At 62.7% G+C, this 115,343-nt stretch carries 100 protein-coding genes (2 of these 100 cut by a window edge); 48 read left to right on the top strand and 52 right to left on the bottom strand.

The window, feature by feature from the left end:
• The 5 genes from KFK14_RS06800 to KFK14_RS06780 form a co-directional block, all read right to left on the bottom strand.
• Window positions 1–333: the beginning of a TonB-dependent receptor gene (locus KFK14_RS06800; protein WP_212610347.1), read on the bottom strand. Its footprint begins 2,094 nt before the window's first position; the window shows 333 of its 2,427 coding nt (coding positions 1–333); it begins with the start codon at window positions 331–333; its stop codon lies beyond the left edge, outside the window.
• 195 nt (window positions 334–528) lie between these two features.
• Window positions 529–1,503 carry a sterol desaturase family protein gene (locus tag KFK14_RS06795; RefSeq protein WP_425516660.1) on the bottom strand — a complete coding sequence of 325 codons (975 nt, stop codon included), beginning with the start codon at window positions 1,501–1,503 and terminating at the stop codon, window positions 529–531.
• A gap of 313 nt (window positions 1,504–1,816) precedes the next feature.
• Complete coding sequence (locus tag KFK14_RS06790; RefSeq protein ID WP_212610346.1) at window positions 1,817–2,743, bottom strand: Vgb family protein; 927 nt, start codon at window positions 2,741–2,743, stop codon at window positions 1,817–1,819.
• A 30-nt stretch (window positions 2,744–2,773) separates the two neighbouring features.
• Window positions 2,774–3,787, bottom strand: coding sequence for an MBL fold metallo-hydrolase (locus tag KFK14_RS06785; protein ID WP_212610345.1), 1,014 nt, complete (start codon window positions 3,785–3,787; stop codon window positions 2,774–2,776).
• Window positions 3,788–3,804: 17 nt separating this feature from the next.
• Window positions 3,805–4,893: an MBL fold metallo-hydrolase gene (locus tag KFK14_RS06780; RefSeq protein ID WP_212610344.1), complete on the bottom strand. Its 1,089-nt coding sequence runs from the start codon at window positions 4,891–4,893 to the stop codon at window positions 3,805–3,807.
• A gap of 209 nt (window positions 4,894–5,102) precedes the next feature.
• Between KFK14_RS06780 and KFK14_RS06775 the strand changes: the two genes are divergently transcribed.
• Genes KFK14_RS06775 through atzF form a run of 8 tightly spaced genes read left to right on the top strand, consistent with a single transcriptional unit; the run spans window position 5,103 to window position 15,173 of the window.
• Window positions 5,103–6,188, top strand: a complete 1,086-nt coding sequence (locus KFK14_RS06775) for a putative urea ABC transporter substrate-binding protein (RefSeq protein WP_212610343.1) — start codon at window positions 5,103–5,105, stop codon at window positions 6,186–6,188.
• A 30-nt stretch (window positions 6,189–6,218) separates the two neighbouring features.
• A complete protein-coding gene (locus KFK14_RS06770; RefSeq protein ID WP_212610342.1) occupies window positions 6,219–7,034 on the top strand; it encodes an ABC transporter permease in 816 nt (271 codons plus the stop codon).
• Window positions 7,031–7,813, top strand: coding sequence for an ATP-binding cassette domain-containing protein (locus KFK14_RS06765; RefSeq protein WP_212610341.1), 783 nt, complete (start codon window positions 7,031–7,033; stop codon window positions 7,811–7,813). The genes KFK14_RS06770 and KFK14_RS06765 overlap by 4 nt, the downstream gene beginning before the upstream one ends.
• A 12-nt stretch (window positions 7,814–7,825) precedes the next feature.
• Window positions 7,826–8,335, top strand: a complete 510-nt coding sequence (locus KFK14_RS06760; protein ID WP_212610340.1) for a CopG family ribbon-helix-helix protein — start codon at window positions 7,826–7,828, stop codon at window positions 8,333–8,335.
• Window positions 8,332–9,156, top strand: coding sequence for an urea amidolyase associated protein UAAP1 (locus KFK14_RS06755; protein ID WP_212610339.1), 825 nt, complete (start codon window positions 8,332–8,334; stop codon window positions 9,154–9,156). The genes KFK14_RS06760 and KFK14_RS06755 overlap by 4 nt, the downstream gene beginning before the upstream one ends.
• Before the next feature lie 31 nt (window positions 9,157–9,187).
• Window positions 9,188–9,823 carry an urea amidolyase associated protein UAAP2 gene (locus KFK14_RS06750; protein WP_171905731.1) on the top strand — a complete coding sequence of 212 codons (636 nt, stop codon included), beginning with the start codon at window positions 9,188–9,190 and terminating at the stop codon, window positions 9,821–9,823.
• Complete coding sequence (gene uca / locus KFK14_RS06745) at window positions 9,820–13,410, top strand: urea carboxylase (protein ID WP_212610338.1); 3,591 nt, start codon at window positions 9,820–9,822, stop codon at window positions 13,408–13,410. The genes KFK14_RS06750 and uca overlap by 4 nt, the downstream gene beginning before the upstream one ends.
• Window positions 13,407–15,173, top strand: a complete 1,767-nt coding sequence (gene atzF, locus KFK14_RS06740) for an allophanate hydrolase (protein WP_212610337.1) — start codon at window positions 13,407–13,409, stop codon at window positions 15,171–15,173. The genes uca and atzF overlap by 4 nt, the downstream gene beginning before the upstream one ends.
• A 51-nt stretch (window positions 15,174–15,224) precedes the next feature.
• Here atzF and KFK14_RS06735 read toward each other — a convergent pair whose 3' ends face one another.
• The 3 genes from KFK14_RS06735 to KFK14_RS06725 are packed head-to-tail and all read right to left on the bottom strand — an operon-like array spanning window position 15,225 to window position 20,645.
• Window positions 15,225–16,778 carry a sulfatase family protein gene (locus KFK14_RS06735; protein ID WP_212610336.1) on the bottom strand — a complete coding sequence of 518 codons (1,554 nt, stop codon included), beginning with the start codon at window positions 16,776–16,778 and terminating at the stop codon, window positions 15,225–15,227.
• Window positions 16,778–18,196, bottom strand: coding sequence for a sulfatase family protein (locus KFK14_RS06730; RefSeq protein WP_212610335.1), 1,419 nt, complete (start codon window positions 18,194–18,196; stop codon window positions 16,778–16,780). Before KFK14_RS06730 ends, KFK14_RS06735 begins: the two co-directional genes overlap by 1 nt.
• Before the next feature lie 7 nt (window positions 18,197–18,203).
• Window positions 18,204–20,645, bottom strand: a complete 2,442-nt coding sequence (locus KFK14_RS06725; RefSeq protein ID WP_212610334.1) for a TonB-dependent receptor — start codon at window positions 20,643–20,645, stop codon at window positions 18,204–18,206.
• Window positions 20,646–20,845: 200 nt separating this feature from the next.
• Here KFK14_RS06725 and KFK14_RS06720 point away from each other — a divergent pair, with 200 nt between their 5' ends.
• Together KFK14_RS06720 and treF are read left to right on the top strand one after the other, a co-directional pair.
• Window positions 20,846–21,889 (top strand): alpha/beta hydrolase, encoded by a 1,044-nt coding sequence (locus KFK14_RS06720; protein ID WP_246524941.1) that lies wholly within the window; start codon window positions 20,846–20,848, stop codon window positions 21,887–21,889.
• A 28-nt stretch (window positions 21,890–21,917) separates the two neighbouring features.
• The gene (treF, locus tag KFK14_RS06715; protein WP_212610333.1) at window positions 21,918–23,468 is read left to right on the top strand and encodes an alpha,alpha-trehalase TreF; all 1,551 of its coding nucleotides are present in this window, start codon (window positions 21,918–21,920) and stop codon (window positions 23,466–23,468) included.
• 50 nt (window positions 23,469–23,518) lie between these two features.
• Here treF and KFK14_RS06710 read toward each other — a convergent pair whose 3' ends face one another.
• From KFK14_RS06710 to KFK14_RS06695, 4 genes are all read right to left on the bottom strand, one after another.
• Window positions 23,519–24,883: a PepSY-associated TM helix domain-containing protein gene (locus KFK14_RS06710; protein ID WP_246524939.1), complete on the bottom strand. Its 1,365-nt coding sequence runs from the start codon at window positions 24,881–24,883 to the stop codon at window positions 23,519–23,521.
• Window positions 24,871–27,066 (bottom strand): TonB-dependent receptor, encoded by a 2,196-nt coding sequence (locus tag KFK14_RS06705; RefSeq protein ID WP_212610332.1) that lies wholly within the window; start codon window positions 27,064–27,066, stop codon window positions 24,871–24,873. Before KFK14_RS06705 ends, KFK14_RS06710 begins: the two co-directional genes overlap by 13 nt.
• A gap of 224 nt (window positions 27,067–27,290) precedes the next feature.
• Window positions 27,291–27,686, bottom strand: coding sequence for a DUF2946 family protein (locus KFK14_RS06700; protein WP_212610331.1), 396 nt, complete (start codon window positions 27,684–27,686; stop codon window positions 27,291–27,293).
• A 197-nt stretch (window positions 27,687–27,883) separates the two neighbouring features.
• Window positions 27,884–28,906 carry a 2-oxoadipate dioxygenase/decarboxylase family protein gene (locus tag KFK14_RS06695; RefSeq protein WP_246524937.1) on the bottom strand — a complete coding sequence of 341 codons (1,023 nt, stop codon included), beginning with the start codon at window positions 28,904–28,906 and terminating at the stop codon, window positions 27,884–27,886.
• A gap of 75 nt (window positions 28,907–28,981) precedes the next feature.
• Here KFK14_RS06695 and KFK14_RS06690 point away from each other — a divergent pair, with 75 nt between their 5' ends.
• The 3 genes from KFK14_RS06690 (at window position 28,982) to KFK14_RS06680 (ending at window position 34,687) form a co-directional block, all read left to right on the top strand.
• Entirely contained in the window at window positions 28,982–30,787 is a 1,806-nt protein-coding gene (locus KFK14_RS06690; protein WP_212610329.1) for a tetratricopeptide repeat-containing sulfotransferase family protein, read from the top strand.
• A 158-nt stretch (window positions 30,788–30,945) separates the two neighbouring features.
• The gene (locus tag KFK14_RS06685; protein ID WP_212610328.1) at window positions 30,946–33,312 is read left to right on the top strand and encodes a TonB-dependent receptor; all 2,367 of its coding nucleotides are present in this window, start codon (window positions 30,946–30,948) and stop codon (window positions 33,310–33,312) included.
• 94 nt (window positions 33,313–33,406) lie between these two features.
• Window positions 33,407–34,687: an amino acid permease gene (locus KFK14_RS06680; RefSeq protein WP_212610327.1), complete on the top strand. Its 1,281-nt coding sequence runs from the start codon at window positions 33,407–33,409 to the stop codon at window positions 34,685–34,687.
• A gap of 113 nt (window positions 34,688–34,800) precedes the next feature.
• On the opposite strand, the gene KFK14_RS06675 is transcribed toward KFK14_RS06680, so the two are convergent.
• The 3 genes from KFK14_RS06675 to KFK14_RS06665 all read right to left on the bottom strand — a co-directional run bounded on the left by KFK14_RS06675 (window position 34,801) and on the right by KFK14_RS06665 (window position 39,166).
• Complete coding sequence (locus KFK14_RS06675; RefSeq protein ID WP_212610326.1) at window positions 34,801–36,423, bottom strand: phytoene desaturase family protein; 1,623 nt, start codon at window positions 36,421–36,423, stop codon at window positions 34,801–34,803.
• Between the two features lie 126 nt (window positions 36,424–36,549).
• Window positions 36,550–37,710, bottom strand: a complete 1,161-nt coding sequence (locus KFK14_RS06670; RefSeq protein ID WP_212610325.1) for an aromatic ring-hydroxylating oxygenase subunit alpha — start codon at window positions 37,708–37,710, stop codon at window positions 36,550–36,552.
• Window positions 37,711–37,768: 58 nt separating this feature from the next.
• Window positions 37,769–39,166 (bottom strand): M20/M25/M40 family metallo-hydrolase, encoded by a 1,398-nt coding sequence (locus KFK14_RS06665; protein WP_212610324.1) that lies wholly within the window; start codon window positions 39,164–39,166, stop codon window positions 37,769–37,771.
• 184 nt (window positions 39,167–39,350) lie between these two features.
• Here KFK14_RS06665 and KFK14_RS06660 point away from each other — a divergent pair, with 184 nt between their 5' ends.
• The 3 genes from KFK14_RS06660 to dxs all read left to right on the top strand — a co-directional run bounded on the left by KFK14_RS06660 (window position 39,351) and on the right by dxs (window position 43,204).
• Entirely contained in the window at window positions 39,351–40,658 is a 1,308-nt protein-coding gene (locus KFK14_RS06660) for a dicarboxylate/amino acid:cation symporter (protein ID WP_212610323.1), read from the top strand.
• A gap of 109 nt (window positions 40,659–40,767) precedes the next feature.
• Window positions 40,768–41,226 carry a Fur family transcriptional regulator gene (locus KFK14_RS06655; RefSeq protein ID WP_212610322.1) on the top strand — a complete coding sequence of 153 codons (459 nt, stop codon included), beginning with the start codon at window positions 40,768–40,770 and terminating at the stop codon, window positions 41,224–41,226.
• Between the two features lie 52 nt (window positions 41,227–41,278).
• Window positions 41,279–43,204, top strand: a complete 1,926-nt coding sequence (gene dxs, locus KFK14_RS06650; RefSeq protein ID WP_070151707.1) for a 1-deoxy-D-xylulose-5-phosphate synthase — start codon at window positions 41,279–41,281, stop codon at window positions 43,202–43,204.
• A gap of 174 nt (window positions 43,205–43,378) precedes the next feature.
• Here dxs and KFK14_RS06645 read toward each other — a convergent pair whose 3' ends face one another.
• From KFK14_RS06645 to KFK14_RS06630, 4 genes are all read right to left on the bottom strand, one after another.
• Complete coding sequence (locus tag KFK14_RS06645) at window positions 43,379–43,795, bottom strand: DUF3035 domain-containing protein (RefSeq protein WP_070151704.1); 417 nt, start codon at window positions 43,793–43,795, stop codon at window positions 43,379–43,381.
• A 5-nt stretch (window positions 43,796–43,800) separates the two neighbouring features.
• Window positions 43,801–44,304, bottom strand: a complete 504-nt coding sequence (lspA, locus tag KFK14_RS06640; RefSeq protein WP_212610321.1) for a signal peptidase II — start codon at window positions 44,302–44,304, stop codon at window positions 43,801–43,803.
• Between the two features lie 142 nt (window positions 44,305–44,446).
• Window positions 44,447–47,521, bottom strand: coding sequence for an isoleucine--tRNA ligase (locus tag KFK14_RS06635; RefSeq protein ID WP_212610320.1), 3,075 nt, complete (start codon window positions 47,519–47,521; stop codon window positions 44,447–44,449).
• Between the two features lie 144 nt (window positions 47,522–47,665).
• Complete coding sequence (locus KFK14_RS06630; protein WP_212610319.1) at window positions 47,666–48,607, bottom strand: bifunctional riboflavin kinase/FAD synthetase; 942 nt, start codon at window positions 48,605–48,607, stop codon at window positions 47,666–47,668.
• 120 nt (window positions 48,608–48,727) lie between these two features.
• Between KFK14_RS06630 and KFK14_RS06625 the strand changes: the two genes are divergently transcribed.
• Complete coding sequence (locus KFK14_RS06625) at window positions 48,728–49,036, top strand: hypothetical protein (RefSeq protein ID WP_212610318.1); 309 nt, start codon at window positions 48,728–48,730, stop codon at window positions 49,034–49,036.
• Between the two features lie 104 nt (window positions 49,037–49,140).
• Here KFK14_RS06625 and KFK14_RS06620 read toward each other — a convergent pair whose 3' ends face one another.
• From KFK14_RS06620 to gpmA, 4 genes are all read right to left on the bottom strand, one after another.
• Window positions 49,141–49,647 carry a dihydrofolate reductase gene (locus KFK14_RS06620; protein WP_212610317.1) on the bottom strand — a complete coding sequence of 169 codons (507 nt, stop codon included), beginning with the start codon at window positions 49,645–49,647 and terminating at the stop codon, window positions 49,141–49,143.
• A gap of 28 nt (window positions 49,648–49,675) precedes the next feature.
• A complete protein-coding gene (locus KFK14_RS06615; RefSeq protein WP_212610316.1) occupies window positions 49,676–50,746 on the bottom strand; it encodes a 5-(carboxyamino)imidazole ribonucleotide synthase in 1,071 nt (356 codons plus the stop codon).
• Between the two features lie 10 nt (window positions 50,747–50,756).
• Window positions 50,757–51,242 carry a 5-(carboxyamino)imidazole ribonucleotide mutase gene (gene purE, locus KFK14_RS06610; protein ID WP_212610315.1) on the bottom strand — a complete coding sequence of 162 codons (486 nt, stop codon included), beginning with the start codon at window positions 51,240–51,242 and terminating at the stop codon, window positions 50,757–50,759.
• 179 nt (window positions 51,243–51,421) lie between these two features.
• Window positions 51,422–52,108, bottom strand: a complete 687-nt coding sequence (gene gpmA, locus KFK14_RS06605) for a 2,3-diphosphoglycerate-dependent phosphoglycerate mutase (RefSeq protein ID WP_212610314.1) — start codon at window positions 52,106–52,108, stop codon at window positions 51,422–51,424.
• 128 nt (window positions 52,109–52,236) lie between these two features.
• On the opposite strand from gpmA, the gene KFK14_RS06600 reads away from it, so the two are divergent.
• The 15 genes from KFK14_RS06600 to pal all read left to right on the top strand — a co-directional run bounded on the left by KFK14_RS06600 (window position 52,237) and on the right by pal (window position 64,062).
• The gene (locus tag KFK14_RS06600; RefSeq protein ID WP_212610313.1) at window positions 52,237–52,956 is read left to right on the top strand and encodes a dienelactone hydrolase family protein; all 720 of its coding nucleotides are present in this window, start codon (window positions 52,237–52,239) and stop codon (window positions 52,954–52,956) included.
• A gap of 75 nt (window positions 52,957–53,031) precedes the next feature.
• Window positions 53,032–53,481, top strand: coding sequence for a carboxymuconolactone decarboxylase family protein (locus KFK14_RS06595; protein ID WP_246524935.1), 450 nt, complete (start codon window positions 53,032–53,034; stop codon window positions 53,479–53,481).
• A 39-nt stretch (window positions 53,482–53,520) separates the two neighbouring features.
• Complete coding sequence (locus KFK14_RS06590; protein WP_212610312.1) at window positions 53,521–54,402, top strand: sigma-70 family RNA polymerase sigma factor; 882 nt, start codon at window positions 53,521–53,523, stop codon at window positions 54,400–54,402.
• A 99-nt stretch (window positions 54,403–54,501) separates the two neighbouring features.
• Complete coding sequence (locus tag KFK14_RS06585) at window positions 54,502–55,245, top strand: YebC/PmpR family DNA-binding transcriptional regulator (protein ID WP_212610311.1); 744 nt, start codon at window positions 54,502–54,504, stop codon at window positions 55,243–55,245.
• A gap of 37 nt (window positions 55,246–55,282) precedes the next feature.
• Window positions 55,283–55,771: a crossover junction endodeoxyribonuclease RuvC gene (gene ruvC, locus KFK14_RS06580; protein ID WP_212610310.1), complete on the top strand. Its 489-nt coding sequence runs from the start codon at window positions 55,283–55,285 to the stop codon at window positions 55,769–55,771.
• A gap of 304 nt (window positions 55,772–56,075) precedes the next feature.
• Window positions 56,076–56,975 (top strand): hypothetical protein, encoded by a 900-nt coding sequence (locus KFK14_RS06575; protein WP_212610309.1) that lies wholly within the window; start codon window positions 56,076–56,078, stop codon window positions 56,973–56,975.
• Between the two features lie 161 nt (window positions 56,976–57,136).
• Window positions 57,137–57,742 carry a Holliday junction branch migration protein RuvA gene (ruvA, locus tag KFK14_RS06570; protein ID WP_212610308.1) on the top strand — a complete coding sequence of 202 codons (606 nt, stop codon included), beginning with the start codon at window positions 57,137–57,139 and terminating at the stop codon, window positions 57,740–57,742.
• Window positions 57,739–58,290: a hypothetical protein gene (locus KFK14_RS06565; protein WP_070151674.1), complete on the top strand. Its 552-nt coding sequence runs from the start codon at window positions 57,739–57,741 to the stop codon at window positions 58,288–58,290. Before ruvA ends, KFK14_RS06565 begins: the two co-directional genes overlap by 4 nt.
• Entirely contained in the window at window positions 58,287–59,309 is a 1,023-nt protein-coding gene (gene ruvB / locus KFK14_RS06560) for a Holliday junction branch migration DNA helicase RuvB (RefSeq protein ID WP_212610307.1), read from the top strand. Before KFK14_RS06565 ends, ruvB begins: the two co-directional genes overlap by 4 nt.
• 246 nt (window positions 59,310–59,555) lie before the next feature.
• Window positions 59,556–60,056, top strand: a complete 501-nt coding sequence (locus KFK14_RS06555; RefSeq protein ID WP_212610306.1) for a YbgC/FadM family acyl-CoA thioesterase — start codon at window positions 59,556–59,558, stop codon at window positions 60,054–60,056.
• Window positions 60,053–60,760, top strand: a complete 708-nt coding sequence (gene tolQ, locus KFK14_RS06550) for a protein TolQ (protein ID WP_070151667.1) — start codon at window positions 60,053–60,055, stop codon at window positions 60,758–60,760. The genes KFK14_RS06555 and tolQ overlap by 4 nt, the downstream gene beginning before the upstream one ends.
• Window positions 60,760–61,236, top strand: a complete 477-nt coding sequence (locus KFK14_RS06545; protein ID WP_070151665.1) for an ExbD/TolR family protein — start codon at window positions 60,760–60,762, stop codon at window positions 61,234–61,236. The genes tolQ and KFK14_RS06545 overlap by 1 nt, the downstream gene beginning before the upstream one ends.
• A 13-nt stretch (window positions 61,237–61,249) precedes the next feature.
• Window positions 61,250–62,107 (top strand): cell envelope biogenesis protein TolA, encoded by an 858-nt coding sequence (locus KFK14_RS06540; protein WP_212610305.1) that lies wholly within the window; start codon window positions 61,250–61,252, stop codon window positions 62,105–62,107.
• The gene (tolB, locus tag KFK14_RS06535) at window positions 62,104–63,441 is read left to right on the top strand and encodes a Tol-Pal system beta propeller repeat protein TolB (protein WP_070151661.1); all 1,338 of its coding nucleotides are present in this window, start codon (window positions 62,104–62,106) and stop codon (window positions 63,439–63,441) included. Before KFK14_RS06540 ends, tolB begins: the two co-directional genes overlap by 4 nt.
• A 114-nt stretch (window positions 63,442–63,555) precedes the next feature.
• Entirely contained in the window at window positions 63,556–64,062 is a 507-nt protein-coding gene (gene pal, locus KFK14_RS06530) for a peptidoglycan-associated lipoprotein Pal (protein WP_070151659.1), read from the top strand.
• A 184-nt stretch (window positions 64,063–64,246) separates the two neighbouring features.
• On the opposite strand, the gene KFK14_RS06525 is transcribed toward pal, so the two are convergent.
• Complete coding sequence (locus tag KFK14_RS06525) at window positions 64,247–64,549, bottom strand: hypothetical protein (protein ID WP_070151657.1); 303 nt, start codon at window positions 64,547–64,549, stop codon at window positions 64,247–64,249.
• A gap of 41 nt (window positions 64,550–64,590) precedes the next feature.
• Window positions 64,591–67,494: a M16 family metallopeptidase gene (locus KFK14_RS06520; RefSeq protein WP_212610304.1), complete on the bottom strand. Its 2,904-nt coding sequence runs from the start codon at window positions 67,492–67,494 to the stop codon at window positions 64,591–64,593.
• Window positions 67,495–67,689: 195 nt separating this feature from the next.
• Here KFK14_RS06520 and clpB point away from each other — a divergent pair, with 195 nt between their 5' ends.
• The gene (gene clpB, locus KFK14_RS06515) at window positions 67,690–70,269 is read left to right on the top strand and encodes an ATP-dependent chaperone ClpB (RefSeq protein ID WP_212610303.1); all 2,580 of its coding nucleotides are present in this window, start codon (window positions 67,690–67,692) and stop codon (window positions 70,267–70,269) included.
• A 73-nt stretch (window positions 70,270–70,342) separates the two neighbouring features.
• Here clpB and KFK14_RS06510 read toward each other — a convergent pair whose 3' ends face one another.
• The 5 genes from KFK14_RS06510 to KFK14_RS06490 all read right to left on the bottom strand — a co-directional run bounded on the left by KFK14_RS06510 (window position 70,343) and on the right by KFK14_RS06490 (window position 77,383).
• Window positions 70,343–70,615 (bottom strand): hypothetical protein, encoded by a 273-nt coding sequence (locus KFK14_RS06510; RefSeq protein ID WP_212610302.1) that lies wholly within the window; start codon window positions 70,613–70,615, stop codon window positions 70,343–70,345.
• 71 nt (window positions 70,616–70,686) lie between these two features.
• The gene (locus KFK14_RS06505) at window positions 70,687–72,690 is read right to left on the bottom strand and encodes a tetratricopeptide repeat-containing sulfotransferase family protein (RefSeq protein WP_212610301.1); all 2,004 of its coding nucleotides are present in this window, start codon (window positions 72,688–72,690) and stop codon (window positions 70,687–70,689) included.
• A gap of 43 nt (window positions 72,691–72,733) precedes the next feature.
• A complete protein-coding gene (locus KFK14_RS06500) occupies window positions 72,734–73,894 on the bottom strand; it encodes an aspartyl/asparaginyl beta-hydroxylase domain-containing protein (protein WP_212610300.1) in 1,161 nt (386 codons plus the stop codon).
• A 77-nt stretch (window positions 73,895–73,971) separates the two neighbouring features.
• On the bottom strand, window positions 73,972–77,064 hold the full coding sequence (locus KFK14_RS06495) for a TonB-dependent receptor domain-containing protein (protein ID WP_246524931.1): 3,093 nt from the start codon (window positions 77,062–77,064) through the stop codon (window positions 73,972–73,974).
• Window positions 77,065–77,116: 52 nt separating this feature from the next.
• Entirely contained in the window at window positions 77,117–77,383 is a 267-nt protein-coding gene (locus KFK14_RS06490; protein ID WP_212610299.1) for a hypothetical protein, read from the bottom strand.
• Between the two features lie 117 nt (window positions 77,384–77,500).
• Here KFK14_RS06490 and KFK14_RS06485 point away from each other — a divergent pair, with 117 nt between their 5' ends.
• Window positions 77,501–78,013, top strand: coding sequence for a hypothetical protein (locus KFK14_RS06485; RefSeq protein ID WP_212610298.1), 513 nt, complete (start codon window positions 77,501–77,503; stop codon window positions 78,011–78,013).
• 3 nt (window positions 78,014–78,016) lie between these two features.
• Here KFK14_RS06485 and KFK14_RS06480 read toward each other — a convergent pair whose 3' ends face one another.
• Genes KFK14_RS06480 through xseA form a run of 3 tightly spaced genes read right to left on the bottom strand, consistent with a single transcriptional unit; the run spans window position 78,017 to window position 80,677 of the window.
• Window positions 78,017–78,934, bottom strand: coding sequence for a M23 family metallopeptidase (locus KFK14_RS06480; protein WP_212611068.1), 918 nt, complete (start codon window positions 78,932–78,934; stop codon window positions 78,017–78,019).
• Between the two features lie 2 nt (window positions 78,935–78,936).
• Entirely contained in the window at window positions 78,937–79,164 is a 228-nt protein-coding gene (locus tag KFK14_RS06475) for a DUF2093 domain-containing protein (RefSeq protein ID WP_070151641.1), read from the bottom strand.
• A gap of 31 nt (window positions 79,165–79,195) precedes the next feature.
• Window positions 79,196–80,677, bottom strand: coding sequence for an exodeoxyribonuclease VII large subunit (gene xseA / locus KFK14_RS06470; protein ID WP_212610297.1), 1,482 nt, complete (start codon window positions 80,675–80,677; stop codon window positions 79,196–79,198).
• 8 nt (window positions 80,678–80,685) lie between these two features.
• On the opposite strand from xseA, the gene purD reads away from it, so the two are divergent.
• Window positions 80,686–81,966, top strand: a complete 1,281-nt coding sequence (purD, locus tag KFK14_RS06465; protein ID WP_212610296.1) for a phosphoribosylamine--glycine ligase — start codon at window positions 80,686–80,688, stop codon at window positions 81,964–81,966.
• 172 nt (window positions 81,967–82,138) lie between these two features.
• Window positions 82,139–82,978 (top strand): hypothetical protein, encoded by an 840-nt coding sequence (locus KFK14_RS24325; RefSeq protein WP_425516659.1) that lies wholly within the window; start codon window positions 82,139–82,141, stop codon window positions 82,976–82,978.
• Window positions 82,979–83,057: 79 nt separating this feature from the next.
• Here KFK14_RS24325 and KFK14_RS06455 read toward each other — a convergent pair whose 3' ends face one another.
• The gene (locus tag KFK14_RS06455) at window positions 83,058–84,458 is read right to left on the bottom strand and encodes an OprO/OprP family phosphate-selective porin (protein ID WP_246524929.1); all 1,401 of its coding nucleotides are present in this window, start codon (window positions 84,456–84,458) and stop codon (window positions 83,058–83,060) included.
• Between the two features lie 175 nt (window positions 84,459–84,633).
• Between KFK14_RS06455 and KFK14_RS06450 the strand changes: the two genes are divergently transcribed.
• Window positions 84,634–85,698: a hypothetical protein gene (locus KFK14_RS06450; protein ID WP_212610295.1), complete on the top strand. Its 1,065-nt coding sequence runs from the start codon at window positions 84,634–84,636 to the stop codon at window positions 85,696–85,698.
• Between the two features lie 18 nt (window positions 85,699–85,716).
• Here the strand turns inward: KFK14_RS06450 and KFK14_RS06445 are convergent, their stop codons facing one another.
• The gene (locus tag KFK14_RS06445; protein WP_212610294.1) at window positions 85,717–86,061 is read right to left on the bottom strand and encodes a DUF2794 domain-containing protein; all 345 of its coding nucleotides are present in this window, start codon (window positions 86,059–86,061) and stop codon (window positions 85,717–85,719) included.
• Window positions 86,061–86,771, bottom strand: coding sequence for a serine O-acetyltransferase EpsC (gene epsC / locus KFK14_RS06440; RefSeq protein WP_070151624.1), 711 nt, complete (start codon window positions 86,769–86,771; stop codon window positions 86,061–86,063). Before epsC ends, KFK14_RS06445 begins: the two co-directional genes overlap by 1 nt.
• A 159-nt stretch (window positions 86,772–86,930) precedes the next feature.
• Here epsC and KFK14_RS06435 point away from each other — a divergent pair, with 159 nt between their 5' ends.
• From KFK14_RS06435 to KFK14_RS06425, 3 genes are all read left to right on the top strand, one after another.
• Window positions 86,931–87,719, top strand: coding sequence for a sulfite exporter TauE/SafE family protein (locus KFK14_RS06435; RefSeq protein ID WP_070151623.1), 789 nt, complete (start codon window positions 86,931–86,933; stop codon window positions 87,717–87,719).
• 39 nt (window positions 87,720–87,758) lie between these two features.
• Window positions 87,759–88,703, top strand: coding sequence for a hydrogen peroxide-inducible genes activator (locus KFK14_RS06430; RefSeq protein ID WP_070151621.1), 945 nt, complete (start codon window positions 87,759–87,761; stop codon window positions 88,701–88,703).
• A 74-nt stretch (window positions 88,704–88,777) separates the two neighbouring features.
• On the top strand, window positions 88,778–89,176 hold the full coding sequence (locus KFK14_RS06425; RefSeq protein ID WP_212610293.1) for a hypothetical protein: 399 nt from the start codon (window positions 88,778–88,780) through the stop codon (window positions 89,174–89,176).
• A 9-nt stretch (window positions 89,177–89,185) separates the two neighbouring features.
• Here the strand turns inward: KFK14_RS06425 and KFK14_RS06420 are convergent, their stop codons facing one another.
• The 4 genes from KFK14_RS06420 to KFK14_RS06405 all read right to left on the bottom strand — a co-directional run bounded on the left by KFK14_RS06420 (window position 89,186) and on the right by KFK14_RS06405 (window position 93,291).
• Window positions 89,186–90,460, bottom strand: coding sequence for an amidohydrolase (locus tag KFK14_RS06420; protein ID WP_246525028.1), 1,275 nt, complete (start codon window positions 90,458–90,460; stop codon window positions 89,186–89,188).
• A gap of 94 nt (window positions 90,461–90,554) precedes the next feature.
• Window positions 90,555–91,373 carry an alpha/beta fold hydrolase gene (locus KFK14_RS06415; RefSeq protein WP_246524927.1) on the bottom strand — a complete coding sequence of 273 codons (819 nt, stop codon included), beginning with the start codon at window positions 91,371–91,373 and terminating at the stop codon, window positions 90,555–90,557.
• The gene (locus tag KFK14_RS06410; RefSeq protein WP_212610291.1) at window positions 91,304–92,101 is read right to left on the bottom strand and encodes a 3-hydroxybutyrate dehydrogenase; all 798 of its coding nucleotides are present in this window, start codon (window positions 92,099–92,101) and stop codon (window positions 91,304–91,306) included. The genes KFK14_RS06415 and KFK14_RS06410 overlap by 70 nt, the downstream gene beginning before the upstream one ends.
• Entirely contained in the window at window positions 92,098–93,291 is a 1,194-nt protein-coding gene (locus KFK14_RS06405) for a DUF3734 domain-containing protein (RefSeq protein WP_212610290.1), read from the bottom strand. The genes KFK14_RS06410 and KFK14_RS06405 overlap by 4 nt, the downstream gene beginning before the upstream one ends.
• 176 nt (window positions 93,292–93,467) lie before the next feature.
• On the opposite strand from KFK14_RS06405, the gene ypfJ reads away from it, so the two are divergent.
• Entirely contained in the window at window positions 93,468–94,364 is an 897-nt protein-coding gene (gene ypfJ, locus KFK14_RS06400; RefSeq protein ID WP_212610289.1) for a KPN_02809 family neutral zinc metallopeptidase, read from the top strand.
• 25 nt (window positions 94,365–94,389) lie between these two features.
• On the opposite strand, the gene KFK14_RS06395 is transcribed toward ypfJ, so the two are convergent.
• Entirely contained in the window at window positions 94,390–95,418 is a 1,029-nt protein-coding gene (locus KFK14_RS06395; protein ID WP_212610288.1) for an aldo/keto reductase, read from the bottom strand.
• Between the two features lie 208 nt (window positions 95,419–95,626).
• On the opposite strand from KFK14_RS06395, the gene chrA reads away from it, so the two are divergent.
• Entirely contained in the window at window positions 95,627–96,931 is a 1,305-nt protein-coding gene (gene chrA / locus KFK14_RS06390) for a chromate efflux transporter (protein ID WP_212610287.1), read from the top strand.
• A gap of 5 nt (window positions 96,932–96,936) precedes the next feature.
• Here chrA and KFK14_RS06385 read toward each other — a convergent pair whose 3' ends face one another.
• Entirely contained in the window at window positions 96,937–98,244 is a 1,308-nt protein-coding gene (locus KFK14_RS06385) for a M20/M25/M40 family metallo-hydrolase (protein ID WP_212610286.1), read from the bottom strand.
• A 198-nt stretch (window positions 98,245–98,442) separates the two neighbouring features.
• Between KFK14_RS06385 and KFK14_RS06380 the strand changes: the two genes are divergently transcribed.
• Entirely contained in the window at window positions 98,443–98,763 is a 321-nt protein-coding gene (locus KFK14_RS06380; RefSeq protein ID WP_212610285.1) for a hypothetical protein, read from the top strand.
• Here KFK14_RS06380 and KFK14_RS06375 read toward each other — a convergent pair.
• The 5 genes from KFK14_RS06375 to sdhC all read right to left on the bottom strand — a co-directional run bounded on the left by KFK14_RS06375 (window position 98,760) and on the right by sdhC (window position 103,075).
• Window positions 98,760–99,449: a VIT1/CCC1 transporter family protein gene (locus KFK14_RS06375; RefSeq protein ID WP_246524925.1), complete on the bottom strand. Its 690-nt coding sequence runs from the start codon at window positions 99,447–99,449 to the stop codon at window positions 98,760–98,762. The genes KFK14_RS06380 and KFK14_RS06375 overlap by 4 nt on opposite strands.
• 140 nt (window positions 99,450–99,589) lie before the next feature.
• Complete coding sequence (locus KFK14_RS06370) at window positions 99,590–100,294, bottom strand: phosphatase PAP2 family protein (RefSeq protein ID WP_212610283.1); 705 nt, start codon at window positions 100,292–100,294, stop codon at window positions 99,590–99,592.
• Between the two features lie 176 nt (window positions 100,295–100,470).
• Complete coding sequence (gene sdhA, locus KFK14_RS06365) at window positions 100,471–102,288, bottom strand: succinate dehydrogenase flavoprotein subunit (RefSeq protein WP_212610282.1); 1,818 nt, start codon at window positions 102,286–102,288, stop codon at window positions 100,471–100,473.
• The gene (gene sdhD, locus KFK14_RS06360; RefSeq protein WP_212610281.1) at window positions 102,288–102,680 is read right to left on the bottom strand and encodes a succinate dehydrogenase, hydrophobic membrane anchor protein; all 393 of its coding nucleotides are present in this window, start codon (window positions 102,678–102,680) and stop codon (window positions 102,288–102,290) included. The genes sdhA and sdhD overlap by 1 nt, the downstream gene beginning before the upstream one ends.
• Window positions 102,680–103,075 carry a succinate dehydrogenase, cytochrome b556 subunit gene (sdhC, locus tag KFK14_RS06355; RefSeq protein WP_070151594.1) on the bottom strand — a complete coding sequence of 132 codons (396 nt, stop codon included), beginning with the start codon at window positions 103,073–103,075 and terminating at the stop codon, window positions 102,680–102,682. The genes sdhD and sdhC overlap by 1 nt, the downstream gene beginning before the upstream one ends.
• Before the next feature lie 217 nt (window positions 103,076–103,292).
• Here sdhC and KFK14_RS06350 point away from each other — a divergent pair, with 217 nt between their 5' ends.
• From KFK14_RS06350 to KFK14_RS06340, 3 genes are all read left to right on the top strand, one after another.
• On the top strand, window positions 103,293–104,627 hold the full coding sequence (locus tag KFK14_RS06350; RefSeq protein WP_212610280.1) for a methyl-accepting chemotaxis protein: 1,335 nt from the start codon (window positions 103,293–103,295) through the stop codon (window positions 104,625–104,627).
• 91 nt (window positions 104,628–104,718) lie between these two features.
• The gene (locus tag KFK14_RS06345; protein WP_212610279.1) at window positions 104,719–105,402 is read left to right on the top strand and encodes an SDR family NAD(P)-dependent oxidoreductase; all 684 of its coding nucleotides are present in this window, start codon (window positions 104,719–104,721) and stop codon (window positions 105,400–105,402) included.
• The gene (locus KFK14_RS06340; RefSeq protein ID WP_212610278.1) at window positions 105,392–106,399 is read left to right on the top strand and encodes a 50S ribosomal protein L11 methyltransferase; all 1,008 of its coding nucleotides are present in this window, start codon (window positions 105,392–105,394) and stop codon (window positions 106,397–106,399) included. Before KFK14_RS06345 ends, KFK14_RS06340 begins: the two co-directional genes overlap by 11 nt.
• A 90-nt stretch (window positions 106,400–106,489) precedes the next feature.
• Here KFK14_RS06340 and KFK14_RS06335 read toward each other — a convergent pair whose 3' ends face one another.
• Window positions 106,490–107,554 (bottom strand): alkaline phosphatase D family protein, encoded by a 1,065-nt coding sequence (locus KFK14_RS06335; RefSeq protein WP_246524923.1) that lies wholly within the window; start codon window positions 107,552–107,554, stop codon window positions 106,490–106,492.
• 2 nt (window positions 107,555–107,556) lie between these two features.
• Window positions 107,557–109,866 (bottom strand): TonB-dependent receptor, encoded by a 2,310-nt coding sequence (locus KFK14_RS06330; RefSeq protein ID WP_212610277.1) that lies wholly within the window; start codon window positions 109,864–109,866, stop codon window positions 107,557–107,559.
• 279 nt (window positions 109,867–110,145) lie between these two features.
• Here KFK14_RS06330 and KFK14_RS06325 point away from each other — a divergent pair, with 279 nt between their 5' ends.
• A complete protein-coding gene (locus KFK14_RS06325; RefSeq protein WP_212610276.1) occupies window positions 110,146–110,817 on the top strand; it encodes a TIGR02117 family protein in 672 nt (223 codons plus the stop codon).
• 84 nt (window positions 110,818–110,901) lie between these two features.
• A complete protein-coding gene (locus KFK14_RS06320) occupies window positions 110,902–111,126 on the top strand; it encodes a hypothetical protein (protein ID WP_212610275.1) in 225 nt (74 codons plus the stop codon).
• A 10-nt stretch (window positions 111,127–111,136) separates the two neighbouring features.
• On the opposite strand, the gene ligA is transcribed toward KFK14_RS06320, so the two are convergent.
• The 3 genes in view from ligA to recN are tightly spaced (at most 59 nt apart) and all read right to left on the bottom strand, a layout consistent with a single transcriptional unit that may run on beyond the window.
• Window positions 111,137–113,233 carry an NAD-dependent DNA ligase LigA gene (gene ligA / locus KFK14_RS06315; protein ID WP_212610274.1) on the bottom strand — a complete coding sequence of 699 codons (2,097 nt, stop codon included), beginning with the start codon at window positions 113,231–113,233 and terminating at the stop codon, window positions 111,137–111,139.
• Between the two features lie 50 nt (window positions 113,234–113,283).
• Entirely contained in the window at window positions 113,284–113,664 is a 381-nt protein-coding gene (locus KFK14_RS06310) for a putative quinol monooxygenase (protein ID WP_212610273.1), read from the bottom strand.
• Window positions 113,665–113,723: 59 nt separating this feature from the next.
• Window positions 113,724–115,343, bottom strand: the 3' portion of a protein-coding gene (gene recN / locus KFK14_RS06305) for a DNA repair protein RecN (RefSeq protein WP_212610272.1). 45 nt of this gene lie beyond the right edge of the window; only the last 1,620 of its 1,665 coding nucleotides appear in the window; the start codon falls outside the window, past its right edge; it ends in the stop codon at window positions 113,724–113,726.

Genomic DNA, 115,343 nt, shown 5'->3' with positions numbered 1-115,343 from the left:
GGCGTCCACATCGGACGCACTCAGGCCACGCAGCACGATTGATCCGGTTGTACCAGGGCCAGTGTCGGAAATCGTCAGGCCAGGCGTGAAATCAGCCAGATCGCGCACATCCTGAATCCGCTGCCGCGCCAGTTCCTCCGCGCTGACCGCCGAAATGTTGATCGGCGTTTCCATGATCGTCGTGCTGCGGCGCGTGCCCGTGACGATAATATAATCGCCATCCGTTGCAGCGGCTTCCTGAGCCTCCTGCGCCATCACCGGCGTTGCGAGCGCGGCGCTCGTGAATATGGTTGCGGATAAAAGCCCTAGCCTGAGTTTCGCGCGATATGACATGTGTTTCCCCTTTTTTTGGTAAAGCTCTCCCGCGCCCTGACGCCTCTCCGCCAGAACTGGATTGGTCCTTTGATCGAGGACCCCTTTTGAATGCGTCAGCTCCGATTTCCGGATTATTTGCTGACGTAGTGCAGCCCGACTTTCAAAACCTGTCGAACTGGTAAATCCGGCACAATTCCCGCCATCCGCAGCTTATCAACTTGCCGCGACGGCTGAATTTTTCCGTCTCGCCTTGATCTTTTCGATCCATGACAACCATGGGAACATGAACTGCTCCCAGATTGAGAGCCTCCTGCGATCATCTTGCCCAACAAGAATGCCTTCACCCTCACGATAGGTGCCCAGAACGCGATCGATCAGGATCAGCGAATTGGCGTAATTGCAGCGCGTTTCCTCATAACCCACTGAATGATGCAGGCTGTGATGGCGGATTGTCGTGAAGAAGAAGGAATAGAATAGCGGCGGGTCGGATCGCACATTGGCATGCGCGAAAGTGGACACCACGCCCAGTACGTTGAACGCGCAGAACAGCGCAGACTGCTGAAAGTCGAAAAGCGCGACCACGCTTAGGCTGATCAGGAACAACTCCACCGGATTACCCACGGCGCCCTTCATCGCATTCAACTGCGTGATGTGATGATGCGGCGCATGAGTCAGCCAGAAGGGATGCCAGTTATGCATCAGCCTGTGCATCCAATATTGGCCGAATTCGATGAGAAAGATCACCAGCGCGACTTGCAACACGAAGGGCATGTGCGTGGCCCATTCAGTGGTGATGCCAAGAGATTTCTTGGCCGCCTTCAAAGGCTCCTCGGCGAGCGTGCTGGTGACCCAGGCAATGACCGTATAGCTCAAGATCACATAGAAAAGGTCTGTGGCAAATTCGCGCCTGTTCAAACGCCAGCCCGCATGCCGCTCAAACACCCATTCAAGCGAAAGCACGAAGGCCGTGGTCAGGCCGCCCGCTATAAGTATTGACCAATCATTCTTGATCCAGGCCTGAGGACCGTACATCCAGAATAATATGACAGCCGCAACCATTGCCGGGGGAATGAGGTTGACCAAGGTCCTCCCGATCCCACTCTGCCCCGCCCGCGCATCGTAAGCGCCGCCAGCGACGGATCGAAGGTCGCCCGAGAGAGCAGCATTATGAGCAGGAATCTGATCCACAAAAGATCTCCCCAATCAAGCCGGTGACCGGCCCAACATTTCGATCCTCTCTCTCTCGGTGATGTCGCTCTGAATGGCGATATGACACACGGTATTGATATTACTTATTGCGTCAAGAGTATTAATTATGAGGTTGCCCGCTACGCCTGCGTCTTTCGATAAACGCCAGAAAACGGCGCTTTTCATAAATGCGGTCGCGCGCAACCCGCGTAGATGAAAGTCACTTGGTCCAAAAATGCGCTTAACATCGTTGAATGAAAGCGGCTGGCATCCCGCTGATTCGTAAACCGCGTTCCTGGATGAAGAGGCGCGGCTATGGCTTCTCCTTCGGCGCAGCGCTCCACCAGGACAGGGTATGAACGTCATGCGCGCTGGTCCAGATGCCAGAGGGCGTATAGCGCAAGGCCCCGCTGCCCGCCGGCTTACCCGCGCGTACGAGTATCTCCATCGATTTCGGATCGATCGCCACGAAGGTCTGGTCTTCGGTAGTGCGAAGCCAAACCACTCCGCCCCCCGCGTCGATATCGCCATAGATCAGCGTCTTGCCGACCTTGACGCGACCGGACACGGCGGCGGCGGCCGGATCGATGCGCGCCAACGTACCGTCACCCTGTTCCTGCACCCAGACGGCGCCCTCGCCCGCAACAAGAAAGCCCGGTTGCTTGCCCAGCGCGATCGTGTGGGTCACTGCATTGACTTTAGGATCCACCCGCTGAAGCGATTGCGCCTTGCCGCTTGCCGCCCACAGCGCATCAAATCCGAAGGTCAGATAAGACGTGCCCGGCGCTACTTCGATGGAAGCGACCACCTTGTCAGTGGCCGGATCTATCCGGGATATCTTGCCGGTCGTCTCGCTGGGCGCCCATATCGAACCTGCGCCCGCAACGACGTTCAATTCGCCACTGGGGCCTAAGCCAACCGGGATAGTTGCGAGTATGCGCGCCGTCTTGGCATCGATCCGGTAAACCTCGCCGCCTTTGCAATTCGCCACCCAAAGCGAACCGAAAGCCATCGCCATCGCGCCGCAGGGCTTTGGCATGTCAACCGAGGCCTGCTTACCCTTGGTCGACCATTTTTCGACGCGGCCGTCATTTGTTGTCCACACGGAGTCGCCATCCACCGCCAGAAAATCGGCGAAGCCAGGCACGGTGAATTCCTGCTCACTCAGCGCTTTTGGATCCGGTGGGGCCGCAGCGCACAGCGCAACCAATGACAGCGTCAAACCAATGGGCTTTTTCATGCTCTCATTTCCCTCTGACAATGTGGCGCCTCACCCGTAACGATATGGATTCCTGTCGATCGTGGTCGTGCCCCGCGTCTGGTTGCAGAGGAAAACCGTGCCGGTGAAATAGATGCCGGGTTCAGTGATCTTCTGGGCATGGGCGAAGGCTTCACGCAATTGCTGCACGGTCATCTCCACAGGCGCCTCGTCAGGCTGCCAGGTCATGCCATAGGCGTAATCCTGGCCGTCCTTGCTGATCTCCACATGGCAGCCCATGACATGGGTCACCGGATGCGTATCGCAAAAGTCGATCAGCCGCTTCATGCTGTCGAACCAAGGCTGCCAGAAACTGATGTAGCAGCGTCCGCGGTAGAACATGTCGCCGGTGTAGAGAATCTGGGTGTAGCTGTCATAATAGGCGAACTCCGACACCACATGTCCGGGCGATCCCCAGATCAATATGTCGCGCCCGCCAAGGTCGAGCGTCACCCGCTCCTCCGGGAAATTGGTCATGCCCCAGAAGCCGACCATCTCCTCATGCGTCTGGCCCATATAGCGCGTGTTGGGACGATCAGCGAACTGGTTGACCGCCATATAGTGATCGCCATGCAAATGACTGTAGGCGACCAGCAACTCCAGTCTGGCGGGATCACGGCCATTGCGGGCGCACCATTCGTTGATGCACTGGTCCACTACGCCGCGAAGGTCCCACTCATTGCGCAATTGCGTGAACCCCTCGTCCAGCAGCAACACACGGTCGTTGCCGAAGTAGAGCGGGGCGAAGGGCGCCTCGTAACTATACGCCTTGTTCTGCCGCAGGATCGCGGTGTGCGGATTGTACCAGTGGACCTGGACCGGAGGATCGGTGTTGTCCATGCAGGACGACGACCCGCAAATCCATCTTTCCGGGAAGCCGCCCTTTGCGGGAAGGTCGCTCTTGAAATCAATGGGAGCCGGGCGGGCGGCGGCCGACGCCGCCTGGGCGATGCCGGTCATCATTGCGCCAGACAGCGGCACAGCGGCGGCAACGGCGTTGTAGGTCAGGAAAGTGCGGCGATCCATATAAGCTCTCCCGATCTTCAGAAATGGAATGGCGGCGTGATATTGGGTACGCCCTCTGGCCAGACCCGTGTGCGCTGATCCGGACTGACGCCGTTGAAAAGCGCGAAATCGGGACGGATGAGCATCATGTCCTTGCCCTGCACTTCACGGGCATATTGCAGCGCCTCATCAATCAGCGCGGGCTCCATCTCCAGCACGCGTTCATAGGGTTTGTAATTGACGAAGCGCCGGTAATATTTGCCCGGCACGAACATCATCTCGATATGGCCGCCCATGATCCATTTGACCGGCTGGCGCGTAGCAAAGCCCTTGAGCCGCTCCAGAGAGGCCACGAAATCGCCGTCATTGCTGATGTTGATCTTGCCGGGAAACAGAAGGTCGCCGGTAAACAGGAAATCGCAATAGGGATCGTAGAAGCTGACGCCATCCTTATGCGTGCCCGGCGTTGGGATCACCTCTATCACGCGATCGCCCAGATCGATCTTGCCGGTACCCGCAGGCCAACTGCTTCCCAGGCCGTAGAAGCGCTTCATCACTTCCAGCGGCTTGGGCACGATCGTCGTATCCGGCCGCCCCGCAAATTGCACCAGGCCCTGATTTTGCGCGATATCCTCGCCAGATGTCAGCGCAACAGTGAGCGGCACCTTGCTCCGCCCGCGCGCCTGCCCCCATCGCGTAATGATGGCGTCCACCGTCTCGCGCAACGGATAATGCTGCGCGTCCGCAGTGGCGCCGCTGTCGATCAGCAGGGCGCCCTTGTTGCCGAACAGTAGATAGGTGAAGGGCGCCTCCCAATGCGCGCAGACATTCTGCCGCAGGATGAAGCTGTCCTCATTATACTGCACGACCTGAACGCGCGGATCGCGGTTCGTAGCGGCGACGTTGGAGCCGAATATCCAACGGAACGCCAGATTGCCGGGCGCGGCGGCGTCGCATGCATAATCATGGACAACAGCCTTCTTGCGATGCAGCGGCACAGCGCTGTCCGTATTGCGGACGCCAACGGGATTATAGTCCAGGTCGGGATTGCCGTTGGGGTAGGTGCGCGCTGCCGCTGACTGCGAAGCGCCGGTTGAAGATGGTTTTTTTGTGGAACTCTGCGCCATCGAAATCCCCCGGATATGAACCGTCGAGCAGCTTTCGCCACAGCGCCTTCCGATGCATGCTCTCCCCGTCGACGCGTCTTGTGGATCGAAGCCCGTCCGATCAACGCTGCGGCCATAGTATTGATATTACCAAATGCCGCAATAGTAATAATGATGCATGGACAAAGGTTCGATTTGCGGCAATGCTGCAGTGCGAAAGGGGACGAATCATGCTCAACCGGATTCGCGGCGCGGGAAAAATCGCACTCATGGCGTGCGCACTCATGGCGGCGTCCTGCTCACCCTCATCGAACGCGCCACAGGAGCCGCGAACCGAGTTCAGCATCGGTTGGTCGATTTATGCAGGCTGGATGCCCTGGCCATACGCCCAGCAGGCCGGCATCGTGAAGAAATGGGCCGACAAATACGGCCTCAAGATCAACATCGTCCAGGTGAACGACTATGTGGAGTCGGTGAACCAATATACCGCCGGGAAGCTGGATGGCGTCACGGTTGCGAACATGGACGCGCTCACAATCCCCGCAGCGGGCGGCAAGGACACCAGCGCCATCATCGTCGGCGACTATTCAAACGGCAATGACGGGATCATGCTGAAAGGCGCGGACAAGCTGGCTGCAATCAAGGGCCGACAGGTTTATCTCGCGGAATTGTCGGTATCGCACTATCTGCTTGCGCGTGGCCTTGGGTCCATCGGCATGGCGTTGACCGACGTTAAAACGGTGAACACGTCGGACGCGGACATTGTCGCGGCCTTCGCCGCCCCGGAGGTGACCGCCGCCGTCGCCTGGAACCCCCAGCTTTCTGTGATGAGGGCGGCGCCGGGCGCGAAACAGGTATTCAGTTCTGCAGATATTCCCGGCGAGATCCTCGATCTGCTGGTCGTCGATACAGCTACGCTGAAAACCAACCCCAATCTCGGCAAGGCGTTGGCTGGCATCTGGTATGAAACGACCGCGCTGATGCAGCGGCAGGATGCGGAAGGAAAAGCGGCGCGGGCCGCCATGGCGAAGCTTGCAGGCACCAAGCCGGAGCTGTTCGACAATCAACTGTCCACCACCTATCTCTATGCCGATCCGAAGGCGGCCGTCGCGGCCACGTCAGCGCCCGCCCTCATCACCACCATGACCCGCGTACGGGATTTCAGCTATTCCAAAGGGCTGTTCGGTCAGGGCGCAAAATCCGCTGATGCGGTCGGCATGGCTTTTCCAGGCAACAAGACGCTGGGGGACGCCAGCCACATCACCCTGCGCTTCGACGCGAGCTATATGCAGATGGCCGCTGATGGTAAGCTCTGATCCGGCGGCCAATATCGTGGATATTTCGCCATGCGGTGGGTGAACCGACGCATCAGGCGGGGTAATCGCATCCTCCTCGGCGCGATCCCGATACTGTTGCTGGTGCTGCTGTACCTGGTAATTGCCGCCGGCCGGCATGCGGCCAATCCGAACGACAAGATTCTGCCTTTGCCCGGTGGCATGGCCGAAGGAATGTCGGCGCTGCTGTTCCAGCCCGACCAACTCTCCGGGCAACTCATCTTCTGGGCGGATACATTCGCCAGTCTGCAACGGCTCGGTATGGGGCTTGGCATATCCACCCTGTCGGCATTGCTGGTGGGTCTGCTTCTGGGCGTTTTGCCGCCTGTACGCGCCACATTCGGCCCGTTGGTAACGGGGATCGCCGTCATACCGCCCATCGCGCTGCTGCCGATATTGTTCATCGCCTTCGGCCTTGGCGAAACGGCGAAAGTGGCGTTGATCGTCATCGGCATAGCGCCGTTCATGATCCGGGACGTCGCGGCCCATATCGCCGCTTTGCCAAGGGAACAGATCGTCAAGGCGCAGACGCTGGGAGCCAGTAGCTGGCAACTGATGCTGCGCGTTGCGCTGCCACAGGCGATGCCGCGCCTTATTCAGGCTGTGCGTCTTTCGCTTGGCCCGGCCTGGGTCTTTCTGATCTCGGCCGAAGCGATCGCGTCCGACATAGGTCTTGGCTATCGCATCTTTCTTGTCCGCCGCTATCTCTCCATGGACATCATCCTGCCCTATGTCGCCTGGATCGCGTTGCTGGCGATCGCGATGGATATGCTCCTGACATGGGCCAGCCGCCGCCTGTTCTCATGGGCGCATGGAGAGGAGCATTGAGCGCGCTCCTCAGTCTCCGCGGCGTCTGGGTCGAATATGGCGACAAAGTCGTTCTTGAGCGCGTGAACCTTGACATCGCGGCAGGCTCCTTTGTCTCGATCATCGGACCGTCGGGCGCTGGAAAGAGCAGCCTGCTGCGCGTCATACTTGGGCAGGAAGTGCCTACGCGCGGGTCAATCCTGCTCGATGGCATCCCCCTTAAACCCGAATGCGGGCCGGATCGCGGCGTGGTGTTCCAGCGCTATTCAGTGTTTCCGCATTTGTCCGTGCTCCGCAACACGGTTTTCGGGCTGGAATGCGCGCAGGCGCCCTTTACCGCCCGGCTTTTCGGCGCGCGCCGCCGCGCCGCAATAGCCGAAGCGGAGGAGATGCTGACGGCTGTGGGACTGGGCGACAGCCTGCATCTTTATCCCGCGCAGATGTCGGGCGGCATGCAGCAGCGACTCGCGATTGCGCAGGCTCTCATCAAGCGGCCGCGCATCCTTTTGCTCGATGAGCCGTTCGGTGCGCTCGATCCGGGAATACGGGCGGACATGCACGCCCTCATTACCCGTTTATGGCGCGATTATTCGCTGACGATCATCATGGTCACGCATGACATTCGGGAGGCGTTCTCCCTGGGAACCCGCGTCCTCACTCTCGACAAGCGCCGCCGCGATCCGCATGCGCCGCATCGGTTCGGCGCCACGGCGGTCTATGATCTGCCGCTTGCAAAACAGGCTCCACCGATCAGCAATGACGACGAAAGTATTAAACTTGACGATGTTAGTAATAATTGAGAAGGCTGCAGCATGACTACCGAACCGACCAGCCTCGCTCGCCTCAGCATGAGTCTTCCAGCAGAGTTGTTCCGGCAACTCGACGTCATGGTCGAGGAGCGCGGTCTGCCCTCCCGGTCGCAACTGATCGCTGAGCTTATCCGCCACGCGCTGGCGGAACATGAGGCGCTGACCCGTCCCGAAGACACGCTCGCAGGCACTGTCACCATCGTTTACCGGGGGGACCGAGGCCGGGTCCGGCATCAATTGGCCCAGACCCAGGCCGAATATCTGAAGGAAGTCATTTCTTCCCAGCATGTTTTCCTGGAGGACGACCAGTCGCTCGAAGTTTTGCTGGTTCAGGGTCCGGCCATGCGATTGAAGGAACTGTGCGACGCGCTGCGCGGCATTCGCGGCGTGCATCAGCTTCAGCTTGTCACCACGACCGCGCTGCTGCCGCCGCTCCACAAGCAGGATGGTATCGAGAATAAGGATTCCAGCATCTCCAGCAAAACCCAGACCAGCAAGGGCGTCGCGGCATGACGGCGGTGCTCGCCGATCCCATGGCCGCGCGCGACCATGCGCGCGCCATGGCGGGAACGGTTGTCGAGGCGATGCCGATCGTGCCGCCTGTCGCCAACGATCTCGCCGCCGTGGTGTCGGCCGATGACCTGCTGTGGGAAGAGAAGATAGCGGCAGGCGGCTATGCGAGCCGCAGGCTTGCGCGCGGCTCCCGCCTTCGCTTGATAGATGTGCAGGGCGACGCCTGCGCATCGATACTGATCTACAATGCAGAGATGCCGAGCGAGCGGCTCAACGTCGCGGACACGGTAAAGATACAATGGAACGCCTATCTCGGCACGGGCAAGTTGCTCCTGTCCGACATGGGGCGTGTGCTCATGAGCATATTGGAAGATGGCGCCGGTACGCATGACGCCTTTTGCGGCGCATCCAACGCCGCGACGAACCACGCCAAATATGGCGAGGGCCGGAACAGCGGCGCCTTTCCCAACGCCCGTGATCGCCTGTTGCTCGGTTCCGCGAAGCATGGGCTGCAGCGGCGCGATGTCCATCCATGCGTGAATTTGTTCAAGGGCGCGCGGATCGAGGCTGACGGGACCATCACGCCGCTTATTGGCCCCTACGAGGCCGGACGCACAATGATCCTGCGCGCGGAAATGGACGTGATCGTCGTGATCGCCAATTGCCCGCACGTTCTGGACCCGCGTGACGAATGGACCGTCACGCCTCTCCGCGCATCGGCCTGGCGGGGCGCAATCACGCCCTCCGACGACCCTATTCGCGCTGCAACGCCGGAGGGCCTGCGCGCCTTCCTCAACGTCGAAGACTATTTCCGTCGCTAGAATGGAACAGGCCGAAATGACCCCTTCAACTATGTCCGGCGACCCGCATATCTCAGGCCTATCCGGCACTGTCGTCCATGATGAGATTGTGCCTGCCCGCGCGCCATGGCTGCATCATGTCGCGGCAGGCCAGACGCTGCGCATTGTCGATCTGGAGGGCAATCAGGCCGTTGATTTCCTCCTCTACTCCGCAGCCGACGACGCCGAGCGTTATAGCGCACAGGATACTGTCGCTGCGCAGGGCAATCTGTTCCTGCGCGCTGGCACCGTACTACGGTCGAACGAAGGCCGCGCGATGATGACGATCGCCGCAACCTCAGTAGAATATCATGACACAATCGGCGGGGCATGCTCCTGCGAGTCCAACACGCTGCGTTATGGTCACCACACCAAGTCTCAGCATGCCTGCGTCGAGAATTTCCTTGAGGCCAACCTGACCGAAGGCCGAGGCAAGCGGGACATCGTTTCCAATATCAACTTCTTCATGAATGTGCCCGTCGAGGCGGACGGCGCGCTCGGCATCGTCGATGGCATTTCCGCGCCTGGCCTAACGGTCGACCTGCGCGCTGAAATGGATGTCATCGTCGTGGTGTCCAACTGTCCTCAGATCAACAATCCCTGCAATGCCTTCAACCCCACGCCCGTACGGATGATCGTCACCGCATGAGCTTCGACACAGTCCTGGTTGCGAACCGGGGGGCAATCGCCACCCGGATCATCCGCACGTTGCGCCAGATGGGCCTGCGTTCTGTCGCCGTCTATTCGGAGGCGGATGCGGCATCGCTCCATGTTTCGCAGGCGGATGTGGCGGTTTGCATCGGGCCAGCGCCCGCGCCGGAAAGTTATCTCGACACCGCCGCGATCCTGAAGGCCGCGCAAGAAACTGGCGCGGGGGCGATCCATCCGGGCTATGGATTCCTGGCCGAGAATGCCGACTTCGCAGAAGCGTGCGCCGCCGCCGATATTGTCTTTATCGGCCCCACACCGGAAAATATCCGCACATTCGGTTTGAAGCACAGCGCCCGCGCACTGGCCGCTGAACATGGCGTGCCGCTCGCGCCAGGCACTGGCCTGTTGACCGGCGAGGAGGAAGCCGCGGAGGCAGCGGCGAAGATTGGCTACCCCGTCATCCTGAAGGCTACGGCTGGCGGCGGCGGCATCGGCATGCGCATCTGCAAGGATGAAGCTGCGGTGCGGCAGGGCTTTGCGGGCGTCGCGCGCCTTGGCGAGGGCAATTTTGGCGACGCCGGTGTATTCCTTGAATGCTATATCCGCCGCGCCCGCCACATAGAGGTGCAAATATTCGGCGACGGAGCCGGAAGGGTCATGCCTCTGGGTGAACGCGACTGTTCGCTGCAACGACGCAACCAGAAGGTCGTCGAGGAAGCCCCCGCGCCGCTGCTGCCTGACGTAATCCGCGCCGAACTTATCGCGGCCGCCGTCCGGCTTGGCGAAGCCGCCAAATACCGCTCCGCCGGCACAGTGGAATTTCTTTACGATGCCGAGCGGCAGCAATTCTTTTTCCTGGAAATGAACACCCGGCTTCAGGTCGAACATGGCGTCACCGAGGAGGTGATGGGTATCGATCTGGTCGAATGGATGATCCGGGGCGCGGCAAAGGATTTCGCGTTTCTGGACGCCAAACCACCCGTCCCGCGCGGCCATGCCGTACAGGTGCGGCTCTATGCCGAAGATCCCGCCCTTGATTACCGGCCAACCACGGGCACGCTGACCGCCGTCAGCTTTCCAGCGGACATTCGCGCAGAGACCTGGATCATGGCCGGTAGCGCCATCAGCGCCTGGTATGATCCAATGCTCGCAAAGCTGATCGTGCACGCGCCCACGCGCGAATCCGCAATATCGGCAATGCAGTCCGCATTGGACGAAAGCCGGATAGACGGCATAGAGACGAACCTGCGCTGGCTGCGCGATGTGGTGCGAACAGTGCCGTTCATCAGCGGAGAGGTCTCGACCCGCCTGCTCGATACAATCGCCTACCATCCGCGCAGCATTCGCGTGGTAAGCGGCGGCACAGCGACCACGGTCCAGGACTGGCCGGGCAGGCAGGGGCTGTGGGCCATTGGCGTTCCGCCATCCGGCCCGATGGACGATCAATCTTTCCGCATCGGGAACCGGCTGCTCGGCAATGCGGAAGGCACGGCAGGCTTGGAGGTCACGGTCAGCGGGCCGACGCTGTTCTTTAACGCCCCTGCGCGCCTGTGCCTCACCGGTGCCGATTTCGGCGCAAGGCTGGACGAGACGCCGGTCGAACGCGGCGTCGCCATTGATGTGGAGGCTGGGCAGACGCTCACGCTCGGCCGCGTCACCGGCGGCGGCATTCGCGGCTATATCCTGTTTGCCGGTGGTCTCGACATCGCGCCCTATCTCCATAGCCAGAGCACCTTCGAACTCGGCCAATTTGGCGGACATGCGGCGCGGCGGCTGCTTGCGGGCGATACATTGCACCTTGGCGGGGCGGAAGTGGTTGCGCCGCTTTCTCCCGTGCCCCTGCCGGACTTCGGAGAGGCATGGACGCTTCGCGTTCTTTATGGCCCCCACGGCGCGCCGGATTTCTTCACTGGGGACGACATAGACGTCATCCTCGCCGCGGACTGGCAGGTGCACTACAACAGCAACCGCACCGGCGTTCGTCTCGTCGGGCCAAAGCCGCAATGGGCGCGGACGGATGGCGGCGAAGCCGGTCTGCATCCCTCCAATATTCATGACAACCCCTATGCCATCGGTGCGGTCGACTTCACTGGCGACATGCCGATCATTCTCGGTCCTGATGGACCCTCGCTGGGCGGGTTCGTATGCCCATTCGTGGTGATCGCCGCGGATCGCTGGAAGATCGGGCAGCTCGCCCCCGGCGACCGTCTGCGCTTCGTTCCAGTGACTGCAGAGGATGCCGCGGCGGCGAGCAACGCTGCGCCGGATTTTGTTGCCGCAGACCTGACTCCGGCGCGCGAAATCGCCGCCCTGTCGCCCATCCTGGCCGACATCCCTGCGCAGGGATCGCGCCCGCGCACGGTCTACAGACAGCAGGGCGACCGCAATATCTTGGTCGAATATGGCCCAATCGTCCTCGACATAGAGCTTCGTATTCGCGTTCAGGCATTGATGACGGAGCTTGAACGGCTCGCCTTGCCGGGCGTCATCGATATCGTGCCCGGCATACGGTCGCTCCAGCTACACTTCGACGGCGATGTGCTGGACCAACGTGGCGCGCTTACGGCCTTGGTAGAGGCGGAGGAACGGCTAGGCGACCTTGAGGATTTCTCGGCCCCCTCCCGCATCGTCCACCTGCCGCTCAGTTGGCGCGACCCGGCGACGATTGAAACGATCGAAAAATATATGGGCGCGGTGCGGGACGATGCGCCCTGGTGCCCGGACAATATCGAGTTCATCCGCCGCATCAACGGCCTGCCCGACGCCGATGCTGTCGAGAATCTGATTTTCGACGCCAGCTATCTCGTCCTGGGATTGGGCGACGTCTATCTCGGCGCTCCGGTGGCGACGCCGGTCGATCCCCGGCACCGGCTGGTCACCACCAAATATAATCCCGCCCGCACATGGACCCCGCCCAATGTCGTGGGCATTGGCGGCGCATATATGTGTATCTACGGCATGGAGGGTCCAGGCGGCTATCAGCTATTCGGCCGCACTATTCAGGTCTGGAACACGCACCGGCAGACAGATGCCTTCGTCGATGGCAAACCATGGCTGCTGCGCTTCTTCGACCAGATACGCTTCTTCAAGGTGAGCGCAGAGGAACTGGTCGAATGGCGTCGCGACTTTCCCAATGGCCGCCGTTCCATCCAGGTTGAGGAATCAGAGTTCCGGCTGGCCGACTATCGCAAGCTTCTTGCGGATAATGCAGAATCGATCGCCAGTTTTGAGGCGCAGCGCCAGGCCGCTTTCGACGAAGAACGCGCCGAATGGCAGCGGTCGGGCGAATTTGATCGCGTTACTGATCTGACGGATAGCGCCGAGACCGGGGCTGCAGCGACCGCCATAGACGTGCCCGAAGGCGCAGACCTGATCGAGGCGCCGTTTGGCGGCAGCGTCTGGAAACTGCTCGTCGCGCCCGGCGACACGGTCAAGACCGGCGATGTCATCGCAGTGATTGAGGCGATGAAGATGGAATGCCCACTGGAAAGTCCCGGCAGTGGCACAATCGCCGCGCTATATATGCAGGAACGGCAGTCCCTGCAGCCGGGAACGCCGTTATTGGCCCTGAGGCGGCATTCATGACGGGCCTTGACCGCTGTGGCGTCGCCTCCATCGCCGCCGCCGTCAACAGCGGGCAAACAACCGCCCTTGCCGTGGCGGAAGAAACGCTGGCCCGGATCGCCGCCTATGACGCCATCCAGCCGCAGATCTGGATCAACCGCACCGCGCCAGACGCCCTGCGCGCTGCGGCCCGCGCAATAGATGCGCGGATCGCAGCCGGAGAGCGGCTGCCCCTTGCCGGCGTGCCCTATGCGGCGAAGGACAATATCGACGTCGCCGGTTTAGAGACAACAGCCGCCTGCCCCGCTTTCGCCTATCGCCCCGATGCATCCGCATCCGTCATCGACCGGCTGGAAGCGGCTGGCGCGATCTGCGTCGGCAAAACCAATCTTGACCAGTTCGCAACGGGATTGGTCGGCACGCGCAGCCCTTATGGCGTTCCCCGCAATGCCTATAATCTCGCCTATGTCAGCGGCGGCTCCAGTTCCGGTTCCGCTGTCTCCGTCGCCGCCGGGCTTGTCGGCTTTGCGCTGGGCACCGATACGGCGGGTTCCGGCCGGGTGCCCGCCGCCTTCAATCATCTGATCGGCTTCAAACCCAGCAAGGGCCGGTGGAGCACGCGCGGCCTGGTTCCCGCCTGCCGCACGCTCGATTGCATCACTGTATTCACAGACCGGATTTCGGACGCGCGGCTCATCGATGAGGTTATTGCGGGCTTCGATCCGGCCGATCCCTATTCCAAACCGCTGGCCGATCGCCCGCTCCAGCCCAAGCGCATCGGCGTCCCTCGCTACGACCAGCGCCTGTGGTTCGGGGATGGCGAGTCCGAATATCTTTACGATCGCGCACTCGACACTCTGGCCGCGACGGCGGAGATCGTCGAGATTGACATGGCGCCCCTGCAGGAGGCGGCGCGGCTCCTCTACAGTGGCCCTTGGGTTGCGGAACGCGCAGCCGCCATCGCCGATCTGCTGACCAATAATCCGGGCGCAATAGACGAAACGGTCCGCGAGGTGGTGGAACCGGGCGCGTCCATCAGCGCGGTTGACCTGTTCAACGGCATCTACCGCCTTGCTGAATTGAAACGCCATGCGGATGAACTCTGGGACGGAATCGACCTACTCGCATTCCCGACGACGGGCACGACATACCGCGTCATTGAATTGCAGGCGGCGCCGATCGCGCTGAACAGCAATCTGGGCGCCTATACCAATTTCGTGAATCTGCTCGACATGGCGGCGGTCGCCGTACCCGCCGGCGTGCGGTCCAACGGGACAGGTTTCGGAATCACGCTGATTGGTCCTGCCGACAGCGACCATGGCCTTCTTGCCGTGGCCGAGAGCTATTTCGCGGCGGCTGATCTGCCGCACCTGCCACCACTCGACATGGAGGGAAAAATGCAAAGCGTGAAACTGGCCGTCGTCGGCGCGCACCTTAAGGATATGCCGCTGCACTGGCAGCTTACGTCAAGGGACGCGACCTTTGTGGGCGCATTTGAAACCGCCCCCACCTATCGCCTTTATGCGATGGCGGACAGCGTTCCGCCCAAGCCCGCACTGATCCACAGCCAGGATGGAGCGCCCATTGCCGTCGAGGTTTACGAGCTTGATGTCGCCGCCTTCGGCAGCTTCGTCGCGGAAGTGCCCGCTCCATTGGCCATTGGAACGGTAACCTTGGGTGACGGCACCAGCGTCAAGGGTTTCGTGGCCGAACCACGCGCCATGACCGGCGCGGAGGACATCACGCATCTGGGCGGATGGCGCGCATTCATAGCGAGGGGTTGAAGGCTCCGGTCACCGGCGATCCTCACCGCGCCTTAAGCGTAAATCATGCCTTCAGCGAGAGGGTGGACGGAAAAATCGTGGCGGAAATGGCGCACCCTGTGCGCCAGGCTTCGCGGGGTCGCGCAGTTCGTTGCGTTCTCCCGCGTCGGCGCTGAGCGGAATCTGCATGCCGTTCGTATCCTCCAGCATGCGGAATAATTTCGCGCTCATCTTTTCCGCCAGATCTTCATGGCCGGGACGGGCCAGCAAATTGTCATTCTCATGCGGATCGACGGCAAGATCGTAAAGTTCGTCCACATCCCAGATGCCGTGGAAATGGATATATTTATACCGGTCCTCGCGTAGCGCGTGGACGGTCGGCGTCTGGGGAAAATTCCGCTCCCAATAATATTCATACATCAGCTCGCTGCGCCAAGGCGTATGCTCTCCCCGCGCCAGCGGCAGCATGTCCGCGCCCATCATGCCCTTTGGAGCATCAAGTCCGGCCGCCGCGAGCATGGTCGGCGCGACATCGATATTGGCAACCACCTGGTCCACCGTTCGCGCGCCAAACAGAGACGGACACCGCATAAGCATCGGCACGCGCATTGATTCCTCGTATGCGGCGCGCTTGTCTATCAGGCCATGTTCACCGAACATGAAACCGTTGTCGCCCATATACAGGATCAGCGTATCGTCGAGTTCACCGCGGCGCTCCAGCAACTCCATGATGCGCGCCAGGCCCTCATCGACCGACAGCAATGTCTCCATATAGCGCTTATAATATTCGCCGATGTCGAGTTGCCCATGATAGGGATAATCGACGCCATGCCAGCTATTGCGCTGGTTTTCGACCCACATCGGACGCCCAGGAACGCCCGGTTTCATATTCTCGGGATAGCGGAACGTCTCTTTCGCATAACGTCCGGCGTGCCGTTCGGCCGGAATGAACTCCGCATGCACAGCCTTATGCGCGAGATGCATCATCCAGGGGCGTTTGCCGGTCCGGCTACCGATCCAGTCGAGCGCATAGTCGGTCAGTTCATCGGTCAGATATCCCTTTTGCGGCACCTTCCGGCCATCGATGTTCAGACCGTCCTCACTGGGCAGATAAGTACCCTGCCCTTTGAAGCTGACCCAGCGATCAAAGCCCGGCTGGGGCCTGTCGGTCTCCATTCCCATATGCCACTTGCCGATAAACGCCGTCTCATATCCCGCATGCTGGAGATATTCGGGATAGTAGATCAGGCCCGGCGGGATCGGATGATTATTGTCTACTACCCGATGCTGGTGCGCGTAGAGTCCGGTGAAGATCGATGCCCGGCTTGGCGAGCACAGCGCCGTCGTGACAAACGCATTTTTGAAATGCACGCCCTCCCGCGCAAGCCGATCAAGCGTCGGCGTTTCGCCAAAGGACTGAGCCTTCATGAAGCCCATGGCATCATACCGGTGATCGTCGGTCAGAACGACCAGGATATTTTTCGGTTTTACGCCGGGCCGGCGCGGGAGGGTCAATTCCTTTTTGGCCGAAGCCGCCGAAGAAGCAGCGGCAGTCCAGCTATACAGACCGAAAGCGCCGGCGCCGCCCGCCAGTAAAATACCCCTTCGGTCGATATCTTTCGGCATCAATGTTTCCCGACATGGGCATAGGGATCGGTTTGCCCGGCCAGCCATGGATCCTTTGTCTCTGCCCGCACCGCGTGGAGGCGTTCGGCAAGCGCGGCCTTTATAGACGCATAGGCAGGATCGGCGGCGACATTGACCAGTTCGTCCGGGTCACGGGCCAGATCATATAATTCTTCTGCGTCTCGCTTCAGATAGGCCGCCTGCGTCCGCTTGCCGATCGGGATCGATGGATCGGCGCTGATCGCCTTCCACGATGGCGAACCGCCAACGTCTCCCGCGATCGGATAGTCCAGCGGACTGGCGAGATTGAGGATGTAGCTGTGCGTCCGGGTACGGATGGCGCGCATGGGATAATATTGGTTGATCTCATGAAAGTCGTGGCTGGCGAATATCGCGTCGCGCGAAGGGTCATCATGCTTGCCAAGCAGAGGAAGCAGGGAGCCGCCGGACAATTTATAGGCGCTGGGCGGCGCGACCCCCGCCCACTCCAGCACTGTCGGCGCGACATCGACCCAGCTTACCATCGCATCGTTGACCGAAGGCGCAGCGCCCGGCGCTCGCACGATCAGCGGCAGGTGCAGGCCGGGATCATAGAGATTGGTCTTGGCCCCCGGAAAAGGACGGCCATTGTCGCTGAGGAAGATCACCAGTGTATCATCCGCCCGGCCAGTGGCGGCGAGATCATCGAGGATCATGCCCACGCCGCTGTCGAGGCGGCTGAGCGCCTCATAATATTCGGCAAGGTCCGCGCGCACCGCTGGCAGGTCCGGTAGATGCGAGGGGATCGGAACCTTGCGGGGATCGTAGACGACAGGCTCCACATCCGGCCAGCGGCGGTCATTGCCATAGTCAACCGCCGCGCGATGCGGATCGCTATAGGCGACAGTTACGAAGAAAGGCCGGTCATCCGTCGAGCGGATGAAGCTGGAGGTAGCGATCGCCAGTTCCCGCACATCGCGGATGCCGGATCGCTCAGGCACCAGTTCCGCCTCATAAGGAAATGCGGAATCCGGCCCTACATGTTTCTTGCCGACAAGCGCGGTCGCATAGCCTGCGGCGCGCAGCAGGGACGGCAGTGTTTCGATACCCGGCAACAGCGACTGATTGTGCACGTCATGCTGCAGGCCGTACATGCCGTTCTGATGCGTGTAGAGGCCGGTATTGATCACCGCCCGGCTGGGGCTGCATGACGAAACCGCGGCATAAGCCTGCGTAAAGCGCGTACCCTCCCGCGCGAAGCGGTCGAGACGGGGCGTCCGGATCGGCACGCCATAACAGCCCAGATCAAGCCCCTGATCGTCGGAGATCAGAAGCAGGATATTGCGCTGCCTGCCCTTGGCCGCCTGGGCAAGGGCAGCCGGGGCGACGGACATTGCCGCCGCCCCCGCCATTCCCTTCAGGACATCCCTGCGGTCCATTGGGCGATCAGAAGCTGACCGCCGCGCTGAACCGGAACGACCGGCCGAGGATCGGACGCGCAAGGATTGCACCGGTGCCCTGCCCGCCGATGATGCGGGGGTTGCCTTCGGTCAGGCCCAGCTCGTCGGTCAGGTTGTTGCCAGTCACCGCCAGCTTCACCCGCTCATTGATGTCGACCGAGATGCCGGCATCGAGTTGATAGAAGTGCGGCAGGACCTGGTTGTTCTCCGGATCGGAGAAGCGGTCGCCGGTATATTGCAGCGTCGCGAAGATCGCCGGCTTCAGGCCGCCGATCTCGACTTCATAAGCCGGGGTGACGCGCCATGCCCATTTCGGCTGCCGCTGTACCTGATTGCCGGTATTGTCGATCGCGCCATTGCCGGTGAAGAAGTCGCGATAGCTGGCGTCCAGCCAGGTGCCCGCCGCAGCGATGCTGAACCCGGCGAAGGGACGGATCACGCCTTCCAGCTCAACGCCAGTCGCCTTCGCGCCGCCGTTCGAGCTGACCGGTACATTGTTGATCAGGGTCGTGGTCGCCAGGCCGTCGAACTTGTTGTGGAACACGGTCGCATAGAGGTTGGCGAACCGCGTCGACAGCTTCAGACCAGCTTCATAGGTATCGACCTTGGCGACTGCGGCGAGGCCAGTGCCATCGGCGATGTTGACGGCCGAAGCCTCACGCAGATTGTCGAACTGCGGGAAGCTGTTGCCACGGCTGTAGCGGGCGAACACGCCAATCTCACGGCTGAAGTCGTAATTGGCGCCGGCCGTCCAAGACCAGGCCGAGTCCTTGTAGTTGATGAACCGGTTTTCACCCAACCGCGTAACGCTGTTATCGTAAAGGGTGTTGGGGTCGCCATCCAGATTGACCGTGCCGCCATTGGCCGAGGTGCTGAGCGTCGCGTCAATGACGTGACGCTGCCAGCGCACGCCGCCGTCAATGCGGAGTTCCGGCGTGATCTGCAGCTCGTCGACCGCGTAGAACGCATAGTCGCTGCCCTGATAGAAGCCGCGCACCTGGAATGCCGGGCCGCTGGAGAAGCCGTTCAGCGTCGCCGTCTGCTGCGCGCCAGCGCCATTGGTCAGCGTCATGTTGAGCAGCCGGGCATTCGGCTCGGCAGCCAGCAGCACCTGATTGCCCAGCGCCCACACGTCACGCGAGCTGAAGCCAGTGTAGTAGAAACCGCCGGTCAGCTTGTTGTTGCCGGCAGTCCATTCCAGAGAGCTATCCGTCACGAAGGACGAAATCTTCTTGCGCACTTCCCAGATGCCCGCGCGCATCACCTGCGCATCCGCGCCGCCAGCAACTGCGGTGCCGCCATTCACATAGGAAAGCGATGCAAGGGTCGAACCCGCCCCGCCAAGCCGCGTCGCCATGGTCGCAGCGGAGGTCGGCGCTTCCACGGGGACAAGGCCGAGCGTATCGGCATTGCCGCCCAGATAGCTGGTGCGTTCGCGGAAGCGCAGGCCATCAACCAGTTCATAGTCGAAGGCGATGCCGGTGTTGATCACCTTGGCCCCGCGACCTTCGGAAAGGTTGAGCGTGCGGCCGACGACATTGGTCGTGATCTGCGTGTCAGGGCCGTTAAGCGTGCCGGTGCCATGATCGAAACCGGGATAGGCGCGGACCTTGCCATTGCTGTCCGACACGACCGGGATCGGCAACAGCCACTGGCCGCGATCGTTCAGATAGCGGGCGTAAACTTCCACCGAGCCGCGGCCATCAAAGTCATGATGGATATTTGCGGTGATCTGACCGCCCTTTTCGGCGCGATAGCGCGGATCGCGAATGCCGTTGCCCTGCGCATAATAGCCGCCGACCATGAAGCCGGTGCTGTCATCCAGCGGACCGGAAATCCAGGCATCGCCCCGGATCTCGTCGAAATCCGTGTAGGACAGCTTGGCAAAGCCCTTCAGCGTGGCGCCGCCGGTGCGGGGCACGACGTTCACGGTCAGGCCCGGCTGACCGGCCGAGAAAAGCGAACCGGTGCCGCCACGAACGGCCTCGACGCGCTCGACAGTCTCATCCAGGCGGATGAGCTGCGAGTTTTCAAGGAAGGACAGCGTTGGCGGCGCGAAGATCGGCGTGCCCGCCATCTGGAACGTCACGAACTGGGCGTCGCCGCCGGACGGATAGCCGCGCACGAAGATGTTCGCGCCATTCTGGCCGCCGGAGCTTTCCGCCATCACGCCCGGCACGGTGCGCAGAAGGTCTGCGGTGCTGTTGGGGGCGGCGCGCGTGATCGCATCGCTGCTCAGCGTGGTTACGGCGAAGGATGCATCCTGGCGGCGGGTGCCTGCGCCAGCGGTGCCGACGACGACGATTTCCTCAATCTCATCCGCAGCGGGCGCGCTGGTGTCAGCGGTCTGCGCGAATGCGGGAACGGCGATGAACAGTGCGCTGAATGCAGCGCCAGCCATCAAATGGCGATATGAAATTTTCTGCATGTTTAATCCCCTGCGCTTGGGAGCAGGCGCGGTCGATGCCTAGCCCATCTCCTGGTAAGGCGACGCCCTTTAGCCATTCTTCCGGGCCATTGGAACGCTCGGACCGGGCAAAGGAGGGATTCCGCACTAATATTTTGACAGCGTTGTCATAAAGTCACACTTAGGCGCTGTCGTTTTTCGCCACCATTTTCAGAAGGCCCATGAAAGCTCAATTCATCGCCATGATGCTGGGCGTCGCAGCCCTTCCGGCCGTCGCGCAGACCGTAGAGGTTCCGGCAATGACCCTGCCGCCATCGACCCTGCTGAGCGCGGAGGCGCGGCAGGTCATCGCGCGGCAACAGGGAATAAAGGCGCCCGATTTTGCGGGGGACATCATGGCCGCGCGCACATTTTGGGGACGGTATAATGATGACCGCCTTGCCGAGATGCGCGCGCATTTCAGCACTAGCGAACAGCATGCGTCGATCGGTGGCGTCCCGGTCGATATCGTCACGCCATCGAAGGGCATATCAGCGAAAAACGCCAATCGCGTGCTGATCAATGTGCATGGCGGGGCGTTTCAGTGGGGCGCGGGCAGCGGCGCTCTGGTCGAGGCGATCCCGATTGCGGCAACCATGGGTGTAAAGGTGGTGACGGTGGATTACCGCCTGGCGCCGGAGCATCGCTACCCCGCCGCCTCACAGGATGTCGCGGCAGTCTATGCCGCATTGCTGAAACACTACCGGCCCGAAAATATCGGCATTTATGGTTGCTCGGCGGGCGGCGTCATATCGGCGCAGACCGTCGCCTGGCTCCAGAAGGGGAAGCTGCCGCGGCCTGGCGCGCTGGGGACATTCTGCGGCACGGGAGCGCCCTATCAGGGCGACAGCGCCTATCTTTCCGATCCCCTCGTCAGCGGAAGGCCGATACACAGGGGACCGCTGACCGGAATATTGGCAAACCCCTATATGGACGGGGTCGCGGCGGACGATCCCCTCGCCTATCCTCTCAGTTCGGACAAGGTGATGGCGGCGTTTCCGCCCGTGCTGCAATTGGCGGGCAGCCGCGATTTTGCCGCCAGCATTCTGACGTGGCAGGACCGACGGCTGACGATGCTGGGCGTGACAAGCGAGTTGCATCTGTTCGACGGTCTTGGCCATTCCTTTTTCGTCTGGCCCGACATGCCGGAATCCATTGAGGCATATCAGCTTGTGTCGGGCTTCTTTGACCGGCATCTGGGCGTGAAGCCGCTAAAGAGCCATTGAGAGGGTTCCTATGAAAGTGCAGCATATCATGAAGATATCATCGCTATGGCGTGGAGCCTTGCTGTCCGCGACCCTGTTGCTTGCACAGCCTTCGGCGGCCCAGCGCACACCCGTAGATATGTATGGCGACCTGTTCCGCACAGTGCAGACGGAGCGCATATTCCCCGATGGCAAAACTTTCGTCGATGCAGTGCCGAAGCGCGCGCCAGAGGCGATCATGGAGGATTATCGCCGCACCACTCCGCACGGAGAAGCATTGCGCGCCTTCATACTCGCCAATTTCGCTGTGCCAGGCATCAATGATCGCGATGCAGCGTCGCTGCGCCGCCATATCCAGACGCTATGGCCGACGCTTGTGCGGCAACCGGAAGCTGTCAAACCGGGCAGTTCCACCCTGCCCATGGATGCGCCCTATGTGGTGCCCGGCGGCCGCTTCCGCGAAATTTATTATTGGGACAGCTATTTCACGATGCTGGGGCTGGCGGTCGATGGGCAGCAACCGCTGATTGAATCCATGCTGGCGGATTTTACGGCCACCATCGAGCGATACGGCCATATCCCCAATGGCATGCGGAGCTATTATCTTGGCCGGTCGCAACCGCCCTTCTTTGCGTTGATGCTCGACCTCTCAAAAGATAGCGACGCTGCGCTGGCGGCGCGGCGGCTGGCGGCGTTGCGCAGTGAACATGCCTATTGGATGAAGGGAGCGAATTGCCTGGACGCCAGCGGCGCCTGCGCGCGGGTTGTGCGCATGCCGAATGGCGCGCTGCTCAACCGGTACTGGGACGACATCCCCCAGGCGCGCGATGAATCCTATGCGGAGGATGTCGCCACCGCCGCTGAGGATCAGTCCCGGCCCGCCGAGGTCCTGTACCGCCATCTGCGCGCCGGCGCCGAAAGCGGGTGGGACTTCAGCAGCCGATGGCTGGACGACCCCAAGCGCCTGTCCACCATTCGGACCACAGACATCGTGCCTGTCGATCTCAACAGCCTTATGCTGATCATGGAGGACTCCATCGTCCGCCGCTGCGCAGAGGTGAAGGACAGCGCCTGCGTCACCGAATTTACGCGCCTGGCGACGCAACGGCGCGACGCGCTCAACCGCTATTTCTGGGTCGCGCGCGAGGGGCGTTATGCCGACTGGGACAGGATCGCCAAAAAACCGACCCCGCGCCTTTCGGCGGCGACGCTCTATCCGCTGTTCGCGGGCGCCGCCTCCGCGAAGCAGGCGCAGGCTGTCGGCGAGACTGTGAGGCGTGACCTGCTCGCTGTCGGCGGCCTGCGGACGACGACTTTGCGGACCGGACAGCAGTGGGACACGCCCAATGGCTGGGCGCCGCTGCAATGGATCGCGATTGCTGGACTGGAGCGGTCCGGCCAGCCCGCACTCGCGCGCGACATCGCCCAGCGCTGGTTAGGCACGGTCACCGCAGCCTATGTCGAGACGGGCAAAATGCTGGAAAAATATGATGTCGAGGAACGCAAGCCCGGCGGCGGCGGCGAATATCCGACACAGGACGGCTTTGGATGGACCAACGGCGTCGCCAGCGCGATCATGGCGAAATATCCCGGCCTGTGAGCCAAGGGTCGGAGGATCCTCAGCGATCCTCTGACCGGTTGCCTAGCCGCTCACCCAGCCCGCAACCCCAGCCAGCGCGCCGGTCCCTGCGCACGCCGCAGCAACAGCCGCTCGAAAGCGATCACCACCGCCAGGCTGACCCCGAACAGCGGCGCCAGAAAGGCCAGCGCCACCACCAGTCCGACCAGCAGCCAGCTATGCCGGATCATTCCCTGCGGCGATGGCGCGCCCAGCGCCCCGCCCGGCCGCCTGCGCCACCACATGACAATCGCGGACAGGGCAAGCAGGATAAGGCCGAGCACCGTTACAAGCCCGATCGCCTGATTCACCCATCCGAACAACGCGCCCTCATGCGCGGCAACGCCTATGCCGATCACGCGGTCGATAAAGGGCCGCTGGCCGAAATCCTCCCGGCTCATGATCTCGCCCGTGTTCCCATCCATGCCGATGGTGGTGCGCAACGGCCGGTTGGCGGCATTGGATTTCACCAGCCACATAGTGTCCGGCCCGGCCGGCGGCGAAATCTCGACCGGTCCCGCAAGGCCTAGCGCCTGCGCGCGCGGCACGATCAGATCAAGCGCGCCCAGAGGACCGGCGGCATGCGCCATAACCATTCCGCCATGTTCCGCATGTTCGCCCATCATCATGCGCGCGCCCCTATCGAGTGCCGCCCGGTCGCGCGCATCGGCCGCGCTGCCCGCCGACCAATCCTGTTTCTCCGAATAGCTGGCGGCCATGCCGCGCACAGCCTTGAGATAGTTGCCCCAATTATTGGCCCAGGGCAGCCCGGTCAGGATCAGGAATATCGCCAGCAGGGAAATCCATATGCCCGTCACTGCATGCAGGTCCCGCCAGAATGCGGCCTTGCCCCGGCGGAGCCTGGGATAGACAGTCCCCGCCAGTCCCGCGCCGGAACGCGGCCACCAGAGAAACAGTCCGGTCAGCAGCATGATAATCGCCCAGCTCGCCGCCAGCTCGACAATCAGCGAACCCGCGGCGCCCGCCATCAACTCCCCATGCAGGCGAAAGACCAACCGCATCAACCGGTCCTCCTCACCCACGCTGTTCAGGATGGCCAGCGTCTGCGGATGGATGTAGACGCGCGTCTCCTCCGCCCCTTTTCCAACCACGATCTGCGTCGCCTGATCGATCCTGTCGGAAAGCACGAAGCGATGCAGCACCGAACCCGGCACCGCCGCCATGGCCGCGCCCGCCTGCGCCGAAGGACTGGCGAGCGGGCCGGTATATTGCAGCCCCGCATAGGGCCGGTCGATCATCGCCTCTATCTGCGGCTTGAACAGATACAGCCCGCCGGTCGCCGACAGCCACAGGATGAAGGGCACGCAAAACAGCCCGGCATAGAAATGCCAGCGCCAGACGGTGCGGTAGAGATTCTCCTCCCTCACAGCGTCCACCCCGCTTCGATCAGGAAGCTGCGCTGCGGATAGGGATGGAACACCCAGGCTTTGTCATTGGTGATGTTGTTCACCCCGGCCGAAACACGCATTCCGTTTCCGAACCGCTGGGTCAGCTTAGCATCCAGCGCGAACAGTTCCGACGTATAGCCATAGGTGTCGCCACGCTGCAGACCGTCCAGATCCGTGTTGGGCCGCGAGGCATAGCGGAAGCCCAGCGAGGATTGCAGGGTGGGCGTCACTGCATAGCGGATGCTGCCGTTCAGCCGCCAGCGCGGGATGCGCGGGAATTGCACCCCTTCCGATAGAGGATCGGCTCTGTTGCGCACCGTTTCCGCATCGATCCATGCCGCGTTCGCCTCCATGTCCAGCCCCTCGACCGGCCAGTTGCGGCTCTCCATGATCAGCTCCACGCCATATTGCCGGGTCAGGTCGATATTCTTGAAACTGGATGTCGACACGCCATTCTGGTTGAAGCCGATATAGCTGAAGATTGCGTCGCGCACCCGCTGGAAGAAGATGCTGCCGGTCAGCGTCACAGGTCCCATATGATGGCGCAGCAGCAGGTTGGCGTCCCGGCTTTTCTCCGCCTTCAAATTCGGGTCGAAGCTATTCTGGTTGAAGCTGCCGTCGCCATTGAGCGACCCCTGGAACAGTTCGCCCACGGTCGGGAAGCGCGTGGCCGTGGCCAGGCTAAGCTCCGCCGACCAGTCGGGCGAAAGCATCGTGCGCAACGCCAGTTTCGGGCTGATCGCGCTGTCCTTCCGGCTGGCATAACGCTGCGTCACCGCCTGCCCCGCCTGCGCTCCGGCTGAGGCAAGAGCCGTCAGCCCGCCGCCAAAGGCGCGCCAGCTTTCCGCCCGCAACCCGGCGGTCAAGGTCATCGCGTCGCCGATCGCAATCTCATCCTCGATGAAGGCCCCCAGCAGCCGTGTCCGCCCGAACGTCCGGTTGCGGAAGGTCCGCCCCGTCGCGTCCCGCCAGTTGGCCGTGCCGTAAACGCTGCGGTCCGTGTCGTAACGATTCCCGGACAAGCCCCAGGCGATGCTGTGCGCGCCGAAGGTGCGGCTGGCCTGAAATTCGCCGGTATACCAGCCGGTCGGTCCCTGCGACGTGATCTGCCCCGCGCCATTGTTCCGGCCATTGGCGAAACCGCTGGACTGCAGCGCATCCTGCCGGTCGAACCGCAGGGTCGACAGCGTGGTGCGCGTGTCGAAGCCCAGCAGCGGCGCGTCCAGCTTCACGCCCGCCAGCCATTCATCCTTGCGGGCGATCCCCCAATTGAAGGTAGAGGCGGCGTTGAGGCTATAGGTATGTCCGCCGAAGCTGACGAGACCGCCGCCATAATAGGGCTGCCCATTGGCGTCGCGCAGATAGCTTTGCGGGTCGAGCGTCTTTTCCTCATTCCACCAATAGGTGAAGAAGGCCTCGGCATGGACATCGCCCTGATCGAAGCGAAGCTGGCCGCGCAACTGATCCTGCCGGGTATCGACCGAGGAATAGTCGCCGACGATGGGCGCGCGGATCGCTGTACCCGTCACCGGGACCAGCCCGTTGTCCACGACCGCGCCAGTGACCGGCATTCCGGCAGAGGGATTGCCATAGTTCGCAGCGCTATAACCGAACTGATAGAATTGCTGCGGATGCCCCCGGTTGATCAGCCGCCGGCCCGACACGCGCAGGGACAAGGGACCGTCCTTCTGCTTCAGCGCGAAACCCGCCTCGCCGGACCAGCCCCAATAGTCGTCATGCGTGCCATATTGGTCATAGGGCTGCACGAAACCCTGCACATGCACGAACACCTCCGTCCGTTCCGGGGCGCGGGTCGTGATGTTGACGATCCCGCCCATCGCATTGCCGGAATAGCGCGCCGAATAGGGACCGTAGACGATATCGAACTGCTTCACTTCGCCGGGAGAAATCACACCCCAGGCAGGTGGAAAGGCGAAGCTGTTGCCGAGGAAATTCGAGACGACAAAACCGTCCACCATCACCAGCGCGCGCGCCGACTGCGTGGAGTGGGTGCCGCGAAATCCGGGCACGCCATTATTGTCTCCGACATAGCGGCTGCGTACGAAGAAATCGGGCGCATATTTCATTAAATCCTCGACATTGAAGGCGTTAACGCCTGCAAACTGCTCCTCGCCCAGACTGACAGAGAGGCCGCGCGGTTCAATTGTCATGGGCGCATTGCTCTGACCGACGACGATGATGTCGGGTCTGTCAGCGGCATCCTCCCCGGCATGAAGGGGCGGTGAAAGTCCTGCAAATGCGATGAGGAACGCGACGGTGTAAGCATGTCGTGGAATGGGCATAAAAAGAACCTTCGAAAAAGCGTCAGACGTCCGGGCGCGGCGCACCCGGACGGAAAGGCGGTTCGAAGATCTGTGGTAGGAGAACCGCCGCGTCAGGCGGCGGCGGGCGGCCCGGACGATGGCGGCGGCGGCGCGGCCAGCCGCGCGATCCACCCGGTGCGCAGCGCAAAGGCGACCGGGCCATTCGGAAGCTGCCAGGCGGGCAGCGTGACGCCCAGCACGGCGTCGGCAAGCAGGGGGGCGGCGCCACCGGCAAAGGGGCAATGTTCGCCCGCCATGCTCTTGGGTTCGGGCTTGGCGGGGGCCTGGCCGTGATCGACGATGACATTGACCGCGCCCTGCCCGGTACACAGCGTCACCACGACGCCATGCGCGGTGGCGACGGGCATGAAGCCGCTCGGCATGACCACGCGCATTGCGAGCACGAGCAAAGCCAGCGCCGCGAACAGCGCCCGTGCCTTATCCGAATGCCTTATCGCCCCCAGCATGGGATGCGCCTTAATGCGCCGCGGGAGCGATGTCACTAGGACGAACGGTCATAGCCCAGCGGCCGTACCGGCGCGCCCATCCGCGCGCACTGTTGGAAAGCGGGCATAGCTGTAGGACATGCTGTTGGATTCTTCAGGAAAAGCGCGCATTTCTGCGGCTTTCCTATGGCGCCAACCCGTCCGCGCGGCCGACGGACTCAGGCGTCGAGCGATGCCGTCATCTTGAATATGCCCTGCGCGTTCGCGCTGTCGAACTTCAGGTCCAGCTTTCCGCTCTCCGGATCCTTTGCGCGATCGATGAACTCATAGAAGGAGCCGGGCACCTTCAAGGTCAGCACCTCGCCAGCCTCACCCGTGAAATCGCGCTCAACCCAGTCGGCGCGATAGGCGGTCTGACGCACCCGGCCACTGCCCGACACCTCCACCTTGTCCTTCATCGCCCGGCCCAGCGCCCGCTGCGCGTCGGCGACGCTGTCGACATTCTCCACCCGGTCAGTGCCGTGATTGAAGGCATTGCCCTCTGTCGCGATCCACGCCGCCTCCGCGCTCTGGCCCTTCAGCACTTCATAATCGGCAAGCGAAGGCAAGGCATGGTGCCGGTCAAAGGCCCCGACAATGGAAGGCATCGCCGCCATGGCGACGTCGAGCGACGCCTTTCCGTCCCTGGCGAATACCGCCAGCGCCTCACGCGCCGCGGCGTCCAGAGGATCGGCAGTCGTGCCGAACACCCTGCCCGCCGCATCCGCAAATGCGCCGTCGAACCGGTCGACATGCAGTTCGCTGATGAAGAATTGGGCGATCTCGTCAGGCGCATCCTGATGACAATAAGCAAAGCCCGTCATCCTGAGCCGTTCAAGCGGATAAGCGTCGGCCACCACATAACCCAGCGGTTCCAGGATGCGCGAGAAGGCCGCGACGCCCGCCGGGATTGCGCCGGTGGGCGCGCCGCCGGGCAAGGCGATGGTGCGGAGCGCGCCATGGTCCAGCATGATCTTGCGCCCCGCCGCCCGGCAGTCCGCCGCATAGGCCTCGCCCGTCGGCACCCGCTGCAGCAGCCCCCAGTGAAGCGCTACGGTCATCGCCACCGCGAACTCGGCGCGGGTGACGCTATCGGATCCACTGTCCGCCACGCCAGCCGGAATGACGATATCGTCGATCGCCGCAGCCGTATCCTCGCCCAGCGTGGCGTTCAGCAGCGCAGCTAGTTTTACAGATGTCATATTCATGCCCTCTATATAGCGAAGGCCCGTCCGCGCCGCTAGGCGTGACCTGCGGGACGCGCTATCACCGGATCCATGACGGCCCGAACCCAGCCCGCCCCCGCTATTTCAATTGCCGAAGCGCTCTCTTTCGCCCGGCGCACCCTGCCCGCAAACCCTGCGGTCGCTCTGGCGCAATTGCGGGAAATCATCGCCGTGCAGCCGGAGACCGCCGAAGCGCACCGCCTGGCCGCGCTCGCCCTGCGAAAGCTGGGCCGCACGGAGGAAGGCGAAGCCGCCGATCTGGAGGCGGTGCGCCAGTCGATCCACGATCATGAACTCATTGAGGCGGCGAGCGCGCTCTTTCAGAATGAACTGCACGTCGCCGAACCCATATTGAAAGGGCGGTTGCGCGAACAGCCCACTGATGTCGCCGCCATCCGCATGCTGGCGGAACTCGCCGCCCGCATCGGCCGGTTGACGGACAGCGAAAACCTGCTGCGCCGCGCCGTCGAACTTGCGCCCGGCTTCGGCGCGGCGCGGGCGAACCTCGCCACTGTCCTCTACAAGCAGAACCGGTTCGGGGACGCGATCGAGCAGCTCAATCTGGTGCTGGCCGACGAACCGGACGATCCCTCCAGCAGCAATCTGAAAGCGGCGGCTCTGGGCCGGATCGGCGGCTATGAGGAGGCAGTCCAACTCTATGAAGAACTGACCCGCCGTTTCCCCGACCATGCCAAGCTCCATATGAGCCATGGCCATATCCTCAAGACCGTCGGACGGCAGGAGGACAGCATCGCCGCGTACCGCGCCGCACTGGCGGCCGAGCCGGCGCTGGGCGAAGTGTGGTGGAGCCTGGCCAATCTGAAAACCGTCCGGTTTACCGGGATGGATGTGGATGCGATGCAGGCGGCGCTGGACAGCAGCGCGGCATCGGCGGAGGATCGCTACCACCTCCATTTCGCGCTTGGAAAGGCGATGGAGGACACCGGGCAATGGGAGCCATCCTTCCGCCATTATGCGGAGGGCAATCGCCTGCGGAAAGCGGAACTGGACTATGACATGGCCGACATGTCCGGACTGGTCGACGCCATCATCGCCCGCTTCATCCCCGATTTTCTCGCCGCCCGCGCCGGGCAGGGCCACGCCGCCCGCGACCCCATCTTCATCCTGGGCATGCCGCGCGCCGGATCGACCCTGATCGAACAAATCCTCGCTTCCCACCCGCAGGTGGAGGGGACGATGGAACTGCCCGACATTCCCGCCATGGCCCTGCGCGAAGGGCGGGACAGCGGCGGCGGGCCGCGCGGATGGGTGGACGCCATTGCGGACATGACGAGCGAAAGGCTGGCCGAGCTTGGCGCGGAATATCTCGACCACACGCGCATCCAGCGCAAGACTGACAGGCCGCTGTTCATCGACAAGCTGCCGAACAATTGGACCTATCTCGGCTTCATCCACCTGATCCTGCCCAATGCGACGATCATCGATGCGCGGCGCGACCCGATGGACTGCTGCTTTTCCAACTTCCGCCAGCATTTCGCCCGCGGGCAGGCTTTCAGCTATGATCTGGCCGATATGGGCGGATATTATGCCGATTATGTCCGGTTGATGCGGCATTTCGATACGGTGCTGCCCGGCCGCGTCCACCGCGTGATCCATGAGCGGCTGGTGGACGACCCGGAAGGCGAAGTGCGCCGCCTGCTCGACCATATCGGTCTGCCCTTCGACCCCGCCTGCCTGCGTTTCCACGAGAATGACCGCGCCGTGCGGACAGCCAGCAGCGAACAGGTTCGCCGCCCGATCAACCGGGACGGCATGGATCGCTGGCGGCACTATGACGCATGGCTGGGGCCATTGCGCGATGCGCTGGGCGATGTCGCGAAAACCTGGCCAGAATGAACCGATCACGCTGATCCGTCGCCGCAATCGTGTCAAACCTGCAACAGCGGGGCAAATTCGTCTGCCCCTGTCATACGATCGTAAAAAACTGGCTTGCTCTGCGCCGCAAAAAGTGGGGAATTCCCGCAAGAGAACAAAGCAGGCAAAAGGGGCCGTCCATGCAGTTCACTTCCCTCCAGCGCGCAGGCAAGACCGGCGCTGCGATCCTCCTTGCATCCACCATGCTGACACTGTCCGGCGCAGCCTTCGCCCAGGAAGCGGCGGCTGCGGCGGAGGATGGCGATGCGATCATCGTCACCGCGACGAAGCGGTCCGAGAATCTGCAGGACGTGCCCATCGCCATCACCGCCTTCGGCACGGCGAAGCTGGAACAGATGCAGGTGCAGAAGTTCGAGGATTATGCCCGCTACCTGCCCAGCGTCTCCTACCAGACCAGCGGCCCCGGATCGGCCAAAGTCTATTTCCGCGGCGTCGCCAGCGGCGAAAACGCCAACCACTCCGCGTCGCAACCCTCGGTCGGCATCTATCTGGACGAGCAGCCGATCACCACGATCCAGGGCGCGCTGGACGTCCATGTCTATGACATCGCGCGCGTCGAGGCATTGGCCGGACCGCAGGGCACGCTGTACGGCGCATCGAGCGAGGCGGGCACGATCCGCATCATCACCAACAAGCCGGACACCAGCAAGTTCGAGATGGGCGCCGATTTCGAGGTCAATTCCGTATCCAAGGGCGGTGAAGGCTATACGGCGGAAGGCTTCATCAACATACCCTTCAATGACCGCATGGCCCTGCGCGCGGTCGGCTGGTACAAAAAGGACGCCGGCTATATCGACAATATCGCGGGCAGCCTGACCTTCCCCTCATCCGGCGTCACGCTCGACAATGCGCCCTATGTCGAGAAGGACTATAATGACGTCGAGACCTATGGCGGACGCGCCGCGCTAAAGATCGACCTTGACGACAACTGGACCGTCACGCCGCAGATCATGGGTCAGAAGCAGAAATCGAACGGCAGCTTCGCGGTCGAAAGCGGCCTTGGCGACCTGCAGACGATGCAGTTCAACCCGGAGGGCGCGAGGGACAACTGGTATCAGGCGGCCCTGACCATCGAGGGCAAGATCGGCAGCTTCGATGTCACCTATGCCGGCTCCTATCTGAAGCGCAAGGTCACGACGAACAGCGACTATGCCGACTATTCCTATTTCTATGACGCACTGTTCGGGTCTGGCGCCTATCTCTACGACAATGCCGGCAACGTCATCAGCCCGAACCAGTATATCCGGGGCATAGACCGCTTCACCAAGCAGAGCCACGAACTGCGCTTCACGTCCCCGTCCGATGGCGTCGTCCGTTTCGTTGGCGGCGCTTTCTACCAGCGGCAGGCGCATAATATCGAGCAGCATTATATCATCGACAATCTGTCCGATGCTCAGCAGGTGCCCGGCACGATCGACAATATCTGGCTGACCAAGCAGCTCCGCGTGGACCGCGACTATGCGGCCTTCGGCGAGCTGACCGCCGATGTAACCGAGAAGTTGAGCGTCACCATGGGCGCGCGCGTTTATAAATATGACAACAGCCTGGTCGGCTTCTTCGGCTATAATAATCCCGGTTTCAGCGGCAATCCGGTCTATGCCTGCCAAAGTCCGGCGGTCGTAAGAGGCTCGCCCTGCACCAATCTGGACAAGAGCACCAAGGATGTCGGCTGGCTTCACAAGCTCAACGTCACGTACAAGTTCACCGATGATGCGCTGATCTACGGCACAGCCTCGCGCGGCTATCGTCCGGGCGGCATCAACCGGCGTGGGGACCTGCCGCCTTATGACGCCGACTTCATCGAGAATTACGAGATCGGGTGGAAAACGAGCTGGGCCGACAACCGCATCCGCTTCAACGGCGCGGTCTATCAGCTCAACTGGACCGACCTGCAGATTTCCGTGCTTGGCGCCAACGGCCTGACGCAGATCGAGAATGCCGGGCGCGCCCGCATCCGCGGCGTGGAGGCGGAATTGTGGACCCGGCCGTTCGGCGGCCTGACCCTGTCCGGCAGCGCATCCTATAATGACGCGAAACTGACCAAGGATTATTGCGAATCCGACTGTTCGCCTGGGGATGCGATCCTTGCGCCCAAAGGCACGCGCCTTCCCGTCACCGCAAAGCTGAAAGCGAATGCCGTCGCCCGTTACGAATTCCCGGTCGGGGATTCCAACGTCCATCTGCAGGCGGCGATGGTCTATGAAGGCAAGCGGACCTCGGACCTGCGCACTATCGAAAAAGCGATCAGGGGAGATTTACCTGGTTACGCCACGATGGACCTCAACGCCGGTTTCACCATGGGCATCTGGTCGGCGGAAATCTTCGCCAACAACCTGTTCGACAAACGCGCCTATTCGACGGTTGGCGTCCAATGTCTGGAAACGACCTGCGGCGACCCCGACGGCGTGACCGCCATCGGACCGAAAATATATCGCACGCCCATCCAGCCGCGCACCATCGGCGCCAAGGTGGGCTTCAAATTCTGACCGGGATGCGCCCCTCCGTCATCAGCGGAGGGGCTGCCTCCTCCGCCGGTGACGGCAGCTTGCATTCAGCCGCAATTTGGGGCCTGATGCAGCGATGACATCCACGCGCCCGCTGGGCCTCCTCGCCTGCATCGCGCTGGTCATGGGCAACATGATCGGATCGGGCGTGTTCCTGCTTCCGGCCGCGCTCGCGCCCTTTGGATGGAACGCCGTTGCCGGATGGGTGCTGACCATCGGCGGCGCATTATCGCTGGCCTGGGTGCTGGCGGCGCTGACGAAGCGGTTGCCGGGGACAGGCGGCCCGCCGGAGATGGTCGCCGCCGCCTTCGGCCCGATAGCCGGCTTTGCCGTGGGCTGGATCTATCTGGTGTCCATCTGGACCACCAATGTCGCCATCGCCATCGCGGCGGTCAGCTATCTCAGCATCTTCATGCCCATCATCGGACAAGTGCCGGGACTGGCGGCGGCGTCCGGCTTTGCCCTGCTCTGGCTGCTGACCCTGCTGAACATCCGGGGGGCGAAGGCGGCGGGCGGCTTCCAGATTTTGACCGTGGCGCTCAAGCTGGTCCCGCTGCTCGTCGTATTCGTCATCATCATTCTGGTGTTGGCGACACAGGGCACAGCGCCGCTGCGTCCTTTCCCTGCAGAGGGGCTGAACCTTCCCGCCGTCACAGCGTCAGCGGCGCTCACCTTATGGGCATTGCTCGGCTTTGAATCCGCCAGCGCCTGCGCGGGCAAGGTCGCCGATCCAGAACGAACGATCCCGCGCGCGACGATGATCGGGACGGCGGTGACCGGCCTCATCTATCTCCTGATCTGTTCCGGAATCGCCCTGTTGCTTCCCGAAGCCGTCGCCGCGCACAGCGACGCGCCCTTCGCTACCTTCGTCGCGCGTTTTTGGTCGCCCGGCCCATCCTATTTCATCGCCCTGTTCGCCGCGATCAGCGCGATCGGCGCGCTCAACGGCTGGCTGCTGCTGCAGGGCGAGGTGCCGCTCGCCATGGCCAAGGCAGGACAATGGCCGCAATGGCTGGCAAAGACCGACGGGCGCGGAACGCCCGTCCGCGCGCTGATTATCTCCAGCATCATTGGCAGCCTATTGTTGCTGTCGAACAGTCTGCGCGGCATGGGTGACCTGTTCCAGACGATGGCGTTGCTCTCCACCTCAGCGACGCTGTGGCTGTATCTGTGCTGCGCATTGACGGCATTGAAGTTCCGGCTGGTTTTGCCAGTGGCGGCGGTAGGCGTGGTCTATTCGCTCTGGACCCTGTGGGGCGCGGGACTGGATATCAGCGGCTACAGCCTGCTGTTGATGCTGGTGGGTTTTCCGCTCTACTGGATGGCGCGGCGAGAAGCCGGGGCAGCCCTGGCCTAGAGAATATCCGTTCGCTTCGAGCATAGTCGAGAAGCCTGTGCGCTGGTTTCTCGACAAGCTCGAAACGAACGGGTGTTGGTTTGATCTGGCAAACGGGAGCAGGAAACAGGGATCTATTTCCCCCGCATCCGGCCGAACAGGCTGCCATCGGACAGGATGACGCGGGCGGCGTTGTGGCCGGGGGCGCCGGTGACGCCGCCGCCCGGATGGGTGCCTGCGCCGCACATGTAGAGGCCGGAGAGCGGCCCGCGATAGCTGCCGTGGCCAAGCACCGGACGCGCGGCCCATAGCTGGTCCAGCGACATGTTGCCGTGCATGATGTCGCCGCCGACAAGGCCGAACGTGCGCTCCAGCCCCTTCGGGCTGAGGCGCGTCTGGGCGATGATGGAGTCGCGGAAACCGGGGGCGTAGCGCTCGACCGTATCGATTATCGCGTCGGCCGCCTTTTCCTCCTCATCGTCCCAGTCCCGGCCGTCGGGCAGGACGGGCGCGAATTGCTGGCAGAAGAGGCTGGCGACATGGCAGCCCTCCGGCGCGAGGCTGTCGTCCACGGTCGAGGGGATCAGCATCTCGACGATCGGCGCTTTCGACCAGCCGTCGCGCTTCGCATCCATGAAGGCGCGGTCCATATAGTCGAGCGTTGGCGCGATGATGATGCCGGACTGGTGATGCTCGCCCGGCTCCGGATGGCTGGTGAAGCGCGGCAGCGACGATAGGGCGACATTCATGCGGAAGGTGCCGGACCCCGCCTTGAACGCCTTGATCCGTTTCAGGAAATCAGCGGGAAGGTCGGACGGGGCCATCATCCGCTCGTAAAGCAGTTTCGGCCCGACATTGGCGACGACATATTTGGCGGCGATCTCCTCCCCGCTTTCCAGCCGCACGCCCGCGACCGTGGCGCCGTCCGTCAGCACCTGCGCGACGGGGCTTTCAATGCTGATTTCGACGCCCAGGTCGCGGCATATCCGCGCCATGATCTGGGTGATCGTACCCATGCCGCCGATGCTGTGGCCCCATGCGCCCTTCTTGCCATTCACCTCGCCAAAGACGTGGTGGAGCAGGACATAGGCGCTGCCCGGCGTGTCGGGGGACGCATAATTACCGACGACCGCGTCGAAGCCGAAAGCAGCCTTCACCGCCTCGCTCTCAAACCAGCTATCCAGGAAAGTGCGGGCCGATTTGGTGAACAGGTCAAGTACGTCGCGCTGTTGCTCCATCGTCAGCTTGGAGAGCGCCCTGCCCTGCTTCACGCCGTCAATCATAGTGCGCAGGCCGTCGCCGATATTCGGCGGGGCCTTCAGCGCCAGCCCGCGCAGCACCTCCGCGACATTTTCCAGCGCGTCATAATAGCCAGGCAGCGCAGCGGCGTCTTTGGTCGAAAAGCGTTTGAATTCCGCCTGGGTCCGCTGAAGCCCGCCGCCGAGCTTCAGATAGTCGCCCCCATGAGGACCGGAGGGGTCTTGTGGCAGGAAGTTGGAGATCGGCCGTTCGATGACGCGATAGCCATAATCGGCCAGCTTCATGTCCTTGATGACCTTGGGCTGCAGCAGGCTGACGGTATAGCTCGCCACCGAATTGCGGAAGCCGGGGTGAAATTCCTCCGTGACGGCAGCGCCGCCCACGACATTGCGCCGTTCCAGCACGCGCACCTTCAACCCCGCCCGCGCGAGATAGAAGGCGCAGACCAGGCCGTTATGTCCGGCCCCGATGATGATGGCGTCGTATCTTTTGGTCACAAAACTCCCCTTCCGCTTGCGGGAGGGGTCGGGGGAGGGATTGTAAGTTCCTCGTCCTGGACACGCCCTCCCTTGAACCCGAGTCACGGGCCTCGGTTCAACCCCTCCCGCTCGCGGGAGGGGAAGTTAAATACTCCACCCCGCCGCAGGCCGCTCCTCGCGCCGGGCTTCGGGGATCAGCGCGCGCATGCGGCGGCAGAAGCTGCGCAGACATACTTCGCTCTCGCCCAGCGGGCCGATGGAGAAGCTGCGCGAGCGCATCCCATCCTGCACGCGGGCGATGAGCGCAGTATCCTCCGCATTCACCTCCCGATTGATGCGCCAATTGAGGTAGCGCGCCGCCTTCATCTCCCGGCGATCGTCGGGCAGGACATAGCTGATTTCCCGGATCAGCGTCTCGGTCGGGCTGATCGGCAGGAACTGCATGAAATCCACCTGATCGGGGTAGATGTCGAATGCGACGTTCGGCCACAGCTTGAAATAGAGCCAGCGTTTCTGGTTCGCCTCCGGCAAATGCGGCACGGAAGGCAACAGCGTCTGATACAGCCGCTCGGACCAGTTGGCCGAAGGCCGCTCGACCAGATCGCCCCACATGCGGTCGACCTCCTCCTCCGCCTCGACGCCGTAGCTGCGCCCGAACAGGCGCGTGAGGCCGGGGTGCGCGACCGGGATATGCAGCCCGTCGGAATAATTGTCCGCCACATTCTTCCAGTTCACCGGGCGCGGGCGCAGCGTGACCCGGCCCAGCGCGCGCAGATCCTCGAACCGATACGGCTCCACCTGCGCATCATAGGGGGCCATCATATCCGCGACCGAAGGACCGCCGCCCGCCAGCCTGATGAAGATGAAGCCCCGCCATATCTCCATGTCCACGGGGGTCAGCCCGTGGCGGCTGGTATCGAGGCCGGGATAATCGCTTTTCTGCGGCACGCCGGTCAGGCGGCCATCAAGGCTATAAGTCCAGGCATGATAAGGACAGACGAGCTTCTTTGCACAGCCACTGGCACCATCGACGATGCGCGACCCGCGGTGGCGGCAGACATTGGTGAAGGCGCGGACCTGGCCGTCCTCTCCGCGCACGACGATGATGCTCTCACCCAGAAATTCGAGGGCATGCCAGTCGCCCTGCCCAGGCACGTCGCTGACATGGCACACCACCTGCCAGCTTGCCGCAAACACCTTCTCCTGCTCCGCCCGGAAAAAATCCGGGTCGTCATAGGTCCACGCAGGAAGGCTCCATCCTTCCAGCGGGTCGGGTTGCGATGCGACGGGTGCCAGTGCGACCAAATATTTTCTCCTGTTGTTCGAGTGTAAAACAGGATGACGATTCACGCAAGATGCGCGTCTATTTCGACAGATCTGTCACCACGGAATACCATTGGTCCAGCGACGCGCCGATGCCCGCCACAGGAACACGTTCATTCAGGCCGTGGGCAAAGCCGTCGCTGGGCTTGGTGAACAGCGACGCCACGCCATAGCAAGGCACGCCGAGCGCCCGGAAATACAGGCTGTCCGTCGCCCCCGCATCCATTCCGGGAACGACCTCCAGCCCAGGATAGCGGGCGCGTACCGCTTTGGTGACTGCTGCCGTCACATCCTTGCGCAAGGGCGAGGCATCGCTGGAGGTGGGATCGTCCTTGGTGGTGACGGTGGCGCTGGAATCGGCGATGACCCTGACCAGCTCCGCCTTCACCGTCTCAACCGGCACGCCGGGGAAGATGCGGCAATTGATATTGAACGCCGCGCGCTGCGGCAGGGCGTTTTCGGCATGGCCCCCATTGACCATGGTGGGAATGCAGGTGGTGCGGACCTGGCCGATAAATTCCGGGTGCGTCGAAAGCTGGTCGGCCGCTGCGACATCCGTGGGATCGGCGGCATAGCGGGCAAGCACCGCGCCAATGTCGCTGCCCCCGGCCCGGCTCGCCGCGACTTTCAGCGTGGCGCGGGTCAGTTCGTTCGACATGGGCGGAAATTTGAACGCTTCCAGCCGCCCGATCGCCTTCGCCATGCGGTACACCGGATTGGTCGCGGTCGGCGCGCTGGAATGGCCGCCCGGATCAGTGAAGCTGACCTCAAAATCGGCATAGGTTTTTTCCCCGGCCTGGATCTTGTAGAGGACAGGCTTGCCATCCTCCCCCAGCGTGCCGCCGCCGCCATCGCCGTTCAGCAGCAATTCGGCGTCCTTATATTTCTGCGCCAGCGCGCGCGTCGTCGTCATCGACGTTTCCTCGTCGCCCGACAGCAGCAGGATGATCGAGCGCTTCGGCCGGAAGCCTTCCTTCTTCAGCCGCGCCATCGTCGATATCATCATCGCGACGTCATATTTATTATCCTCCGCGCCTCGGCCGAAGATGTAGCCATTCTCCTCCACGGGCACGAAGGGGTCGCGCGTCCAGTCGGCCTTGTTGGCCGCCACCACATCCATATGGCCGCTGAGCAGGATCGGCTTGAGCTTCGGATTGCTGCCCTTGAGCGTCGCGGCCAGCGTCGCCGTTTCGCCCATGGGCGTGATCTCTATGTCGCCATCGGCATAACCCGCCTGTTTGAGCACGGAGGCGTAATAAGCGGCCAGCGCTGGCACCTGCCCTTTGCCCAGGGAGGATTCGAACGCGACGGAACGCTTCAGCACGTCCTTGGCCGCCTCCGGATCCGACGCGGCCATCGCCGGCGCGCCGCACAGGACAAGCGTCATCAGGACAAGCGCCATCAGGGCCGACCCCAGATATGTGGCAGACAATTTCATTTTTGCGCTCCCCGATGGATTGTTGCGCCATGTGTGGCATAGAGGGAACCGCTCGCCAATCGCGAAGGTTGGCGTTTGCGGAAAGAGGGCCTCCTTATCCGCGCTTTCCCGGCTGCTAGAAAAGCTTGGTCGCAAGATCGCTGCTGGCTGCCGATATGCAAAGCCAAGCTAGGGACGCCACGCCATGACGCTCAATTATCGCAGTTTCGGATTCCAGGTTCTGGCCGGCATGGTCATCGGACTGCTGCTCGGCCTGCTGGCACGCTCCATGGGCGCTGGGCCGGACGGTGAACTCAATGCGCTGTCACAGGCGCTCAAGACCATCGGCGGCATTTTCGTGCAATTGCTGAAAGCGATCGTCGCGCCGCTGGTGTTTGCCGCCATCGTCGCCAGCATCGCCAATCTGCGCGCGCTCGACAATGCGGCGCGGCTCGCCGGGCGCACCTTGCTGTGGTTTGCGATCACCGCGCTGATCGCCGTGGTCGTGGGCCTGGCCGTCGGCCTGTTGATCCAGCCGGGCCTCAGCGCCAAGGGCGCGCCAATACCCGCCGGGCATGTCACATCGGTCGGCGGCTGGCTGGACTTTTTGAAGGGACTGATCCCCGACAATGCGCTCGGCCTGTCGGGCAGCACCAAGATCGCGGATGACGGCAAGGCGACGACCAGCCTGTCGTTCAATATCCTGCAACTGCTGGTGATCTCCATTGCAGTGGGCCTGGCCACACTCAAGCTCGGTGAACGAGCCGATCCCTTTCTGGCGTTCGTGCGCTCCCTGCTGGCGGTGGTCCGCACCCTGCTCGGCTGGATCATCCGCCTGACGCCCATCGGCTCGGCGGGCCTGATCGGCACAGCGGTCGCCACCTATGGCTGGACAGCGCTGGCGCAGCTCGGATCGTTCGCGGGGGCCGTATATCTGGGCCTCGCGATCATCATCCTGGGCGTGTATCCGCTGCTGCTGATCCTGAACGGCATCAATCCGTTGCGCTTCTTCTCCATCGCCTGGCCCGCCATCCAGCTCGGTTTCGTTTCGCGCTCCTCGGTCGGCACATTGCCGGTAACGGAGAGCGTTACGGAGCGCATGGGCGTGGAGCGCGGTTATGCCGCCTTCGCCGTCCCCCTTGCGGCGACCACCAAGATGGATGGGTGCGCGTCGATCTATCCGGCGATCGCCGCGATCTTTGTGGCGGGCTTCTATGGCATTCCCTTACACGCGATGGACTATGCGTTGATCGTCATCGTCTCGGTGATCGGTTCCGCCGCCACGGCCGGGTTGACGGGCGCGATCGTCATGCTGACGCTCACTCTTTCAACGCTCGGCCTGCCGCTGGAAGGCGCCGGATTGCTGCTCGCCATCGATCCGATCCTCGATATGGGCCGGACAGCGGTCAACGTCGCCGGGCAAGTGCTGGTCGCGACGATCGTCGCCAAGCAGGAAGGGCTGCTGAAGGAAAGCGCTGTAAACGATGCCCCGGTAACCGCCGTTCCAGCCTGAACGTCAATCCCAATGGAGCATGCTCCTGCGAGGGCGGGAGCATGCTCCCCTCCAAACGGACCGCCTCCTGCCCCTTGCCGCCTTGGCCGCAGGAGCATAGATAGGATGGATGGCTTCGCACCATCATCATGAACATGCCGGCCCATCCCTGTCGGATGCCGCACGCAGCACGCTTGAGGCGCGTGGAGAGCAGTGGACGCCCATGCGCGCCGCCATTTTCGATGCGCTGGCGTCCGAGGAGAAGCCTGCATCAGCCTATGACATAGCCGACACGGTGTCGAAGGCGCGCGGCAAGCGAGTCGCGCCCAACAGCGTGTACCGCATCCTCGATCTGTTCGTGTCCAGCAATCTGGCCATGCGGGTCGAAAGCGCCAATGCCTATGTGGCTAATGCCCATCCCGGCTGCCTTCACGATTGCATTTTCCTGGTTTGCCGCCAATGCGGTGCGGCAACCCATGTCGATGACGATGCGTTGACGGGGGATGTCCGGCAAGTGGCCGCGCATGAAGGCTTCACGGCCGAGCGCCCGGTGATAGAAGTGCTCGGCACCTGCGCCAAGTGCGCGTAAGGTCGGTTGAGGCTAAGTATAGGCCAGAGTCCATAAGGATCGATTCCCTTTCATGAACGACCGTCCCCAAACGCCGCTGCTTGACCGGGTCGATGTGCCGGCCGATCTGCGCAAGCTGGCGCCCGACCAACTCCGCCAGCTCGCCGACGAACTGCGGCAGGAAACCATTTCCGCCGTCGGCACCACCGGCGGGCATCTGGGTTCCGGCCTGGGCGTGGTCGAACTGACGACGGCCATCCATTATGTGTTCAACACGCCCGATGACCGGCTGGTGTGGGATGTCGGCCACCAATGCTATCCGCACAAGATATTGACCGGGCGGCGCGACCGCATCCGCACATTGCGCCAGGGTGGCGGCCTGTCGGGCTTCACCAAGCGGGCGGAAAGCGACTATGACCCGTTCGGCGCGGCGCACAGCTCCACATCGATCAGTGCGGCGCTTGGCTTCGCCATCGCCAACAAGCTGACCAACAAGCCGGGCAAGGCAATCGCAGTGATCGGCGACGGCGCGATGTCCGCCGGCATGGCCTATGAGGCGATGAACAATGCGCGGGAGGCCGGCAACCGGCTGGTCGTCATCCTGAACGACAATGACATGTCGATCGCGCCCCCGGTTGGCGGCCTGTCGGCCTATCTGGCGCGCATCGTGTCCAGCCGCGAATTTCTGTCCGTGCGCGATACGCTCAAGCGCCTCGCCCGCAAGCTGCCGGGGCCGCTGCACAAGGCGGCCAAGAAGACCGACGAATATGCGCGCGGCATGGCGATGGGCGGCACATTGTTCGAGGAACTGGGCTTCTATTATGTTGGCCCGATCGACGGCCATAATCTGGACCAGTTGATCCCGGTGCTGGAGAATGTGCGCGACGCGGCCGAGGGGCCGTGCCTGATCCATGTCGTCACCAAGAAGGGCAAGGGATACGCCCCGGCCGAAAAATCTGCCGACAAATATCATGGCGTGCAGAAATTCGATGTCGTTACCGGCGCGCAGGCCAAGGCGCCTCCCGGCCCTCCGAGCTACACCAATATATTCGCCAAGGCCCTGATCGCGGAAGCGGAGCGGGACGAGAGCGTCGTGGCGATCACCGCCGCCATGCCCTCCGGCACGGGCCTGGACAAGTTTCAGGACCGCTTTCCCGGCCGCACGTTCGACGTCGGCATCGCCGAACAGCATGCCGTCACCTTCGCGGCTGGCCTTGCGGCGCAGGGCATGCGCCCCTTCTGCGCCATTTATTCGACCTTCCTGCAGCGCGCCTATGACCAGGTGGTGCATGATGTGGCGATCCAGAACCTGCCGGTACGTTTCGGCATCGACCGGGCCGGTCTGGTGGGCGCGGACGGCAGCACCCATGCGGGCAGCTTCGACGTGACTTACCTCGCTACCCTGCCCAATTTCGTCGTCATGGCGGCGGCGGACGAGGCCGAACTGGTCCATATGGTCCATACCTGCGCCGTTCATGACAGCGGACCGATCGCTGTGCGCTATCCGCGCGGGAACGGCACGGGCGTCGCCCTTCCTGAAACGCCCGAACGGCTGGAAATCGGCAAGGGCCGTATCGTCCGCGAGGGCAAGAAGGTGGCGATCCTGTCGCTCGGTACCCGGCTTGAGGAAGCGTTGAAGGCCGCCGATGCGCTGGACGCGCGCGGGCTGTCGACCACGGTTGCCGACCTGCGCTTCGCCAAGCCGCTGGACGAGGCGCTGATCCGCAAGCTGCTCACCACGCATGAAGTGGCGATCACGGTCGAGGAAGGCGCGGTCGGGGGCCTCGGCGCGCATGTGCTGACGCTGGCGAGCGATACCGGCCTGACCGATGCGGGCCTGAAAATCCGGACGCTGCGCCTGCCGGATATCTTCCAGGATCAGGACAAGCCGGAAAAGCAATATGCCGACGCCGGGCTTGATGCCGACGGGATCGTCAACACGGTGCTGACCGCGCTGCGCCACAATAGCGCCGGCGTCAGCGAGGGCGCGCGGGCGTAGTATCCAGATCGGATAAGCTCAATTCCGTTCGGGCTGAACCTGTCGGAGCGGAGGCGAAGCACCGCACTGCGTTCGGCGGAAGGCTTCGACTTCGCTCAGCCCGAACGGATAAAATCCCGCAAAACAAAAAGGGCGCCTTGAGGCGCCCTTTCCAATGGTGTCGAGGAAACCCGCTTATTGCGGGATCGACGCCTTCGCATTCTGGCCATCGCCTTCCGGCGCTGCGATGATGTCGCGGGCGGTCGCGCCCTTGTCCACCACTGTACCGCTGGTCTCGCCGACTTCGGAACGGATGCCCGGCGTAGCGCTGTCGCGGCCAGCGGCGCGGAGCGCAGCGGCTTCGGCGGGGCTGCGGGCGGCCGCGCCGCCGAACATGGCGTCCATCGCCTGCCGGCTGGAATCGGCCGAAGCTGCCGGAGCAGCGCCCGGAGCAGGCGGGACAAGCGCGAAATCGGGCGGAATGATCAAAGGAGCCTGACGCGACACGGCGAATTCATCCGGGCGGTCGCGGCCGGAAAGGCCCCGCGAACCACAAGCCGAAACAGCCGCAAGACCGGCAAGCATACCGGCGGCGAGGAGGAATTTACGCATTGCTATCATGACTCCGTATTTACCGTCTTCTCGCGCAGCAGCAACGCCCGCGCAAGCAGGATCAGCACGCCGACGGTGATCGCCGCGTCAGCCAGGTTGAAAATCAGGAAGGGCCGCCACTCGCCGAAATGCAGATCGGCATAGTCAATGACGTAACCCAGCCGTACACGATCCGTGATGTTCCCCAGCGCGCCACCCAGGATGAGCGCAAGGCCCAGCACGTCCTGCCGCGCCTTTTCCCGCCACAGCCAGACGGCAACAAAGGCGGCGATGACCGTGGTCATGCCCACCAGCGCCCAGCGCATCGTGTCGCTGCTCGCATGGAAGAAGCCCATCGATACGCCCCTATTCTCCAGCCAGCGCAGGTTGAAGAAGGGCAATATCTCTATCCCCGCGTCCGCGCGGGAACGCAGCGCCAGGGGCACCGACACCACATATTTGACGAACTGATCGGCCAGATAGATCAGCGCGGCGACGGACAGGCCCAGGGGACGATGATAGCTTGTCATAGAAATTGCGCCCCGCCTTCGCTTCTTATTTCGTCATCCTGAACTGGATTCAGGATCCATGAGCGCAAATGCCTATGCGACAGAATGATCGATGAGCCAATGGATCCCGGATCAAGTCCGGGATGACGGGATATATCCAAGCTCATGCCTTCAGAACATCGTCGCAGCGGTCGCAGAGCGCGCCGTCGTCCGTGACTTCGGGAAGCAGACGCCAGCAGCGGCCGCATTTGTGCCAGTCGGAGGGCTTGACGGCGATGCCGTCGCCAACGCCCATTTCCACCCGCGCCACGATGGCCAGTTCGGCGAAATCCACGTCTCCGGCGGCGACCAGTTCGCCCATGGTCACATCCGCTTCCAGGCTGGAGCGGACGATCTTCTCCCGGCGCAGCGGCTCGATAGCTTCGTTCACCTCATCGCGCTTGGCGCGGAGGTTCGCCCATTTCTCGCCTAGCCCCTCATCCAGCCAGTCAGCGTCAACCTCCGGCCAATCAAGGAAATGCACGCTGTCATCCGGGTCGGGATAGCGGCTCTGCCACACTTCCTCCGCCGTGAAGGGGATGATCGGCGCGGCATAGCGGACCAGCGCATGGAACAGCGTGTCCAACACGGTGCGATAGGCGCGGCGCTTGGGATCGGACGGCGCATCGCAATAGAGGCAGTCCTTGCGGATATCGAAGAAGAAGGCCGACAGGTCGCTATTGGCGAAGTCCATCATCGCGCGGGTGTAGCGGCTGAATTCCAGCCAGTTCTCGCTGCCTGCGCTCTTATCGACGACCGAGCGCATCTCCGCGTCCAGTTCCGCCAGCCGGTGCAGCATATAGCGCTCAAGCTCCGGCATGTCGGCGGGGGCGACGCGCTCTTCCTCCGTAAAGTCGGAAAGAGCGCCCAGCAAATAGCGGAAAGTGTTGCGTAATTTGCGATAGGCGTCGGACGATCCGGCCAGCACTTCCTTGCCGATGCGCACGTCATCGAAATAGTCGGTGCTGGCGACCCAGACGCGCAGGATGTCGGAGCCGCTCTCCGCGATGATCTTCAGCGGATCGACGACATTGCCGAGCGACTTGGACATTTTCTTGCCCTGCCCGTCCAGCGCGAAGCCGTGGGTCAGCACTGCGCCATAGGGCGCCTGCCCCCGCGTACCGCAGCTTTCGAGCAGCGAGGACTGGAACCAGCCGCGATGCTGGTCCGACCCCTCGATATAGAGATCGGCGCGCACGCCTTCGCCATAGCGCCCTTCGATCACGAAGCTGTGGGTCGAGCCGCTGTCGAACCAGACATCGAGAATGTCGTTCACCACCTCATAGTCGGCGAGGTCATAGTCCGCACCCAGCAGCGCCTGATGATCCGCGCCGAACCATGCATCCGCACCACCCGCTCTGAACGCCTCGACGATGCGGGCATTCACAGCCGGATCAACCAGATAGTCGCCGGTCTTGCGATTGACATAGAGAGCGATCGGCACGCCCCAGGCGCGCTGGCGGGAGATCACCCAGTCCGGGCGGCCCTCGACCATCGAGCGGATGCGGTTGGTGGAGCGCTCCGGCACCCAGCGGGTATGGGCGATCGCGTCCAGCGCGATTTCGCGCAGGGTTGGCCCGTTGCCGGTGGCGACCGGCGTGGGCAGGACGCCGCCGTCCAAATCCACGACGCCGCTTTCCTGCGCCTTGTCCATCGGGATGAACCATTGCGGCGTGCAGCGGAAGATGATCTTCGCCTTCGACCGCCAGCTATGCGGATAGCTGTGCTTGAAGTCGTCGGACGCCGCGAGCAGCCCGCCCGCTTCGCGCAGGTCCGTGCAGATCGGCCCGTCCTTGCTCACGAACTTGGGGTTGATGACCGAACCCTGCCCGCCCAGCCAGAGCCAGTCCTCGCGATATTTGCCATCGCCCTCGACCGCGAACACGGGGTTGATGCCGTTCGCCTTGCACAGCTCGAAATCGTCCTCGCCATGATCCGGGGCCATATGGACAAGGCCGGTGCCCGCATCGGTGGTGACGAAATCGCCGGGCAGGAAGGGGCGTGGCTTGGCGAAGAAGGCCAGCCGCCGCTCCCAATCTGCGTCACCCCGGACTTGATCCGGGGTCCCGCTGCCTTGGTCAGCGCTGGAAGAAGAAGCGGGACCCCGGCCTTCGCCGGGGTGACGGAGAAAGTTGTAGATCGGGTGGCGGGCTTTGGCACCGGCGAGTTGGGAGCCTTTACCCGCCCAACGCGCCTGAAATCCGAGGGTCACGGTTTCACCAATGAAATCTGAGGCGCTGCGCTCTAACCGACCAATGACACTTTTGCCAAATGCGGTCAGCAAGTCGGATGCAACGACTATACGCTTTGGGCAAAGACGCCACCACTCCAACATGCGCGCGCCCATTTCAGACGACAGCCCTTCATCAGAGGACACGATCGGAACGGACAGCTCCACACATACATACTCAACCTCCGGCCCATAGGCCAAAGCTTGGTTCACCGGGATCGTCCAGGGCGTCGTCGTCCAGATCACCGCGTGCGCGCCGACCAGTTCCGGCGCGTTCGGGGCTTCCACAATCTCAAACGCCACGTCGATCTGGGTCGAGGTCACATCCTCATATTCCACCTCGGCCTCGGCCAGCGCGGTCTTTTCCACCGGCGACCACATGACGGGCTTTGCGCCGCGATAGAGCTGGCCGCTTTCCGCGAATTTCAGCAGTTCGCCGACGATGGTCGCCTCGGCGTCGAACTTCATGGTCAGGTACGGGTCTTCCCAATCGCCCATGACGCCCAGACGCTCGAACTGCGCGCGCTGCACCGCGACCCATTTCTCCGCATAGGCGCGGCACTGGGCGCGGAACTCGGCGGCGGGGACCTCGTCCTTATTCTTCTTCTGCTTGCGATATTCCTCCTCGATCTTCCATTCGATCGGAAGGCCGTGGCAGTCCCAGCCGGGGATGTAGGGCGCGTCCTTGCCGAGCAGCGACTGGCTGCGGACGATGATGTCCTTCAGCACCTTGTTCATCGCATGGCCCATATGGATGTCGCCATTGGCGTAGGGAGGACCGTCATGCAGGATGAAGCGCTCACGCCCCGCTCGCTTCTCGCGCAGCTTCCCGTACAAGTCCATCTCCGCCCAGCGCGCGGCGATCGCCGGCTCCTTCTGCGCCAGGCCCGCCTTCATGGGGAAGTCGGTCTTGGGAAGGAATACGGTGTCTTTATAATCTTTGGCGTCTTGGCTTGGCTGGTCGGTCATATTGGTCCGGGATCAACGTAAATCCGTTCGCCCTGAGCGAAGTCGAAGGGCCTGACCGACCGATAGGGAGGTCGCTTCGCTGCGCTCAGCGGAGGGCTTCGACTTCGCTCAGCCCGAACGGGTGAGAAAAACGTGCCCGGTGCCCTACGCGACCCGTGGCGTCGCCGCAAGGATTTGCCGCGCGCGATCGCAATCGGCGTCCATCTGCGCGACCAGCGCGTCCAGCCCGTCGAACTTCGCCTCCGGCCGCAGATATTCGATCAACTGCACCTCTATGCACTGGCCGTAGAGACTTTCGGAAAAGTCGAAGAAATAGGGTTCCAGCAATTCCTTGGGCGGGTCGAAGGTCGGACGGATGCCCAGGTTCGCCGCCCCGTCCAGCACCCGGCCATCCGGCAGCACGGCACGCACGGCATAGATGCCATAGGCCGGGCGCAGATATTTCCCCATATCGACATTGGCGGTGGGATAGCCGATGGTCCGGCCCAGCTTGTCGCCATGCTGGACGATCCCCTGAATGGCGAAGGGCCGCGTCATCAGCGCCGTCGCCGTGGCGCAATCCCCGGCCTTCAGCACGTCCCGGATGCGGCTGGACGATACGACATTCCCCTCAGCATCGACGACCGCCGTCACCGCCTCATTGGTGATGCCCAGCGCCCTGCCGAGTTGGGCAAGGCGGGACACATTGCCGCTCTTGTTACGGCCGAAGGTGAAATCCTCGCCCGTGACGACCGCGGCGGCGCCAATTTCGTCGACCAGCATCGCCGCGAAATCATCGGCTGTCTTTGTGGCCAGCGCATGATCGAAATGGAACACCAGCATCGCGTCCGCGCCCGCCGCCGCGAACAGCCTTTCCCGCTGGTCCAGGCTGGTGAGGCGGAATGGCGGCGTATCCGGGCGGAACAGGCGCACGGGATGGGGATCGAAGGTCGCGACGATAACAGGCCGCCCCTCGGCGCGTGCCCGTTCGACGGCGCGCGCGACCACGGCCTGATGACCCAGATGAAATCCATCGAAATTGCCCAGCGCGACGATGGCTCCGCGCAGGTCGGCGGGCATCGGTGCGCCGCTATCCAGCCGCCGCATGGCGCGGGCTATAGGGGGGCAGGTGAACCCGCGCAATCCATAAGCCCCGCGCGGACATGCCGAAACCCGATGTTAAGCATGATACGGCATGGTGCCGCCACATATCCGGGGGACTTTTGCATGACTATCGCTTCCGCAATCAGCGGCATCGCCAGCGCCGCCACATCGGCGGTCGCCGGACCGGCCGCCGCAAAGGGCGTAAAGACCGCCTTCGACGCCATTCTCGACGAATTGAAGAAGGTCGGCCATCAAACGCCGATGGAGCGCGCCCGCGACGCCGTGCTCAAGAAGCATGCCCTGACGGATGAGCAATATCAGGCGCTCCCCGCCTCTCAACGCACTGCGATCGACAAGGAAATCGCGGAAGCCGTGCGCAAGGTCGCTGAGGCGCAGATGAAGCCGAAACGGGCTGATGGCGGCTATGCGTAAAGCCAGTCTCATCTCCGTTCGCTTCGAGCATAGTCGAGAAATAAGCGCAATGCTTCTCGACTACGCTCGAAGCGAACGGCGGTGGTGACTGATCGCTTTCGGTCCTAAACCCGGCGCAACGTCACGAAACTGAACGCCGGTTTCGCCCCTTCCGCAGAGTGCGTTTCCCGCGCAATTTCCCGCCACCCAGCAGGATCGGGATAGGAGATGCTGGCGTCGCCGGGGATATCCGCATGCACCTCGGTCAGTTCGATCCGGTCCGCATGGGGCAGGAACAGGGCATAGATTTCCGCTCCGCCGATAACCGACATGGATGGCGCATTCGCCAGCCGGATGGCGGCGTCTACGCTGTGGGCGACCTCCGCCCCCTCCTCGCTCCACGCCTCGTCGCGGGTCAGCACGATATGGCGGCGGCCGGGCAGCAGGCCGGGCAGGCTGTCGAAGGTCTTGCGCCCCATCACCATCGGCCGCCCCTGCGTCAATGTCTTGAACCGGCGCAGGTCGGCCGGGAGATGCCAGGGCAACTTTCCGTCGCGGCCGATAACGCCATTGTCGGCGCGGGCCAAGATCAGGACGATTTCGGGGTGAGTGGCGGGATGGGTCAGCGGCATCGGTCGTTTTCCCTTCCTCGGCGCATCATCAAAACCCCAGCCGGGTTACATGGCCCATTTTCCGGCCCGGCCGCGCCTCATGCTTACCATAGAGATGGAGATGGCTGGCCGGATCGGCGAGTATCTCCGGCCATGCCGCCGCTTCGTCGCCGATCAGGTTCCGCATCTCCACCGTTCTGGCGGCAAGGCCGGTGTCGCCGAGCGGGAGGCCGCAGATGGCGCGGATATGATTTTCGAACTGGCTGGTCAGCGCCCCTTCGATGGTCCAGTGGCCGCTATTGTGGACACGGGGAGCCATTTCGTTGAACACGGGTCCTTCGGCGGACGCGAAGAACTCGACCGCCAGCACGCCGACATAATCCAGCTTCTCGGCAATGGCCCGCGCCATGCTGCGCGCCGCGTCAAGCTGTCCGGCGATCACTGGTCCGGCGGGGACAGTGGAGGTCGCCAATATGCCGCCCACATGGACATTGGCCGCGCTGTCCCAGAAGCGCAGGTCTCCATCGCCGCCGCGCACCAGGATGACGGAAAACTCCTGATCGAAGCGGACAAACCCTTCCAGGATCGACGGCGCGCGCTTCACGGCATTCCATGCGCCAACCGCCTCGCCAGCATCGCCGATCCGCACCTGCCCCTTGCCGTCATAGCCCATGCGGTTGGTCTTGAGGATCGCGGGCGCGTCCATCCGCTCCAGCGCCGTCTCCAGATCGTCCAGACTGTCGATCGGTGAGAAAGGCGCAGTCACGCCGCCAAGGTCGCAGACGAAGCGCTTCTCGGCCAGCCGGTCCTGCGCGATCCGCAGGGCGTTGACGCCCGGACGAACCAGGCCGTGGCCCGCCAGCACATCCAGCGCCGCCGTGTCAATATTCTCGAACTCGTAGGTGACGACGTCGACCATGTCAGCGAATTTCGCTAACGCCTGCCCGTCGGTATAGTCGGCCTGCGTCCAGTGGGGGGAGACGTCAGCGGCAGGACCGCTCTCCTCCGGCGCGAAGATATGCGTGCGATAGCCAAGCTGCGCCGCCGCCATCGCCAGCATTCGCCCAAGCTGGCCGCCGCCCAATATGCCAATGGTGGAGCCGGGAGGAATGACCGTCATCAACGCGCCTTCATTCCGGCGTTTCCGCAACGGATTCCGTCTGCTTCGCGCGCCACACCTCAAGCCGTCCGGCGAGGTCATCGTCCGTGGTCGCGAGCATCGCTGCGGCCAGCAAGGCCGCATTGGTCGCCCCAGCCTTGCCGATCGCCAGCGTGCCGACGGGAATGCCGGCGGGCATTTGAACGATGGAAAGCAGGCTGTCCATGCCGGAAAGCGCCTTGGATTCCACCGGCACGCCCAGCACCGGCAGGCGCGTCATCGCCGCCGCCATGCCGGGAAGATGCGCAGCACCACCCGCGCCCGCGATGATCGCCTTCAGTCCGCGCCCGGCGGCCGATTTCGCATAATCATACAGGCGGTCCGGCGTGCGGTGGGCGGACACCACCTTGCACTCATGCGCAATCCCCAGCGCTTCGAGCGTTTCGGCGGCGTTGCGCATGGTCTCCCAATCGGACCTGCTGCCCATGATGATGCCGACCTGAACCTGATCCGCCATTGCCGCGCTTCCCACCCCTGACACGTGCGGCCGCGCCGCCCGGAAGCACAGCCCCTTAACCGGATGAATCTGCGCCGTCCAGCATACATCCGCTCCCCCTGAGCGAAGTCGAAGGGCACGGCTGAGATTGTCGAAGCCGCTTCGACTTCGCTCAGCCCGAACGGATCATGATAAGCGCCTCAACGCTCCGACAGATAATAGCGGTCGAGCGCCGCCAGATTGTCGTCCAGTTCGTAGACGATCGGCTGGCCGGTCGGGATCTCCAGCTCGGTGATCTCCTCATCCGGGATGCCCGACAAATGCTTGACCAGCGCGCGGAGCGAATTGCCGTGGGCGGAAATGACGACCCGCTTGCCGGCCTTCAGCTCCGGCGCGATGCGGCTTTCCCAATAGGGCAGCACGCGGGCGATCGTGTCCTTCAGGCTCTCGGTCGACGGGATGGCGATGCCGTCATAGCGGCGGTCCTTCGACAGATCGAACTCGCCGCCCGCCTCCAGCGGCGGCGGCGGCGTGTCGAAGCTGCGGCGCCATACCTTGACCTGCGCGTCGCCGTGCTTGGCGGCTGTTTCCGCCTTGTTGAGACCGGTCAGCCCGCCATAATGGCGTTCATTGAGGCGCCAGTCCTTTTCGACGGGGAGCCAAAGACGCCCCATTTCCTCCAGCACGATGTTCAGCGTCTTGATCGCGCGGGTCTGGACGGAGGTGAAGCAGCAATCGAAATCAAGCCCCTTCTCCTTCAGCAACTGACCGGCCGCCCGCGCCTCTCCCGCGCCCTTCTCCGTCACATCCACATCCCACCAGCCGGTGAAGCGGTTTTCAAGATTCCACGCGGATTGGCCATGGCGGATGAGGACGAGTGTCGGCATGGGTCGCTGTCTCCGTAAGCTAGGTTTGCCCAATTGCGGCCCTCAATAGCGGCAAATCCGTCCCGCGCAACTTGCCCCGCCCAACTGTTTCATGGAAGGACAGCCGCGCCATAAAGGAGGAGTGAGATATGGGCATCGAGCGGCGCGTGACGATATATGACGGCCCCGGCGGCCCGTTCGAGGGGATGGCCATCGCCGATCCGGCCGGCGGGCCGCGCCCCGGCCTGTTGCTGATTTCCAATGTGCTTGGCACCAAGGAAGCCGATTTCGAGCGGGGCGAAAAGATCGCGGCGCTGGGCTATGCCGTCTTTGTCGCCGACGTCTTCGGCCAGGGCAAGCGCCCCACCCGCGACGACCCGGACAGGGCGCGCTACATGACGGAGCTGAACAATGACCGCACGCTGCTTAAGGCGCGGCTCGGCGTTTCCCTGGATGCGCTAAAGGCCATGCCGGAAACCGACCCGTCGAAATGCGCGGCGTTCGGCTTCTGCTTCGGCGGCAAATGCGTTCTCGACATGGCGCGCGCTGGCCTGGATGTGAAGGGCGTCGTCAGTTTCCACGGCGTCTATGACGCCCCGCCCTATCCCAACATCACGCCGATCGGGCCGAAAGTGCTGGTCTGCCACGGGTGGGACGATCCGCTATGCCCGCCGGATGCCACGGCCGCGCTGGCGAAGGAACTGACCGAGGGCAAGGCCGACTGGCAGATCCACGCCTATGGCCATACCGGCCATGCCTTCACCGATGAATCGGTCAACATGCCCGGCCAGCATTTCGGATATAGCCCGGATGCGGACCGCCGCAGTTGGAAGGCGTCGATGGATTTCCTGGAGGAAATCTTCGCCTGAACAAAAAATGCGCACCCCATGTCACAGAGCATGGGGCTGTCTCGTCTTGTCGGCATCACCTGATGAAAGGACAAGATGATGCATACGCAACTGAACTGGATGGACGCCCAGCCCGCCGCCGCAAAGGCCATGATGGCGCTGGAGGGCGCGGTGCTGAAAGGCGCGATCGAAAAGCCGCTGGCCGAGCTGGTCCGCATGCGGGTGTCGCAGATGAACGGCTGCGCCTTCTGCATGGACATGCACAGCCACGACATGATCAAGGCGGGCGAGAATCCGCAGCGCATCTTCGTCCTGAGCGGCTGGCGCGATTCGCCGGTATTTTCTGGGCGCGAACGCGCTGCGCTGGCGTGGGCCGAAGCAATGACCTCGCTCGCCTCCGGTCACCCGGATGCGGCGGCCCATGAAGCGCTCGACGCGCATTTCACCGATGCGGAAAAGGTGGAACTGACGCTGCTGATCGTCACGATCAACGGCTGGAACCGCTTCGGCGTCGGCTTCGGCATGGTCCACCCGCTGCGGAATTAGGCCATTCCCGTCCCTCGCGCCGGATTGTAGAACCCGCCGATGCTCCCCGCCCACGCCTTCGAAACCCACCGGTCGCACCTTCTGGGCGTCGCCTACCGGATGCTGGGCTCGCTGGCGGAGGCGGAGGACATCGTGCAGGAAAGCTGGCTGCGTTGGGAACGGACGGAGCAGGACGGTATCGCCAATCCGCGCGCTTTCCTGTCCCGGATCGTCACCAATTTGTGCCTAGACCAGATGAAGTCGGCGCGGGCGCGGCGGGAGGAATATGTCGGCCCGTGGCTGCCGGACCCCGTGGCCGAAGGCGTCGGGCCGGATGTCGAGGCGGAACGCGCCGACTCCCTCTCCGTCGCCCTGCTGCTGGCGCTGGAGCGCCTTTCTCCGCTCGAACGCGCGGCGTTCCTGCTGCACGACATATTCGACATGGATTATCCGGAGGTCGCTTCCCAGCTCGGCCGCTCGGAGGCGAGCTGCCGCCAGCTTGCAGCGCGCGCACGGGCGCATGTGCAGACGGACAAGCCGCGGTTCCGCATAGCGGAGGACGAAGGCGACCGGCTTGTCGACGCCTTCCTCGCAGCGTCGCAGAGCGGCGAGACCAGCGCTTTCGCCAGTCTGCTGACCGATGATGTCGCCTTCCATGGCGATGGCGGCGGCGTAAAGATCGCCGCTATGAACATCATCAAGGGGGCGGACAAGGTGGCCCGCTTCTTCCTGGGCATCATGCACAAGTCCGGCGATTATCCACGCCGCATCCTGTGGCGCGGGCGCATCAATGGCCTGCCCGGCTATGTCAGCATGGAGCGGGGCGACACGTTGCAATCCACGGCCTTCGACATCGAGGATGGGCGGATCAAGGCGATCTACATCATCCGCAATCCGCACAAGCTCCGCCATCTGGCGCAACTGGCGTCATCGCCGGCCTGAATTAACGGCCCGGCCGCCTATATCATCGAGATGTTGCCTCGACGGGGACCGCCCGCTAGACAGCGCCCCACTTCACACCAGATATGTCAGGAGCAGGCCGTGGCCGGCCATAGCAAATTCAAGAACATCATGCATCGCAAGGGCGCGCAGGACAAGAAGCGCTCCGCCATGTTCTCCAAGCTTTCCCGCGAAATCACCGTCGCCGCGAAGATGGGCATGCCCGACCCGGACATGAACCCGCGCCTGCGCCTGGCGGTCAACGCCGCCAAGGCGCAATCGATGCCGAAGGACAACATCCAGCGCGCGATCGACAAGGCGGCTGCGGCGGGCGGCGAGAATTATGAAGAAGTGCGCTATGAGGGTTACGGCCCCGGCGGCGTCGCGATCATTGTCGAGGCGTTGACCGACAACCGCAACCGCACCGCCACCAACGTCCGCACGGCCTTCTCCAAGAATGGCGGAAATCTGGGCGCATCCGGCGCGGTCAGCCATGGCTTCGACCGTATGGGCCTGATCACCTATCCCGCCGCCGCAGGCGACGCCGAAAAGATTTTCGAGGCAGCGCTGGAAGCGGGCGCCGAGGATGTCGTCTCGTCCGAGGACGAGCATGAGATCTGGACCGCCATGGACGCGCTGCATGAAGTCGCCAAGGCTCTGGAAGCCACGCTGGGCGAGGCGGAGAGCGCCAAGCTTGCCTGGAAGCCGCAGACCACGGTCGAGATGGACGAGACCAACGCGGCGACCCTGCTCAAGCTGGTCGATACGCTAGAAGATGATGATGACGTGCAGACGGTCTGGGGCAATTATGAAGTGTCCGACGCGGTGATGGAAAAGCTGGGCTGATGACTGGCCCCTCCCCGGATGGAGAGGGGCGCCCTTCATGCTGATCCTTGGCATCGACCCCGGCCTGGGCACGACCGGCTGGGGCATTATTTCCGCCGATGGCAATCGCCTGAGCCATGTCGCCAATGGCCAGATCAGGACTGACGCGAAAGCCCCCCTCGCCCAGCGCCTGCTGGCCCTCGACACAGCGCTCACCACCTTGATCCTGACGCATCGGCCGGGCGGCGCAGCGGTCGAGGAAGTGTTCGTCAACGCCAATCCGCAATCCACGCTGAAGCTCGGCCAGGCCCGGGGTGTCTGCCTGTTGAACGCGGCGCGCGCCAATCTCGACGTTGGCGAATATGCGGCGCGGCTGGTCAAGAAATCAGTCGTGGGCGTCGGCAACGCCAGCAAGGATCAGATTCACGCAATGGTCGGCCGCCTTCTGCCGGGCGCGGCCATTGCAGGTCCCGATGCGGCAGACGCCCTGGCCGTGGCGATCACCCATGCCCATCATCAGGCGACGGCGCGGCGCATTTCGCGATAAAATCGCTTTCCGGAGCAATATTGGCTCCCCGCCGATCTTGTGACGAGAGCGAATCGACCCCCGGAAAAGCTTAATTTTCTCGTGGGCGCTGCACCAAATTCACTCAAATATTTCCGTTTTGTTCACGCGGTGCCGAACAGGCCAACATCGCGTTAACCATGAAACTTATTGACTTAAGTTAATAAGAAAAAAGGCAAATCTACTCCGCAGCGAATAAGAGCTTAGCTTTAAATTTACTGTAATGGTGCAATGCGATAACCATTAACACGCGGACGTAAGTTCCGCACTATTGCGGTGGGCAATCATGAAATCTGTTTGGAAGTCCTCAATTCTGGGGATGATGGCTGGCGGCCTTGCCGCATGCGGCGGCGGGTCCGATGGCGCGCCGGCATCGGCATCATCCCAAAAGGGTGAGCAGGCGGGCGTGGCGACGCCGGCCCCTACTCCAGCGCCCGCGTCCACGCCCACATCATCCCTCGCGACCACGGAAGAACGCCTCGTCCTCCCGGACAACACGCTTTATGCGCCGGGCGATTATTTCGCTTATGCCTCGCCCTGGTGCGCGACCTATGACCCTTCGCTGGCGGTGGGCAGCAATATTGTCGACACCATCAGTATCCTGCGATCGACATTCCCCAATGATGTCGTGATTTCGGCCAAAGTCCCGGACAATTACCCGACCGTTTCCCGATGCGGAGTCTACGGATATAACGCGATCACCTTCGGCCATTATCTGACCGTCAACAGCGCGGCGAAGATGCAGCCGATGCAGGTGAAGGACATCCGCACCCTTTCCATGCAGTTCGATATGTCCCTGTCAGGGGATGGCGAGTTCAACATTCTGGCGGAATCCTTCCTGACGGGCGCGGCGAAGGATTTCGGCACGAAGCTGGAGATTGGATTCTACACGCACAGCACTCCCCGGTCCGCGTCCTTCGCGCGCAGCGGCACGCCCATCGGCACCTATGTCGACAATGCCGGGCGGAGCTGGACGGTGACGAAGGTGGACGATTTCGTCATGTTCCTGCACGGCAGCGGCGATCTGCTGACGGGAATGCTGGATATCAAAGGGGCGTACACCTTCCTGATGAACCGTGGCGTGCTGACCGGCAATGAGTGGTTCAACGGCGTATCGCTGGGCATGGAGCCGATGCGGGGGAATGGCGTGGCGGCGATCCATACATGGTCAGTCACCTACGGGTGATGGATTGGCCGGAAACACTAGCGATTTGCTGATGAAGTTGAGGCGAGTTGGGCGAAACAAGGCCACAGAGCAGTTATTCCACTAGCATAGTGCGAATATCTCACTCGTGAATTGCGAATTTTCCGCTCGAAACGAACCGGGAACATCGCTAAGCCCATCGCATGATTGCGAAGCTGAGGGGCATATTGGACAGCACCGGCATTGACCATGCCGTGATTGACGTCGGCGGGGTCGGCTATCTTGTCGGCGCCTCGTCCCGCACCCTCGCCGCGCTTGGGTTCACAGGCGAAGCGGTCACCGTCCACACCGAAATGCTGGTCAGCGATGACGCCATCCGCCTCGTCGGTTTCGCAAGCGCGGAGGAGCGCGACTGGTTCCGCCTGCTAACCGGCGTGCAGGGCGTGGGCGCGCGGGTGGCGCTGGCCATCCTGTCTGCTCTGGAGCCTGCCGAAATCCACCGAGCAGTAGCCATGGGCGACAAGGCCATGGTCTCCCGCGCCAATGGCGTCGGACCGAAGCTCGCCCAGCGCATCGTCATGGAATTGAAGGACAAGATCGGCGTGGCTCCGGCGGGCGCGGCGATTGCTGCGGGGACCGCCCCCCTTCCCGGCGGCAGCCATAGCGCCGACGCCGTATCCGCCCTCCAGAATCTGGGCTTCAAGCCCGCCGAAGCCAGCGCCGCCGTGGCAGCGGCCGAAGCGGAGGCCGGTGACGGCGCAACGCTGGATGCGCTGGTGCGGCTGGCGCTACGGAAGGCGGCGAAGTGAGCAACGACGCAACCGATATTAATCCCGACATTATACGGCGGGTTGGAGAGTTAGAGCTTGCTAGCGCAACTCATTCAAGAACTGTTTTATTGGAAGCTCATCAAGACGCATACAAGTGGCTTCTTGCTTCTCTGCTGGCTATCAATAGTGCAGGAATTTTCACTTTGCTCAGCTTTCAGCTAATTTCCATTAGAGCGAGAGTTATAATTGCGATTTTATTCTATCTAGGAATAATGGCAGCTCTATTGAGTAGCTATCTGAGTCAGCGCGCCAATCGGGCACTTATTGGACCGCTTGGTGAATTGATGGGCTATTGGATAACGGTCGCTCACGATGGCGAATTGCTCCCCGAAGCTTTCGAAGCGATCAACCAGAAAATTCAATCTGCAGTGCAGCAAGCTAGGCCTACTCAGGTTGCAGGTTGGGCGTCTGCCGTCTTCTTTTCCCTCGGAGTGATCAGCGTCGGCATAATGCTAATATATTCGCCTCTGCCCTCTTCGATCCCAACACACAACGAGCATCACGATTTCCAGAGTTCTAATCATTGACCGACACTGACCGCCTCATCACGCCCGCCCGTCGCGCCGAGGATGCTGACGCCGCGCTGCGGCCCAAGTCGCTTGACGAGTTCATCGGGCAGCAGGCGGCGCGCGAGAATCTGCGCATCTTCATCCAGGCGGCGAAGCAGCGGGGCGAGGCGCTAGATCATGTGCTGTTCTTCGGCCCGCCCGGCCTTGGCAAGACCACCCTCGCCCAGATCGTCGCCAAGGAGATGGGCGTAGGTTTCCGCGCCACATCCGGCCCCGTCATCGCCAAGTCCGGCGATCTTGCCGCGCTCCTCACCAATCTGGATGAGGGCGACGTGCTGTTTGTGGATGAAATCCACCGCCTGAACCCTGCCGTCGAGGAAATCCTCTACCCGGCGATGGAGGACCGTGCGCTCGACCTGATGATAGGTGAAGGCCCCTCTGCCCGATCGGTCCGCATCGACCTGCCCAATTTCACGCTGGTCGGCGCGACGACGCGGCAAGGGTTGCTGACCACGCCGCTGCGCGACCGTTTCGGCATTCCCGTGCGCCTGCAATTCTACACGGTGCCGGAACTGGAACTGGTCGTGCGCCGCGCCGCCGGGCTGCTTGGCCTTGCCGTCACGCCGGAGGGATCGACCGAGATCGCCCGCCGGTCTCGCGGGACGCCGCGCATTGCCGGACGGCTGCTGCGCCGGGTGCGCGATTTCGCCAATGTCGCCAATGCGGGGCAAGTCGATGCGAAGGTCGCCGACGCCGCGCTGAACCGGCTGGAGGTCGACCATCTGGGCCTCGACCTGATGGACAGGCGCTATCTCACCATGATCGCGGACGTTTATCGCGGCGGCCCCGTGGGCGTGGAGACGCTGGCCGCTGGTCTTTCCGAACCGCGCGACACGGTTGAGGAAGTGATCGAACCCTATCTGATCCAGTTGGGCCTCATCGCCCGCACCGCGCGGGGGCGCTGCCTCAACGGTCCTGGCTGGAAGCATCTGGGCCTCACCCCGCCCGAAGGGTCGCAGGACGGGCTGTTCGATTAAGGCGGATCCGTTCGGACGGCTGACAAGAGGCGCGTGACTCTTGTCAGTGTCGAAGTCCTGTCCTTACCAAAGAGAAGTGCAGCCCTTCGACAAGCTCAGGGCGAACGGATTGATAGAAAAGCCGCAACCCTAGGCCATCGATCTGCCGTTCCGCATCAAGGACGAACCGAGCCATCCGCTCCGCAAATGGTTTCGTTCCCGTCATTTCTTGCTTTTCCTGCGAGTCGCATCATGGTTAAAGGCCCAATGCCTGCCCGCCTTCAGCCCCAGCCGGCACTTCCTGATGCGCCTTGCCTGCCTGCGCCTGTGGGCGGGTTGTTTGCGTCGGGCGTCCATTATTATCCGGTGCGGGTCTATTTTGAGGATACCGACGCCGGGGGCGTGGTCTATCACGCTAATTATCTCCGCTATATGGAGCGCGCGCGATCGGACATGCTGCGCCTGGCCGGGATCGACCAGCGCGGGAACCTGGAGGGGGGCGAAGGCGTCTATGCGGTTGCCGATCTCTCCATCGCCTATCGCCGTCCGGGCCGCCTGGACGATGACCTGGTGGTGAAAAGTACGGTGCAATCGATCGGCGCCGCGACATGCACAATCCACCAGTCGGTGCTGCGCGGCGAGGATATGTTGACCGAAGGCACCGTCACTGTCGCCTTTATCACACCCCAGGGCCGCCCCCGGCGTCAGCCGCGGCACTGGATCGAAATTTTCACCCGCCTCAGCCAAGGGGAAGACCTCCGCATATGAGCATCGCCCTACCCAGCGTCAGCCTTGCCACCGGCGCTGCCACAATTTCACCCGTCGCCCTGTTTCTTCAGGCCGATATCGTTGTGAAGATCGTCATGCTGGGCCTGCTGCTCGCCAGCATCTGGACCTGGGCGATCATCATCAGCTTCGGCGTCAAGCTTTCCCGCACCCGCAAGGGATGCGACCAGTTCGAAAAGGATTTCTGGCGGACCGAGGATATTGACCGCTTTTTCGAAGGCAAGTCGAAGTCCGACCTTCCGGCCGCGAAGGTCATGGCCGCTGGCGTCACCGAGTGGCGCCGCTCCACCGCCGCCCGCGCCATCGACCGCGACGGCACCCGCGACCGTCTGGCCACCGCCATGAGCAGCGCGTCTGCCTCCGAGATCGATCAGCTTTCCGACCGCCTGAACATCCTGGCCACCGTGGGCAGCGTCGCGCCCTTTGTGGGCCTGTTCGGCACCGTCTGGGGCATCATGCGCGCCTTCACCTCGATCGCGGCAGAACAGAATAGCAGCCTCGCGGTTGTCGCGCCGGGCATTGCGGAGGCGCTGTTCGCCACCGCCATCGGCCTGTTCGCGGCGATCCCGGCCGTCATCGCCTACAACCGGTTCAGCCATGGCATCAACCGGCTGGAGGCGAAGCTGGCGCGCTTTGCCGACGGTTTCTACGCCATGTTGAGCCGTGAGCTGGAGGCCCAGAAATAATGGGTATGGGTTCCCCCTCCAACCGCCGGGGCGGCCGCCGCGCGCCGATGGCGGACATCAATGTGACGCCGCTGGTCGACGTCATGCTGGTGCTGCTCATCATCTTCATGGTCACCGCGCCGCTGCTGGTGACCGGCGTGCCCGTGAACCTGCCGCAGAACCGGGCCAAGGCGCTGGATCAGGACCAGAAACCCTCCGTGGTCTCCATCGACAGCGACGGAGCAATCTTCGTCGACGATTCAGAGGTGACGGAAACCGATCTGCCCAGCCGCCTCGCGGAAATCCGGTCGGCGGGAACGCAGGATGATCAGCCGCCACAGATATTCCTGCGGGCGGACAAAGGGATCGATTATGGCCGCGTCAGCCTGGTGCTCGGCGAGTTGAACCGCGCGGGCCTTAACAAGGTCGCGCTGGTCAGCACGGCATCGCAGGAACGCACCCGCCCTGTCAGCATGGATTCAGAAAGAGAGCCATAAGGTCCTCCCCGGCATGGAAAGAACGGAAAAGATCGGCCTTGGAATCGCGACGGCGGCGCACGTGCTGCTGTTTGGCGCGCTTTCGACGACCTTTCTCTCGACGCCCAATCCGCTGAAGCTCAACTCCCCGCCGATCGATGTGTCGATGGTGGATGAGATTGCTCTGAAATCCGCCGCGCCGAAAATCTCCGTCGAGCCGCCGCCGCCCAGCGAAGCGCCGGAGAAGGGACCGACGGAGGAAGCCGCGCCCGCGCCCTCTCCACGCGAAGTGGAGCCGGAGGTCGTGCCCGCGCCGCCGCCGCCCAAGCCTGTGCCGCCGCGCAAGGAAGCCGAAAAAGCGAAACCCAAGCCGCCCGCCCCCGCAAAGGCGGCGGAGAAACCAAAGCCGGTCAAGGAAAAGCCCAAGGAAACGCCCGCCAAGCCGTCAAATTCGACCGCCAAGGGCAAGACCGACCGGCCGCGCGGATCCTTGCTGGGCGACGATTTCCTGAAGGGCATCCAGACCGAAGCGCCGAGCAAGGTGAAGGCCGCTGCGCCTCCGGCAACGTCCGTTGGGCCTGCCCAGAAGGCGGCGCTGGACGCCGAAATCCGTCGCCAGCTCAAACCCTATTGGAAATCCCCGACGGGTTCGGATGTGGAACTGCTGCGCACCACAGTCGCCGTAGAGCTCAACCGGGACGGCTCTATCTCCGGCGCGCCGGAGATCTTTGAGACTACCGGACAAACCGCCAGCAATCGTTCGCAGGTCAAGCTGCATCAGGAACAGGCCATCAAGGCCATCAAGCTTGCTTCTCCCTTCAAGCTTCCGGCCGATCTCTATGACGGCTGGAAATCCCTTCGTATCGCATTCGACAAGAGGCTCTCACAATGACCCCCATTATCAAGAGGATCGCCTTCGCCACCGCCACAGCCCTCGTGGCTCTCGCTGCCCCAGCACAAGCGCAGCTCAGCGTCGACGTGACGGATGAAAGCGCATCGAACCTGAAAATCGCCGTGCCCGCCATGCCAGCGCAACAATCGGTTTCGACCCCTGCGGGCACCACCGACGAGTTGGGCCGCAAGATAGCGGAAGTCATTGCCTCCGATCTCAAGGGGTCGGGTCTGTTCGAACCTTCCGGTCCGGCGGGGTTGAAGGCGGTGACAGTGCCGGAAGTCACCTTCCCCCAATATGATCATTGGTCCTCCATGGGCATGGAGGCGCTGGTGCAGGGCTATGTCCGCTCCACCGGCGGAGATGCCGAAATCACCGTTGGCTGCTATCTCTATGATGTCGCCCTGAAATCCGAGCTTACGCGCCAGGGTTATGTCGTCTCGCCGCGCGACTGGCGGCGGGCCGCGCACAAATGCGCCGACGCCATCTATGCGCGCCTGTCCGGCGAAAGCCCCTTCTTCGACAGCCGCATCGCCTACATCGCTGAAAGCGGCCCCAAGGATAACCGCGTGAAGCGGCTCGCCATCATGGATTCGGATGGCGCCAACCACCGCTTCATCACCAACGGACAGTCGCTGGCGCTGACCCCGCGCTTCTCACCGGATTATGGCTCGATCGTCTATGTGAGCTATCTCAATCGTCGCGTCCGCATTTTCGTCTATGACATCGGCACGGGAAAACAGCGGCTTGTGACCGAAAGCTCGAACGCCACTTTCGCGCCGCGCTGGTCGCCGGACGGCCGCTCCATCCTGTTCTCGATGGCGGTTGCAGGCAATACGGACATTTATCGCGTTCCCGCCGCCGGCGGCACGCCCGTCCGCCTGACAACCTCGCCGGGCATCGACGTGGGCGGCAGCTATTCTCCCGACGGTTCAAAGATCGTCTTTGAAAGCGACCGTTCCGGCAGTCAGCAGATTTACGTCATGAATGCCGATGGTTCCGGCCAGCAGCGGATCAGCCATGGCGGCGGCCGCTACGCCACGCCGGAATGGAGCCCGCGCGGCGACCAGATCGCCTTCACCAAGATTAGCGGCGACTTCAAGATCGCGGTCATGACGCCGGGCGGCGACAATGAGCGCATCCTGACTAATGGCTGGCAGGATGAGCAGCCCACATGGGCGCCGAACGGCCGCGTCCTGCAATTCTTCCGCACCAGTCCGGGCCGCAGCGGCGGCAGTCAGGTGTGGCAAGTCGACCTTACGGGCGTCAACGAACGGCGCATTCCGACCCCGCTCAACGGCTCCGATCCGGCATGGGGCCCGTTGCTTCCGTGAAATGAATTTTCAACGGCATGGAACTCAATCGTCTTGACAGCGTAACAATCTCGCAGAAGTCTTGATTTTCACTGGTGCAGGCACCTATCCAACATGCGTAATGAGGAGAAAAACATGAAAACAGTGTCCCGTACCCTGATGATGGCCACCGCCGTCATCGCGCTGGCGGCATGCTCGAAGAAGCCGCCAGAGGAGCTGCCCCCCGCTCCTGTCGACAACAGCACGCCCGCGCCGCCGCCCGCACCCAGCGGCCCCATCAAGGGCAGCCAGGAGGACTTCCTGGCCAGCGTATCGTCCGACCGCGTGCTGTTCGGCACCGACGAATTCGACATCGACGCGCAGGATCAGGCGACGCTGCAGAGCCAGGCCCAGTGGCTGCAGGCCAACCCGACCGTTCGCGTGACCATCGAAGGCCATTGCGACGAGCGCGGCACCCGCGACTACAACCTGGCTTTGGGCGAGAAGCGCGCCAATTCGGCCAAGAACTATCTCGCCTCGATCGGCATCGACCCCAGCCGCATCACCACCATCAGCTATGGCAAGGAGCGGCCGGCTGCGATGGGTTCGGATGAGAGCGCATGGGCGCAGAACCGCCGCGCGGTGACCGTCACCGTCCAGTAAGACTGGCGCAGGAAAAAAAGAAAACCCGCCGATCGATGAGATCGGCGGGTTTTTTATTGGAAGTATATGCCGTCACATTTGGGCCGTTCGGGCTGAACCTGTCGAAGCCCAGGACTCCTAAGGAAACGACACCCCTCCGACACGCTCAGGGCGAACGGAAGCCGGGCATTCTTTCGATTTGGCGCTACTTGCGCCGCGTTCCCGTCATCGCCGCCGATCCGAACGCGCCAAGCTGGATCGTGCCCGTCAGCGTGTCGCCCTCAATGATCGCCTCGGCCTCCAGCACCATGGGCATGGGCACTGTCATCTCCATCTTCCAGGTCAGGCGATTGCCGTCCACTTCCCCGTCCTTGACGTCCAGGGAACCGAGCGGCCCGGCATTGGTGCCGTGAAAGCTGTCGCCGCTGCTTATGACCGTGAAAACGCTCGGCTGATCGCCCATCGGCGTTTTCGTTATGCAATCATAGGCGCCGTCTACCTTGGCCATTCTTCGTCTCCATTCTTGATGCGTATCGACCCTGCCCGCGCTTATTTCGCGGGTGCGGCTTTGCTGTCAACGACAGTGATCGGCATGCCCAGTTCCTTGAGCTGCGGCAGCACCTGAGCCTTGTCGCCCACGACGACCCAGGTCAGCTTGGCCGGATCGATCATCTTGCGCGCGACCGCATCCAGCTCCGGAGCGGTCAGCTTCCTGTACCGCTCCGCCAGCGTCTCGACGAAATCGAACGGCCGCTTATACATGACGTCCCGCTGCATCTCGCCCAGCACATCGGCTGACGTTTCGTAGCTGCCCGGAAGCTCCCGGATGCTGCCATTGATGGTGCGCTCCAGTTCCGCCTGCGTGATCCCCTTTGTCGTCAGGAAATCGCCAATCTGCTGTTTCAGGACGGCAATCGACGCGCCCGTCTTGTCCGCCTGAACCGGGGCGAGAACGACAAAGGGAATCTGCCCCTCGAACCGGTTGATCGTCGAGCGCACGCCATAGGACCAGCCCTTTGTCTCGCGCAGGTCCATATTGATGCGGCTGAGGAAATTGCCGCCCACGATATCATTCGCCTGCAGGAAATCGACAAGATCGTCGGTTCCCTTGGCGTCGAGCAACTGGCCCGCATAGATCATCGATTGCGGCGATTGCGGCCGGTCGACGAGCACGATTTGCGGCTTGGCGGCCGGCACCGGTACGTTGAAATCCTTGGTGCCCGGCAGATCGCGGGTCATCCGCCAGGTGCCGAACCGCTCCTCCAGCATCGGCTTCAGGACATCAAGCGTGGTGTCGCCAACGACGAAGATCGCCGCATTGTCGCCGCGAATCCATTTATTGTGGAAGCTCGCCAGATCGTTCCGGGTCAGCTTCGCCACCACTGCGGGATCGCCAGTGCCGCTGGTGGGGCGGCCATAGGGATGGTCCTTCCCATAAAGCAGGGGCGGCAAGGTCCGGCTGGCGATTGCGCGAGGCTCCGTCAGTTCCTGCGCAATCTGCGCAAGCCGCGTCGCGCGGATGCGTTCAAGCTCCTTCGCGTCGAACGCCGGGTTCTTGATAACGTCCGCCAGCAGGTCGAGCGAAGGCGCCAGATTGGGCGTCAGCGCATACATGGATACGGACGTGCTATCCATGCTGGCGCTGGTGGCGATCGCTGCGCCGAGACGCTCCTGCGCCTCGGCGATCTGGACGCTGTTCAACGTCCGCGTGCCTTCCTTCAGCATCGTCAGCATCAGCGCCTGGGTACCCAGCGCATCCTTGGGGTCGGCGGCATTACCCGCGTTGAACACCACGGACATGCGAACCGTCGGCACGGTGTCACGCCGCGCGAAATAGACCTTCACGCCGTTGGAGAGCGTCGTCGTTTCCACAGCCGGGAAATCGATATTCGGGATCGGCCCGACATCGGGCAGTTTGCTGCGGTCAACGGCGGCGAGCGGTCCCTTCGCCGATGCGCCAGGGGCGGCCTCGCTATCCTCCGCCACATAATGCGCCGGCGCGGCGACGATGCCAGTGCGCTTCGACACCTTTCCGCCCGCTTCCTCATAGGCGTCGCGTTCGCCCGGCTCGACGGTCAGGGCGAATACAGGGCGGGTCAGCCATTTCTGCATGGCGGCAGTGACCTGCGCAGGCGTGGCCGCCGCCATCTCCTTCAGCTCCTTCTTGTAGAAGCCGGGATCGTTCGAATACAGCTCGCCCTCGGCCAGCGTGACGGCCTTTCCGCCGTCACCGCCCACCTGCTCCAGCCCGCCGATACGCCCGGACAGATCGGTGGTCGCCACCCGCTTCACCTCGTCGGCGGTCGGGCCTTTCGCGAAATAGTCGGTGAGGATTTCGTCCAGCCGCTTGCCGACGACAGCGGGGTCAATGCCGGGCTTCACATTGGCCGTCACCTCAAAGAAGGCAAGCTGCGCAAAGTCCTGAACATCGGCCGTGACGCTGACGGCAAGCTGCTCATCGCGCACCAGAATATTGTCGAGCCGCGACGACGCAAGGCCGCCAAGGACGCTGGCGCCGATGCCCAGCGGCACGGAATCGGGATCGTTGAGGCCCGGCACGGTCCACCAGCGATAAAGCCGCGTGGTGGCGACATGGTCCTTCATCACCATATCCTTGCGCGCTGGCAAGGTCGGCACCGGGACATTGACCGGAGCCACCTTCGCACCCGCCGGGATATCGCCGAAATATTTGGTGACGAGCGTCTTTGCCGTCTTCACGTCGATATCGCCCGCCAACACCAGCACGGCGTTGTTCGGGCCATAATGGCCGATGAACCAGTCCTTCACATCGGCCAGGCTGGCGCTGTCGAGGTCCGCCATCGAGCCGATCGTGGAATGCTGATAGGGGTGACCGTCCGGCAACAGCCCGGCAAGCTGCGCATATTCGACAAGGCCATAGGGCTGATTGTCGCCCTGCCGCTTTTCATTCTGGACGACGCCGCGCTGGTTATCCAGCTTCGCCTGGTCGATGCCGCCGAGCAGATGGCCCATGCGGTCGCTTTCCAGGAACAGCGCAACCTCCAGCGCGGAGGTGGGCACGGTCTCATAATAGTTGGTGCGGTCGAACCAGGTCGATCCGTTGAGGTCCGTCGCCCCGATCTGCTGCAGCGGCTCAAAGAAATCGCCCGGCGCATTTTCCGATCCGTTGAACATCAGATGTTCGAACAGATGGGCAAAGCCGGTCTTGCCCTTCGGCTCATTCTTCGACCCGACATTGTACCAGACGGATACCGCCACCACAGGGGCTTTGCGATCGGTATGAACGATGACGCGCAGGCCGTTCTTCAGCGTGAATTGCTTGTAGGGAATGTCCACCGCCGCGACGAGCGCCTCGACCGGAGCCGCCGGGGCTGGCGCGGCGGCCGCCACGGGTGCGGCGGTTTGCGCATGGGCCAAGGATGAGGATAGCGCCAGCGACGAGGCCATCAGGCCAATAGCGATCGAACGAAGCATGGGGGGATCCTTTGATGACCGTGCGAGGCCGCGCCAGGGCGGCCCGATATGGCGGGAGAATAGGCAAGGCGTTATAGCGGTGCAATACGCTTTCAGCCGGAGAAAGTTCTAGGTGAAATCGATGATGGAAGGAGACGCCCCTTGTGTTGCAAATAGGCAACACTATATCGCTGCCACAGTCATCAAGAGGGTGTCATGAATATCGAGAAATTCACCGATCGCGCCAAGGGTTTCCTGCAATCCGCGCAAACCGTGGCCATCCGCATGAGCCACCAGCGGATCAGCCCCGAGCATTTGTTGAAGGCGCTGCTGGAGGACGATCAGGGCATGGCGTCCGGCCTGATCCGGGCGGCGGGCGGCGACCCGGCTGTGGCCATGCGCGAGACCGACGCCGCGCTGGCCAAGGTGCCCGCCGTTTCGGGCAGCGGCGCGCAGGTGACGCCGGGCCTGGACAATGACGCTGTGCGGGTCCTCGATTCCGCCGAGCAGGTCGCGCAGAAGGCGGGCGACAGCTATGTCACGGTCGAGCGGCTGCTGCTCGCCCTCACCCTTTCCAGCACCACCACGGCGGGCAAGGCATTGGCTGCGGCAGGCGTAAAGACCGAGGCGCTGAACGCCGCCATCAACCAGTTGCGCGGCGGCCGTACCGCCGACACGCAGAGCGCCGAGGATCGCTATGACGCCCTCAAGAAATTCGCCCGCGACCTGACGCAGGCGGCGAAGGACGGCAAGCTGGACCCGGTGATCGGCCGGGACGAGGAAATCCGCCGTACCGTGCAAATCCTGGCCCGGCGCACCAAGAACAATCCCGTGCTGATCGGCGAGCCCGGCGTCGGCAAGACGGCGATCGCGGAGGGGCTTGCCCTGCGCATCGCCAATGGAGACGTCCCCGATACGCTGAAAGACCGCACGCTGATGGCGCTCGACATGGGCAGCCTGATCGCCGGCGCGAAATATCGTGGCGAGTTCGAGGAGCGGCTGAAGGGCGTTCTGGACGAGGTGAAGGGCGCGGAAGGCCAGATCGTCCTGTTCATCGACGAGATGCACACGCTGATCGGCGCGGGCAAGGGCGAAGGCGCGATGGATGCGTCCAACCTGTTGAAGCCCGCCCTCGCCCGTGGCGAACTGCATTGCATCGGCGCGACCACGCTGGACGAATATCGCAAGCATGTGGAGAAGGACCCTGCCCTGCAGCGGCGCTTCCAGCCAGTGTTCGTCGGCGAACCGACGGTGGAGGACACCATCTCCATCCTGCGCGGCCTGAAGGAAAAATATGAGCTGCACCATGGCGTGCGGATCACCGACAGCGCGCTGGTGTCTGCGGCGACGCTGAGCAACCGCTACATCACCGACCGCTTCCTGCCGGACAAGGCCATCGACCTTATGGACGAAGCCGCATCGCGTCTGCGCATGGAGGTGGAGAGCAAGCCGGAGGAGATCGAAAATCTCGACCGGCGCATCATCCAGCTCAAGATCGAGCGGGAGGCGCTGAAGAAGGAGACCGACAAGGCGTCCAAGGACCGGCTGGAGACGCTGGAGGACGATCTCGCCAATCTGGAGCAGCAATCGTCCGAACTCACCGCCCGCTGGCAGGCAGAGAAGGACAAGATTGCAGGCGAAGCGAAGCTGAAGGAGCAACTGGACGCCGCGCGGCTGGAACTGGAGCAGGCGCAGCGGGCGGGCGACCTCGCGCGCGCGGGCGAACTGTCCTACGGCACCATCCCCGACCTGACCCGCAAGCTGGAGGAGGCAGAGACCGTCACCAAGGGCGCGATGCTGCGCGAGGAAGTGACGGCGGAGGACATCGCCAGCGTCGTCGCCCGCTGGACCGGCATTCCGGTCGAGCGGATGATGGAGGGCGAGCGCGAGAAGCTGTTGAACATGGAGGCGGAGATCGGCAAGCGCGTGATCGGCCAGGCCGATGCGGTGCGGGCGGTATCGACGGCCGTGAGGCGCGCGCGCGCAGGACTTCAGGACCCCAACCGGCCGCTTGGTTCCTTCCTGTTCCTTGGCCCCACGGGCGTCGGCAAGACGGAGTTGACCAAGGCGTTGGCCGAATTCCTGTTCGACGACAGCGCGGCGATGGTGCGCATCGACATGAGCGAGTTTATGGAGAAGCACAGCGTCGCCCGGCTGATCGGCGCGCCTCCCGGCTATGTCGGTTATGAGGAAGGCGGCGTGCTGACCGAAGCGGTGCGCAGGCGGCCCTATCAGGTCGTGCTGTTCGATGAGGTGGAAAAGGCGCATGGCGACGTGTTCAACGTACTGCTGCAGGTGCTGGACGATGGCCGTTTGACCGACGGTCAGGGCCGTACCGTCGATTTCACCAATACGATCATCGTGCTGACGTCGAATCTGGGCAGCCAATATCTGTCCGGGATGGCGGACGGGCAGAAGATGTCCGAGGTGGAGCCGCAGGTGATGGAAATCGTCCGCGCGCATTTCCGCCCGGAATTTCTGAACCGGCTGGATGAGATCATCCTGTTCCACCGCCTGTCCGCCGATAACATGGCGCCGATCGTGGATATCCAGGTGAGCCGCGTGCAGAAGCTGCTGAAAGACCGGAAGGTGACGCTGGACCTGTCAGACGGTGCGCGGGCGTGGTTGGGCCGGGTGGGCTATGATCCCGTCTATGGCGCGCGGCCGTTGAAGCGGGCTGTGCAGCGGTATCTGCAGGATCCGCTGGCCGACCTGATCCTGCGCGGCGACGTGCCCGACGGATCAACGGTCAAGGTCGATGACGGAGATGGCGCGCTGGTGTTGCAGACTCAATAAAAGAACGGGCGGATCGATGGTCTGCCCGTTCTTTTGCTCAAATACTATGTGTAAAACAGTTTGCCGGAAAGCCTTAGCAGCCATCGACACCGCAAGACTTGTTGGTCTGCATACGCTGCAACATGGCGCGATTTTCCTGCCGCTCCGTGTTCCACTCAGCCGCGGTCTTGCAAACCCGGTTACGCTTGAGCCGCGTACCCAGTTCCTCGGTGGTCTTGCAGATGACCCGATCGCTTTTGGCCTTGTCGCTAGCCGGATCGGCCTTCGCCGGTTCATCAGCAGCATGGAGGGATACAGGCGCAAGAACGATCATTGAGGCGAGCGCCAGTGCAGAAATACGAGCCATTTCATCACCCTTGAAACATCGGGAATTCGATTGGCAACATTATCAATGGGAATTCCGCGATCGGCAAGATGCTAGATGCTGTAGCCGAACCGTTCCACCCAGGGCTGAAGAACCGGCAAAACGGGGTTAAGGTGATCGCGATAGCGGGTCCAGCGGCCCGCCGCGCGGCGATATATAGGTTCAGTGACCTGCGCATAGCTTGCCGTGGAGATCAGACCTCGCGCCGCCGCTGTGCGCTGATGATCCAGTACCCCTTCCCGCCAATCCAGACCCAGATAGTCGAACAACGGCCGCAGTTCCGCCTCGCTGTCATTCACCATCTGCTCGTAGAATATGGGGTGAACCTGAATTGGGATGATGCTGCGGCAATATTCCCAATATCCGAAACAGGCGTTGTAAAATTCTGCTGCAGTGCCGAGGTCCAGGAAATTCGACATCGCATTGTTCAATCGGAAGCTCGTGATGAAGCAGCTAAGCACCACGTCGCATGGATGTCGCAGCGCCAAAATGAATTTGGCGTCAGGAAACAGGCGCTGGATCAGCGGCGCCTTGGTCATGTGCAAAGGCGATTTGTCCACGAGCAGGGCGCCGGGTCGCCGTTCGATATGGTTGGAAACCTCATGGAAGTAGAGCTTCCTTAGATCATCTACCTCCTCCCCGCTCAGGTCAGCAAGCCGGGCTATCCCGCCCAGCCGTTCCTCGACCTTCTGAAGCGTAGGGCGTTCCTCCAGCACCTGCACATTGTCGTGCCCCATCAACATGGTGTCGAGCAATGTCGTGCCGGATCGGGGAAAGCCTATCAAAAAGACCGGACTGTCCTCGGCTGCGCCCGACGGAAGATCACGCCAGCCCGCAAACCATTCCGGCGTCACGACGTCCCGGTCGGCCTGCAGTGCGGACCGGTAGCGAGCGGCGCGGACCAAAGGTTCGGAGGGGTCCTGCTTGAACAGTTCATTCATTTCGGTGAACGCCGCAAAAGCGCCGTCCGCGTCGTTCAGCCGGTCACGAAATTGCCCTTCCAACTGCGCCAGCCGGATTGGCTCAATGTCGCGGGGCACTTCCGCCAGAAAACGCAACCCTTCCTCGAACCGCTTTTCCCGGCGGCAGATAAGCGCCTGTAGAAAATGCGCCGTGCCCTGGTCGACGCCAGCGGACTGAGCCTCCGAGAGCAGCACCGGAAGCTCATCCTCGCGATTCAGATGTTCTAGCAGGATCGCCAATTGGACAAACGCTCTGCCATGTCGCCGATCCATGTTCAGCGCCCGGCGAAGCGTCTTTTCCGCATCTGCAAAGCGCCATGCAGCCCCCTGCTCCTCACCCATCTGCACCAGCAAATCGATATTGCCTGGCGAGGCGGCGACGGCTTTTTCCAGAACCTCCAGCGCCTCAGTATCGCGATACAAATGGCGCAACACCGTGGCATGCTCCACCAGCGCCGTGGCGTCATCCGGTACCTTGGCTGTATAGCGGCTGAGAATTTCCGCTGCGGCAGTCAGATTGCCGGCGTTGCTGTATGCCGCCGCAAGGTTGAGATGCACCGGGCCGTTGGCGGGAGCCAGTGCCGATGCGCGTTCCAGTGCGGCAATGCCCGCGTCCATTTCGCCGGCAGTCACCCTGGCGTTACCCAGATTATTCCAGCTTTCAAAATCATCAGGCGCAATGGCCACGACCTGTTCATAGGCGCTGGCGGCCGCCGCATGATCGTCCGTCTGTTGCAGAACGAAGCCGCGGAGACGCCACATGCGTCCCGAAGGATCGTTCATTGCGCGTTGCTGAGTGCATATCTCCACCGCTTCACCAATCTGACCGCTGTCGATCATCGCAGCGGTCAGATTGGCGGCGATTACCGGATCGTTCGGATTGCTGCGCAAAGCCTCGCGCATATGTTCGATGCCTGAACTCAGATCGCCCGCGCGGCAGCAGATCATGCCAAGCAGCGCGTGGATCGGCCCCTGCGAACCATTTTCCCTCAACGCCTTTTCGGCAAAAGCGCGCGCACCGTTCAGATTGCCGCGACTAGCGAGCGCCATTGTTTCTCGCAGCGCCGCCGCGACGGCAGGGGTGAGTTGCTGCAAGTCATTCTCCCATCAACGAATAGTGCAGAGACATATATGGGCTTTAGAGGGCGCCATTACCTCTGTTCTCATGCGCTTCAATCACGGCGCGAACGCCAGCGCGCTCCTGCGCATTTAAGTCTGGATGCCAAATGTCACAAATAAACACCACACGCAGCGCATCACTCTCATTCGCCGCCTCATGTTCGATCGTATCGTCGAACAGCCAAGCCTCGCCCCGTCGCCATAGACGCCGGTCCGCGCCAACGCGAAACCAGCAATTTTCCGGGACGATCAATGGCAGGTGGCAAACAAGACGGGTATTGGTGATCCCATGATGCGGCGGGATATGCGCGCCGGGAGCGAGCAGCGAAAACATCGCATTGGGTGAAACCTGATCGATGGCGGGCTGGGGCAGCGTCCTGAGCAGGTCCATCGTGAACCCGCAATGCCGGGCATTCGCCTCGACGATTTCGCCATTACGCACGAGGTGGATGGCGAGCCAGTCGCGCGAATGATTGAGCGCCTCCCACTGGCGCAGCGGCACGCCTTCTGGATATTGCACATAGGGCGCCAGTTCCCTACGTTCGGCAGCAGCAACGCGCGCAAAGTCGTCGGCGATCCCTTCGGTCGCCCCTTCAAGCCGTTCGAGCCAATCGAACCGGTCCCGGTCGAAAAATTCGAACTCCGCAAGTCCGGGATAATGATAGTCGGTCGGTTCCGAATGATAGGTGGACGTAATACGCGCGACATTGGTGCGGAACCGGTTCAACCGTCTTGCGTCACCTTCGCTGGCTTGAGGCACAGCGTTGCCGATAGCTGCAGACAAATGCGCATCTGTCTGCGCCTGAAAAGCGCGATATCGTTCCTGGGCATGGCGAACCATCGCGGCCATCTGCGGCGGTAGCGGTTCGTCGGGGATTTGCGCCAGCGCGCGCCCGAAATGTTCGTCCGCATCCGGCGCCCCATGCCGTTCCAAAAGGCTGGCGTTCAATAAAAGCGCAACGAAGTGCAGAGGCTCCAGCTTCAACGCTTCAGCAACTGCTGCAAGAGCCGCGGGAATATCCCCTTGCGCACGGCAGATCGCTGCGAGTTTCAACCAGAGATCGACATTGGCCTTTTCCCCTGAAAGGGCCGACTGCAACAATCTGCGCGCTTGGGGAAAATCACCCGCAGCAGCCGCGCGATCGGCCTGAGCGGCTAGGGGCTGTGCGCTTTCCTGCAAATTCTGTCTCCGCGGAAGGCAAAGAAAAAGGCGGCGGCCCTTGGGGACCGCCGCCTCTCCTTATCCCTGCATGACGCTTAGAAGTCGAGCGTGATGCCTGCGAAGATGTAACGACCAAGAGCGTCGTACACCGCCGGATAGGTGTTGCCGTTGCAGGGCCCGGTGGGGCACTGGTTGTTGGCGCCGCTGGAGCGACCAGAGGTGACGAGCGGCGGCTGACGGTCAAGAATGTTGTTCACGCCCAGGCGGAACTCATACTTGCCAGCGAACCGGTAGCTGGTCGACAGATCGAAGTAGCTCTGTGCGCCAAGACGCGACGAGAACGGATCGAAGGAACCCTGCGTCGTCGAGCTGGGGTTGCGGAAGTCGACCTTGACCGGGCCGAAATAGCGCCACTGCAGCGAGAAGCCCAGACCGTTCGGCATGTCGAAGCTGGCGCGAGCCTTGTGCCTCCAACGAGCGTTCGGAGCCGACGGAACGCCACCGGCAGAGCAGGTCGAACCATAGTAACCAGCGCAGTCATAAGGCTCCGAGAGACCGTTATCGACATAGAATTTGTCGAGATAGGTGCCCTGGAAGTTCAGGCTGACGGTGCCGGTTTCACCGATGTCGTGCGAGTAGGAAGCACCGACGTCGATACCCTTCGTGCGAACGCCACCGATGTTCTGCTGCAGATTGGTGATGTAGCCATCGGACGTCAGCCACAGCGAACCGTTGACCGGGTTACGATTGATCAGGGCGCAAGCCGTCGGATCAGCCGTAGCGGTACAGAAGTTCACGATCGCGTCGGAACCGAAGCCCTGGATCGCGCCGTCGACCTTGATGTCGTAATAATCGACAGTCAGGGCGAAACGCGGCAGGAAGCGCGGCTGGATCACGACACCCAGAGTCTTCGTGGTCGCCTTTTCCGGACGCAGCGTCGCCGTGCCGCCGATCAGACCGTTATACTGGCCAGCCGGGTTCGGCGTGACGGTGTCGCCAATGGCCAGGCCCTGGGCAAGACAGCCAACGTCGGCTGCCGTGATCACGAAGCCGGAGCACGGATCGGTCGAACCATCGAGCGCGATGATGTTCGGAGCGAACAGTTCCTGCAGGTTCGGCGCACGCGCCGCACGGTTGTAGCTGGCGCGGAAGCGGATATCGCTGACCGGCGCGAATTCGATGCCGAACTTGTAGGTGTCGGTGCTGAACTCGTTGCCGTTCGAAATGCTGTACTTCGAGTAGCGATAGCCACCATTCAGGGCGAGCGTATCCACGAAGCCGTTCTGAATGAGCGGGATCTGGATTTCGCCGAACACTTCCTTGACGTTGAAGCTGCCCTGGATCGGCAGGGTCGGTGCGCCCTGGCCGGTCAGGTCGCCGGTCGAGAAGGCCTGGTCGGTCTTCAGGTCCAGCGATTCCTTACGATATTCAGCACCCAGGTTCAGCGCGACGCCATCTTCAGCCAGCGGCGACTTGAAGCCATATTCGCCAAGCAGACCGGTTATCGACGCACTGACGACCTGTTCGGAGAGAACCGCCTTCTGGAAGCCGGTCGCCGACAGATAATCGATCGAGGCCTGCGAAGCGGGCGCACCAGAGAACACGTCGTAAGGCACGCAGTTCAGATCCGAGCCGCTCAGGACCGAGCGGCAGATCGGCTGACCGAAAGTCGCGCTACCTGCACGGGTGTCGGTAACGGCATCCAGTGCGTTGGTCAGGCGAGCAACCGAGAACTCGTTGGAATAGACCTGCGAGTAGTTGGTGCGGCCATACTGATAATAGGCATCATAGGACCAGGCAGGCGACAGGTCGCCCTTCGAACCGATGATCGTGCGGAACTGCGTATGCTGAAGGTCAGCGATACGGGGACCGCCCTCGACGTTACGACGCAGCAACTGCATGAAACCGCGGTTGTAGGTCGCACCGGTCGTCGGATCGATGAAGGTGCTGGGAGCGAAACCAGGATTGGAAACATTGGTCAGCGGGAAGCTGCCGAGGTAGCCATTCACCAAGTTGTCTGCGCTGAACAGAATGTCGCGCTGCTGAGCCGAGATCAGCGGGTTGTCCGAGTTGATCTGCAGCGTGTTGCCGAAGTCACCGGACGGCGCGATCTGCGCCAGCGTCCGGTCGTCCATGAACATGAACTCAACATAAGGCTTGATGGAGTCATTGATTTCATAGTTCGCGAAGAAACCGGCGGTATAACGCTCGTCGGGACGCTGATAATAGTTGGTCGGCGCGAAGTTGTAGCGCGTCGGTCCAGGCAACAGCGTGCGGTTGGGGCCGAAGTTGAAGAAGGTCGACGTGCCGTCCGCAAAGGCAATGATATTGCCCTCGGCCGAAGTCGCCGAACCGCCGCACTGCAGCGCGGTCGCAGTATCCTGCAGCGTACAGGCGCTGTAGTCGCGACGATCCTGCGTGATCGCCTTAACCTTGCGGTAGCCTGCATAGGCAGTGATATGGCCACGGCCGTCATCGAAGTCGGTGCCGACAGTCGCCGAAAGATCGATCGTGCCACCGTCAAGGACGCTGCCGCTCGGGTAGCTGTAACCGTCAAAGCCGGCCTGCTGACGCGCATCGAGCAGCGGCGGAACCACCTTGTTGCGGTTGTTGTGCTGATACATGCTGTACTGGGCGTCCAGACGGAAACCCGTATAGTCGGTATCGATCATGAAGTTGACAACGCCGGCAACCGCATCGGCGCCGTAGGTGGACGATGCGCCGCCCGTCAGCACTTCAATGCGCTTGATCAGGTTGGCGGGAATCGCGTTCAAGTCAGCCGAGGAGTCAGCGGGATCGCCCGGCATCAGGCGGCGGCCGTTGACCAGAACAAGCGTACGCGCGACGCCAAGACCGCGAAGGTCGACGGTCGCCGTACCGGTTGCAGCGTTGGACACGCCGCTCGACTGGCCAGCCGACACCGACGGAAGGGTGTTCAGAAGATCCTCAACGCGGGTCGTGCCCTGTGCGCGGATATCCTTGACGTTGACGACGGTGACCGGAGCGGCCGACGTCAGGTTCGCCTGCTGAATGCGCGAACCGGTAACGATGATCGCTTCGCCTTCGGAGGCGTCATCGGCGGTCTGGGGGGCGTCCTGCGCAAAAGCAGGCATGGAGATGAGCGCCGCACCAAAAATGGCAGGTGCAACGGTCGAGCGCAGTCGCGCCGTCATAGATATTTTTTTCACTATCCAGTCCCTTGCTCTGGAGTTGTGACAGGCTTTTTTTGCCTGCCCCAATTTACTTGCGTTCAGGATGGAGTGCCCGACAGCGTGACATCCCAAACGGCTGCGGCGCAATCTGCGCGGGCGCACAACGGCTGTAAAGCGCGGGAATGGCTGGTTTTTGCTTTTGCACGATCGTGTAGCAAATTTGCCACATGCCTGCCCATTGACTCAAAATCTTAAGGTTTTGCAATTTTGTTGTTACAAAAAATGCGAATTCGACAGGAAAAGTCAGGCTTTTGGTCCAGATAGTTTTTTGCTTGCCCAAGCCATTGCCGCGCACCCCGCTTTCCTTGGTCTAGCGGCCCGTCCCCATTTGCTCCTATAAGCCCCCGAGCGTTGCTGAATGTGGAGGACCGGGGTGCACAAGGACAGAATAGCCACCAGGATCTGCGCGACTTTGGCGTGCGCCGGCATTGTGTCGGCAATCCCCGTACAAGCCGCGCAAAAGGCTCCCCCCCGCGCATTGAGCAAACTTCTGGACTGCCGCGCGATCACGGATTCAGCCGCCCGTCTCGCCTGCTATGACGAACAGGTCTCCGCTATCGAATCGGCGACAGAGAAAAATGAAGTCGTCGTGATGGACAAAGAGGATGTGCGTCAGACCCGCCGATCCCTGTTCGGCTTTTCCATGCCAAAGCTGCCTTTTCTGGGCGGCGGTGATGACGACAAAAATGACGATGATGAAAACCGGGTCACGCAGATTGATGACACAATCAAAAATCTTCGCTCTATGTCCTATGGCATCTGGGTATTCACACTTGAGGACGGATCGCAGTGGCAGACAGCCGATCCAATGCCCTACGGCACGCCAAAGCCAGGTTTGAAGATCAGCATAAAACGCGCAGCGCTCGGCTCCTACAAGGCCAGCGTCAACGGCTGGCCAGCGGTGAAGGTCAAGCGCGTCGGGTAGTTGCTAGTCGCTGGGCATGCCGGGATCAGGCGCACCTGCGCCCGGCATCGGTCCAGTAAGCAACAGCGGGTCGATACGCGCGTCGTTCCATTTCAATCCCCAGTGGAGATGCGCACCGGTCGCCCGGCCAGTGCTGCCCACCGCGCCGATCAATTGCCCCTTCTTCACCGCCTGCCCTTCCTTCACGTCTATGCGCGAGAGGTGCAGGAAGGCGCTGTTGAGACCGGCGCCATGATCGATCATCAGCAGATACCCCTCCAGCGTGAAGGGCGCAGCGGCGGCGAGGATGACGACGCCATCGGCGGGCGCAAGCACCGGCGCGCCCGTCGCGGCGGCGATGTCGATGCCGCCATGATAGGCCCCAGACTCTCCGCGATAGATGCGCTGCGCGCCGAACAGGCCGGAGATGCGGCCGGTGCGTGGCCATATGAACCGCTGACGCCATCCCTGGCTGCCCGTCTGCACGGCGCGGGCAGCCGCAATACGCTCCAGTTCCGGCTTGCGGATTGTCATGAAGGCTTCGCTGCTGGCGATCGAGCGCAGGGGGGCATCGACCCTCTCCAGCCGCCAGGCGCGCGGGAGGACGTTCAGCGATTTGGCGATGCTTGTCCCGTCCGCCAGCCGTGCGGACAGTGTAGCGACAGGTCCCGCATCACGGTCGAAGGCGATCAGAAAGCGTCCGTCATCAGCGACGGGAACCGTCATGGCGCCAAAGCGCAAAGCCACTGTGCCGCTCGGCGCAGTGCCTATCACGGCGCCGCCCTGAGCGATTGCGCCTTCAAAGGCGAAGTCAGTCCGGGATGGCTCCTGGGTGATCTTGACCTCTGGCACGCTCGCGATGGCTGGTTCCGGTCCAGCCTGCCTGGGCGCCGCACATCCGGCGAGAAGGCCAAGGACGGCAAGTCCCGGCGCTATGCGCATGTTCACCCCGGCAATCCGCGCGCGGCCCGGTCCTTGATCTCCGCCTCGACCGAAAGTTGCGCGGTCGCATAGGCCTCCTGCCGCGCGATGCTCCAGTATCGCAAATCCTCCAGCGGGATACGTGCGCCGCTGACCGCACACACCACATGGTCCCCGGCGGTCAGCACGCGAAAGCTGTACGCCATATAATGAAGCCGCGCCGGCGGACGTTCGCTGTTGGACATGAGCATAGGCGATATTCCGGTCCGTATTTGTGGCAAGTCAGGTGAACAAGTCCTGCTGCCGCGTCTCATCGGGAGCACGCGGCTTGTTGCGCGTGCCTTGCTTATGTTCCGATATATCGGGCGGAGGCGCTTTCTCAACCCCGCCGCCGATGCTGGCGGGGGTTTCGCCGTCTTGGAAGTGCAACATAACGCGTCCCGCCGCCTTGGCGTCACTCACACTGCTTATCAGTTTGCCGCCCGCCATCACCCTGGCGAAGCCCCGCGAAAGCGGCCGGTCGGGGTCCAGCGAGACCGCCAGACGCCACAACCGGTCAAGCGCCTGCCGCCCGTCAGCCAGCGGACGGGTCAGCATTTGCGGGCGCAGCCGCGCACCCTGCAACCGCTGCCACTCCCGCGCGAGGCGGTTCTGCAGGAGGATGGGGCGAAGCGCGCCGCCCGCGTCCGACAATTCCCGCCGCGCGTCAGTAAGACGATGGCGAAGCCCGCGCCCCAGCCGTTCGCCCAGATCGTCGGCCCTCTGCCTTTGCGGCGCGAGCAGCGTGTCGGGGCGAGGCATCAGGCGAACCTGCGTTTCCAGCCGCTCCCGCGCCTGACCCGCGCCGCGCCGCACGGCCCGCCCGGCGCGCAGACCGCTTTCGGTCAACACCGCCAGCAGCTCTGCGCGGACCGGCACCGCCATTTCGGCGGCGGCGGTGGGCGTGGGCGCGCGTACGTCGGCCGCATAGTCGCACAGCGTCGTGTCGGTCTCATGCCCGACGGCGGAAATGATCGGGAGGCTGCACTCGGCCACGGCGCGCACCACTGCTTCCTCATTAAACGCCCAGAGATCCTCGATCGACCCGCCGCCACGCGCGACGATCACCAGATCGGGACGCGGCAATGGACCGCCGGGGCGCATCGCATCAAAGCCGCGCACCGCCGCCGCCACCTGCGCCGCCGCGCTCTCGCCCTGCACCAGCACTGGCCAGACGAGCACATGCGTCGGGCAGCGATCCTCCAGCCGATGCAATATGTCGCGGATGACCGCACCGGTGGGCGAGGTCACTACGCCAATCACCTTGGGCAGAAAGGGCAGCGGGACTTTGCGCGCGGGATCGAATAGCCCCTCTGCGCCGAGTTGGCGCTTGAGTTTTTCGAGCAGCGCCATCAGCGCGCCCTCACCCGCCAGTTCCATCCGATCGATCACGATCTGATATTTCGACCGGCCCGGATAGGTGGTGAGCTTGCCGGTGGCGATCACCTCCACGCCATCCTGCGGCGAAAAGGCGAGACGCCCCGCCCCGCCCTTCCACATCACCCCGTCAATGACGGCGCTGTCATCTTTCAGCGCCAGATAGAGATGGCCGGACGCCGCGCGCTTGAACCCGGAGATCTCGCCGCGCAGCTTCACATGGCCAAAGCGGTCCTCGACGGTGCGCTTCAGCATGCCGGACAATTCGCTGACACTCAGGGGAGGTGCGTTGTCGCCGGGGGTTTCCTCCGCTAACAGGCGGCCGGCGGGATCATATTCGGGAGACATGACGGGCGATGAACATCCTTTTGCTTGGCGGCGGTGGGCGCGAACATGCGCTGGCATGGCGGATGGCGCAATCGCCTCTGCTCACGCAGCTTTACGCCGCGCCGGGCAATCCGGGCATAGCGCAGCATGCGGAGCTGGTCGATATCGATCCGGCCGATCATCGCGCCATCCTCGATTTCTGCATCCGCCATTCGATCGGCCTGGTCGTCATCGGGCCGGAAGCGCCGCTGGTCGACGGCCTAGGCGACAATCTGCGCACTATGGGCGTACCGGTGTTCGGCCCGGACAAGAAGCCCGCCCAGCTTGAAGGATCAAAGGGTTTCACCAAGGATCTGTGCAAGCGCGCAAACATTCCGACGGCCGGTTACGAGCGGTTGACGAGCAAGGATGGCGCACTCGCTGCGCTTGACGATTTCGGCCTGCCGGTCGTCATCAAGGCGGATGGCCTCGCCGCCGGAAAGGGCGTTATCATCGCCACGACGCGGCAGGAGGCCGAGGACGCGATTGCGGAGATGTTCTCCGGCGCGTTCGGCAAAGCCGGCGAGGAAGTGGTGATCGAGGAGTTCATGACCGGCGAGGAGGCGAGCTTCTTCGCCCTGACCGATGGCTCTACGGTCATCCCCTTCGGCTCCGCACAGGACCATAAGCGCGTCGGCGATGGCGACACCGGCCCAAACACTGGCGGCATGGGCGCATACAGCCCCGCGCCTGTCCTGACGCCGGAGCTGGAAGCGCGCGTCATGGCGGAGATCATTCAGCCCACGGTCGAAACGCTGGCGGCGGAAGGCATGCCTTATAGCGGCGTGCTCTATGCCGGGCTGATGCTGACCGAGACCGGGCCAAAGCTGATCGAATATAATGCTCGCTTCGGCGATCCGGAATGTCAGGTGCTGATGATGCGGCTGGAGGGCGATCTGGTCGAACTGCTGCTGGCCGTGGCGCAGGGCAAGCTGGCGGAGCATGGCCCCGTCACTTTGCGTGACGAGACGGCTCTGACCATCGTCATGGCGGCGAATGGCTATCCCGGCACGCCGGAAAAGGGCGGCGCCATTTCCGGCCTGGATGGCGCGGAGCAGGATCGGGCAAAGGTTTTCCATGCCGGCACCGCGCTGAAAGATGGAAAGCTCGTCGCCAATGGCGGGCGCGTGCTGAATGTCACGGCGACTGGCGGTTCCGCGACGCAGGCGCAGACCATCGCCTATGCCGCAGTTGACCGGATCGATTTCCCGAGCGGCTTCTGCCGCCGCGACATTGGCTGGCGCGAAGTGGAACGCGAAAAAGCGGGATAATGCCAAATCGACGGCAGGAAAGGCTGTAAATCAGCAACTTACCATATAATCCACGCCAAAGACCCGCCAGTCGTCCCATTATGCCGCATGAGCCCTTGCCTTTGCAGGGCGTTGCATGTGGACTCGGCCGTTCATCCCGCTATCATTCCTAGTTCGGGAAAGGATTATCCACATGAGCACATTTTTTGCCGACTATGGCCTGTGGCTTCTGATTGCGCTGCTGATCATCATCGTGCTGTTCTTCTTCCTGTCGGGCAAGAAGGACGCCGCTCCACCGTCCGAGACGGTCAAGCCAGCCGCCACGGAAATCAAGCCTCCGGTGACCAGCAAGGCCGCCGCGGAACTCGCGCCAGCGCCCGAACCGGCAAAGGCCGCCGAACCCGCCGCCGCGCCTCCCCCTGCGAAAGCGGCCGCTCTGGTCAGCGAACCCGCTCCGGCCGTGAAAAAGCCAGCCGCGAAAAAGGCGGTGGCCGCAAAGCCGGTTGTGGATGCACCCGTCCCTGCCAAGACGCCCAAAGCTGCAGCCAAAACAGTCAAGAAGCCGGCAGTTCCAACGCCTGCTCCAGCCGCTGAGAAACCAGCCCCCAGGAAAGCCGCCGCGCCGAAGGCGGCCAGCGCAGCACCCGTTGCAACGCCCGCCGCAAAGCCTGAAAAGGCCAAGGCTGAGGCAAAACCGAAGGCGGAGCCTGCCGCCGCGGCAGCCAAGCCCAAGGCGGCTCCAAAAAAAGCGGCTGAACCTGCGGCCGCCAAGCCTGCGCCCGCAGCGCCTTCAGCGCCCGACGATTTGCTGCTGCTGAAAGGCGTAGGCCCCAAGCTCAATACGATGCTCGTTGACCTTGGCGTCACCAGCTTCGCGCAGATTGCGGGATGGACCGACACCGATCTCGCCAAGGTCGATGCCCAATTGGGCGCGTTCAAGGGCCGCCCGGTCCGCGACCATTGGGTCGATCAGGCAAAATATCTCGCGGCGGGCGACATCGCCGGTTTCGAAGCAAAATATGGGAAGCTCTAGGCTTGGGGCTGCTTGCTCCTGCGACAACAGGAGCAAGCCGATTTTCCTCAATCCAAGCCGGATCTTTTAGGGCTGGCCGTCAGAAGTCCAGTTCGGCCCGCACACCCATGACATCAACGCCGTAGTCCGCGCGGGTTCCTGCAAGGATTGCGGCGTCGTCATATCTGATGTGCGCATAATTCATGTTGAAGCGCAGATAATTGATCGGGGTCCAGATGATGCCGGCGATATAGGCGTTCTGCTTGCCGCCGATAATGCCCGTGTCATTCATATCCAGATAGTCATAGCGCAGATTCACCTGGATCGCGCCTGGCCCACCCTTGCTGACCGGATTTTTGGGATCAGCCGTTCCCATGATGCCTGCCTTATAGGGCCGGGAATCGCCCTTGGTGATATAATAGCCGATCTCCGCATAACCGCCGAAGAAAGTGGGGTCGGCCAGGCCGGGACGGAATACCCGCAACCAATGCGCCTCGCCGGCGACATGCCATTGCCCCATAATCGCTCCGGCCTCAGCGCCGTAATGGCTCTCACCCTCTGCGGAAATGGCCTGGGTCGAAAGGAAGCGGCTGTTGATCGAATGCAGGAACGCCCGCTGGCGGTACCGCTGCGGCGTTTCCGACAAGCGTTTGAAATCGCGCCAATGATAGGAACCGGCGAGATGGAGCTGCACAGGACCCAATTTGGGCGCGAACACCAGCCGCCCGTCGAGGCCAAAGCTGTTATTTTCGTCGCCGCCATTGGGACCATCGCTGGCGTTGGTGAGAGAATCCGCGCTGTCAGAGAAGATGCCGCCCTGTGCGAGGATCGGGCCGTTCTGATATTGCACGGAAAGGCCCAGACGGCGTTCAAATCCGAAAGCGTCGGTGAACGCGGCACGCTCCATTACCGATCCCGCGGTATCGCTTATCAACTCGTCCAGCGACTGGAACTGGTTGTGATTGCCCAGCGTAACCAGCCACTTTCCATGCTCATAGGTGATATAGGTGTCGACCAGATCGACGGTATTGTCGGAAAGCTCCGTCTCCAGCTTATAGCCGAACCCGCCGCCCAGCTTGCCCTCGCCTCCCAGGCGCAGGCGGCGAAGCTCGTTGGAGAAACCGACCGCGCGATCATTGACGCTCTTGGGCGCGGAGACATAGCCTGCATCATATTGGATGCGCCCCTTCACCTTGAAGCTGGCGTCTCCACGGCTGAACAGCGGCGATCCCTTCCAGCCGATCTTGGTTTCGGGCTGGGCCGCGCTAGCGACCTGAGCGGGCGCTGGTGTTCCGGGAACTACACCAGCGGCGGGAACCGGCGCGGCGGCAGCCGCTTCCACGCCGTCCAATCGCGATTCCAGCTTCGACACCTGTGCTTTCAGCGCGGCGATTTCAGCACGCAGTTGCGCGGCTTCCTCCGCGCTAAGCCCCTGCGCCATCACAGCATGCGGCCAGGCGAGAGCGGCAATCGCGGTCGCTCCGAACAATCTCATACGCATCTATATCTATTCCTTGTCCGGTCGTCCGGCTATGTCCGCGCCGGGCAATTATGACTGTATTGTTTCCGTTTCGAGGAATTTTGATGACAGTTTTATTGCAATCGCGGCGCGCCGCATGTGTATTGCTATATCAACACACCACTGCTATCTTCCGGCCGAAGAGAGGAAATCGGCCATGTATAGCGAGAGCGACCTCCAGAATGCCGTGGAAGCCGGAGCCATTAGCGCTGAGGCGGCAGAGGCGCTTCGCGCCCATGTCTCCCGGCTTCGCGCGAGTCCCCTGGTCGATGAAGAACATTTCCGGTTGCTGACGGGCTTCAACGATATTTTCGTGACTATTGCTGCAACGATACTGCTTGTTGCGGTGGGCTGGCTCGGAAACACGGTGCGCCTTGGCGCGGCGGACTATCAGCCGTCCGTCGCGTCCGGCCTGTTCATTGCCGCCACCTCCTGGGGCCTGGCCGAATATTTCACCCGGCAACGGCGCATGGCGCTGCCGAGCATCCTGTTGCTCCTCGGCTTTGCGGGGGGCGTCACCTTTGCATTGGCCGCGCTTGTCTTGCAGGTCGTGCCTGATCCCGCGCCACGCGCCGGTGGACTTCTGGCATCGGGAATCGCGCTGGCGACGGCCATCGCCATCTGGTTTCATTGGAAGCGCTTCATGGTGCCGATCACTGTAGCCGCAGGAGCGCTGGCGGTCGCGGGCGTGGGCATAGCGCTTGTCTATGCGGCCATACCCCGGATCGAGGGCGCGCTTTTCTGGCTGGTTCTGCTGGCCGGGCTGGGCATCTTCGCCGCCGCAATGTGGTGGGACATGAGCGACCGGGGCCGCACGACCCGCCGGTCCGACGTCGCTTTCTGGCTGCACCTCACCGCCGCCCCGATGATCGCGCACAGCATGTTCCACCTGCTCGGCGTATTCGATGGCGAGATGGGCGCTGGCACGGCGATAACGGTATTGCTGCTCTACGTCGCCTTCGGCCTCGTTGCCCTGGCGATCGATCGCCGGGCGCTGCTGGTATCCAGCCTCGCCTATGTGCTCTACGCCCTGTACGCGCTCATGGAACAGGCCGGAGCGGTGGAATTGTCCTGGGCGTTCACCGCGCTCATCATCGGCTCGGCGCTGCTGCTGCTGTCCGCGCTATGGCATAAGGCGCGAAAGCTGGTGGTGGAGGGATTGCCTGAGGATATTCGCGGCCGCCTTCCCTATCTGGACCGGGAGGCGGCGGTAAAGGCCTGACGGCGGCCTCTCGCCGCCCTATTCCTCCACCAGCCGCATAAGCTTGCGCTCAACGGGCGCGAGCACCGGTCCCAGATCCGCTCCGCGCTTCAACACTGCGCCGGCCTCGCCGATCAGCGCCCACATGCCCTGACGGTTGCGCAGCGCCGGCCGTTTCTCAATGCGATATTCCGGCCGCTCGGCCGACCTGCGAAATGCGGAGAAGATCGCCGCATCCTTGCCCAGGTCGATGGCGTAATCCCGCCAGTGTCCGGCGGAAACCATACGCCCGTAAAGGTCCATGATCCGCATCAGTTCCTGCCGCTCGAACCCGGTCTGCGCCGGTATTGCGCCATTGGCGGGGAACGGCGTGACATTGGTCATCAGGCGCGACCGCGCTCCTTAACGGGAGCCGGGGCGGGCGCTTCACGCTGCGCCTTCTCCTCGATCAGTTCGGCCAGGCGCTTGCGCAGATTCTCCACCTCGCACTGGAGCAACTCCAGCTTCTGCGTGGCCGGGTCGAAACTGTCGCTGCATGGCGTGCCATAAGGGACGAACTCGCGCTGATAGGCGGTGACGTCTACCAGCACCTGGCGCGCAGGGATGCCGACCATAGTCGCGCCCTCCGGCACAGCCTTGGTCACCACCGCGTTCGCGCCAACGCGCGCGCGCGCGCCAACCACGATCGGCCCAAGCACCTGCGCGCCCGACCCGATGATCACGCCATCGGCGATCGTGGGATGCCGCTTGCCTGCAATGCCGTTGGCCGGGTCTGTGCCGCCAAGCGTGACATTCTGGTAGATGGTGACGTCATCGCCGATCTCGGCCGTCTCCCCGATCACCGTAAAGCCGTGATCGATGAAAAGATTCCGGCCGATCTTCGCACCGGGATGAATGTCGTTGGCCGTCAGAAAGCGCGACCAGTGATTGACCGCGCGAGCCAGAAAATAGAGCCGGCGGCGATACAGGGCGTGCGCAATGCGATGATAGGCCAGCGACCAGACACCGGGATAAAGCAGGATCTCAGCGCGCGAACGCGGCGCGGGGTCCCGCGCCTTCACCGAATCCAGATATGCAATCAGCCTGTTGAGCATAAGCCCGCCCTTATCCCTGAACAGACCGGATAATAGTCATTGCCCCTTAATAATTCCAGATGGGGTCGCTATTTGCCTTCTGATCCCCCAAGAGAAACTTGCTTGGAGCCTTTTGGAAAGCCAAGCAGAGAAGTAGACAATTACGGCCTAGGGGAAGTCATGCTTGATTCGCTTGCCGCGCATGCGGCATCCATCAATTTTCAGGACATTCTTCCTTTCATCCTTGTGGGGTTCGGCGCGCAGATGGTCGATGGCGCGCTCGGCATGGCCTATGGCGTGATCTCCAGCACCCTGATGCTGACGATGGGCGTCCCTCCCGCTGCGGCCTCGGCCGGTGTGCACGCGGCCGAAACATGCACGACGGGCGTCTCGGCGATCAGCCATATCTGGCACCGTAATGTGGACTGGAAACTCTTTTCCCGGCTGGTCATTCCCGGCGTCATTGGCGGGGTGCTTGGCGCCTATGTGCTGTCGAACATCGACGGTGGTTTCATAAAACCATTCATTCAGGCTTATCTTATCTGCATCGGCATCTGGCTGATCTGGCGCGGTTTCCATTATCCGCCGCAAAGCCGCAGCCCGAAGATCGTGACGCCGCTCGGCCTGATCGGCGGCTTCATGGATGCGACAGGCGGCGGCGGCTGGGGTCCGATCGTGACGTCCAACCTGCTGATCCAGGGGGCCAGCCCGCGTCACACCATAGGCACGGTCAACAGCGTTGAATTTGTGCTGACCCTCAGCATCAGCATCGCCTTCATCTTCAACATCGGCCTAACCGCGTTCACGCTTGCTACCGTCGGCCTGCTGATCGGGGGGGTGATCGCGGCCCCGTTCGGCGCCATGCTCGCCCGCCATATCGCGCCCCGCGTTCTGCTGACCGCAGTCGGCATCATCCTGACGCTCACTTCGCTGTTCGGCTTTGCCAAATGGGCTGGATATATCGGATAGAGCGATTATATTCAGACATTCAATCGAAGGGATCGATGAATGTCCAGTTACATGCCCACCCTAAAGCAACTGCAATATCTTGTTGCGCTCAAGGAACAGGGGCATTTCGGCAAGGCTGCGGACGCCTGTTTCGTTACCCAATCGACGCTTTCGGCCGGCATCCGCGAGCTGGAATCCCTGGTCGGCATCACGCTGGTCGAACGCACGCGCCGCGTCGTCCGCTTCACCGCATTGGGCGACCGGATCGTGGAGAAGGCTCACCGCGTTCTGCGCGAAGCAGAGGAACTGGCCGCCATCGCCCAGGCGTCCGGCAAGCCCCTCTGCGGCGAATTGCGCATGAGCGTCATCCCAACCATCGCCCCTTTCCTTCTCCCCAGGCTGCTGCCCCGCCTGCGCACGGACAAGCCGGAGCTGAAACTCTATCTGCGGGAGGAAACCAGCCATGCCGCGGTCGAATCCCTTCGCCACGGCCATGTCGATTGTGTGCTGCTGGCCCTTCCCTACGCCACCGGAGAGGTGGAGAGCGAACTGTTGATGTCCGACGCGCTGTTCGTCGCTTTCCCGAAAGACGATCCGCGCGATCCGCCCGCCGCCATCGCGCCGGAAATGATCGATGAAAGCCGCCTGCTGCTGCTGGAGGACGGGCATTGCCTGAAGGATCATGCGCTCGCCGCGTGCAACCGGCCCGAATTGCGCGCGGAGGCGACGATGATGGGCACCTCCCTCCATACGCTGGTGCAGATGGTGGAAAATGGCCTCGGCCTTACCATGCTGCCGGAAATGGCGATCCAGGGGGGCATTTTGAATAACACGCATATTGTCGCCCGTCCGCTCAAGTCGGAGCATGCCCGGCGCGATATCGCTCTCGTTTGGCGCAAGAACAGCCCAAGGGGTGAAGAGTTCAGGATGCTGGCCGACATATTGCGCGACGCCGCGTCCGTTCCACGGAAGCAGGCGAAGGAAAGGACGCCCGAACCCGCCTGAGCCGGGGCGCTCACCAAATCTTTACCGTGACGGCGCGATAAGGGCTGCCTTTTCCACCATGGTCCGGTCTGAAGATGTATAAGAGCTTCGCCATCATCACCGTGTTGATCGCGCTCGCCGTAGGCGTATTCGCCGGCAACCTGCCAACGGGCGGCGCGGACAATGCGGCGAATGCGTCGGAAGAAGCCGCATCGAACATGGTTGAGCAAGCCGCCGCTCCACAGGCCGCACCAATGCCCCGGCCTTCGCAGACGCCGCCTGCCGACCCTTCCGCACCGCTGGCCAGTGCTTCCGCGCCGACGCTGGTGCTGGACAGCTATACGACACCGCCGGAGCAAAAGGCTCCTACCCAGCCGGCCGCCCAACCCACCACTCCCAGGACAGCCCCGGAAATCAACCCGATTCCCACGGGCGACAAATTTCCTCCCGGCAAGATACTGACGAGCACTTTCCAGGCGGACGGCAGAAAATAAGCTCGCCGCTTATTTCTTCTTCAGAATATCCAGTGCCAACACGGTCATAGCCTCCGCTGCGGTCGGAATGACCTTTTCCGCTTCCGGCGCCCAGAACGGGCTGTGCAGGGATGGCAACGCCTTGCCTTTCGCCGCCTCCGCCATTTGTGCGGATGGTACGCCGCCGACCCAGAAGATCAGGCTCTTGATCGACTTGTCCTCCCGCCAGAAGCGGCCGAAATCCTCGCCACCCATGACCGCCGGAGCCTTCACCACCGTTCCCGGCGGGAAATGCCCCCGCAGCACTGTCGCCATCTGCTCGGCGAATTCTGGCGGATTATAGGTGGACGGAGTAAATTCGTCCTGCACGGTCACCACGGGCATCTTGTCCTCCGGCATGCCGGACGCGATCGCCTCGCCGCGCGCGATGCGCTTGATCCCGTCGATCAGCTTCGCCCGCGTTTCGTCCGAATAGCTGCGCACCGTCAGAAGCAATGTCGCCTCATCGGGAATGATATTGTGCTTGGCGCCTGCGCGGAAGCTGCCGACCGTCACCACCGCCGGGTCATGAGGGTTTTGCTCCCGGCTGACCAATGTCTGCAGCGCCATGACGATCTTCGCGCCCAGCACGATCGGGTCCTTTGTCGTCTGCGGATAGGCCCCGTGCCCACCCACGCCCTTCACGACGATATCGATGCTGTCGACATTGGCGAGCGCCGGCCCCGGCGTGTAGGCAATCCGCCCGGCCTCGAAATTCGCCGCGTCATGGAAGGCTATCGCATGGGTCGGACGCGGGAAGCGGGTATAAAGTCCGTCCTCCAGCATCATCCGGGCGCCCTTGCCGGTTTCCTCGGCGGGCTGAAGGATCATCACCAGCGTGCCCGACCATTTGTCCTTCATGGATGTCAGCAGCTTTGCCGTCTCGACCCAGGCAGTCATATGCGTGTCGTGGCCGCAGGCGTGCATGACGCCACTCTCTATGCCACCCGCCGTCGTCGCCTTGACCTTGGACGCGAAGGGAAGGCCCGTCTGTTCCACCACTGGCAGACCGTCCATGTCGGCACGGATCAGCAGCACCGGTCCCGGCCCATTTTTCAGCACCGCGACTACGCCGGTCCCACCCACCTTCTCGGTGATCGTGAAGCCCATTGCCCTGGCCCGCGCGGCAAGCTTAGCCGCCGTGTTCACCTCCTGTTGGGAAAGTTCCGGGTTGCTGTGCAGGTCCCGGTAAAGCTCCATCAATCCGGGCATGTCCTTCTTGATTGCGGCGCTGATATCCTGGGCGGTTGCGGGGGCTGCGAACATAAACGGCAAAGCGGCCAGAACGGCCGTGGGGGTCAGGTGCATCAATATCTCCCTTGCTGACGGGCAGCATAGGGGGAAATTTGGCCGAGGCCAGCTATCTTGGCATTTCAACCCTCAGCCAGGCGCGCAGGAGCGCATTCACCTCATCCGGCCGCTCCATTGCGGGAAGATGCCCGCAATCCTTGAAGATATGCAGCGACGACCCGGCGATGCCCGCATGGATTTCCCGGGATGCCGGAAGGGGCGTCAGCACGTCGCTGTCGCCTACGCAGACCATCACCGGCACAGTGATATCATGCAGGGTGGGCCGGCTGTCCGGCCGGTTCGCTATCGCTTCCTGTTGCCTAAGAAACGCCTCGCCGCCGACGCGCTGCGCCATGGCCATCACCGTTTCCCCTAGCTCACTCTCGACACGGGAAGGGTGGATCAACTGGGGAAGCATCCGCACCGTAACCCCCATGAAGCGGCCAAGCTTCAGTGACTCCACGCCCCTGCGCCGCGCGGCAGTGCGCTGTTCGTCATCCGCGGCTGCTCCCGTGGCCAACAGCGCCAGTCGCGACACCCGCTCCGGTGCCTGCCGCATGATCTCAAACGCGACATATCCCCCCATCGACAGCGCAACGAGCGAAAAGACCGGCGGCGCAGCGGCCAGCGCGCGTGCAGCCATATCCTCAACGCTGCTGTCCAGGGTCAGATCGGCAATGCTGGGTGCGATGATGTCGGCTAACCCGTCTATCTGGCTGCGCCACAGGGTGGCGTCGCACAACAGGCCGGGAAGGAACAACACAGGGCTCAGCATGAAAGCGTCATGCCGCCCGGCCATGCCCGCATCAAGGGCCTCCGCTACTGCGCCGTCCACCCGCCATCGACGGAAATATTCGCGCCGGTAATATTGCTGGCCGCGTCTCCGCACAGGAACAACGCGATTGCAGCCACCTGCTCGGATGTCACGAACTGCTTGGTCGGCTGTCCGGCGAGCAGCACGTCATTCATCACCTGCTCGCGCGTCATGCCCCGCGCCTTCATCGTGTCAGGGATCTGCGCCTCCACCAACGGAGTCCAGACATAGCCGGGCGAGATACAGTTGGCGGTGACGCCGAATGTTGCCAGCTCCAGCGCCAGCGTCTTGGTGAAGCCGGCAAGGCCGTGCTTCGCCGTCACATAGGCGCTCTTGAAAGGCGAGGCAGTCAGCGAGTGCGCCGACGCCGTCTGAATGATCCGCCCCCACTTCTTCGACTTCATATAGGGAATTGCTAGGCGCGAGGTGTGGAAGGCGCTGTTGAGGTTCAGCGCAATGATAAGATCCCATTTGTCGATCGGGAATTCCTCGACCGCGGCGACATGCTGCACGCCTGCATTATTGATCAGGATATCGACGCCGCCGAACGCCGCCGCAGCCTCCGCCATCATCGCCTCGATCTGGTCCACTTTGGTCAGGTCATGACCGCTATAGAGCGCCTTCGCTCCGCTGATCGCCTCCAGACCGGCGCGCTCCTTCTCGATCGCATCCTTGTCACCGAACCCGTTGATGACGACATTCGCGCCCTCCCCGGCCAGCGTCTTGGCATAGGCCAGACCGATGCCGGAAGTGGAGCCGGTGATGAGGGCGGTCTTGCCAGCCAGCGACGTGCCTTGGGTCATATGCTCTTCTCCGTTAGATGATCGTGCCGGTCGAGGTCGAACGCCGCGCTCTCGCCGTTCAGGATGTTCTGCGCCAGGATATCGCCCTTGCACATCACGCCATCCACCGCGTCCCGCCCCTGCTGCCAGTGATCGAGCATGGTCGCGCGCGAAAATTCGAAATCGCGCGCGCCGCTTTCCCAGTTGCGGCTGCGGTAGATCAGGTGGACGATATTGACCGCCTCGTCGCGCAGCGTCTCGCACACCGCCTTGATCTTAGGATGGTCCTGCATCTCCGGCGGCAGGGTGCGCAGCGCGTCGCGCACCATTTTGTGCTCGCGCCGCATGCGCAGATATTGGTCTGTTACCTGCCGGGTGCGGCTGGAATATTGGATATCCTTCTGCCGCGAATAGACGTCTGTCAGTTCCTTCGGCAGCGGTCCTTCGGCCGGGAACAGGTCCACCTGAAACGCTAGCGTATCGCCGCTGGCATGGTCGAGCACATGGGCGAGCGGCGTGTTCGACACGATGCCGCCGTCCCAATAATAGCGGCGGCCGATCTTGATCGCGGGGAAGCCGGGCGGCAGCGCGCCGGACGCCATGATATGCCGCGCATCGATCTTCGTATTCGCGCCGAACTCGCCATCCCGTCCGCGCGTGTCGAAATAGACGAAATCCCCGCTCTGCACATCGACCGCGCCGACCGACAGCCGCACCGGGCCTTCGTTCAGCAGCTTCCAGTCGATCAGTTCGTTCAGCGTCGCCTCAAGCATGCCCACATTGTAAAGGCTGGTGGCTTCCGGCGATCCCTCCGGCATGAATTGCGGGGGTATGATGTGGGGGCGGAAAAACCCCGGCACGCCAAACATCGCCACTGCGCCAGCCGCCGCCAGATGCGCGGCCTCCCGGATATGGTCGTTTTCCGGTATCCAGAAATTCGGCATGCCGCCGCTCACCAGGTCCCAGAAGCGATGCAGCCTTTCCATGCGCCGTTCGGGCGGGTTGCCCGCAATGATCGCCGCGTTGACCGCACCGATGGAAATGCCCGCGACCCAGTCCACCTCGATCTTCAGATCATCCAGCCGTTCATAGACGCCCGCCTGGAACGATCCCAACGCTCCGCCGCCCTGCAGCAGCAGCGCGACATTGTCCGGGAGTGGAACCGGGGCGTTCTGGCCTTTGAGGCGGCGTGCGGGGTCGATGTCAGCCAAGGCGGGGGTCCTTTCACGCTGTTGCAGTGCAATATAAGCCGTCCGCGTGTCAGTTCCAATGAAATCCCGGTAATAAATCTCAGATAATCATCGCTGACCGCGCAAGCGCGTTTACCCTGTTCGCCCCCGTCGCTATGTCCTAAGCTTGGTCAAACCAAGCTCCGGGAGACTCCTGCATGCGCCTCGACGACGAACAGGAAAGCACCAACTTCGAGGTGCAGGGCCGCGGTAGCGGCGGGTTCGGGGGCTTTGGCGGCGGAGGCGGCGGTGGGATGCTCGGCCTGTTGCTGCCGCTGATCGGCAGCCGCTTCGGCTGCATGGGGATCGTCGTGGTGGTAGGCATCATGCTGGTGATGGGCGTCAATCCCCTTTCCCTGCTCGGCGGCGGCACCGGCATGGCCCCGACCCAGCAAAGCGCGCCCGCCAGCAATGATCCGCAGCAGCTCACGGAAATCCAGCACTGGTCGCTCAAGGTGCTGGGGTCGACCGAGCGGACATGGGGCAAACTGTTCCAGCAATCGGGCCAGCAATACCGGCCAACCATCCTGTCCTTCTATTCGCAGAGCGGCACATCGGGCTGCGGCGCGGCGCAATCGGCGATGGGGCCTTTCTATTGCCCGACCGACCAGAAGGTCTATCTCGACACCGATTTCTTCGAGGAACTGCGTCAGCGCTTCGGCGCGCCCGGCGACTTTGCGCAGGCTTATGTGATCGCGCATGAGGTCGGCCACCATATCCAGAACCTGGAAGGTACGCTGGGCGATGTGAACAAGCGCCAGCGTTCGGTCAGCGAAGAACAGGGCAATGCCCTGCAGGTGCGGGTTGAGCTGCAGGCCGACTGCTATGCGGGCGTCTGGGCCAAGGATACGGGCCTCATGGAACAGGGCGATCTGGAGGAAGGCATGACCGCCGCCCATGCGATTGGCGATGATACGCTCCAGAAAGCGGCTGGACGCCGTCCGGTAGAGGCCAGCTTCACCCATGGCAGTTCCGCCCAGCGGATGGAATGGCTGCGCAGGGGTCTGTCCACCGGCGACCCTTCGCAGTGCGACACGTTCAAGGGCGCGATCTGAGGGGCAAAGTGGCGCGATCCCCGCGCTACCTACCCAGCGTCTTTCTCGTATCCTGATCGGCCATTTTCTCGGCGAACCAGTTGGGATAGACCAACGGTAACGGCGTTGCATCGTCCAGGGTTTTCAGCTCCTCCGCGGTCAATGTCAGCGTGGCGACGCCCAGATTGTCCTCCAACTGGTGCGGTTTGCTGGCGCCAAGGATCACACTCGTCACGGCATTGCGGGTCAGCAGCCAGGCAATCGCCACTTGGGCGACGCTGGCGCCATGCGCCTGCGCGATCGGCCGCATCCGTTCGACCAGCGCAAAACCCTGCTCCTTGTCGAACGGCAGCAGGTCGAAGCCGGACAGACGGTTTTCGGGATCGCTGAGCGTCTCGCGGGTGTATTTTCCGCTCAGAAATCCGGCGGCCAGCGGACTCCAGATGGTCATGCCCAGCCCGTATCGCTGCATCATCGGGATGATGTCGCGCTCAACGTCGCGGCCCAATAGCGAATAATACATCTGGCCGTGGGTGAAGGGCGCAAGGCCGTTTGCCTTCTGGATCTCCATGGCGGCGGCGACTTTCCATGCGGACCAGTTGGAAAAGCCCAGATACCGCACTTTGCCCGACCGGACGACAGCATCCAGCGCCTCCAGCGTTTCCTCCAGCGGCGTGAAAGGGTCCTCGCGGTGGGCGATATAGATATCCAGCCAATCCGTCCCCAACCGCTGGAGGCTCTGGTCGACCGACCACAGGATATGCCGGCGCGACAGGCCGGATTGCGTGGGCGGAGGACCGGACCGGAAACCGGCCTTCGTGGCGATCACTACATCCTTGCGGCGGCTGGCCAGCGCCTTGCCCAGCAATATTTCTGACTCGCCGCCAGCATAGCCATCCGCCGTGTCGAAGAAATTGATTCCGGCGTCCAGCGCTTGACCCACCAGTTGGTCGGCCACCTCCTCGCCCACCTTGAAGATCGCGCCATTGTCGCGATTGCCCTGCGTAAAGGTCATCGCTCCGAATGCGAGCCGCGAGACGATAAGACCGGTGTTTCCCAGGGTGGCGTAGCGCATCGACAGTCTCTCCTGATGGGTTCTGACCCGTTGGTTTGGGGCAAGACTAGGCAAGACATTGCATGCAAACAACCCTCATCACGCCACTTGAAAACGGGCCGCCGCTGTTGTTAGGATCAATCATCGGGATCAGGCTACCTCCCGATCAGGCGTCCCTGCCCAAGCGTTGCGGCAAAACCGGCCCATCCGGGCCGAGGGGGACGTATGTATGGCGCTGCCATCCTTTCGTGAGATGATCGGGACATTCGGCCGCATCGGCCTCATCAGCTTTGGCGGACCGGCCGGACAGATCGCACTGATGCATGAGGAGATCGTCGAGAAGCGCAAGTGGGTCGATGAGGAGCAATATCTGCGCGCGCTCAACCTGTGCCACTTATTGCCCGGACCGGAGGCCCAGCAGCTCGCGACATGGATCGGCTGGCGGCTGCATGGATTAAGAGGCGGCCTTGTCGCCGGCCTGCTGTTCGTTCTGCCTGGCGCACTGGTCATCATGGGCCTGTCGATCCTTTACGCCTATGCCGCCAACTTCGGCTTGTTCGCGGCTCTTTTCCTGGGGATCAAGGCGGCTGTGCTGGCCATCGTGGCGCAGGCGCTGATCCGCATCGGCAAGCGGGCATTGAACAGCCGGTTCAAGACTGTGCTCGCCCTGGCATCCTTCATCGCCCTGTTCTTCCTTAATCTCCCCTTCCCGCTCGTCGTCCTGGGCAGCGGCGCACTGGGCATGGCGGTAGCGACATATCGCCCGCAATGGCTTCGGCTGAAACCCCCGATCGAAAGACCCGCACCCGCGCCGCGCGGAGCGCTTTTCCGCGGGTCGCTTTACACCATCCTCGGCTGGCTGCTGATATGGGCCGCACCCATGCTCCTCATCCTTGCCACGCTTGGTCCCGGACATGTGCTTTGGACGATCGGCGCCTTCTTCTCGCAACTCGCCGTCGTCACGTTTGGCGGAGCCTATGCTGTCCTGGCTTATATGGCGCAGGAGGCAGTGCAGTCGCACCACTGGCTGACGGCCGGAGAAATGGCCGATGGCCTTGGCATGGCGGAAACGACGCCCGGCCCGCTGATCATGGTCACGCAGTTCGTCGGTTTCCTTGCCGCCTTCCGCGCGCCTAACCCGTTCAGCCCTCTCACCGCGGGGATCATCGGCGCGGTCCTGACGACATGGGTAACCTTCGCCCCTTGCTTCCTCTGGATATTCGCGCTTGCGCCATGGATGGAGCGTCTTGAGCATGCCCGCAAGCTGCAGGGCGGCCTCGCCGCGCTGACCGCCGCTGTCGTCGGTGTGATCGCCAACCTCACTATCTGGTTCGCCCTGCATGTCCTGTTTGGCCTGGTGCGGGAAAGCGCGTGGGGACCGCTCCGCCTTTATAGCCCGGACTGGTCCACCCTCGACTGGCGGGCCGCCCTGCTCGGCGTCGGCGCCGCAATCCTGCTGTTCCGATTCAGGATCGGCATCATGCCGCTGCTCTGCGTCGCGGCGCTCGCTGGCCTGGCGCTGTCGGCAGTCTGACTGGCCTAACGCTTCTCGCGGGAAAGGCGGGTCATCAATATCGCGGCGCGCTTCGCCTGCCGCTTGATGCTGTTGAGGTCCGCCGTTTCGCCCGGCGCATGGTCGCCCCGGCTCGCCACGCCAAGTCCGACCAGCCCGTCCACATCCGCCGCGACAAAGGCGATGTCGCCCGCCCCGCGCTTCAGCGGATCAAGCGTGGGCATTTCCGGTAGGCCAAGGTCAGCATTCACGCCGTTCAGTTTGGCCAGCAGCGCCTTGTTTCCCTCTGTGGGCGCCATCGGCGGATAGCCCCGCTCGAAACTGATCTTAGCGTCCGTGCCCGGCGAATGGGCGGCGACGATCTTTATCATCTTCTCCTGCACCCGGTCGGTCTGCTCCTGCGACAGCGTACGGAAATCGCCCTTGGCGACGGCGATAGGCGGGATGATGTTGGTCTTGCCCGTCACCGCGATGCGCACGCCATCCTTGTCGACGTCTGCGCTCTGCCCGCCGCCAACCAGCCCGACATTGAACGTCAGGTTCGGCTCCGGCAGCTCTTTCCGGAACGCCGCGATGATCCGCGCCAGCTCATAGATAGCGCCATCTCCCGCCGCTTCGGAGAATATCCGTGAGCTGTGCCCGGATTTGCCCGTCGCGCTCAGCGTCCAGCTATTGGAGGAGCGCCGGGCGATGGACCCCATATCCTTGCCATCCTCCACGGCCAGCCCCTCGAAATCCAGCGCCGCATCAGCCCGCTTGCCCGCCGCGATCAGGTCCGCGCGGGATATGGAGACCGGATCGCCGGCATCCTCCTCGTCACCGGTCAGCACGATCTCGATATTCGCATCATTCAGCGTGCCCGCGGCCTGCATAGCGCGCAGGGCGGACAGCATAACCACCATGCCGCCCTTGTCATCACCTACGCCCGGCCCCTCCGCCTCATCGGCCTTTCGCACGAAGGTCTGGAACGGCGAGTCGGCCTCGAACACCGTATCCAGATGCCCGATCAGCAGCAGCCGCTTCGTGCCCGCCTTGCCCTTATGCGTCGCGACGATGTGCCCCGCCCGCTTGACCGCGGCCATAGGCTTCCATTCAACCTTGAAGCCCAGCGCCTCCAACTCCGGCCGGATCATGTCGCCTACGGCCGTTACCCCGGCGATATTCATGGAGCCGCTATTCTGGTTGACCAGCTTCTCCAACAGGGCGACCGTCCGGTCATATTCCGCATCCACGGTCACGCCCATCTTCTGCTCGGCGGGCGACAGCGCGGCAAGTGCGGGCGCTCCAGCCGAAAGCAAAAGAGCGAGGAATAGAGCGGCGGCCGGGCGCTTCATAACGGCAAGTCCTTCATCATAGGGCAGAATATGTCGGGACTATTCCCGCTACCGTCCCTGCCTGCAACCCAAAGGTTCAGAACGAACCATTCACAGCCGGATCGGAAGCAGAATGGCGCAGACTACCGCCGCAGAATCCGGAACATCAATCTATCCTGCCTTTGGACGCCGAAACCGGCTGTTCCGTCAGGAGGGCATATGTTCGAGACAACCAACATAGGCACGGCGATGGGCGAATATGACCTGAAGCCGGGAACTTTCACCAGCATCATCTTCGCCGCCGCACATCAGGTTCGGCCTGTCACCATTTGCGAGATCATCGTCAATGGGGTCACAGTAGCGGCAGGAGTTACGGCGGATTTTCAGGGCGATAACCCTTCCATTTCACCGCAGACCATCTGCGCGCTGATCCCCTACACGGCCAAGGCGAAACTGCGCATTTCCAACGTGGATGCGGGCAGCGTGGTGGTGAATTCCGTACCGCTCGGCTTGCTGTTGGAGCAGCCCGCAGTCGCCTAGACCACCGTTCCCACAAGCCGCCCGATCCCGGCGGTGATGGCCATGGCGAGCACACCCCAGAAGGCGACGCGCAATACGGGCCGCGTCGCCTTCGCTCCACCGGCCCATGCGCCCAGATAGCCGAGCAGGATCAGCCCCAGCAGCGCCACCACCGGCACGACGTAGAGCAGCAGGTCCACCGGCACCGCCGCCACGGCCAGCAATGGCGCCGCCGCCCCCGCACTGAATGTCAGGGCGGATGCCGCCGCCGCCTGCAGAGGCCGGGCGGCCAGTTCCGGTGAAATGCCCAGTTCGTCACGCGCATGCGCGGCCAGCGCATCCTGCGCGGTCAATTGCTCGGCCACCTGCCTCGCCAGATCGGACGACAGCCCGCGGCCCATATAGATTGCGGTCAGCTCCTGCAGCTCCAACTCAGGCTCATCGGCCAGTTCGCGCCGCTCCTTTTTCAAATCCGCGCGCTCCGTATCGGATTGGGAACTGACGGAGACATATTCTCCCGCCGCCATCGACATGGCCCCCGCCACCAACGCGGCAATGCCGGAAAGCAGGATATTCTCCCGCGCCGTTCCGGCGGCGGCCACGCCGATGATCAGGCTGGCGGTGGATACGATACCGTCATTCGCGCCCAGCACGGCCGCCCGCAACCAGCCGATGCGGTTGATCGAATGACGCTCGCTATGGATCATGCGGCTTCCCTGCTTCCGCGCGAACCAGAGCATCAGGATTTCCGCGCGTCAATATGCAGGCCTGTTTTGCGCAGGTGAAAAGAGGAGTACGGCAATCCTGTTCCTACGAAGTTTGTGCCCCTGGCAATCGCCGATTGCGATCAATTGGCTGTCCGCACGATCCCGGCTGCTTCCAGTGACTTCTGCCCCGCTCTGCGAATGTCGTAGAAATAGGTGCTGAGCTGAAACGCCACGACAAAGAGCGCGGCGTAGAAACAAACCGGCCGCCATGCCCTTATCCTGTCTGCGGTTGTCCACACCCATTCCGCCACACGGCCGGAGCGCGGATAGAGCCATGCGCAACCCATGCCGATCGCCGCACCGGCCAGGATATCGCTCGGATAATGGAACCCGCCATAGAGGCGTGGAAACGTCACGACTACTGTCGCCCACAGGAACGCCGCCGCGCCCAAAGGCCGCGACGTCCTCCAGATCGCAAAGGCAAGAGCAAAGCCCAGACTGGCCGTATCGCTGGGGAAAGAACTCCAGTCGTTCGGAAATCCCTCGTCCGGCACAGGAAAGACGAATTGCCCGGACAGAGCCGGCCGCGCCCGGAAAGGCCCGCTATTCTGGATAACGCGCGACAAAATAAGCGCAAGGAAACCCGCCACGACCCCATCAAACAATGCCTTCTGCCGGACGGGATTTTCCGTTGCCGACAGCCAGAGCGCGACGATAACCGTCATCATCGGCATCAATTTGAAGGTGTCCATCTGGAACAGGTCCAGGACGATATGATCGAATAGCGGCCATTGGCCCTGAAAGCGGGAACATAGGCCGACAATGGCCGTGTCCAGCGCCTCCATCGCTATGCTGATCCTGCATCTGTCATGCAAATGTCATGAACCCGTTAACTACTTCCGTAAACACGGATAAATGGTTAACGGCCGTGCCTTATTGGGACCGCCCGGCATGTTGCCAAATAGGAAAAGGGGCCGGTTCATCACCGGCCCCTGTCATTCCCTACCGCTGAAGCATCGACTCAGTATACGCGAGCCTTGGGCTTCACATATTCCGCTTCGTCGGTCATCGTATAGTCGTGCACCGGACGGTAATCGAGCGTCACCTTGCCGCCCTTGCCGCCCCAGCCGTCGAACCAGCTAATCGTGTGCTTCATCCAGTTCACATCGTCGCGGTCCGGGAAGTCCTCATGCGCATGGGCGCCGCGCGATTCCTTGCGGTTGTTCGCGCTTTCCATGGTGCACACGGCCTGCGCCATCAGATTGTCCAGCTCCAGCGTCTCGACCAGATCGGTGTTCCAAATCAGCGAACGGTCGGTCACGCCGATGTCTTCCATCCGCTTGTTGACCTTCTGCATCCGCTCGACGCCCTCGGCCAGCAGCGCAGTGTCACGGAACACGGCAGCGTGCTTCTGCATCGTGCGCTGCATATCCAGACGAACCTGCGCGGTCGGCGAACCGCCCTTGGCATTGCGATAATGGTCGAGGCGGCCAAGCGCCAGATCGGCCGAATCCTTCGGCAACGCCCTATGCGAGCTGTTGGGCTTCACATTGTCCTTCAGGAACAGGCCGGTCGCGCGGCCGAACACGACAAGGTCGATCAGCGAGTTGGAGCCGAGGCGGTTGGCGCCATGCACTGATACGCAGGCGGCCTCGCCCACGGCGAACAGGCCCGGCACGATGACTTCGGGATCGCCATCCTTCTTCGTCACCACCTGCCCATGATAGTTACAGGGGATGCCGCCCATATTGTAGTGGACAGTCGGCGTCACCGGCAGCGGCTGACGGGTCAGGTCGACACCCGCGAATATCTTGCCGCTCTCGGTGATGCCCGGCAGGCGCTCGGCCAGCACCTTGGGATCGATATGGTCGAGGTGCAGGAAGATATGGTCCTTATGCTCGCCAACGCCGCGGCCTTCGCGCATCTCCATCGCCATCGAGCGGGAGACAACGTCGCGCGACGCCAGGTCTTTCGCGGACGGGGCATAACGCTCCATGAAGCGTTCGCCCTCGGAGTTGGTGAGATACCCGCCCTCGCCGCGCGCGCCCTCGGTGATCAGCACGCCAGCGCCATAGATGCCGGTCGGGTGGAACTGCACGAACTCCAGGTCCTGTAGCGGCAGGCCGGCGCGCAGCACCATGCCGCCGCCGTCGCCGGTGCAGGTATGCGCCGAGGTCGCGGAGAAATAAGAGCGGCCATAGCCACCCGTCGCCAGCACGACCGCATGGCTGCGGAAACGGTGAATGGAGCCGTCCTCCATGCAAAGCGCGATGACGCCCCGGCATTCCTTGCCGTTCGGCCCGTCCTCCATGATCAGGTCGATGGCGAAATATTCGATGTAGAAGTCCGCATCATATTTCAGGCTCTGCTGATACAGCGCGTGAAGCATGGCGTGGCCGGTACGGTCGGCGGCGGCGCAGGTGCGCTGCACGGGCGGACCGGCACCCATATTCTGCATGTGACCGCCAAAGGGCCGCTGGTAGATCGTGCCCTCCGGGTTACGGCTGAACGGCACGCCCGCATGCTCCAGTTCGATGACCGCGGCAGGCGCCTCGCGCACCATATATTCGATGGCGTCCTGGTCGCCCAGCCAGTCCGACCCCTTGACGGTGTCGTACATGTGCCAGGTCCAGTGATCCGGCGTGTTGTTGCCCAGCGAAGCGGCGATGCCGCCTTGCGCCGCGACCGTATGGCTGCGGGTCGGGAATACCTTGGTGATGCATGCGGTTTTCAGGCCCGCCTCGGCGCTGCCCATGGTGGCGCGCAGGCCGGAACCGCCTGCGCCGACGACCACCGTGTCATAGGTATGGTCGATGATCTTGTAGCTGTCCGTCGACATCAGGAAGCGGCCCCTGCGGTAAATGCGATCTTGGCGATGGCGAAGATGCCGAGCGCGGCTCCGCCGATGGCGTAGAAGTTGAGAAGGAGGAGCGTGCCGAACTTGGTGCCCTCCTCATGGACATAATCCTCGATCACGACCTGCAGGCCCATACGCAGGTGCCAGAACAGGTTGGCGAGCATCAGCATCATCGGCACCGCAACCAGCGGCTGGCCCAGCCAGGCGACAACCTCGGCATATTCAAGGCCGGGCAGTTTGAACAAGCTGATCAGAAACCAGATGAGCAGCAGGACATTGCCGGCCGCCGTCACACGCTGCTGAATCCAGTGATGCGCGCCCGTCTTGGCGCTGCCAAGGCCCCTTACGCGGCCGATGCCGGTTCCCGTGCCCATCAGATCTTCCCCGCAAGAATGACAAGCCACAGGATGCCGGTGGCGGCTATGGCCAGAACAAAGACGAGGATCGACCAGCTCTTGTTGGTCTTCAGCTCATATCCCGCGCCGATATCCAGCACGAAATGGCGCAGGCCGGAAAAGAGATGCTGGAAGAAAGCCCAAGTCAAACCGATCAGGACCAGATAGCCGATCGGCGAAGTCGCGCAGGCGATAAAGGTTTCATAAGCCGCCTTGCCGCTCGCCGCCGCCCACAGCCACCAGACCAACCCAAGCGCGCCTACGGTCGCAAGGCCGCTACCGGTGATGCGGTGGAAGATGGAAATCGCCATATGCGGCCCCCATTTCCATATCGTAAGATGCGGAGATAACGGCCTGTTGGTGGATCGCGCCATGCGGTGTGGGTCCCTTGAGCGTCTATGATTCCCGATCCCCTTAGCGCGCACCCCTCCATCGCGCAATTATCAGAACCATCTTTGCTACTTGCCGTCACTTTACCCCCTTCGCGGGGGGAAAACTGGTGGTTGCATAAGAGATGATTAACCAGTTCCGGGATAAGACCGTAGCGACGGGTCCAAAGATGCCCGCAGGGGATGTTCTGGAGAACCGGAAATGGCGCGGCGCGCAAAGGTGGATGTGACGATGCAGGAACGGCTGAAGGAATTCGATCCCGGCGACACGCTGGCGGAAGATTGCGCGGCCATCTTCGCTCTGCTGCCCGATCAGGGGCGCGGCACGGCCAAGGTCTTCCTGGACGCCTATCTCGCCAGCAGCGGGCTTGCGGATCGCCTGTCCGCGGTTGCGCTCGAAAAGCTGCAGGCTGAGATTCTGCGCTATGTCCGCGAGAAATTCACCAGCCTCCGCTCGGAAAACTGGGCCAATTCGGGCCGCGCCTGCGTCATTCACGCACGTAAGCACGGCATTTCCATCCGAACCGTGCTGGTGGCGATGTCCACCGCGAACGAAAACGTGTGCGACGTTATCTGGGACCAGACCGGTCAGGATGATGGCGAACGCCGCCGCCTGATGCGCGCTATGCTGCGCCTCTCCATGGTGGAATCGGAACTGATCTGCGCCGCCTTGGCAACCCATGTGGCCGAGGAAGAGGAAGCCGAACGCGAATTGAACGGCACCCTGTTCGAAAAGCGCATCGTGGGAGAAATTGACGGCGCATCGATGCTGGGCGAGGGTCTACGCGAACAGGCCAAGGATGCATCCGCCGCCACCCGCGGCATGCTGGGCAAGGCATCCGAAGTCGCCGCCGCCGCCGAACAATCCGCCCTCGCCATGCGCGAGGCGGCTCAGACCTCCGCCGGCCTTATCCGCGCGATCGAGGACGCCCGCGCCGAAGTCGAGGGCGCAGCCGAAGTCGCCGCCCGCGCGTCGGCCCAGGCCGGTGACGCTGTCACCATGTCCACCACCCTGTCGGAACATGCCAAGTCGATCGAATCGATCCTTGGCCTCATCCGCGACATTGCCGGGCAGACCAACCTGCTCGCGCTCAACGCCACCATCGAGGCCGCCCGCGCCGGAGACGCAGGCCGCGGCTTTGCGGTCGTCGCCCAGGAAGTGAAATCGCTCGCAAGCCAGACGGCCCGCGCGACGGACGACATCGCCGGCAAGATTTCCGCCATTCAGGTTTCTACCCGCCAATCGGTCGAAACCAACCAGCGCATCCGCGACACGGTGGACGAGGTGCAGACCTCCGCCGACCGCATCCGCACCGCGATGGATGCGCAGGCGCAGACCGTCACCATGATCACCGCCGCCGTGGATGAAACGGCGCTGGCCGCCGACTCCATGTCCTCGACCATCTCCGCCATCCGCCAGGACACGGAAGTCGTCGCCTCGGAAATCGACGAGCTGGAGCGCGGCTTCATGAGTGTCGAGGGCAAACTGTCCACCCTGCGCGAAGCATCCGCCGAATTCGGCCGCCGCGTGGCCTGAGGCCAAGCCTGAATCTGGCCTTGTAACCGCGCCAGAGCCGGTTTTCACTGTCTCTCTTTCCCGCGGACCTGCGCTCGTCTAAGCGGGCGCGATGACACAGCATATCCTCCTGACCGGCGCGTCGCGCGGCATTGGCGCGGCCATTGCGGAAACGCTGAAACCCGGCAACCGTCTTTTCGCCGCCAGCAGCCGCGACGCGGACCTGAACGCTGATGGCGCCGCCGACGCGCTCTGGGACAGTGCGCTGGACGCCCTTGGCGGACGCATAGACGTCCTCATCAACAATGCGGGCGTTTTTGAGGAAGCCCCGCTCGAAGGGGATGGCTGGCTCAACAATTGGCGGCGCACCATGACGATCAATCTTGAGGCGTCGGCCATTCTGTGCCGCCGCGCCGTCCTGCACTGGCGGGAGAAGGCCGCGCCCGGCCGCATCGTCAATATCGCCAGCCGGGCCGCCTATCGCGGCGATTCGCCCGCCCATTGGCATTATGCGGCGTCGAAGGGCGGTATGGTCGCCATGACCAAGACGATCGCACGGGCCTATGCACGGGAAAATATCCTGGCCTTCGCCATCTGTCCTGGCTTCACCATGACCGGCATGGCGGAGGATTATCTCTCCAGCCGCGGCGGCGATCAGCTCCTTGCCGACATTCCCCTCGGCCGCGTTGCGACGCCGGAGGAAATCGCCGCGATCACCGCCTTTCTTATGAAGGATGCCCCGCCCTCCATGACCGGCGCCATCCTCGACGCTAATGGAGCCAGCTATGTCCGCTGATCCGGCCGCAGCCGAAAGCTGGAAACTCACCCTCCCCTGCACCCGCGAGGAAGCGGAGGCGTTGTCGGACGATATCGGCCTGCTCGCCATGCTCGACAATCCGCCCGCGCTGATGACCAGCGAAGTGGAGCCGGACGATCCGCTGCAATGGCGGCTGGATGCCTATTTTGAGGGCAAGCCGGGCAAGGAGACCATCGCGCTCGTCCGTACCCTGGTGCCGAGCGCGGCTGCGGCGACGCCGATTCTGGAGCAGCTTCCCGCCGAAGATTGGGTCACGCTCAGCCAGCAGGGCCTGGAGCCGGTCGCCGCCGGTCGATTTTACGTCCGCAACATGGCAAGCGACCCGGAACAGGCAGGTTTCCGTAACTATCTGATCACTGCAGGGCAGGCGTTCGGCACCGGGCAGCATGAGACCACATCAGGCTGCCTGCGCATGCTGGATCGCGCCCGCCGCCTTGGCCACCGTTTCGGCAATATCGTGGACATCGGCACCGGCACCGGCATCCTCGCCTTCGCCGCCATGCATTTGTGGCCCCGCGCCTATGCCATCGCATCGGATATCGATCCCGTATCGGTGGAGGTTACGGAGAAGAATGCGCGGGTGAACGCCGTGCCCCTGGGCAATGGCGGCGGGCAGCTTGCTCTGGTGACGGCGGCGGGCGCGCACCATCCCGCGATTATCGGCCGAGCGCCTTACGACCTCATCATCGCGAACATCCTGGCGGGACCGCTGATCGATCTCGCGCCCTCGCTCTGCGCTTTGTTGGAGGATGGCGGCACGCTGATCCTCGCGGGACTTCTCGACACGCAGGCGGATCGGGTCGTCGCAGCCTATCGCAGGCAGGGCATGCGCCTCGCCGACCGCATCGACAACAGCAACCAGCATGGCCAATGGCCAACGCTCCGCCTGCGCAAGCGCCCCACCATCGGCCGCCAGCGCCCGGTGCGCGTCGCCACGCAGGTTACCGGAGAAACACCGGGGTTTGGAAGCTGGTGATTCGAGCCGTTCGGGCTGCGCTTGTCGAAGCCTTGCCCTTCTAGAAAGAAGTGCAGCCCTTCGACAAGCTCAGGGCGAACGGAGGCTAACTCATCGTAATCCCTGCTTCAGCTCCGCAAACGGCACCCGGTGACTGATCGCCACCTGCCCGTCGAGCATCTGCACCTCCATCAACACGGACGGCTCCTTGCCGCTCCAATCGATGGTCAGTCGCCCAAAATTCGGCGCCAGCGGCCCCTGCGCGATGCGGTTTTTGTTCGGACCGAAGGATTCCCACACTTCCGTCAGACCCGATGAGGTGAGATCGTAGAGCGGATAAGGCATCCCCTCGGCCAGACGCGACAGTTCCGGATAATGGGTGTCGCCGGAAATCACGATCAGCTTCTCAACCTGCGCAAAATCGATCAGGTCGAGCAGCCGCTGGTGATCCGCCTGGAAATTGCACCACGCCTCATGCCCCGGATGGTCGGCGACCACCTGCGTCGATGAGGCGAAGATGCGCAGATCGGCTGGTTTGCGCAGTTCAGCCTCCAGCCAGTCCCATTGCGCCGCGCCCAGCATCGTCGCCTTGGGATCGCTGTTGACCAGATATGGCCCGGATGGCGGCAGTGGCGTGGTATATCCCATCAACCCGGTGCGGAAGGTGCGGTTGTCAGGCAGGATCACCTGCACCCGCCGCCCCTTCGGCCCGAAGAAGTAGCTGGTATAGATGCCCTCATGGCTGCGCCGGAAACCGTCAGCCGGCTCGTTCCAGAATTCCAGGAACAGCTCCTTGGATTCCTTCTTCTTCGGATATTCGAAGCCGCCGTCATTGACGCCATAATCATGGTCGTCCCAGGTCGCGATGCACTGCGTCGCCTTGCGCAGCGTCCGGTATCCGGGCTTTTCGGACAGCTTGGTATATTTGGCCCGCATGACGTTCATGTCCTGCGTGTCGCCATAGATATTGTCGCCCAGGAAGATGAAAAGCTCTGGCTCCCAGGCATTCACCTTGTCCCAGATCGGCTGCTCTTTGTCCTGATGCGCACAGGAGCCGAAGGCGATCCGGGTCAGCGCCTTGTCCGCCGGAGCGGCAAAGGCGGGGGAAAGGGCCGCGAACGATGTCGCGGCCACACCGGCTTTCAGGACATCGCGGCGGCCCAATCCCTTTGCCATGATCAGAAGCCCCGGCGCAGGGTGACGAAGAACTGCTGCGGCGCGCCCGGCAGCAGGGTCTGGCCGTCGCCGCTGTTGCTGAAGCCGCCCGAACCGACCGTGGAGACATATTCCTTGTCGAACAGGTTGGTGGCGGACGCCTCGATCGCGAAGCCCGTCAGGAAGCCCATGCCTTCGGGCACCTTGATGCCGATGCTGGCGTCGACCAGCACCCGGCTCTTGACCGACTGGTCGTTGAGATAGGTGTAGTAACGCTTCGACATATAGTTTGCGCCGATCCGGCCGAAGAACATCTCGCCATCATAGGCGATTTCGCCCGATGCGATATGCTTGGGGCTGTCCACGACGGTCTTGCCCTTAAGCGGAACGACGGTCACGCCGTTCAGAACGTCATCGCGATAGGTGGAGTCGTTATAGGCGTAGGATGCCGTGGCCGAGAGGCCATGCATCAGTGTGAATGTGCCCGCGGCTTCGAAACCATAAGATCGGACGGAACCGACATTCTGCAACTCGGACGGACGGCCTTCGATGGGCGAACCGACCTGAACGCTCAGGATGCGATCCTTGAAGTCGACATAATAAGCCGCCAGCGATCCCTGGAAGCTGCCTGCGCGGATGCGGGCGCCGCCTTCGATCGTCTTTGACGTTTCCGGCTTCAGATTGGTGGCGCTGGCGTTGAAGCTCGCCTGGCTTACGCCAAACAGGCCCGATGTCGCCGCCGATACGAAGGGACGGAAATTCTCGGTATAGTTGGCGAACAGTTCGGCATTGTCATTGACGCGGAATAGCGCGCCGACCTGCGGCAGGAACCAGTCCTTCGATTCGATTTTGCCGGAGGCAAGGCCGCCCTTGACGATCGGGTTCGCCGTGTTCCGGACCCGCACGCCCTTCCAGCCGCCCGACAGCGTCAGGCTGCCCAGATCAATCTTGTCGGAGACATAATATTGGACGGTCTCGGTCGAATATTTGAACTCCCACTGCGTCGCGAACGGGTTGGTCTGGAACTTCGTGCTGTCGCGTGAGGAGCCGCCCAGCGTATTTGCCAGCGAATAGAAACGCCGCGCCTGGTGGAAGTCGTTATTTTCGAACCAGCCGCCCACTTCCAGGGTGTTCGCGCCCATTTCCCAGGTGACATTGGCCAGTGTGCCCATGCGGTCCATGTCATATTCGGTGGTGCGGATGGAGAGCGGCGCGCCAGTCGGGCTGGCGACATAGGGCGTCCACCACAGGCCCTGGCCGTGATTGTTGTGGTAATATCCCTGCAGCTTGAACCGCACGCTGCTCGTCACCGGCGTCTCGAACGTCAGGCCGGTCAGCCAGTCGCGGCGCAGGCCCGCTGCGTCGAAATAGGCGTCGTCCACCGTTTCGAACGGCGCAGGAAATGTCGTGCCATAGGTCGGGTAAGGCAGGAAAGCCGGATCGGCCGTGCCCGCATTCTGGTTCTGGTAGATCGCGGCCAGCCGGTAGGCGGTCGCCCAGTCGCCGGAGATATTGTCCCAGTTGCTGCCGAGCCGTTGGATCATCGCGGCCGACATGTCCTGATAGTCATTCTCGCGACGGTCGGAGAAGTTGACGAATCCCGTGATTTTGCCGTCGCCAATGTCAGCAACGATCTTGGCGTTGGCCTGATGCTGCTCCTGCTTGCCGACGCCCTTCCACTTGTCGGCCTTCAGATAGCCGTAGCTGGCGTAGCCGCGCACGCCGCCCATGTCGCCGCTCTCGACACGCACGAAGCCGCGCATCGTCTCATCGCTGCCATAAGTGCCCGACGCCACGATATCCATGTCTGCCGATGGGTCGCGCGAGGTGAACTGCAGCGTGCCGCCCAAATTGCTGATCGATGCGGTCGACAGGCTGCCTGCGCCCTGGCTGACGGCGACGGTGCCCAGATTTTCGGAGATGATCGCGCGGCTGACGTGCAGGCCGTTATAGTTGCCATAGCTCATATCGCCGAGCGGCACGCCATCCAGCGTGAAGCCCAACTGGTTCTGGTTGAAACCGCGCAGCGAGATGCGCGACGACCATTCATAGGCGCCGAAAGCGTCGGCCGACTGGAAATTGACGCCGGGCAGCTTCGAAATCGCCTTCAGCGGCGTGGTGCCGGGCGTCAGCAGGGCGATGTCGTCCTTGCCGATCGTCTGCACCTGACGGACTTCGCCGAAGCCCAGAACGATGATGTCATCGCCTGAGTCGGCCGATGCGTCGGCAGCGGCAGGCGCGACATCCTGCGCGAGCGCAAGCGTCGGAAACGCCGAAGGAATAAGGGCAATAGTGGCGACGGCCGCCAACAGGGATAGTTTGGAATGTGACATGATCGTTCCCCCTTCGTGGAAATGCACGGAGGGGCCTTTGCGCCAGCGAAATGACTGCCGCGCGGCAAGGCGATGACGGATCGGTTACGTTTGAAAGGCAGTTTGTGACGATGCTGCAATGCAACGGTTTTCCGTTATCATACCGGCCTTCGCACACCCATATTCGTCATCCCGGACCTGATCCGGGATCCCGCTTCTTTGCCCGCCTCCCCCCTTTTCTCTCGCCGTAAACTTGTCTGAGCTTCGACAAGCTCCAGTCCGAAAGATATACTGGACACTATGCTTTGGCCGCATAGTCGATGGCTGAGGGCAGGCATTGCCTTCATTGCCCTTCCCCTGCTGATCCTACTCGCCGTCCTCGCCGGTCCCATCATCCCGGCCAATCGCGGCTGGGTCCCGCCTCGCTCCGGCGTCACCATCTATGTCTATACCAATGGCGTCCATACCGGCCTGGTCCTGCCCGCCGTCAACCCGCTCCACGATTGGCGCGGCCGCATCCGGGCGAGCGATCTGCCCGATCCGCGCCGGGCCGGAAGCTGGCTGATCTTTGGCTGGGGCCAGCGGGACTTTTACCTGAACACGCCGCGCTGGTCGGACGTCAGGATCGGCACGGCCCTTCGCGCGATGATCGGCAGCGACCGGACGCTCGTGCATGTCGATCATATCCGGCGCGTCTGGAACGGCCCTGACTTGCGCCCCATTCTTCTGACGGAATATCAATATCTCAGACTAACCAGGCTGCTGGAATCCGATTTCGCACCTGGCGCAGCGATCCGGGGCTATGCCGCCGATGATGTCTTTTATCCCGGCCGCGGCCGATACAGTGCGGTTACGACCTGCAATGAATGGACAGGAGCAAAGCTGCGCGCGATCGGCGTCCGTATCGGCGTCTGGACGCCAACTGCATCGGGCGTGATGCGCTGGTTTCCAACCCCAGCAAAAGAAATATAGTTAAATTCTTGTTAATAAAAGAAAAAATGGAACTGATCTGACTGATCATCATTGAATGAGCGGGGATGTGTCAGGAGCATATCCATGTACGCCGCACATTATGATGCCGCACAGATTGCGGGGCCGTCTACCTACAGCTTTTCGCGAAAGGCGGAATTTCTGGTCGAGGAAAGCATTCGTCGCGCGCGCGACGCGGAGAATTGGCCAGACCTCAAGAAATGGTACCGGATAAGGCTGCGGATGAAGCGTTTCGCGCAGTCGCCCGGCCCGATGCCGATCGATATCCAGCACATAGCGCAGGCGGTTTAGACGCGCGTTTCTAGGCGCCCCGAACGATCTCCGCCCAGGCGGCCTCGTCGATGACCTCGATGCCTAGAGCCGCCGCCTGCTTGAGCTTGCTGCCCGCGCCCGGTCCCGCGACGACAAGATCGGTCTTGGCGCTGACGGACCCGGCCGCCTTCGCGCCGAGCGATTCCGCCTGCGCCTTTGCCTCGTCGCGGCTCATCGTCTCCAGCTTGCCGGTGAACACAACCGTCTTGCCCGACACGCTGCTGGCCCGCGTCTCGACGATATAGTCGGGCGGCGATACCTCGGAGAGCAGATCCTCCCACGCCTCGATATTGTGCGGTTCGTGGAAGAAATTACCTAGAGATGTCACCACTGCCTTTCCAATCCCATCGATCGCGAAAAGATCGAAAGCAGCTTCAAAAACTAAGTTGGTATCATCATCGGGAGCATTAGCTCTCTCAGCGACTTCACGCAGCTTGGGCAAAGTAATAAACGCTTTCAGCAAATCCCGCGCCGTCACCGCCCCCACATGACGGATGCCAAGACCGAACAGCAGCCGGGCCGCATCCGGTTCCCGTTTCGCCTCGATCGCCGCCAGCAGATTATCGACCGACTTCTCCTGCCACCCCTCACGGCTGAGAAGATCGTCGCGATGCGCCTTCAGCCGGAAAATATCGGCCGGCTCCTTGATCCAGCCGAGGTCGAGAAATTCCTGGATCGTTTTTTCGCCCAGCCCCTCAATGTCCAGCGCCCCCCGGCTGACGAAATGCCGCAGCCGCTCGAACCGCTGTGCGCCGCAGATCAACCCGCCGGTGCACCGGATGTCGACTTCCCCTTCCTCGCGCACCGCTTCCGATCCGCAGACGGGGCAGTGGTCGGGATAGACGAAAGCGTCACGCGGTTCCTCCCGCGTCAAATTCTCCACCACTTGCGGGATCACGTCGCCCGCGCGCTGCACGACGATCCGGTCTCCCGACCGCACGCCCAGCCGCGCGATCTCGTCGGCATTGTGAAGCGTCACGTTGGATACCACCACGCCGCCCACCGTCACCGGGGTCAGCCGCCCGACCGGCGTCAGCTTGCCCGTCCGGCCAACCTGGATGTCGATGGCCTCCAGCGTCGTCTGCGCCCGCTCCGCCGGGAATTTATGTGCGATCGCCCAGCGCGGCGACTTGGCGACAAAGCCCAGCCGCTGCTGCCAGTCGAGCCGGTCCACCTTGTAGACCACGCCGTCAATATCGAAGGGCATGTCCGCCCGCTCCGCCTCGATCCGGCGGTAATGGGCGATCAGCGCCTCCAGCGTATCGACGCAGGTCAGACGCTCCGACACAGGTACGCCCCAGCCGCCGATGGCGCGCATCACGCCAATCTGCGTATCCGCCGGAACCGCGCTATGCTCGCCCCAGCCATGGGCGAGAAAGCGTAACGGGCGGTTGGCCGTAATCGCCGGGTCCTTCTGCCGCAGGCTCCCGGCGGCGGCGTTGCGGGGGTTGGCGAACTGCCGCGCCTTGGCCGGATCCTCGGCCTCCGCCAGCAGCCGGGCGTTGAGGGCGGCGAAATCCGCCTTCGCCATATAGACCTCACCGCGTATCTCGAACACATCGGGTATGCCTTCACCCGTCAACGTGCCGGGAATATCGCCAATGGTTCGTACATTCGGCGTCACATCCTCACCCGTCATCCCGTCGCCGCGCGTCGCCGCCAGCACAAGCGCGCCTTTCTCGTAGCGCAGGGAACAGGACAGGCCATCGATCTTCGGCTCCGCCGTCAGGGCGACCGGCGTATCTTCAGGCAGGTTCAGGAACCGGCGGACACGGGCGATGAACTCGGCGATGTCCTCATCCGAAAAGCCGTTGTCCAGGCTCATCATCCGGACCGCATGGGGCACCTTCTTCAGCGCGGATGTCGGCTCTGCCCCCACCTGCGCATTGGGAGAATCCGACCGGACCAGATGTGGGAACGCAGACTCCAGCGCGTTATTCTCGCGGACCAGCGCGTCATACTCCGCATCGCTGATCTCCGGCGCGTCCTTGTCGTGATACAGCTTGTTATGCTTGCCGATCTCCTTCGCCAGCCGCATCAGGCGGTTGGCGGCATCGGCTTCGGACAGGGTGGCGGGGTCGGTCATCGGGAGTCCTTAGCCCCTGTTGCGCGCATGCGAAAGCAGCAGCCCTCGGCCTATATCCCGGCTACGGGAACCGTCTCGAAATGCTGGGGAAAGCCTGCGATAATGGGTCTGGCTTTCTCTATCGCGGCGCGCACGGCGGGGAGTTTCAGCGAAGCCGCATGACTCTCCCGGCTGTCCCAGACCTCAGTGATCCAGATGGCGTCTGCATTGGCGGTGTCCAGCGCCACGACATAGGACAGACAGCCGGGCATCGCGCCCGTCGCTTCCTTCAGATAGCCGATAAGTTCGTCCCGCTTACCGGGCTTGGCGAGCATCTGCCCAATCAGCCCGAATTTCGGAGTTTCTTCCGCAGCACCGGCGGGAAGCGGCAGGACGGTGGCGGCTAAGCCAAAAGCCGCAAAGGTCAGCATCTCACGTCGGTCGTGCGTCATCGACAATCCTTCTCCGTCCGGGTCCAGAAAATGTTCATCACGCCCCTCCCTAATAATAATCACACCCCCTCCAGCAACCGTCCCGCTTGCGCCCGCGCTTCGGCGGTGATTTCCGCGCCGGACAACATCCGGGCGATCTCCTCCCGGCGCGCGCCGTCATCTAGCGCGTGAACGCCGGTGCGCGTCACTGTGCCCTCGCTCGACTTGGCGATCAGCATATGGCCTGCTCCCCGCGCCGCGACCTGCGGGCTGTGCGTCACGACCAAGAGCTGGGTATGCCGGGCCAGCCGGGCCAGCCGTTCGCCGATCGCGCTGGCGACCGCACCGCCGACGCCCCGGTCGATCTCGTCGAAGATCATCGTATCCGCGCCGCCCTCCTCGGCCAGCGCCACCTTCAGCGCCAGAATGAAACGGGACAGTTCGCCACCGGAAGCAATCTTCACCAGCGGCGCGAACGGCGCGCCGGGGTTGGTCGAAATCTCGAACTCCACCCGGTCCGCGCCATGCGGTCCCCATGCGGCCTCGTCCAGCGCCTCGACATATGTGCGGAAGCGGGCGGCGTCGAGCTTCAAGGGAGCGAGCTCGCCCGCGACCGCCGCATCGAGCCGGGCGGCGGCCGCCTTCCGCTGTTCCGTCAATGCCGCCGCCGCTGTGCAATAGGCGGCCGCCTTGGCAGCCAGATCATTCTCCAGCGCCGCCAACCCCTCCTCGCCTGCGTCAATTCGCTCCAGCTTTCCACGCATTTCCTGCATCAGAGCCGCCAGATCATCGGGCTGCACCTGATGCTTGCGCGCCAGCGCCCGCAGATCGAACAGCCGTGTCTCAATCGTATCCAGCCGGGCCGGATCGAAGCTCAGCGCCTCGCCCGCCGCCGCCAGCTTCTCCTCCGCCTCGCTCGCCTCGATCACCGCGCGGTCCAGCGCCGCCAGCGCTTCCGCCAGCAAGGGGTGCTCGGCCGCGATCCGGTCCAGCCGCCTACCCGCCTGCCGCAAGCGGGCCAGGCCCCCTTCGGACCCGTCGAACAGATCGGACAGGGCCGACAGATCCTCGGTCAGGCGCGCACCCTTCTGCATGTCCGCTCGTTCGCCGGCCAGCGTGGCCTCCTCGCCCGGTTCCGGCGCAAACGCCGCCAGTTCCCCGACCGCATGATCCAGATAGTCCCTGTCCCGCGCCGCGCCCTCCACTTCCGCAAGAGCCTGCGCCAAAGCGGCCTCGGCGGCGCGCCAGGCAGTGTGCGCCGCACCAACCACCGCGCTGTCGCATTTGCCGAAAATATCAAGCAATGCGCGATGCCCGCGTGGATTGAGCAGCCCGCGGTCATCATGTTGGCCATGGATCTCCACCAGCATGCCGCCGATTTCGCGCAACAGGGCGGCTGAGCAGGGCTGGTCGTTGATGAAGGCGCGGCTCCCTCCGTCCGCCTTCAATGTCCTGCGGATGATCAGCGGCTCGCCGGGTTCCAGATCGATCTCATTGCCGGTCAGCGCCACACGCGCGGGATGATCCGCCGGCGGTTCGGCAAAGGTAGCCGTGACGCTGGCCTGCGCCTCGCCCTGCCGCACTAGGCCGCTGTCCGCGCGCTGGCCCAGCGCCAGCCCAAGGGAGTCCAGCAGGATCGATTTGCCCGCCCCCGTCTCACCAGTCAGCACGCCCAAGCCCGGACCGAATTCCAGATCCAG

This window comes from Sphingobium phenoxybenzoativorans, assembly GCF_018286635.1.
Lineage (GTDB): Bacteria > Pseudomonadota > Alphaproteobacteria > Sphingomonadales > Sphingomonadaceae > Sphingobium > Sphingobium phenoxybenzoativorans.
The sequence above is the reverse complement of the archived record's forward strand: the minus strand, read 5'-3'. Positions and strand labels throughout refer to the sequence as shown.

Coding starts and splice junctions, on each gene's coding strand:
- chrA (WP_212610287.1), top strand. CDS start 95,627: ATGGCGCTGCCATCCTTTCGTGAGATGATCGGGACATTCGGCCGCATC.
- KFK14_RS06755 (WP_212610339.1), top strand. CDS start 8,332: ATGACGGCGGTGCTCGCCGATCCCATGGCCGCGCGCGACCATGCGCGC.
- KFK14_RS06645 (WP_070151704.1), bottom strand. CDS start 43,795: ATGCGTAAATTCCTCCTCGCCGCCGGTATGCTTGCCGGTCTTGCGGCT.
- KFK14_RS06385 (WP_212610286.1), bottom strand. CDS start 98,244: ATGAAGCGCCCGGCCGCCGCTCTATTCCTCGCTCTTTTGCTTTCGGCT.
- KFK14_RS06625 (WP_212610318.1), top strand. CDS start 48,728: ATGACTATCGCTTCCGCAATCAGCGGCATCGCCAGCGCCGCCACATCG.
- ruvC (WP_212610310.1), top strand. CDS start 55,283: ATGCTGATCCTTGGCATCGACCCCGGCCTGGGCACGACCGGCTGGGGC.
- KFK14_RS06685 (WP_212610328.1), top strand. CDS start 30,946: ATGCAGTTCACTTCCCTCCAGCGCGCAGGCAAGACCGGCGCTGCGATC.
- KFK14_RS24325 (WP_425516659.1), top strand. CDS start 82,139: ATGAGCACATTTTTTGCCGACTATGGCCTGTGGCTTCTGATTGCGCTG.
- KFK14_RS06790 (WP_212610346.1), bottom strand. CDS start 2,743: ATGAAAAAGCCCATTGGTTTGACGCTGTCATTGGTTGCGCTGTGCGCT.
- ruvA (WP_212610308.1), top strand. CDS start 57,137: ATGATTGCGAAGCTGAGGGGCATATTGGACAGCACCGGCATTGACCAT.
- uca (WP_212610338.1), top strand. CDS start 9,820: ATGAGCTTCGACACAGTCCTGGTTGCGAACCGGGGGGCAATCGCCACC.
- KFK14_RS06480 (WP_212611068.1), bottom strand. CDS start 78,934: ATGCGCATAGCGCCGGGACTTGCCGTCCTTGGCCTTCTCGCCGGATGT.
- KFK14_RS06545 (WP_070151665.1), top strand. CDS start 60,760: ATGGGTATGGGTTCCCCCTCCAACCGCCGGGGCGGCCGCCGCGCGCCG.
- KFK14_RS06375 (WP_246524925.1), bottom strand. CDS start 99,449: ATGATCCATAGCGAGCGTCATTCGATCAACCGCATCGGCTGGTTGCGG.
- KFK14_RS06340 (WP_212610278.1), top strand. CDS start 105,392: ATGTCCGCTGATCCGGCCGCAGCCGAAAGCTGGAAACTCACCCTCCCC.
- KFK14_RS06310 (WP_212610273.1), bottom strand. CDS start 113,664: ATGACGCACGACCGACGTGAGATGCTGACCTTTGCGGCTTTTGGCTTA.
- KFK14_RS06680 (WP_212610327.1), top strand. CDS start 33,407: ATGACATCCACGCGCCCGCTGGGCCTCCTCGCCTGCATCGCGCTGGTC.
- KFK14_RS06695 (WP_246524937.1), bottom strand. CDS start 28,906: ATGACATCTGTAAAACTAGCTGCGCTGCTGAACGCCACGCTGGGCGAG.
- KFK14_RS06455 (WP_246524929.1), bottom strand. CDS start 84,458: ATGCGTATGAGATTGTTCGGAGCGACCGCGATTGCCGCTCTCGCCTGG.
- KFK14_RS06730 (WP_212610335.1), bottom strand. CDS start 18,196: ATGGACCGCAGGGATGTCCTGAAGGGAATGGCGGGGGCGGCGGCAATG.
- purE (WP_212610315.1), bottom strand. CDS start 51,242: ATGGCGGATCAGGTTCAGGTCGGCATCATCATGGGCAGCAGGTCCGAT.
- KFK14_RS06720 (WP_246524941.1), top strand. CDS start 20,846: ATGAAAGCTCAATTCATCGCCATGATGCTGGGCGTCGCAGCCCTTCCG.
- KFK14_RS06750 (WP_171905731.1), top strand. CDS start 9,188: ATGTCCGGCGACCCGCATATCTCAGGCCTATCCGGCACTGTCGTCCAT.
- KFK14_RS06435 (WP_070151623.1), top strand. CDS start 86,931: ATGCTTGATTCGCTTGCCGCGCATGCGGCATCCATCAATTTTCAGGAC.
- KFK14_RS06475 (WP_070151641.1), bottom strand. CDS start 79,164: ATGCTCATGTCCAACAGCGAACGTCCGCCGGCGCGGCTTCATTATATG.
- KFK14_RS06655 (WP_212610322.1), top strand. CDS start 40,768: ATGGCTTCGCACCATCATCATGAACATGCCGGCCCATCCCTGTCGGAT.
- KFK14_RS06615 (WP_212610316.1), bottom strand. CDS start 50,746: ATGACGGTCATTCCTCCCGGCTCCACCATTGGCATATTGGGCGGCGGC.
- KFK14_RS06630 (WP_212610319.1), bottom strand. CDS start 48,607: ATGCGGCGGCTGGATAGCGGCGCACCGATGCCCGCCGACCTGCGCGGA.
- atzF (WP_212610337.1), top strand. CDS start 13,407: ATGACGGGCCTTGACCGCTGTGGCGTCGCCTCCATCGCCGCCGCCGTC.
- clpB (WP_212610303.1), top strand. CDS start 67,690: ATGAATATCGAGAAATTCACCGATCGCGCCAAGGGTTTCCTGCAATCC.
- KFK14_RS06735 (WP_212610336.1), bottom strand. CDS start 16,778: ATGCCGAAAGATATCGACCGAAGGGGTATTTTACTGGCGGGCGGCGCC.
- KFK14_RS06705 (WP_212610332.1), bottom strand. CDS start 27,066: ATGACAATTGAACCGCGCGGCCTCTCTGTCAGTCTGGGCGAGGAGCAG.
- KFK14_RS06770 (WP_212610342.1), top strand. CDS start 6,219: ATGCGGTGGGTGAACCGACGCATCAGGCGGGGTAATCGCATCCTCCTC.
- sdhC (WP_070151594.1), bottom strand. CDS start 103,075: ATGGCGCGATCCACCAACAGGCCGTTATCTCCGCATCTTACGATATGG.
- KFK14_RS06320 (WP_212610275.1), top strand. CDS start 110,902: ATGTACGCCGCACATTATGATGCCGCACAGATTGCGGGGCCGTCTACC.
- KFK14_RS06555 (WP_212610306.1), top strand. CDS start 59,556: ATGCCTGCCCGCCTTCAGCCCCAGCCGGCACTTCCTGATGCGCCTTGC.
- KFK14_RS06410 (WP_212610291.1), bottom strand. CDS start 92,101: ATGACCCAAGGCACGTCGCTGGCTGGCAAGACCGCCCTCATCACCGGC.
- KFK14_RS06350 (WP_212610280.1), top strand. CDS start 103,293: ATGGCGCGGCGCGCAAAGGTGGATGTGACGATGCAGGAACGGCTGAAG.
- KFK14_RS06450 (WP_212610295.1), top strand. CDS start 84,634: ATGTATAGCGAGAGCGACCTCCAGAATGCCGTGGAAGCCGGAGCCATT.
- KFK14_RS06395 (WP_212610288.1), bottom strand. CDS start 95,418: ATGCGCTACGCCACCCTGGGAAACACCGGTCTTATCGTCTCGCGGCTC.
- KFK14_RS06665 (WP_212610324.1), bottom strand. CDS start 39,166: ATGAAATTGTCTGCCACATATCTGGGGTCGGCCCTGATGGCGCTTGTC.
- KFK14_RS06590 (WP_212610312.1), top strand. CDS start 53,521: ATGCTCCCCGCCCACGCCTTCGAAACCCACCGGTCGCACCTTCTGGGC.
- dxs (WP_070151707.1), top strand. CDS start 41,279: ATGAACGACCGTCCCCAAACGCCGCTGCTTGACCGGGTCGATGTGCCG.
- KFK14_RS06635 (WP_212610320.1), bottom strand. CDS start 47,521: ATGACCGACCAGCCAAGCCAAGACGCCAAAGATTATAAAGACACCGTA.
- KFK14_RS06575 (WP_212610309.1), top strand. CDS start 56,076: ATGAAATCTGTTTGGAAGTCCTCAATTCTGGGGATGATGGCTGGCGGC.
- KFK14_RS06725 (WP_212610334.1), bottom strand. CDS start 20,645: ATGCAGAAAATTTCATATCGCCATTTGATGGCTGGCGCTGCATTCAGC.
- KFK14_RS06780 (WP_212610344.1), bottom strand. CDS start 4,893: ATGGCGCAGAGTTCCACAAAAAAACCATCTTCAACCGGCGCTTCGCAG.
- KFK14_RS06370 (WP_212610283.1), bottom strand. CDS start 100,294: ATGGAGGCGCTGGACACGGCCATTGTCGGCCTATGTTCCCGCTTTCAG.
- KFK14_RS06600 (WP_212610313.1), top strand. CDS start 52,237: ATGGGCATCGAGCGGCGCGTGACGATATATGACGGCCCCGGCGGCCCG.
- KFK14_RS06775 (WP_212610343.1), top strand. CDS start 5,103: ATGCTCAACCGGATTCGCGGCGCGGGAAAAATCGCACTCATGGCGTGC.
- KFK14_RS06345 (WP_212610279.1), top strand. CDS start 104,719: ATGACACAGCATATCCTCCTGACCGGCGCGTCGCGCGGCATTGGCGCG.
- KFK14_RS06760 (WP_212610340.1), top strand. CDS start 7,826: ATGACTACCGAACCGACCAGCCTCGCTCGCCTCAGCATGAGTCTTCCA.
- KFK14_RS06335 (WP_246524923.1), bottom strand. CDS start 107,554: ATGGCAAAGGGATTGGGCCGCCGCGATGTCCTGAAAGCCGGTGTGGCC.
- KFK14_RS06420 (WP_246525028.1), bottom strand. CDS start 90,460: ATGTTCGCAGCCCCCGCAACCGCCCAGGATATCAGCGCCGCAATCAAG.
- sdhD (WP_212610281.1), bottom strand. CDS start 102,680: ATGGGCACGGGAACCGGCATCGGCCGCGTAAGGGGCCTTGGCAGCGCC.
- KFK14_RS06380 (WP_212610285.1), top strand. CDS start 98,443: ATGTTCGAGACAACCAACATAGGCACGGCGATGGGCGAATATGACCTG.
- KFK14_RS06595 (WP_246524935.1), top strand. CDS start 53,032: ATGATGCATACGCAACTGAACTGGATGGACGCCCAGCCCGCCGCCGCA.
- KFK14_RS06430 (WP_070151621.1), top strand. CDS start 87,759: ATGTCCAGTTACATGCCCACCCTAAAGCAACTGCAATATCTTGTTGCG.
- KFK14_RS06700 (WP_212610331.1), bottom strand. CDS start 27,686: ATGCTGGGGGCGATAAGGCATTCGGATAAGGCACGGGCGCTGTTCGCG.
- KFK14_RS06445 (WP_212610294.1), bottom strand. CDS start 86,061: ATGACCAATGTCACGCCGTTCCCCGCCAATGGCGCAATACCGGCGCAG.
- lspA (WP_212610321.1), bottom strand. CDS start 44,304: ATGACAAGCTATCATCGTCCCCTGGGCCTGTCCGTCGCCGCGCTGATC.
- tolQ (WP_070151667.1), top strand. CDS start 60,053: ATGAGCATCGCCCTACCCAGCGTCAGCCTTGCCACCGGCGCTGCCACA.
- KFK14_RS06520 (WP_212610304.1), bottom strand. CDS start 67,494: ATGCTTCGTTCGATCGCTATTGGCCTGATGGCCTCGTCGCTGGCGCTA.
- ypfJ (WP_212610289.1), top strand. CDS start 93,468: ATGCGCCTCGACGACGAACAGGAAAGCACCAACTTCGAGGTGCAGGGC.
- xseA (WP_212610297.1), bottom strand. CDS start 80,677: ATGTCTCCCGAATATGATCCCGCCGGCCGCCTGTTAGCGGAGGAAACC.
- epsC (WP_070151624.1), bottom strand. CDS start 86,771: ATGCTCAACAGGCTGATTGCATATCTGGATTCGGTGAAGGCGCGGGAC.
- gpmA (WP_212610314.1), bottom strand. CDS start 52,108: ATGCCGACACTCGTCCTCATCCGCCATGGCCAATCCGCGTGGAATCTT.
- purD (WP_212610296.1), top strand. CDS start 80,686: ATGAACATCCTTTTGCTTGGCGGCGGTGGGCGCGAACATGCGCTGGCA.
- treF (WP_212610333.1), top strand. CDS start 21,918: ATGAAGATATCATCGCTATGGCGTGGAGCCTTGCTGTCCGCGACCCTG.
- KFK14_RS06660 (WP_212610323.1), top strand. CDS start 39,351: ATGACGCTCAATTATCGCAGTTTCGGATTCCAGGTTCTGGCCGGCATG.
- KFK14_RS06690 (WP_212610329.1), top strand. CDS start 28,982: ATGACGGCCCGAACCCAGCCCGCCCCCGCTATTTCAATTGCCGAAGCG.
- KFK14_RS06540 (WP_212610305.1), top strand. CDS start 61,250: ATGGAAAGAACGGAAAAGATCGGCCTTGGAATCGCGACGGCGGCGCAC.
- KFK14_RS06620 (WP_212610317.1), bottom strand. CDS start 49,647: ATGCCGCTGACCCATCCCGCCACTCACCCCGAAATCGTCCTGATCTTG.
- tolB (WP_070151661.1), top strand. CDS start 62,104: ATGACCCCCATTATCAAGAGGATCGCCTTCGCCACCGCCACAGCCCTC.
- KFK14_RS06510 (WP_212610302.1), bottom strand. CDS start 70,615: ATGGCTCGTATTTCTGCACTGGCGCTCGCCTCAATGATCGTTCTTGCG.
- KFK14_RS06425 (WP_212610293.1), top strand. CDS start 88,778: ATGTATAAGAGCTTCGCCATCATCACCGTGTTGATCGCGCTCGCCGTA.
- KFK14_RS06525 (WP_070151657.1), bottom strand. CDS start 64,549: ATGGCCAAGGTAGACGGCGCCTATGATTGCATAACGAAAACGCCGATG.
- KFK14_RS06325 (WP_212610276.1), top strand. CDS start 110,146: ATGCTTTGGCCGCATAGTCGATGGCTGAGGGCAGGCATTGCCTTCATT.
- sdhA (WP_212610282.1), bottom strand. CDS start 102,288: ATGTCGACGGACAGCTACAAGATCATCGACCATACCTATGACACGGTG.
- KFK14_RS06785 (WP_212610345.1), bottom strand. CDS start 3,787: ATGGATCGCCGCACTTTCCTGACCTACAACGCCGTTGCCGCCGCTGTG.
- ligA (WP_212610274.1), bottom strand. CDS start 113,233: ATGACCGACCCCGCCACCCTGTCCGAAGCCGATGCCGCCAACCGCCTG.
- KFK14_RS06330 (WP_212610277.1), bottom strand. CDS start 109,866: ATGTCACATTCCAAACTATCCCTGTTGGCGGCCGTCGCCACTATTGCC.
- pal (WP_070151659.1), top strand. CDS start 63,556: ATGAAAACAGTGTCCCGTACCCTGATGATGGCCACCGCCGTCATCGCG.